The 109,535-nt window shown below is 61.9% G+C and carries 116 protein-coding genes, 2 tRNA genes and 2 pseudogenes (1 of these 120 running past the window's edge); 49 read left to right on the forward strand and 71 right to left on the reverse strand.

All coding sequences use genetic code 11. The features are described 5' to 3' along the window. Positions 1-302 precede the first annotated feature (302 nt). Positions 303-815, reverse strand: coding sequence for an OmpA family protein (locus AC1D0N_RS23285; RefSeq protein ID WP_477248075.1), 513 nt, complete (start codon positions 813-815; stop codon positions 303-305). Between the two features lie 11 nt (positions 816-826). Further along, positions 827-1,486, reverse strand: a complete 660-nt coding sequence (locus tag AC1D0N_RS23290; protein ID WP_477248077.1) for a L,D-transpeptidase — start codon at positions 1,484-1,486, stop codon at positions 827-829. A 416-nt stretch (positions 1,487-1,902) separates the two neighbouring features. Here AC1D0N_RS23290 and AC1D0N_RS23295 point away from each other — a divergent pair, with 416 nt between their 5' ends. Next, positions 1,903-3,672, forward strand: coding sequence for a patatin-like phospholipase family protein (locus tag AC1D0N_RS23295; RefSeq protein ID WP_477248354.1), 1,770 nt, complete (start codon positions 1,903-1,905; stop codon positions 3,670-3,672). On the opposite strand, the pseudogene AC1D0N_RS23300 reads toward AC1D0N_RS23295, so the two are convergent. The 5 genes and pseudogenes from AC1D0N_RS23300 to AC1D0N_RS23320 all read right to left on the reverse strand — a co-directional run. Further along, positions 3,668-3,874, reverse strand: a pseudogene (locus AC1D0N_RS23300) (ubiquinone-dependent pyruvate dehydrogenase); the annotation flags it as partial. The gene AC1D0N_RS23295 and the pseudogene AC1D0N_RS23300 overlap by 5 nt on opposite strands. Positions 3,875-4,121: 247 nt before the next feature. After that, positions 4,122-4,409 (reverse strand): annotated as a pseudogene (locus AC1D0N_RS23305) (adenylate/guanylate cyclase domain-containing protein); the annotation flags it as partial. A gap of 101 nt (positions 4,410-4,510) precedes the next feature. Next, positions 4,511-5,785: a GGDEF domain-containing protein gene (locus AC1D0N_RS23310; RefSeq protein ID WP_477248079.1), complete on the reverse strand. Its 1,275-nt coding sequence runs from the start codon at positions 5,783-5,785 to the stop codon at positions 4,511-4,513. Between the two features lie 180 nt (positions 5,786-5,965). Continuing rightward, entirely contained in the window at positions 5,966-6,709 is a 744-nt protein-coding gene (locus AC1D0N_RS23315; RefSeq protein WP_477248081.1) for an alpha/beta fold hydrolase, read from the reverse strand. 110 nt (positions 6,710-6,819) lie between these two features. Further along, positions 6,820-8,364: a bifunctional AfsR/SARP family transcriptional regulator/alpha/beta hydrolase gene (locus tag AC1D0N_RS23320; protein ID WP_477248082.1), complete on the reverse strand. Its 1,545-nt coding sequence runs from the start codon at positions 8,362-8,364 to the stop codon at positions 6,820-6,822. A gap of 298 nt (positions 8,365-8,662) precedes the next feature. Between AC1D0N_RS23320 and AC1D0N_RS23325 the strand changes: the two genes are divergently transcribed. Beyond that, on the forward strand, positions 8,663-9,205 hold the full coding sequence (locus AC1D0N_RS23325) for a class I SAM-dependent methyltransferase (RefSeq protein ID WP_477248084.1): 543 nt from the start codon (positions 8,663-8,665) through the stop codon (positions 9,203-9,205). Positions 9,206-9,213: 8 nt separating this feature from the next. Here AC1D0N_RS23325 and AC1D0N_RS23330 read toward each other — a convergent pair whose 3' ends face one another. The 5 genes from AC1D0N_RS23330 to AC1D0N_RS23350 all read right to left on the reverse strand — a co-directional run bounded on the left by AC1D0N_RS23330 (position 9,214) and on the right by AC1D0N_RS23350 (position 14,554). Further along, positions 9,214-9,615 carry a GFA family protein gene (locus tag AC1D0N_RS23330; protein ID WP_477248086.1) on the reverse strand — a complete coding sequence of 134 codons (402 nt, stop codon included), beginning with the start codon at positions 9,613-9,615 and terminating at the stop codon, positions 9,214-9,216. A 161-nt stretch (positions 9,616-9,776) separates the two neighbouring features. Further along, a complete protein-coding gene (gene add, locus AC1D0N_RS23335; protein WP_477248088.1) occupies positions 9,777-10,769 on the reverse strand; it encodes an adenosine deaminase in 993 nt (330 codons plus the stop codon). Between the two features lie 120 nt (positions 10,770-10,889). Beyond that, positions 10,890-11,948 carry a Gfo/Idh/MocA family protein gene (locus tag AC1D0N_RS23340; protein WP_477248090.1) on the reverse strand — a complete coding sequence of 353 codons (1,059 nt, stop codon included), beginning with the start codon at positions 11,946-11,948 and terminating at the stop codon, positions 10,890-10,892. Positions 11,949-12,059: 111 nt separating this feature from the next. After that, on the reverse strand, positions 12,060-12,845 hold the full coding sequence (locus tag AC1D0N_RS23345) for a ThuA domain-containing protein (protein WP_477248092.1): 786 nt from the start codon (positions 12,843-12,845) through the stop codon (positions 12,060-12,062). A 176-nt stretch (positions 12,846-13,021) separates the two neighbouring features. After that, complete coding sequence (locus tag AC1D0N_RS23350; protein ID WP_477248094.1) at positions 13,022-14,554, reverse strand: DUF2778 domain-containing protein; 1,533 nt, start codon at positions 14,552-14,554, stop codon at positions 13,022-13,024. A 497-nt stretch (positions 14,555-15,051) separates the two neighbouring features. Between AC1D0N_RS23350 and cueR the strand changes: the two genes are divergently transcribed. The 3 genes from cueR to AC1D0N_RS23365 all read left to right on the forward strand — a co-directional run bounded on the left by cueR (position 15,052) and on the right by AC1D0N_RS23365 (position 16,177). Next, the gene (cueR, locus tag AC1D0N_RS23355) at positions 15,052-15,444 is read left to right on the forward strand and encodes a Cu(I)-responsive transcriptional regulator (protein ID WP_477248096.1); all 393 of its coding nucleotides are present in this window, start codon (positions 15,052-15,054) and stop codon (positions 15,442-15,444) included. Between the two features lie 80 nt (positions 15,445-15,524). Beyond that, positions 15,525-15,992: a cytochrome c gene (locus AC1D0N_RS23360; RefSeq protein ID WP_477248098.1), complete on the forward strand. Its 468-nt coding sequence runs from the start codon at positions 15,525-15,527 to the stop codon at positions 15,990-15,992. After that, a complete protein-coding gene (locus tag AC1D0N_RS23365) occupies positions 15,989-16,177 on the forward strand; it encodes a hypothetical protein (protein ID WP_477248100.1) in 189 nt (62 codons plus the stop codon). Before AC1D0N_RS23360 ends, AC1D0N_RS23365 begins: the two co-directional genes overlap by 4 nt. A gap of 89 nt (positions 16,178-16,266) precedes the next feature. Here AC1D0N_RS23365 and AC1D0N_RS23370 read toward each other — a convergent pair whose 3' ends face one another. Then, positions 16,267-17,199: a dimethylarginine dimethylaminohydrolase family protein gene (locus AC1D0N_RS23370; RefSeq protein WP_477248102.1), complete on the reverse strand. Its 933-nt coding sequence runs from the start codon at positions 17,197-17,199 to the stop codon at positions 16,267-16,269. Between the two features lie 21 nt (positions 17,200-17,220). Continuing rightward, positions 17,221-18,822: a zinc-binding metallopeptidase family protein gene (locus AC1D0N_RS23375; RefSeq protein WP_477248104.1), complete on the reverse strand. Its 1,602-nt coding sequence runs from the start codon at positions 18,820-18,822 to the stop codon at positions 17,221-17,223. An 83-nt stretch (positions 18,823-18,905) separates the two neighbouring features. Between AC1D0N_RS23375 and AC1D0N_RS23380 the strand changes: the two genes are divergently transcribed. After that, positions 18,906-19,802 carry a LysR substrate-binding domain-containing protein gene (locus AC1D0N_RS23380; RefSeq protein ID WP_477248106.1) on the forward strand — a complete coding sequence of 299 codons (897 nt, stop codon included), beginning with the start codon at positions 18,906-18,908 and terminating at the stop codon, positions 19,800-19,802. A gap of 73 nt (positions 19,803-19,875) precedes the next feature. Then, positions 19,876-20,550, forward strand: a complete 675-nt coding sequence (locus tag AC1D0N_RS23385) for a helix-turn-helix domain-containing protein (protein WP_477248108.1) — start codon at positions 19,876-19,878, stop codon at positions 20,548-20,550. A gap of 52 nt (positions 20,551-20,602) precedes the next feature. Here the strand turns inward: AC1D0N_RS23385 and AC1D0N_RS23390 are convergent, their stop codons facing one another. Further along, positions 20,603-21,721: an epoxide hydrolase family protein gene (locus AC1D0N_RS23390; protein ID WP_477248110.1), complete on the reverse strand. Its 1,119-nt coding sequence runs from the start codon at positions 21,719-21,721 to the stop codon at positions 20,603-20,605. 256 nt (positions 21,722-21,977) lie between these two features. Between AC1D0N_RS23390 and AC1D0N_RS23395 the strand changes: the two genes are divergently transcribed. The 4 genes from AC1D0N_RS23395 (at position 21,978) to AC1D0N_RS23410 (ending at position 25,919) form a co-directional block, all read left to right on the forward strand. Continuing rightward, complete coding sequence (locus tag AC1D0N_RS23395; RefSeq protein WP_477248112.1) at positions 21,978-23,072, forward strand: ABC transporter ATP-binding protein; 1,095 nt, start codon at positions 21,978-21,980, stop codon at positions 23,070-23,072. Between the two features lie 83 nt (positions 23,073-23,155). Next, positions 23,156-24,271, forward strand: a complete 1,116-nt coding sequence (locus AC1D0N_RS23400; RefSeq protein ID WP_477248114.1) for an ABC transporter substrate-binding protein — start codon at positions 23,156-23,158, stop codon at positions 24,269-24,271. A gap of 11 nt (positions 24,272-24,282) precedes the next feature. Beyond that, positions 24,283-25,116, forward strand: a complete 834-nt coding sequence (locus tag AC1D0N_RS23405) for an ABC transporter permease (protein WP_477248116.1) — start codon at positions 24,283-24,285, stop codon at positions 25,114-25,116. Beyond that, the gene (locus AC1D0N_RS23410; RefSeq protein ID WP_477248118.1) at positions 25,116-25,919 is read left to right on the forward strand and encodes an ABC transporter permease; all 804 of its coding nucleotides are present in this window, start codon (positions 25,116-25,118) and stop codon (positions 25,917-25,919) included. The genes AC1D0N_RS23405 and AC1D0N_RS23410 overlap by 1 nt, the downstream gene beginning before the upstream one ends. Here AC1D0N_RS23410 and AC1D0N_RS23415 read toward each other — a convergent pair. The 6 genes from AC1D0N_RS23415 to AC1D0N_RS23440 all read right to left on the reverse strand — a co-directional run bounded on the left by AC1D0N_RS23415 (position 25,916) and on the right by AC1D0N_RS23440 (position 30,706). Beyond that, positions 25,916-26,704, reverse strand: coding sequence for a 2-keto-4-pentenoate hydratase (locus AC1D0N_RS23415; RefSeq protein WP_477248120.1), 789 nt, complete (start codon positions 26,702-26,704; stop codon positions 25,916-25,918). The two genes, AC1D0N_RS23410 and AC1D0N_RS23415, sit on opposite strands and share 4 nt — an antisense overlap. Positions 26,705-26,755: 51 nt before the next feature. Beyond that, positions 26,756-27,610 (reverse strand): arylamine N-acetyltransferase family protein, encoded by an 855-nt coding sequence (locus AC1D0N_RS23420; protein ID WP_477248121.1) that lies wholly within the window; start codon positions 27,608-27,610, stop codon positions 26,756-26,758. A 265-nt stretch (positions 27,611-27,875) separates the two neighbouring features. Next, the gene (locus tag AC1D0N_RS23425) at positions 27,876-29,315 is read right to left on the reverse strand and encodes an FAD-binding oxidoreductase (protein ID WP_477248123.1); all 1,440 of its coding nucleotides are present in this window, start codon (positions 29,313-29,315) and stop codon (positions 27,876-27,878) included. Between the two features lie 278 nt (positions 29,316-29,593). Beyond that, positions 29,594-29,953, reverse strand: a complete 360-nt coding sequence (locus tag AC1D0N_RS23430; protein WP_477248125.1) for an ArsR/SmtB family transcription factor — start codon at positions 29,951-29,953, stop codon at positions 29,594-29,596. Between the two features lie 306 nt (positions 29,954-30,259). Next, positions 30,260-30,336: transfer RNA gene (locus tag AC1D0N_RS23435), tRNA-Arg, on the reverse strand. A 64-nt stretch (positions 30,337-30,400) separates the two neighbouring features. After that, positions 30,401-30,706, reverse strand: a complete 306-nt coding sequence (locus tag AC1D0N_RS23440) for an ETC complex I subunit (protein ID WP_477248127.1) — start codon at positions 30,704-30,706, stop codon at positions 30,401-30,403. Between the two features lie 192 nt (positions 30,707-30,898). On the opposite strand from AC1D0N_RS23440, the gene AC1D0N_RS23445 reads away from it, so the two are divergent. The 6 genes from AC1D0N_RS23445 (at position 30,899) to AC1D0N_RS23470 (ending at position 37,776) form a co-directional block, all read left to right on the forward strand. Beyond that, entirely contained in the window at positions 30,899-32,062 is a 1,164-nt protein-coding gene (locus tag AC1D0N_RS23445; RefSeq protein WP_477248129.1) for a flavin-containing monooxygenase, read from the forward strand. Beyond that, positions 32,059-33,765 (forward strand): M20/M25/M40 family metallo-hydrolase, encoded by a 1,707-nt coding sequence (locus AC1D0N_RS23450; RefSeq protein ID WP_477248131.1) that lies wholly within the window; start codon positions 32,059-32,061, stop codon positions 33,763-33,765. The genes AC1D0N_RS23445 and AC1D0N_RS23450 overlap by 4 nt, the downstream gene beginning before the upstream one ends. 211 nt (positions 33,766-33,976) lie before the next feature. Beyond that, positions 33,977-36,592 carry a bifunctional diguanylate cyclase/phosphodiesterase gene (locus AC1D0N_RS23455; RefSeq protein ID WP_477248356.1) on the forward strand — a complete coding sequence of 872 codons (2,616 nt, stop codon included), beginning with the start codon at positions 33,977-33,979 and terminating at the stop codon, positions 36,590-36,592. A gap of 75 nt (positions 36,593-36,667) precedes the next feature. Continuing rightward, positions 36,668-36,744: transfer RNA gene (locus tag AC1D0N_RS23460), tRNA-Pro, on the forward strand. A gap of 272 nt (positions 36,745-37,016) precedes the next feature. After that, positions 37,017-37,331 carry a hypothetical protein gene (locus AC1D0N_RS23465; protein WP_477248133.1) on the forward strand — a complete coding sequence of 105 codons (315 nt, stop codon included), beginning with the start codon at positions 37,017-37,019 and terminating at the stop codon, positions 37,329-37,331. Positions 37,332-37,509: 178 nt separating this feature from the next. Next, positions 37,510-37,776, forward strand: a complete 267-nt coding sequence (locus AC1D0N_RS23470; RefSeq protein ID WP_477248135.1) for a hypothetical protein — start codon at positions 37,510-37,512, stop codon at positions 37,774-37,776. Between the two features lie 223 nt (positions 37,777-37,999). On the opposite strand, the gene AC1D0N_RS23475 is transcribed toward AC1D0N_RS23470, so the two are convergent. From AC1D0N_RS23475 to AC1D0N_RS23495, 5 genes are all read right to left on the reverse strand, one after another. Continuing rightward, the gene (locus tag AC1D0N_RS23475) at positions 38,000-38,383 is read right to left on the reverse strand and encodes a type II toxin-antitoxin system VapC family toxin (RefSeq protein WP_477248136.1); all 384 of its coding nucleotides are present in this window, start codon (positions 38,381-38,383) and stop codon (positions 38,000-38,002) included. Beyond that, the gene (locus AC1D0N_RS23480; RefSeq protein ID WP_477248139.1) at positions 38,380-38,637 is read right to left on the reverse strand and encodes a type II toxin-antitoxin system Phd/YefM family antitoxin; all 258 of its coding nucleotides are present in this window, start codon (positions 38,635-38,637) and stop codon (positions 38,380-38,382) included. Before AC1D0N_RS23480 ends, AC1D0N_RS23475 begins: the two co-directional genes overlap by 4 nt. Positions 38,638-38,732: 95 nt before the next feature. Beyond that, positions 38,733-39,434, reverse strand: coding sequence for a DnaA regulatory inactivator HdaA (hdaA, locus tag AC1D0N_RS23485; protein WP_477248141.1), 702 nt, complete (start codon positions 39,432-39,434; stop codon positions 38,733-38,735). Between the two features lie 5 nt (positions 39,435-39,439). Then, the gene (locus AC1D0N_RS23490; RefSeq protein ID WP_477248142.1) at positions 39,440-40,639 is read right to left on the reverse strand and encodes an AI-2E family transporter; all 1,200 of its coding nucleotides are present in this window, start codon (positions 40,637-40,639) and stop codon (positions 39,440-39,442) included. Next, the gene (locus AC1D0N_RS23495) at positions 40,611-41,168 is read right to left on the reverse strand and encodes a CDP-alcohol phosphatidyltransferase family protein (protein WP_477248144.1); all 558 of its coding nucleotides are present in this window, start codon (positions 41,166-41,168) and stop codon (positions 40,611-40,613) included. The genes AC1D0N_RS23490 and AC1D0N_RS23495 overlap by 29 nt, the downstream gene beginning before the upstream one ends. Positions 41,169-41,355: 187 nt before the next feature. Here AC1D0N_RS23495 and purM point away from each other — a divergent pair, with 187 nt between their 5' ends. The 6 genes from purM to AC1D0N_RS23525 all read left to right on the forward strand — a co-directional run bounded on the left by purM (position 41,356) and on the right by AC1D0N_RS23525 (position 44,663). Continuing rightward, the gene (purM, locus tag AC1D0N_RS23500; protein ID WP_477248146.1) at positions 41,356-42,435 is read left to right on the forward strand and encodes a phosphoribosylformylglycinamidine cyclo-ligase; all 1,080 of its coding nucleotides are present in this window, start codon (positions 41,356-41,358) and stop codon (positions 42,433-42,435) included. Beyond that, on the forward strand, positions 42,432-43,139 hold the full coding sequence (gene purN / locus AC1D0N_RS23505) for a phosphoribosylglycinamide formyltransferase (RefSeq protein ID WP_477248148.1): 708 nt from the start codon (positions 42,432-42,434) through the stop codon (positions 43,137-43,139). Before purM ends, purN begins: the two co-directional genes overlap by 4 nt. A 73-nt stretch (positions 43,140-43,212) precedes the next feature. Continuing rightward, positions 43,213-43,488 (forward strand): type II toxin-antitoxin system ParD family antitoxin, encoded by a 276-nt coding sequence (locus tag AC1D0N_RS23510; protein WP_477248150.1) that lies wholly within the window; start codon positions 43,213-43,215, stop codon positions 43,486-43,488. Positions 43,489-43,492: 4 nt separating this feature from the next. Next, positions 43,493-43,786 (forward strand): type II toxin-antitoxin system RelE/ParE family toxin, encoded by a 294-nt coding sequence (locus AC1D0N_RS23515; RefSeq protein WP_477248152.1) that lies wholly within the window; start codon positions 43,493-43,495, stop codon positions 43,784-43,786. A 16-nt stretch (positions 43,787-43,802) separates the two neighbouring features. Further along, positions 43,803-43,997, forward strand: a complete 195-nt coding sequence (locus AC1D0N_RS23520) for a hypothetical protein (RefSeq protein WP_477248154.1) — start codon at positions 43,803-43,805, stop codon at positions 43,995-43,997. 129 nt (positions 43,998-44,126) lie between these two features. Continuing rightward, the gene (locus tag AC1D0N_RS23525; RefSeq protein WP_477248156.1) at positions 44,127-44,663 is read left to right on the forward strand and encodes a SixA phosphatase family protein; all 537 of its coding nucleotides are present in this window, start codon (positions 44,127-44,129) and stop codon (positions 44,661-44,663) included. A 109-nt stretch (positions 44,664-44,772) separates the two neighbouring features. On the opposite strand, the gene AC1D0N_RS23530 is transcribed toward AC1D0N_RS23525, so the two are convergent. The 8 genes from AC1D0N_RS23530 to AC1D0N_RS23565 all read right to left on the reverse strand — a co-directional run bounded on the left by AC1D0N_RS23530 (position 44,773) and on the right by AC1D0N_RS23565 (position 53,151). Beyond that, the gene (locus tag AC1D0N_RS23530; protein ID WP_477248158.1) at positions 44,773-45,003 is read right to left on the reverse strand and encodes a DUF680 domain-containing protein; all 231 of its coding nucleotides are present in this window, start codon (positions 45,001-45,003) and stop codon (positions 44,773-44,775) included. A gap of 349 nt (positions 45,004-45,352) precedes the next feature. Then, complete coding sequence (gene dapB, locus AC1D0N_RS23535; protein ID WP_477248160.1) at positions 45,353-46,138, reverse strand: 4-hydroxy-tetrahydrodipicolinate reductase; 786 nt, start codon at positions 46,136-46,138, stop codon at positions 45,353-45,355. Positions 46,139-46,203: 65 nt separating this feature from the next. Beyond that, positions 46,204-48,312: a molybdopterin oxidoreductase family protein gene (locus AC1D0N_RS23540; protein WP_477248162.1), complete on the reverse strand. Its 2,109-nt coding sequence runs from the start codon at positions 48,310-48,312 to the stop codon at positions 46,204-46,206. A 242-nt stretch (positions 48,313-48,554) separates the two neighbouring features. Further along, positions 48,555-50,432, reverse strand: a complete 1,878-nt coding sequence (locus AC1D0N_RS23545) for an ABC-F family ATP-binding cassette domain-containing protein (RefSeq protein WP_477248164.1) — start codon at positions 50,430-50,432, stop codon at positions 48,555-48,557. Positions 50,433-50,601: 169 nt separating this feature from the next. Then, a complete protein-coding gene (locus AC1D0N_RS23550) occupies positions 50,602-51,048 on the reverse strand; it encodes a Ros/MucR family transcriptional regulator (protein WP_477248166.1) in 447 nt (148 codons plus the stop codon). Positions 51,049-51,213: 165 nt separating this feature from the next. Beyond that, on the reverse strand, positions 51,214-51,432 hold the full coding sequence (locus tag AC1D0N_RS23555) for a hypothetical protein (RefSeq protein ID WP_477248168.1): 219 nt from the start codon (positions 51,430-51,432) through the stop codon (positions 51,214-51,216). Beyond that, positions 51,425-52,324: a DMT family transporter gene (locus AC1D0N_RS23560; RefSeq protein WP_477248170.1), complete on the reverse strand. Its 900-nt coding sequence runs from the start codon at positions 52,322-52,324 to the stop codon at positions 51,425-51,427. Before AC1D0N_RS23560 ends, AC1D0N_RS23555 begins: the two co-directional genes overlap by 8 nt. Next, on the reverse strand, positions 52,318-53,151 hold the full coding sequence (locus AC1D0N_RS23565; RefSeq protein ID WP_477248172.1) for a hypothetical protein: 834 nt from the start codon (positions 53,149-53,151) through the stop codon (positions 52,318-52,320). The genes AC1D0N_RS23560 and AC1D0N_RS23565 overlap by 7 nt, the downstream gene beginning before the upstream one ends. Before the next feature lie 111 nt (positions 53,152-53,262). Here AC1D0N_RS23565 and AC1D0N_RS23570 point away from each other — a divergent pair, with 111 nt between their 5' ends. The 7 genes from AC1D0N_RS23570 to AC1D0N_RS23600 all read left to right on the forward strand — a co-directional run bounded on the left by AC1D0N_RS23570 (position 53,263) and on the right by AC1D0N_RS23600 (position 56,951). Continuing rightward, entirely contained in the window at positions 53,263-54,204 is a 942-nt protein-coding gene (locus tag AC1D0N_RS23570; RefSeq protein ID WP_477248174.1) for a LysR substrate-binding domain-containing protein, read from the forward strand. A gap of 298 nt (positions 54,205-54,502) precedes the next feature. After that, positions 54,503-54,826 carry an ArsR/SmtB family transcription factor gene (locus tag AC1D0N_RS23575; protein ID WP_477248176.1) on the forward strand — a complete coding sequence of 108 codons (324 nt, stop codon included), beginning with the start codon at positions 54,503-54,505 and terminating at the stop codon, positions 54,824-54,826. After that, positions 54,823-55,254: an SRPBCC family protein gene (locus tag AC1D0N_RS23580; protein ID WP_477248178.1), complete on the forward strand. Its 432-nt coding sequence runs from the start codon at positions 54,823-54,825 to the stop codon at positions 55,252-55,254. The genes AC1D0N_RS23575 and AC1D0N_RS23580 overlap by 4 nt, the downstream gene beginning before the upstream one ends. A gap of 69 nt (positions 55,255-55,323) precedes the next feature. Further along, positions 55,324-55,716: a VOC family protein gene (locus AC1D0N_RS23585; RefSeq protein ID WP_477248180.1), complete on the forward strand. Its 393-nt coding sequence runs from the start codon at positions 55,324-55,326 to the stop codon at positions 55,714-55,716. Positions 55,717-55,749: 33 nt separating this feature from the next. After that, on the forward strand, positions 55,750-55,971 hold the full coding sequence (locus AC1D0N_RS23590; RefSeq protein WP_477248182.1) for a hypothetical protein: 222 nt from the start codon (positions 55,750-55,752) through the stop codon (positions 55,969-55,971). 106 nt (positions 55,972-56,077) lie between these two features. After that, positions 56,078-56,494: a DUF1801 domain-containing protein gene (locus AC1D0N_RS23595; protein WP_477248184.1), complete on the forward strand. Its 417-nt coding sequence runs from the start codon at positions 56,078-56,080 to the stop codon at positions 56,492-56,494. A 55-nt stretch (positions 56,495-56,549) separates the two neighbouring features. Continuing rightward, positions 56,550-56,951: a DUF1801 domain-containing protein gene (locus AC1D0N_RS23600; protein WP_477248186.1), complete on the forward strand. Its 402-nt coding sequence runs from the start codon at positions 56,550-56,552 to the stop codon at positions 56,949-56,951. A 163-nt stretch (positions 56,952-57,114) separates the two neighbouring features. Here the strand turns inward: AC1D0N_RS23600 and AC1D0N_RS23605 are convergent, their stop codons facing one another. After that, the gene (locus tag AC1D0N_RS23605; protein WP_477248188.1) at positions 57,115-57,279 is read right to left on the reverse strand and encodes a hypothetical protein; all 165 of its coding nucleotides are present in this window, start codon (positions 57,277-57,279) and stop codon (positions 57,115-57,117) included. A gap of 124 nt (positions 57,280-57,403) precedes the next feature. Here AC1D0N_RS23605 and AC1D0N_RS23610 point away from each other — a divergent pair, with 124 nt between their 5' ends. The 3 genes from AC1D0N_RS23610 to AC1D0N_RS23620 all read left to right on the forward strand — a co-directional run bounded on the left by AC1D0N_RS23610 (position 57,404) and on the right by AC1D0N_RS23620 (position 60,199). Further along, a complete protein-coding gene (locus tag AC1D0N_RS23610; RefSeq protein ID WP_477248189.1) occupies positions 57,404-57,574 on the forward strand; it encodes a hypothetical protein in 171 nt (56 codons plus the stop codon). Between the two features lie 81 nt (positions 57,575-57,655). Beyond that, on the forward strand, positions 57,656-59,734 hold the full coding sequence (locus AC1D0N_RS23615; RefSeq protein ID WP_477248191.1) for an ATP-dependent helicase: 2,079 nt from the start codon (positions 57,656-57,658) through the stop codon (positions 59,732-59,734). Between the two features lie 162 nt (positions 59,735-59,896). After that, a complete protein-coding gene (locus AC1D0N_RS23620) occupies positions 59,897-60,199 on the forward strand; it encodes a DUF982 domain-containing protein (RefSeq protein ID WP_477248193.1) in 303 nt (100 codons plus the stop codon). A 25-nt stretch (positions 60,200-60,224) separates the two neighbouring features. Here the strand turns inward: AC1D0N_RS23620 and AC1D0N_RS23625 are convergent, their stop codons facing one another. After that, a complete protein-coding gene (locus AC1D0N_RS23625) occupies positions 60,225-60,488 on the reverse strand; it encodes a DUF982 domain-containing protein (RefSeq protein WP_477248195.1) in 264 nt (87 codons plus the stop codon). Positions 60,489-60,617: 129 nt separating this feature from the next. On the opposite strand from AC1D0N_RS23625, the gene AC1D0N_RS23630 reads away from it, so the two are divergent. Continuing rightward, positions 60,618-60,869, forward strand: a complete 252-nt coding sequence (locus tag AC1D0N_RS23630) for a hypothetical protein (RefSeq protein WP_477248197.1) — start codon at positions 60,618-60,620, stop codon at positions 60,867-60,869. 413 nt (positions 60,870-61,282) lie between these two features. Here the strand turns inward: AC1D0N_RS23630 and AC1D0N_RS23635 are convergent, their stop codons facing one another. The 6 genes from AC1D0N_RS23635 to AC1D0N_RS23660 form a co-directional block, all read right to left on the reverse strand. Then, complete coding sequence (locus AC1D0N_RS23635; RefSeq protein ID WP_477248199.1) at positions 61,283-62,074, reverse strand: methyltransferase; 792 nt, start codon at positions 62,072-62,074, stop codon at positions 61,283-61,285. Next, a complete protein-coding gene (locus tag AC1D0N_RS23640) occupies positions 62,062-63,174 on the reverse strand; it encodes an acyltransferase family protein (RefSeq protein WP_477248201.1) in 1,113 nt (370 codons plus the stop codon). Before AC1D0N_RS23640 ends, AC1D0N_RS23635 begins: the two co-directional genes overlap by 13 nt. A 799-nt stretch (positions 63,175-63,973) precedes the next feature. Then, positions 63,974-65,146, reverse strand: a complete 1,173-nt coding sequence (locus AC1D0N_RS23645) for a hypothetical protein (protein ID WP_477248202.1) — start codon at positions 65,144-65,146, stop codon at positions 63,974-63,976. Between the two features lie 446 nt (positions 65,147-65,592). Beyond that, positions 65,593-66,381, reverse strand: a complete 789-nt coding sequence (locus AC1D0N_RS23650) for a GGDEF domain-containing protein (protein WP_477248204.1) — start codon at positions 66,379-66,381, stop codon at positions 65,593-65,595. 291 nt (positions 66,382-66,672) lie between these two features. After that, positions 66,673-67,197 (reverse strand): hypothetical protein, encoded by a 525-nt coding sequence (locus AC1D0N_RS23655; RefSeq protein WP_477248206.1) that lies wholly within the window; start codon positions 67,195-67,197, stop codon positions 66,673-66,675. Positions 67,198-67,712: 515 nt separating this feature from the next. Further along, entirely contained in the window at positions 67,713-68,225 is a 513-nt protein-coding gene (locus tag AC1D0N_RS23660; protein WP_477248208.1) for a DinB family protein, read from the reverse strand. Positions 68,226-68,285: 60 nt separating this feature from the next. Here AC1D0N_RS23660 and AC1D0N_RS23665 point away from each other — a divergent pair, with 60 nt between their 5' ends. The 3 genes from AC1D0N_RS23665 to ndk all read left to right on the forward strand — a co-directional run bounded on the left by AC1D0N_RS23665 (position 68,286) and on the right by ndk (position 70,288). Further along, complete coding sequence (locus AC1D0N_RS23665) at positions 68,286-68,978, forward strand: glutathione S-transferase family protein (protein WP_477248210.1); 693 nt, start codon at positions 68,286-68,288, stop codon at positions 68,976-68,978. A 160-nt stretch (positions 68,979-69,138) separates the two neighbouring features. Continuing rightward, positions 69,139-69,774: a 5,6-dimethylbenzimidazole synthase gene (gene bluB, locus AC1D0N_RS23670; protein ID WP_477248212.1), complete on the forward strand. Its 636-nt coding sequence runs from the start codon at positions 69,139-69,141 to the stop codon at positions 69,772-69,774. Between the two features lie 91 nt (positions 69,775-69,865). Then, complete coding sequence (gene ndk / locus AC1D0N_RS23675) at positions 69,866-70,288, forward strand: nucleoside-diphosphate kinase (RefSeq protein ID WP_477248214.1); 423 nt, start codon at positions 69,866-69,868, stop codon at positions 70,286-70,288. Between the two features lie 107 nt (positions 70,289-70,395). On the opposite strand, the gene AC1D0N_RS23680 is transcribed toward ndk, so the two are convergent. From AC1D0N_RS23680 to AC1D0N_RS23710, 7 genes are all read right to left on the reverse strand, one after another. Next, positions 70,396-70,743 (reverse strand): hypothetical protein, encoded by a 348-nt coding sequence (locus AC1D0N_RS23680; protein ID WP_477248216.1) that lies wholly within the window; start codon positions 70,741-70,743, stop codon positions 70,396-70,398. Positions 70,744-70,831: 88 nt separating this feature from the next. Then, a complete protein-coding gene (locus AC1D0N_RS23685; RefSeq protein WP_477248218.1) occupies positions 70,832-71,593 on the reverse strand; it encodes a YbaY family lipoprotein in 762 nt (253 codons plus the stop codon). Positions 71,594-71,662: 69 nt separating this feature from the next. Beyond that, positions 71,663-72,145, reverse strand: a complete 483-nt coding sequence (locus AC1D0N_RS23690; RefSeq protein WP_477248219.1) for a molybdenum cofactor biosynthesis protein MoaE — start codon at positions 72,143-72,145, stop codon at positions 71,663-71,665. A gap of 1 nt (position 72,146) precedes the next feature. After that, the gene (gene moaD, locus AC1D0N_RS23695) at positions 72,147-72,401 is read right to left on the reverse strand and encodes a molybdopterin converting factor subunit 1 (protein WP_477248221.1); all 255 of its coding nucleotides are present in this window, start codon (positions 72,399-72,401) and stop codon (positions 72,147-72,149) included. A gap of 1 nt (position 72,402) precedes the next feature. Further along, positions 72,403-72,999: a CDP-diacylglycerol--glycerol-3-phosphate 3-phosphatidyltransferase gene (gene pgsA, locus AC1D0N_RS23700; RefSeq protein WP_091577231.1), complete on the reverse strand. Its 597-nt coding sequence runs from the start codon at positions 72,997-72,999 to the stop codon at positions 72,403-72,405. 102 nt (positions 73,000-73,101) lie between these two features. After that, positions 73,102-75,168 carry an excinuclease ABC subunit UvrC gene (gene uvrC / locus AC1D0N_RS23705; protein ID WP_477248223.1) on the reverse strand — a complete coding sequence of 689 codons (2,067 nt, stop codon included), beginning with the start codon at positions 75,166-75,168 and terminating at the stop codon, positions 73,102-73,104. Further along, positions 75,165-75,929 carry an SDR family oxidoreductase gene (locus AC1D0N_RS23710; RefSeq protein WP_477248225.1) on the reverse strand — a complete coding sequence of 255 codons (765 nt, stop codon included), beginning with the start codon at positions 75,927-75,929 and terminating at the stop codon, positions 75,165-75,167. Before AC1D0N_RS23710 ends, uvrC begins: the two co-directional genes overlap by 4 nt. Before the next feature lie 411 nt (positions 75,930-76,340). Between AC1D0N_RS23710 and AC1D0N_RS23715 the strand changes: the two genes are divergently transcribed. Then, positions 76,341-77,000: an outer membrane protein gene (locus tag AC1D0N_RS23715; protein WP_477248227.1), complete on the forward strand. Its 660-nt coding sequence runs from the start codon at positions 76,341-76,343 to the stop codon at positions 76,998-77,000. An 86-nt stretch (positions 77,001-77,086) separates the two neighbouring features. Here the strand turns inward: AC1D0N_RS23715 and AC1D0N_RS23720 are convergent, their stop codons facing one another. From AC1D0N_RS23720 to AC1D0N_RS23730, 3 genes are all read right to left on the reverse strand, one after another. Continuing rightward, entirely contained in the window at positions 77,087-77,509 is a 423-nt protein-coding gene (locus tag AC1D0N_RS23720; protein WP_477248229.1) for a GFA family protein, read from the reverse strand. 77 nt (positions 77,510-77,586) lie between these two features. Beyond that, complete coding sequence (locus AC1D0N_RS23725; RefSeq protein ID WP_477248231.1) at positions 77,587-77,958, reverse strand: TfoX/Sxy family protein; 372 nt, start codon at positions 77,956-77,958, stop codon at positions 77,587-77,589. Between the two features lie 116 nt (positions 77,959-78,074). Further along, complete coding sequence (locus AC1D0N_RS23730) at positions 78,075-78,671, reverse strand: glutathione S-transferase family protein (protein WP_477248232.1); 597 nt, start codon at positions 78,669-78,671, stop codon at positions 78,075-78,077. Between the two features lie 29 nt (positions 78,672-78,700). On the opposite strand from AC1D0N_RS23730, the gene AC1D0N_RS23735 reads away from it, so the two are divergent. Continuing rightward, the gene (locus tag AC1D0N_RS23735) at positions 78,701-78,832 is read left to right on the forward strand and encodes a hypothetical protein (RefSeq protein WP_477248234.1); all 132 of its coding nucleotides are present in this window, start codon (positions 78,701-78,703) and stop codon (positions 78,830-78,832) included. 147 nt (positions 78,833-78,979) lie between these two features. Here the strand turns inward: AC1D0N_RS23735 and AC1D0N_RS23740 are convergent, their stop codons facing one another. Next, positions 78,980-79,309, reverse strand: coding sequence for a hypothetical protein (locus AC1D0N_RS23740; RefSeq protein ID WP_477248236.1), 330 nt, complete (start codon positions 79,307-79,309; stop codon positions 78,980-78,982). A gap of 503 nt (positions 79,310-79,812) precedes the next feature. After that, positions 79,813-80,343 (reverse strand): DinB family protein, encoded by a 531-nt coding sequence (locus AC1D0N_RS23745; RefSeq protein WP_477248238.1) that lies wholly within the window; start codon positions 80,341-80,343, stop codon positions 79,813-79,815. A gap of 96 nt (positions 80,344-80,439) precedes the next feature. On the opposite strand from AC1D0N_RS23745, the gene AC1D0N_RS23750 reads away from it, so the two are divergent. Beyond that, positions 80,440-81,045: a TetR/AcrR family transcriptional regulator gene (locus AC1D0N_RS23750; protein WP_477248358.1), complete on the forward strand. Its 606-nt coding sequence runs from the start codon at positions 80,440-80,442 to the stop codon at positions 81,043-81,045. A 117-nt stretch (positions 81,046-81,162) separates the two neighbouring features. Here AC1D0N_RS23750 and AC1D0N_RS23755 read toward each other — a convergent pair whose 3' ends face one another. The 3 genes from AC1D0N_RS23755 to AC1D0N_RS23765 all read right to left on the reverse strand — a co-directional run bounded on the left by AC1D0N_RS23755 (position 81,163) and on the right by AC1D0N_RS23765 (position 83,470). Beyond that, complete coding sequence (locus AC1D0N_RS23755) at positions 81,163-81,615, reverse strand: hypothetical protein (RefSeq protein ID WP_477248240.1); 453 nt, start codon at positions 81,613-81,615, stop codon at positions 81,163-81,165. 392 nt (positions 81,616-82,007) lie between these two features. After that, on the reverse strand, positions 82,008-82,856 hold the full coding sequence (locus AC1D0N_RS23760; protein ID WP_477248242.1) for a 23S rRNA (adenine(2030)-N(6))-methyltransferase RlmJ: 849 nt from the start codon (positions 82,854-82,856) through the stop codon (positions 82,008-82,010). After that, positions 82,853-83,470 (reverse strand): hypothetical protein, encoded by a 618-nt coding sequence (locus AC1D0N_RS23765; RefSeq protein WP_477248244.1) that lies wholly within the window; start codon positions 83,468-83,470, stop codon positions 82,853-82,855. The genes AC1D0N_RS23760 and AC1D0N_RS23765 overlap by 4 nt, the downstream gene beginning before the upstream one ends. Positions 83,471-84,698: 1,228 nt before the next feature. Between AC1D0N_RS23765 and AC1D0N_RS23770 the strand changes: the two genes are divergently transcribed. Both AC1D0N_RS23770 and galE read left to right on the forward strand, forming a co-directional pair. Beyond that, positions 84,699-85,736, forward strand: a complete 1,038-nt coding sequence (locus tag AC1D0N_RS23770; protein WP_477248246.1) for a UDP-glucuronic acid decarboxylase family protein — start codon at positions 84,699-84,701, stop codon at positions 85,734-85,736. After that, the gene (gene galE, locus AC1D0N_RS23775) at positions 85,737-86,831 is read left to right on the forward strand and encodes a UDP-glucose 4-epimerase GalE (protein ID WP_477248248.1); all 1,095 of its coding nucleotides are present in this window, start codon (positions 85,737-85,739) and stop codon (positions 86,829-86,831) included. Positions 86,832-87,184: 353 nt separating this feature from the next. On the opposite strand, the gene AC1D0N_RS23780 is transcribed toward galE, so the two are convergent. Continuing rightward, positions 87,185-89,542 carry a sulfatase-like hydrolase/transferase gene (locus AC1D0N_RS23780; RefSeq protein ID WP_477248250.1) on the reverse strand — a complete coding sequence of 786 codons (2,358 nt, stop codon included), beginning with the start codon at positions 89,540-89,542 and terminating at the stop codon, positions 87,185-87,187. A 403-nt stretch (positions 89,543-89,945) separates the two neighbouring features. Then, on the reverse strand, positions 89,946-90,464 hold the full coding sequence (locus AC1D0N_RS23785; RefSeq protein ID WP_477248252.1) for a hypothetical protein: 519 nt from the start codon (positions 90,462-90,464) through the stop codon (positions 89,946-89,948). 233 nt (positions 90,465-90,697) lie between these two features. Here AC1D0N_RS23785 and AC1D0N_RS23790 point away from each other — a divergent pair, with 233 nt between their 5' ends. Both AC1D0N_RS23790 and AC1D0N_RS23795 read left to right on the forward strand, forming a co-directional pair. Continuing rightward, on the forward strand, positions 90,698-93,391 hold the full coding sequence (locus AC1D0N_RS23790; RefSeq protein ID WP_477248253.1) for a DUF6212 domain-containing protein: 2,694 nt from the start codon (positions 90,698-90,700) through the stop codon (positions 93,389-93,391). 161 nt (positions 93,392-93,552) lie between these two features. Beyond that, positions 93,553-93,840: a hypothetical protein gene (locus AC1D0N_RS23795; RefSeq protein ID WP_477248255.1), complete on the forward strand. Its 288-nt coding sequence runs from the start codon at positions 93,553-93,555 to the stop codon at positions 93,838-93,840. Positions 93,841-93,877: 37 nt separating this feature from the next. Here the strand turns inward: AC1D0N_RS23795 and AC1D0N_RS23800 are convergent, their stop codons facing one another. Continuing rightward, positions 93,878-94,885, reverse strand: coding sequence for a glycosyltransferase family 2 protein (locus AC1D0N_RS23800; RefSeq protein WP_477248257.1), 1,008 nt, complete (start codon positions 94,883-94,885; stop codon positions 93,878-93,880). Between the two features lie 130 nt (positions 94,886-95,015). On the opposite strand from AC1D0N_RS23800, the gene AC1D0N_RS23805 reads away from it, so the two are divergent. Both AC1D0N_RS23805 and AC1D0N_RS23810 read left to right on the forward strand, forming a co-directional pair. Continuing rightward, positions 95,016-98,318 carry a DUF6212 domain-containing protein gene (locus AC1D0N_RS23805; RefSeq protein ID WP_477248259.1) on the forward strand — a complete coding sequence of 1,101 codons (3,303 nt, stop codon included), beginning with the start codon at positions 95,016-95,018 and terminating at the stop codon, positions 98,316-98,318. A gap of 85 nt (positions 98,319-98,403) precedes the next feature. Further along, on the forward strand, positions 98,404-98,688 hold the full coding sequence (locus AC1D0N_RS23810; protein ID WP_477248261.1) for a hypothetical protein: 285 nt from the start codon (positions 98,404-98,406) through the stop codon (positions 98,686-98,688). 43 nt (positions 98,689-98,731) lie between these two features. Here AC1D0N_RS23810 and AC1D0N_RS23815 read toward each other — a convergent pair whose 3' ends face one another. Beyond that, positions 98,732-99,340: a TetR/AcrR family transcriptional regulator gene (locus AC1D0N_RS23815; RefSeq protein ID WP_477248263.1), complete on the reverse strand. Its 609-nt coding sequence runs from the start codon at positions 99,338-99,340 to the stop codon at positions 98,732-98,734. 137 nt (positions 99,341-99,477) lie between these two features. On the opposite strand from AC1D0N_RS23815, the gene AC1D0N_RS23820 reads away from it, so the two are divergent. Continuing rightward, positions 99,478-99,945, forward strand: a complete 468-nt coding sequence (locus AC1D0N_RS23820) for a carboxymuconolactone decarboxylase family protein (protein WP_477248265.1) — start codon at positions 99,478-99,480, stop codon at positions 99,943-99,945. A gap of 67 nt (positions 99,946-100,012) precedes the next feature. Here AC1D0N_RS23820 and arsK read toward each other — a convergent pair whose 3' ends face one another. The 6 genes from arsK to AC1D0N_RS23850 all read right to left on the reverse strand — a co-directional run bounded on the left by arsK (position 100,013) and on the right by AC1D0N_RS23850 (position 104,598). Beyond that, entirely contained in the window at positions 100,013-101,257 is a 1,245-nt protein-coding gene (gene arsK / locus AC1D0N_RS23825) for an arsenite efflux MFS transporter ArsK (RefSeq protein WP_477248267.1), read from the reverse strand. Next, positions 101,254-102,666: an NAD(P)-binding protein gene (locus tag AC1D0N_RS23830; RefSeq protein WP_477248269.1), complete on the reverse strand. Its 1,413-nt coding sequence runs from the start codon at positions 102,664-102,666 to the stop codon at positions 101,254-101,256. The genes arsK and AC1D0N_RS23830 overlap by 4 nt, the downstream gene beginning before the upstream one ends. A 53-nt stretch (positions 102,667-102,719) precedes the next feature. Continuing rightward, the gene (locus AC1D0N_RS23835; RefSeq protein WP_477248271.1) at positions 102,720-103,040 is read right to left on the reverse strand and encodes an ArsR/SmtB family transcription factor; all 321 of its coding nucleotides are present in this window, start codon (positions 103,038-103,040) and stop codon (positions 102,720-102,722) included. Positions 103,041-103,105: 65 nt separating this feature from the next. Beyond that, positions 103,106-103,528, reverse strand: coding sequence for an arsenate reductase (glutaredoxin) (gene arsC / locus AC1D0N_RS23840; RefSeq protein WP_477248273.1), 423 nt, complete (start codon positions 103,526-103,528; stop codon positions 103,106-103,108). Then, positions 103,525-104,214, reverse strand: coding sequence for an aquaporin (locus tag AC1D0N_RS23845; RefSeq protein ID WP_477248275.1), 690 nt, complete (start codon positions 104,212-104,214; stop codon positions 103,525-103,527). The genes arsC and AC1D0N_RS23845 overlap by 4 nt, the downstream gene beginning before the upstream one ends. 51 nt (positions 104,215-104,265) lie before the next feature. Continuing rightward, on the reverse strand, positions 104,266-104,598 hold the full coding sequence (locus tag AC1D0N_RS23850) for an ArsR/SmtB family transcription factor (RefSeq protein WP_477248277.1): 333 nt from the start codon (positions 104,596-104,598) through the stop codon (positions 104,266-104,268). Between the two features lie 184 nt (positions 104,599-104,782). Here AC1D0N_RS23850 and AC1D0N_RS23855 point away from each other — a divergent pair, with 184 nt between their 5' ends. After that, entirely contained in the window at positions 104,783-105,364 is a 582-nt protein-coding gene (locus AC1D0N_RS23855; protein ID WP_477248360.1) for a cation efflux transmembrane domain-containing protein, read from the forward strand. A gap of 100 nt (positions 105,365-105,464) precedes the next feature. Here the strand turns inward: AC1D0N_RS23855 and AC1D0N_RS23860 are convergent, their stop codons facing one another. Further along, the gene (locus AC1D0N_RS23860; protein WP_477248279.1) at positions 105,465-107,699 is read right to left on the reverse strand and encodes a heavy metal translocating P-type ATPase; all 2,235 of its coding nucleotides are present in this window, start codon (positions 107,697-107,699) and stop codon (positions 105,465-105,467) included. Positions 107,700-107,769: 70 nt separating this feature from the next. Here AC1D0N_RS23860 and AC1D0N_RS23865 point away from each other — a divergent pair, with 70 nt between their 5' ends. Continuing rightward, entirely contained in the window at positions 107,770-108,192 is a 423-nt protein-coding gene (locus tag AC1D0N_RS23865; RefSeq protein WP_477248362.1) for a MerR family transcriptional regulator, read from the forward strand. Between the two features lie 18 nt (positions 108,193-108,210). Here AC1D0N_RS23865 and AC1D0N_RS23870 read toward each other — a convergent pair whose 3' ends face one another. The 3 genes from AC1D0N_RS23870 to AC1D0N_RS23880 form a co-directional block, all read right to left on the reverse strand. Then, positions 108,211-108,819, reverse strand: a complete 609-nt coding sequence (locus AC1D0N_RS23870) for a class I SAM-dependent methyltransferase (RefSeq protein ID WP_477248281.1) — start codon at positions 108,817-108,819, stop codon at positions 108,211-108,213. Positions 108,820-108,887: 68 nt separating this feature from the next. After that, positions 108,888-109,337 carry a DNA polymerase III subunit chi gene (locus AC1D0N_RS23875; protein ID WP_477248283.1) on the reverse strand — a complete coding sequence of 150 codons (450 nt, stop codon included), beginning with the start codon at positions 109,335-109,337 and terminating at the stop codon, positions 108,888-108,890. 80 nt (positions 109,338-109,417) lie between these two features. Then, a protein-coding gene (locus AC1D0N_RS23880) for a leucyl aminopeptidase (RefSeq protein ID WP_477248285.1) crosses the window boundary here: on the reverse strand, positions 109,418-109,535 show its final stretch. It continues 1,379 nt past the right edge of the window; 118 of the gene's 1,497 nt are visible here — the last part of the coding sequence; the start codon falls outside the window, past its right edge; the stop codon is at positions 109,418-109,420.

The following is a 109,535-nucleotide window of genomic DNA, read 5'->3' on the forward strand; positions in this document are numbered from 1 at the left end:
CATGACGAACGTAGTCCTGCTGCGTATGCGGTCCCAGGCCCCGCATCAGCATGTCCTGCTGCATGCGCTGGCGAAGCGGCGTGATCGGAGCATCGGTCGACAGGGTAGCCATGGCAAGTTCCTCTCGTTGAAGGGAACTCCATGGTCGGATCGCGGTCTCTACCCGCTCAAGGCCTATGAATACCGCGCCATCTCAGAACAGGCGACACTCCCGCGAAGCGGGTTCGTGCATGAGGCGCAAAGCGGCCATGCCGCCGTCGCGCGTGAGGCTCTGATTTGGTGGCAAGCAAAACAGCAGCCCCCTACGACTCGTCCCTCTCATCGCGCAAATTGGACACAACGCGGCGGTTCTGCGACCTGCAGGCGTTGTCGGGGCAGTCGCGGACGAGCCTGTCCTTGCCGTAGCCCTTGGCCCACATGCGGTTGCGGTCTATGCCGCCGGCGGCGAGGTAGTTCATCACCGCATCGGCGCGCTGCTGCGCCAGCGCCGTTTCGCTTGCGCCGGGATCGTCGGCGAAACCCTGCAGCTTGAGCAGCCAGCGCGGATACTTTGACAGCCATGCGATCTGGGTGTCGAGGGTGGTCTTGGCAACAGAATCGAGCGCGGCCGAACCTTTCGTGAAATAGGTGCGGCGGCCGACATTGAGGATAAAATCCTCCTCGCTGCCCGGCTGCACGTTCTGGAAGCCGGCAATCTCGGCGTTGGTGACGTCGGGTGTGGGCGGGGTCAGCGTGTTGCTGGTCGAGCAGGATGCGGTCAGCACCAGCAGGCTGGCGGCGAGCAGCCGGCGCGTATTTTCAATCATGCGGTTCATGATGCGCCCAATCATTCGACAGTGGTGGAAGCGGGCGCCTGGTCGGCGATGTGCGGCAGGACCTCCACCGCGGTGCCGATCGGGCACCGCTGGTAGAGGTCGATGATGTCTTCCGGGAACATGCGGATGCAGCCGCTGGAAGCATCGGTGCCGATGCTCCATGGCTCCAGCGTGCCATGCAGGCGGTAGCCGATGTCGGCGCCGTCGCGGTACAGATAGAGCGCGCGCGGCCCGAGCGGATTGTTGGGCGCGCCGCCTTCGACCATGGGCGGCAGCTCCGGCCTGCGCTTACGCATTTCGGGGGGCGGGACCCATTGCGGCCACAGCGCGCGGCGGTCGATCGTCGCGCGGCCGTACCATTTGAAGCCCTCTTTGCCTACGCCGACGCCGTAGCGGATGGCGGTCTTGTTTTCCATGATGAGGTAGAGGAAGTGGTGACGGGTATCGACCACGACGGTGCCGACCGACTCGCTGCTGAAATACTTGACGATCTGGCGATGCCATCTCTTGTCGATCTTGGCGAAGTTGGTCTTGCGATAGACAAAATTGTTGTCGCTGGCGGTACCGGCGAAAAAGGATTTTGCCGTCGCGGCTTGAACAATATTGCCGGTTGCACCGACCGCGACCAGCGCCAAGCCGCCGAGCACGACACCCCTGCGTGACAAAACCATCGGCAATCCCCCCATGCCTTTAGCCTGACGGACCATAGTTGAGAATTATTTCGCCTCAAAGTGGAAAATGCTGCAGTTAGCCGAGAGCTGACCGCAGCTTCGGGCCTCGGATAGTCAGAAGCGTCCGCAGCGACGGCGCGCCTTCGAGATGGCCTGGCGAATCCCACCAGTTGCCGCGGATCGAACGCCTCGCAGATGCCATAGTGAAGCCAATGCTTCGCATAAGGGTCGGCACATCAGAATTTGATCCATAGACGGCGCCGGCCCGGCAATTTTGCGGTTCGGCTCGGATCGCGCCTTGCGATGCTGCAAACACGAGCGGTACAGGATACAATACCGAAGCGAATGCATTCCCCGGATGGCTCAAAATGTCCTCCGCCGACTCTCTCGCCGCGAGGTTAATGTCGGCGACATTGATGTTCGATCGTGCGTCGTTGCTGGCGCTCGAGGCTTTGGCTGCCGAATCCGACCGTCGGGTCCTAAGGCGCGGTGAGGTCCTGGTTCGTGAAGGCGATCCATCGGACAGGTTCTTCGTCGTCCTGTCCGGTCGCTTTACGGTACACAAAGGAGATCGGATTGGCTCGGTCGCAGAGATCGCGCAGGGTGAACTAGTCGGCGAAATTGGTTTCTTTGCAGGGCTGCCCCGTACGGCCACTGTCGTTGCAGCGCGCGATTCGATCGTCCTTGAAATCAGTCGTAGTCATTTCGAGAAGGCGGCCGAGGCTCTGCCGAACCTGAGAGAGGCGGTCACAATATCTCTGGCGCGCCGGTTCGCCACGCAATCTCCGATTTTGTCACGTCTCCAGAAACCTGCCAAAATCCGAACGCTTGCCATCATTGCAGCCGGCGGAAGTCGCATCTCACCGGTTTTCATCCGGCACCTACAGCAAGAGTTCGCCGCGGTCACGCGCGCTCAGTTCGTATCCCGGCTTGACGTCCACGCGAAGTTCGCAGGTCGTCCGATCGACGACCAGCCGGTCCTTAACTGGTTGAACGAACTGGAGGCGCAAGCTGAATTCGTTGTCTACGTCGCGGATGAAGAACCTAATGAATGGACACGAGTCTGCATTCGCCAGGCCGATACCGTCCTGCTGCTAGCGAACGCGTCCTCCTCGCCTCGCTTGAACACGTCCGAGGAATTGGCGCTATCGGTCCATCCACCATCGACCGGTCGGCTTGTCTTAATTCACGACAATCGCTCGGCTGCGGTCTCCGGCACCTCTGCGTGGCTCGATGAGCGCCCCCATGTCGGCCAGCATCATCATGTTGCGCTGGAGGACGCGTCTGATATCCAGCGCCTGGTCCGATTTATTTCCTGCAAGGCACGTGGCTTCGTGGCGGCGGGAGGTGGGTCCCTGGGCAGCGCCCATCTGGGCGTTTACAAGGCCTTCGTCGAGGCGGGCGGGCGCTTCGACTATCTCGGCGGGATGAGTTCCGGAGCGGCGATGATGGCCGGCTTCGCAAGAGGGCTGGACGCGGAGCAGATCGACCGCGGCACGCACAACGTATTTGTCAAGAGTCGGGCGTTTCGGCGCCCCACCTGGCCGCGTTTCGCGCTTCTGGATCACAAAGCCTTCGATCGAGCCCTTCGGGAGGAATACGGCGACGTTCTGATCGAAGATCTTTGGTTTCCGTTCTTTGCGCTTTCGAGCAATCTGAGCAGCCGTCAGCCCCATGTCCACCGTCGTGGAAAACTCTGGCAAGCCGTTCGGGCATCCGGCTCGCTCCCGGGTGTCCTGCCGCCGTTCTTTACGGCTGACGGCGATATGCTGGTGGACGGCGCCATCATGAACAATTTGCCGCTGGAACAGATGAGGGAACTCAAGACCGGCCCCAATGTCATCGTGAGCTTTGGGTCCAGTGCACCGCAAAAATACCACATCGACTATGACCGCATCCCCGGAAGATCGGAACTTGCGATCGCCCTGCTGAACCCTTTCGGCCGTGCCCGCCTGCCGCAGGTTCCGAGCATGCTTCAGGTTATTGCTGCGAGTATCCTGGCACACGGGCCGCAGGACATTGCCGCCGGCGACGAGGATGTCTTGGTCTGTCCGCAGGTTTCGAGCACCTTCATGGATTGGAGTCGGCATTCCGAGTTGTTTTCGGACGCCTACGACCGCACGGCGCAATGGATCGAGGAACGTCTCCGCCAGAACGACTCAGGGTTCAGGGCGGTGCTCGGTTGAGCAGGTCGGCGAGCGGATCGAGTTGAACGACGACCGGCTGTCGGATTGCGGGAGCGACGGGCGCCGAGAAAGGCGCCTCGTATTTCTGAATCGCAACGTCGCCAGGGATGACGACCACCGCCACACCGCGCCGCCCGATCGCGGTGCGGATCGCGGCCTCCAGCACCTCCGGTAGCTGCGATGGATGGGAAACCAGCTCGCAGACGATGCCGATCTGGATATCCAGGTCGCGCGCCAGGCGCCGCAGGTCGGCAACTGGCGCAACCGTGGCCCCCAGAACGGTCGTCGGCTATGTCTGCTTCTGGCTACCGCAAAAATGAACTCTATGACTGTATGAGGCGCGAAGCGGACATTCGGGTCCGCTCCCCTCAGGACGCCCAGTCGCGCCCGCGAAACCCATTGACGGCGGACAGGTGGAGGGCAAGCCGGCATCGGAGCTGCCCCCGCGACTAAAATCTCAATACCCAGGCTTCCACTTTTCCCTTGCCTTTGACTTCGATGGCGCCGCGCGGCTCGAAGACGAATTGGTCCTTGAGCTGTTCGTAGACGGGGCGCGTCACCTGAACAGAGTCGGGAACTCCGCCAGACTCCATGCGGCTCGCCAGGTTCACTGTGTCACCCCACAAATCATAGATGTACTTACTCTTCCCAATGACGCCGGCGACCACTGGCCCACTGTTGACGCCAACCCTGAGCTTCATCGAGATGTTGTGTTCCATCGCGTGCTCGCGGGTAAGCGTAGGAGTCAAAACTCAATATGTCGGCTGTTGCCGATGGCTGAGTTGGGTGAAGACGGGGCAGCGAAGCGACTCGTCTACCATCGCGTCACGGGCTGGCATCACCGCGTCGACTGAATCTGTTTGCGCCCGGACGACTCCGGCCTATGGAGCAGCACTCGGTTGCGGCCGGTTTGCTTGGCGAGATAGAGCGCCTCATCCGCCTGACGCTGTAACTGCTCCGGTGAGATGGCCTCGTCAGCCCTCTGAACGGCAACCCCAATGCTGAGGGTGACGCGCCGCGACACGCGGGATGCAGGATTGGGAAAAGCGGCGGCCTCAACGCTCTGGCGAATTCTCTCGGCCACAGAGATGGCCTCTTCATCGTCTACGCCAGGCAGAAGCACCAGGAATTCCTCGCCGCCGTATCGGGCCACAAGATCGTTGTCGCGCCTGACGTTTTCCTTGATAATGCGAGCGACCTCGACCAGACAGCGATCGCCCTCGGCATGGCCGAGGTGATCGTTCAGCTTCTTGAAATCATCAATGTCGCACATCAACATGGCGGCACCGCCGTGGCATGCTCCGCCATCGGCCCAAAGGAGGTCGAGCAGCTCTGTCATCCAGCGCCGGTTGGCAATGCCCGTGAGCGGATCGGTACTCGCCAGTTGCTGAAGCCGATCGTTCGCTTCCGCCAGTTCGGCGACTCTGCGTCGGTCACGAAGCTCAAACAGGAAGGTCTTCTGGGCGAGAATTGTCATGATGCGCCGCGCGGCGATCGTTGCGATGATCCCGCTGGTGAAAAACAGCGTCGCAGCCGCGGCGCTTCCAAATTCGATGCCCGGGTTCTGCAGCTGAAAAACGAGATAGAGACCGAGCGCCGAGGCGGCAATAGTCACAGTCCAGGCCAGCGGGATGCCGAAGATGATGATGGCTGTAATGGCCACGAACAGCATGATGTTCAGGTGCCGTTCGTAGAACTCGCCACCAGCGCTGACCCCGACCAGGGCGACTGACAACAAGATGAGGAACATGCCTGCAATCAGCGAAGCCCCCTGGAGCCAGGGCGCCTGCGGTTTTCGCCAGAGCAGGACGACAATCATGACGACGGGCGGAATGATGGCGCCAGGCAGGAGCATCGAGAACGCGATCGCCTTTGGAAGCATCAACATGTCGAGCGCCAGGGTCAGCACATCCAAAAATGCCACCCAGATCATCCAGGCCCGGATGATCTTCGCTGTTTGTGACCACACACGGGCTCGAAATAGGCGCTTGATCTCGCCTTTGAGGCGGATATCGCGCGTGCGGCGCGCCAGCTGCCGCTCGACTTCCGCAATTATGGCAGGATCATCCTGCACGTCGAGATGAATCCTATCCGACACAGTCGGCGGACCCATAAGCTGGTTTCACCTGGACATTCATCCGAGCCATCCGGTCGTCGGCCATGGGCAAGCATGTCAGGTGATCCTGAAGATTTGATTTATCAGGCCATTACAAAGTCCCTCAGCTTCCAACCGAGGAAATATCTCCTGCCTGCTGTCAGAACCGGCGAGGCAGCAGAGCAGGATTCTGAGGCACTAGAGCAGCGACAGAAACTCTTCCATGCGCGCGCATACCGGGTCGACCGCCAAAAACGCCTGGAAATGATTGCATCCGGCGAGTTCGAAATAGTCGGCGCCGGCAAAGGCTGCAAAATCACGAACCTTCCGACACAACGGATCGGCCTCTCCGCTGATGGCAAGTATCGGTCGATCAAAGCTGACGAGCGGTGCCGACCGATCGGCCCGATCAAGCGCTACGCATGCCCGCAAGGCCTCAAGATCATTGCATCTGAGCTGCCTGACGTTCCCGTCTGTCAACGGCCAGTTCTCGGTGCGCAGATACGAGATCCAGGGTTCCATGCCAACGTTCACGGCTGCCCGCAGCAGACGCAAATCCTGCCCGAAGGGATGCGCGCCGTTGACAACAAGCGAGCGCACCCGGTTCCGGTAGTGGGCGGCAAACGCCAGGGCAATCGTACCACCCAGAGAATGCCCGCAGATGTCTGCATCTACTGCCCCGATGTCATCCAGAACGGCCGCGACGTCTGTTGCGCATCGCCCGAGATCATACCAGTCGGGCACGTGCGGCTTGTCACTTCTGCCGTGACCGCGCCCGTCGATCAGTATCAGTTGCCGCCCAAATGCCACCAACCGCTCGACGTAGCCCACTTCACGCCAAATCGTGTGATCCGCTGTAAAGCCGTGCAGCAGCACCAACGGTCTTCCAGTCCCGACCACCTCATAGGCAATGCGGGTTCCGTCTTCCGAGACAGCAAACATGATCGCTCCTTTTGCCGGGCGCGCAATAACCTCTGCTTCACAACTGACATCAAGAGTTGTGAGCGCTACCCTGCACAGGGGGTGTCCCCTGGTCGTCCCCGGCTGAGCGATCAGCTGCGTCGTGCAATCGCGCCAATGCTATCGAGCAGCGGCTGCTGGTCGCCGACCCAGAACCAGTGATCGTTGCCGGCGACCTCGATGAACTTCGCGCCTGGGATGTTGGCGGCGAGGAAGCGCCCGGCTTCGATGCGCACGGCGCGGTCGCCGGAGCGGTGCAGAACAATCGTCCTTGCCGAAACTTTTGCAAGGAGATGACGGACATCGGTATCGCGTAGCGCTTCCAGCAGGCCCGCGACCGCGCCGGGACTGGAGGCTGCCCTGAGCAACCCAGCCCACCAGCTCTGCGCCTGGCGGTCTGCGGTCAGGCTTGGGGCGAAAGTTTCGATTTCCGCCGGGCCACCCCAACCGGCGAGCAGCCGTTGCTTCCACAGATCGTATTGCGCGACGGTCAGGGCAAAGGGATAGTCGGGTGCGCGACTGCCTTTCGCCAGGGAGCCCCACAGAACCAGACCGATCAGGCGATCAGAGTGGTTTACGGCAAAACGGACACAACCCGGGCCACCTTCTGACGCGCCGATGAGCAAGGCCCTTCGGCTGCCGGCCGCGTTCATGACCGCCAGAATATCCTGCGCTGTCGCTTCGACGGTCGGGCGGGCACCGACACGGTCGGAAAGTCCCATGCCTCGCCGGTCGAAAAGGATCAGGCGGCCAAGACGCGAAACCGCGGTGATCCAGGCACGGCAGCTCCTGTCTTCCCAGACCCTTTCGACATGCGAAATGAACCCCGGAACAAGCACGATGTCCATCGAGCCCTTGCCGACGATTTGGTAGGCGATATGGATGCCACCCACTTCGACATAGCGCGTTCTGGGCATGTCCAAGGTGGCATCGTGAGTTGGCCCATGCAGCATGGCAAGCGTTGTGGGGTCCGGCGCGATGCCGAGTTCGTCCCGCAGCAGCCTGACACAGGTTTCGGCCTGGCGCTCGGCTGCCGCCCTGTCCCCGGCCGTCAGGTGCGCACGGATCAGGTGACGGTGCGCGCTTTCGCTCAAAGGGTCCAACCTCGTCAGGCGCGTCGCATGCACTACCGCGGCGCGAGGCTCACCGCCGGCAATCTTCGCTTCGACGAGCCGCTCCAGCGCCTGTACCAGCCGGCTGCGCAGGGCCTCGCGTCTGAAGAAGACCCACTCCTCGAATTCCATGCAGTCCGGCAGAGAGAAGCCGGCGAGATAGTCGCCCTTATAGAGGTCAGCTGCCTGGTCGAGGGGACCGAGATCACAGGCATGCTCGAAAACCCTTGAGTCGACCTCAACGGACAGCGACGGATGCAGGCTTAGCGATGTTCCGCTGGCAGCGATAACCTCGCTGCCGAACGCGATGCGAATCTTATACAGCGTGCGCCGAAGTCGTGCGCGTGCGGCTTCCTCGTCGGTTTCGGGCCACAGGAGCGTGGCTGCGACCTCACGCGCCACAGGCCCAGCGGCCTCGGCGAGGTAGATTAGGAGCGCTGCCGCCTTGCGCAAGGCAAGTTCCACCCGCCGCCCGTTCAGACGGAACTCCGGAAAACCCAGAAGTCGGAACTGCAATCGCTCCATGGATCCGTATGTGCCGGGCGGGGACGTTGAGGGGACGCAGACCTTCTACCTATCCCCACGATGTTGGGCCGATGTGGCCCGTCTGAAGACAGACTTGGAGCGATAAATGTCACTGGTCAATACTCTCACCCATCATTGCACGTCCGCGGCTGTTGCCGAAGATGGCGGCCTTATCGACTCTCGACAGGGAGGCTGAGATATGTGCCAATCCTGTCTCTCCTGGTACGCACGCTGCGTTGCTCCCTACTTCGTCCACGCCGGCTGTTCGGCCAACGCATTCGCGCACATGCGAAGGCACATGATCCCACAGGCAGAGGGCATTGTTGTGGAAGTCGGCTTCGGGTCCGGCCTGAACCTTCCCTACTACGATTCCGCCAAAGTGGAGCGGCTGGTGGGCGTCGATCCCGACGGCACGATGCTCGGCTTGGCCGAACCGAAGAGCCGTTCCATGCCGTTCGATGTCGAATGCCTCCGGGCCCGCGGCGAGACCCTGCCATTGGCCGATGATTTTGCCGACACGGTCGTCGTCACCTACGCTTTCTGCACCATTCCGGACCCTGAGGCGGCGCTGAGCGAAATCCGGCGCATCTTGAAGTCCACGGGCCGGCTGATCTTCATCGAGCACGGCCAGGCCGATGGGCCGCGTTGCCGCAGGTGGCAGGAGCGCCTGAACCGGATGTGGGGAGCGCTTGCCGGCGGCTGCCACCTCAATCGCGACCCATTAGGTCTGATTGACGGGGCCGGCTTTAGGCTCGTTCATGAGGAGCGAACGCGATTTCCGCTGCTCTTCTGGCAGCTCGGAAGTCACTACGCCGGGGTCGCAGTCCCACCGGCAGGTTGACTGCGTCTTCAGCCGAGCCTTGCCAAAGGCTCGGCTTTGATCTCGACCCACTCGCAGCGCCTGGTGTCGTGGTAGAAGGATTGGAAGGGCGGCGGGAACGACGGATCGGCGAAGGCGCCCACGGGAATGGCGATCAGGCCGGGCTGGGTGTCGATCCGGTAGTGAACATTGGTGCCGCAATCCGGGCAGAAACTGTAGATGACGCGGCCGCCCTGGTCGCCAATGCGGGTGAACTCCGCAGCTCGCCCCTGGACCGATACGTCACCCTCCACGAAGCGGACATTGTAGCTGAAGGCGCTGCCGGTGCGGCGTTTGCAGTCCAGGCAGTGGCATACCGAGATGCGTACGGGTTCGCCCGAGCAGACGGCTGAAAGCTGGCCGCAGGAACATTCGGCGCGGTGCGTTGTCATGGCTGGCTCCTTTCAGCTCCGCCCGTTTCTCTTGCGAGACCAACGAGAGATCGAGGACCTTATGCAGTTCGGCGGCGTGGCGGAAGGACGCTTTGGGCCGCTGAGCTTCGCCTCGTCAGGCGCTTCGGCGCCCTCTCGGATACGGTCGACAGCGGCCTTTGTCATGCCTGCCAGGCCGCGAGATCCGCCAGACTTTTCGCCTTCACCGCGGGATCGGCATAACTTGCGCGCAGCGATGTCGCAGCGAGCTGGCGGATGGTTTCAGCGTCCCACGCGAAGGCCTCGGCGCAGGCGGCATAAGATGCTTCGAGGGTCGTGTCGAGCAGCGCCGGATCATCTGTGTTAATCGAGACGGGGACGCCGGCCTTGCGCAGGGCATCGATCGGATGTTCGGCAAGCGACGGATAGACGCCGAGCGCCACGTTGGAGATCGGGCAGATGCCCAGGGGAATCTGCCTCTGCGCCAGCAAGTCGACAAGCTCCGGGTCCTCGATCGCCCGGACACCGTGGTCGATGCGGTCGGCGCCAAGCAGTTCGATTGCGTCGCGAACGCCCTCCGGGCCGCTCGACTCGCCCGCATGGACGGTGCGCCGCAGACCCGCCGCCGCAGCACGGCGAAACGCCTCGGCGAAGCGTGGGCCGGTGCGGCCGGCAGCCGCCTCATTCCCGTCGACCGAAAGCGCAACGACCCGCTTGTGCCTGATCTCGCTCAGCAACTCCACCAGTCCGATGGCCTCCGCCGCCGACTGGGTGCGAAGCAGGCTGACGCAAAGCCCGACCGGCGGGTGCCCGTCCTGCTCGGCGGCCGCAAAACCGGCATCGAACGCGTCGATCATCCCGGGGATGTTGCCTTGCCAATGAGGCCAGTGTGTGGGGTTGACGATGACGTCGGCGTAACGCACACCGCTCTTGCCCATGCGCTGCGCAAACTTGTAGGCCGTGGTGGCCAGTTGCTCGCGCGTCCGAAATGTCCCGCACAGCCAGTCGAGCATCTCGAGGAAGCTCTTCAAATCGTGTGCCTCGAAGAGCCTGTCACGCGGTGCACGCAGCGGAATGCCCGCTTGTTCGCAATTCCTGATCACATCGTCGGCCTCGAAGCAGCCCTCGACGTGGATGTGCACTTCGGCTTTCGGTAACCCGATGTAGTCGGTCAATGACGCCTCCCGTGTTCGCAGGCGCCATCAGATCATGAAACGGCTGGTTCCCATTTCAAGAAATGATTGAAAGAATTGCGCGTGGTCCGTGAGATCGGCGCCGCCTCGCCGAATCCAAGCCTACTGCGTGTCGGCGTTTGCCCTCAGTTCAGTCCGCTTGGCGTCGGAGACGACGGCAAGGTCGAGCACCTTCTGCAATTCGGCCGCATGGTGGAATGATGGTTCGGCCTGGACACCGCTGTTCACCGCATCGACAAAGCGCTGGTAGTTGGTCGGCACCGTGCCGGCATCGAGCACCTGCCATTTGGCCGTCTCGATGTTCTCGCCCAGGCACGCTTTCAACTCCGAGCCTTCCAGATTGTGCACGACTTCGATGCCGCCCTTGTCGCCATAGATGCGCAGGCGCAGTTCGTTCATATGGCCGGTTGCCCAGCGGCTGGCATGGACGACGCCGAAGGCGCCGTTCGAAAAATCCAGCGCCATGGTGAAACTGTCATTTGCGTCGAGGTCGTATTCGCCGATGCGGTTGCCGGGCGCCTTGTCAAAGGCTTTCAGCCGGCAGAACACGTGGTCGATGTCGAGCGCGGCGCCATAGCTGGCGAAATCGAGGATGTGGATACCGACATCGCCGAGAACGCCATTGGAGCCGTGGCTGCGCGACAGGCGCCAGAGCCATTTCGGATCGGTGCGCCAGTCGCCCCAGAATTTGGACACCAGCCAGCTCTGCAGATAGGACGCCTCGACATGCCTGATCTCGCCAATGTCGCCGGCAAGCACCATGGCGCGCGCCTTCTGCAGTGCCGCGACATTGCGATAGGTCAGGTTGACCATGTTGATGATGCCGACCCGTTTGGCGGCGTCGGCCATCTCACTGGCCTTCTCGAAGTTTTCGGCCAGCGGCTTCTCGCACATGACGGGCTTGCCGGCGGCGATCAGCGCCATGGTGGTCGGATGGTGGATGCGATCGGGCGTCACATTCGTCACCGCGTCGAACTTGCCCCATGCCAGCGCGTCCTCCAGCGCGGTGAAGCGGTTGGGGATGCCGAAGCCGTCGGAAAATTCATCGACGCGTTTGGCGTCGACATCGACGGCGCCGACCAGTTCAACGCCCTTGATCTTGCCGAATTGCCTGGCGTGTTCCTGAGCCATCCAGCCGGTGCCGAGTATCAAAAGTCGCATTTTGTTGCACTCCGAGCGAATTGGTTCGATTCAATGAGATGGGACGGATGTGGTCTAGGTGTTATTTTTACGCAAATCCAGACGGAAAGCCGCTGTTCCCTCTTACCGGGTTTAGCGGAAGCCGGCCTCACCCGAGGCGTGCAGCTTGCCGCCGCGCTCGACGATTGGTTCCAGCGCCTTGTCGACCGGCACGTTCGGCGCGTCCAGGATTGCGGGCTTGGTGCCCTGCGGGTTGTGCGCCCAGTTCACGGCGTTGCGCAGCACCTTCTGGACATTGGCGTCGTGATAGGTCGGATAGGTCTCGTGGCCGGGCCTGAAATAGAAGATGTTGCCCGCGCCCCTTCTGTAGGTCAGCCCCGAGCGGAAGACTTCACCGCCTTGGAACCACGAGATGAAGACCGTTTCCAGCGGCTCCGGCACAGCGAACTGCTCGCCATACATTTCCTCGTTTTCGAGTTCGAAATACTCGCCCACCCCGGCAGCGATCGGGTGGCTCGGGCTTGTCACCCACAGCCGCTCGCGCTCGCCGGCCTCGCGCCATTTCAGCGTGCAGGGCGTGCCCATCAGCCGCTTGAAGATTTTTGAGAAATGGCCGGAATGCAGGACGATCAGCCCCATGCCTTCCCAGACCCGGCGCGCCACACGCTCGACCACTTCGTCGGCGACGGCGCCATGGTCCTTGTGGCCCCACCACACCAGCACATCGGTTTGTGCAAGACGGTCGGCCGGCAGACCATGTTCGGGCTGCTCGAGGGTTGCCCAGGACGCTGATATGTTGGGGTCGGCCTTCAACGCGTTGGCGATGGTCGCATGCATCCCCTCGGGGTAGATGCCGGCGACCACCTCGTTTGTCCGCTCATGGATATTCTCGCCCCAAACGACAGTGCGTATTGTCATGATATCCTCTTGATCGTTTGAAGCTGGAGCCGCCGCGATCCACTCATAGTATCCTCAGCCGCAATTGAAAACGCTTTCAATGCCGGCTGCTGACAATTGGGTGGAAAGGCGTTGGATGGAGACCATGAAATATCATGGTCAAACAGGATGATAGCGGATCACCCTGCCAAAATGATTCAGGCGCCGCGCCCGTCCTGGGCGACCTGCGTCAAGGGCTTGGACATGCGCGGCACCACGACGAGGCGCTTGATCTTGCCCTTCTTGTAGGCGGCGAGGAAGCGGGCATAGTCCTTGAAGACGACGCAGCCATTGGATTCGGCACGACCGCCGCGCAGCATGTAGGTGTGGGCAAGCAGGCCGTTGCGCCCATATTTGTTGTTGCCGCCCACCGGTGTGAGGCGGATCGCCTCGACGCCGTGGAAGCGCGATTCACGCAGCTTCAGGTCATATGTATCGGGCGGCGTCGGACCAGTGTTCTTGCGGTCGACATAGCGCGGCTGGTCGACCATCGCACCCAGCCCGGAATGCGCCTCGAGCCGCGAACCATCGGGCATGTAGACGGTCTTGGCCGAGATGTCATAGATGGCGACGCCATTGCCCATGCTGGGCTTGGTGAACAGGTTGCGGAAGACTCCACCCGAGCCGCGCTCGGGCATGTCGGGCTTGGCATAGGCCAGCATCTCGGCGGCCTGGGCCTTCGACCGCTTGGTGGGCTTGCCCTGGCTGCTCTGCTTGCCCTGGCTGCCTATGGTTGGCACGATCGGCTGTGACGAACTGCGCATCGACTGCACGCCGGGCAGCGCGTCGACCGTCGGCGCGTCGGCGGTCTGGACCATGGTTGTCTGGGCCTTTGCCGCCCTGGGCGATTGGGGCTTGGCCGGAGCTTCGGCCTTGGGGGCCTTGGCCGGCTGATCGATTTCCGCCTGCGGACGCCGGCCCGGCAACGGCATGTTGTCAGGCAGGTCATCCTGTGGCGGCAGCGAGGCCAGCTGAACTTCACCCGGCTGCGGCTCCTGCGGCGCAACAGGGTCCACCGTCGCCAGCGCAACCGATGGCGTCACATCGACAGACACTTCCGGCAAGGTATTGGCAAGCGCCAGCGCCAAGCGGGACGAGCGTTCGATTTCCGCGACCTCCGGCCCGAAGCGCGCCGGTGCCGGACCGTGCTTGTCCGGCATACGCACCGGCTCGGCAAAGCGAGCGTCCGTCGGCAGGCTGGCAAGCATGAAGGGGGCGCCAGAGGGGTGGGAAGCGGCGCGGGCGAAGGCGTCAGCCAGCTTTTGCGGCGACAGTTTCGCTTTCGCCACCACGCCGTCGAAACGCGCGTCACGCGGCGTGACCTGTGCAATGGCATTTGGGGCGACTGCAGCCGGCGCGGTGCTGGTTGAAGCCGCCGGCCTCAGCCTTGCCATCTTGCCGTCATGCGCGAAGCTGGACGCCAGGCGCAGGCAAGCGGCGTCGCATTGATTGAGCAGGGCCACCTGGCGCTGCCGGCTTGCGGCGAGCGCCGGCGCCCATGAATTGGCAAGGGCGCGCCGGGAATCGGCGAGCGCGACGGTGCGCGGCAGAGCCAGACTTTGCGGAAGACTGTCGGAAGCGGCGGTGAGCGAGGTCCCCACCGAATAGAGGCCGGCCATGGTCGCCACCGACCACAAAACGACCGCGGCGCCAACGGCCGGAATCGCGACCCAGCTCAGGCGGGGCCTCATCGAAGTCAACCCGGAAACTGGATTGTCACCCCGGTCTTTCAAACGCACAAACGCCATACAACCACTCTCAATCGGCTGCCGGCTGCGGTCTTGCAGCCGTGACGATCACAGTTCGCCTTGGTGCCCCCTGCACCCTTCGCGTCTGTTGCCGATTGATTCAAAAGATGGACAAGTTTGGTTAACCAATCACTCTATCGGTCGCCGATTGCACTGCGATCGATGCCAAAAAGCGTCCTCCCCGGCCGTCAAAATGGCCTAAATCCTCTCCGTAGCCGACTTTGCTGCCCGTTTTTGCGTCCCGAGTCAAGGAACCGCAGCTGTAGGATTTTTGCCGGAGCCATTGCAGAGGGACAGCACCGAGGCTCGTGAGGAGGCCGCTGCCACGGCGGATGGGGCGAAAAATGGCGGCTTGATGACGCTGAAGAAGACCGCGACGGCGTGTTGACCTTCCAGTGGCTGGAAGGTCTATTCTCCTCGGCAAAAGGAGATTTCCAGCCATGAACATAGGCCTCGCGTCCGAAAAATCCGGCCTGCCTTCGAAGACGATACGCTACTATGAGGACATCGGCTTGCTGCGCCCGGCCCGGACAGACAACGGCTATCGTGACTACTCGGCGGCAGATATCCACCGCTTGCGCTTCCTGCAGCGCTCGCGCAGCCTGGGGTTTTCGGTCGATGAGTGCCGCCAACTGCTGTCGCTCTATCAAGACAAGGACCGCGAGAGCGCCGATGTAAAGGCCGTCGCACAAGCCAAACTGGTGGAGATCGACAGGAAGATCGCCGAACTGACCGGACTGCGGCATCTGCTGCATCATCTGGTCGACCACTGCCACGGCGACGAGCGGCCGGACTGCCCGATCATCGACGAGCTGGCCGGCCTGGTTCAGTGAGACCTGCCGCCATCGCCGCGATGTTGGCGTTTGCCTGCGCTTCGGTGGCTGGCGCCGCTGCTGGCAGCGAGGCAATCGTCATGGCGCGCCAAGCCTCAATGAAGGAGATGGCAGCAGCAGCCAAGACGATCGCCGGGATGTTCGATGGCAGACAAGCCTATGACGCTACGGCCTTCAAGGCGGCGGCGGAAACCATCCGCGCCCGCACCGGCCCTGCCCTCATTGCCGAATTTCCCGGCGCCTCATTGGGCGCGCCTTCGGGCGCCAGGCTGGAGATTGATCAGGCACGACCGGAGTTCGAGGCGCTGGCCCGTCACATCGGGACGCTGGCAAGCGCTCTGGCCAAGAAGGCCGGGCGAGCGCCAGCCGGCATCACCGACGACATGAGGATGGGTTCCGGCCTGGTGATGGGCGGCGGCAGCTTGCTCGGCAAGCGGCCGGGCGCCGTGGAAGCCGATCCCGCCAAACTGCCGGCGGAGCATCTCCTGCACCTCATCCTGCAGGATTGCTCGAGCTGTCACTCAAAGTTCCGGCAAAAGATTGAATGATGGTCGATCTTGCGAGACCCAGCGAGCTGACCGTCGCGACAAAAAAAGCCCCGCCGTTCAAACCCGGCGAGGTCAATGCGAATACAGCACCCTTGCCCTCAAGCTACGCTCAAGGCACCTTCGATGCGCCGCCGGCAGCAAGCGATCCGAGCTTTCCCGCCTTGCGCAGCTCAGGCTTTTCGTAGGTTCTTTTCATAGATTCTCTCCTCGACTATGCAGAGAGTCTCCACTTCTGAGGCCATTGTGTCAATGTAGCGGAGTTCGGAAGCCCCCCTCAGGCCGGTTCGCGCTTCAGCGCCTGCGCCATGCAGTGGATGCCGCCGCCGGTTTTCGAGATCTCGCTCATGTCGATCGCCGCCACCTCGAAGCCGCGCGCCTTGAGCTGGCCGATCAGCGTCTGGCTCGAAGTCGGCGCGATGACCCTGTCCTTGCCCAGCGACATGAAGTTGCTGCCGAGCGCCATCGTGTCCTGGAACGGCACGTCGATGATCTCGTGGCCCTTGCCCTTCAGCCAGTCGACGATGCCGGGCTCGGTGCAGGCGAGACAGACCGCGGTCAGTTTTTCCGCGATCGGCACCACCATCAGGTCGATATGGACATAGTATTCGTCGATGAAGGCGATGCGGGTTTCCCAGCCTTCCTTGTCGAACCAGGCCTGGACCTGGCGGGCGCCCTCTTCCTGCGTGCGGGCGCCGCCGCAGCCGATCAGCACCACGCCCTCCTCGATGACGTTGAAGTCGCCGCCCTCGAAGGTGCCAGCAGTCACCATGTCGTAGATCGGGATGCCGAGTTTTTCATAGGTGCGGATCGCCGCATAATTCTCGCCGCGCCGCCACCAGTTGGCCATGGCGGTGATGAAGGCGCCATAAGGCGTCATGACGCTGGAATCTCTGGAATAGACCTGCATCGGCAGTTCCGGCGTCGGCTCGTGCCAGTGGATGTTGACGCCGAAATGCTCGTAGGCGGCGACCAGATCCTTGTGCTGCGCCTGGGCGATCTGAACGTTGCAGGGAGCTTCGCGCAGATGCTTGCGCGAAAGTGAGCTGGTCGAGAGATGGCGCAGGAAATTCGGCGAGCCGAGCAACACGTCGGTCAGCACATCGGTCTCGTTGGCAAAGCCCCATGATGTCAGCGGCTTGGTGCCGCCGGCGGCGTTGCGGCGCTGCAGCGAAAAAGGCTCGGCGACGATGCGGTCATGAACGGTCATGGGGTTCTCCTCGTGTTTTGATCAGGTGGCTTGGTCGGGTTGGCTGCTCGGTATCCACCAGTCGCGTCCACGCGCGGTGGTGATATATTCCGGCCAGCGAAAATGGATCGGCGGGTCGTAGTCGCAAAGCGGCGCGATCCAGTTGGCGCCGCCAATGCCGCCGCCGGTGCGGGCCACGAATTCATCCATCGCCGCATCGCGGGCGGCCTTGTCTTCCAGAAGGCGAAGGGCTGAAAGCGCGACCGTTTTGGCAGCGCAACTGACCATTGGATCGATCGTCGCCGAAATGCCGCCCAGCGCATTCATTGCCCAGGCCGGACAGGCGTGGCCATTTGTCGAGCGCAGCGCCGGCCGGGCGACGTAGAAGCGGGCCGTCGGCGCGTGCCAGCTCATGTCGGTGTAGTCGTCCGAGGTCGAGTTTGTCTGCGACGGCGGCAGGTCGCGGCGCAGGATTGCTTCCGCCGCCTGCGGTTCGATCAGCCGCTCCAGTTCGTCGATGAAAGGGTTCTCCGTCGCGGTGCCACCGGCACTGACCTGGATTTCGCGGGCGATGGTCTTGGCCGCCTCGTCCCAGCGCGGCGGACCGACGCTCGACAGCGCCTCATAGGCAATCGTTGCCATGGCGTGGTTGGCCAGCCCCGGCCGCGACTTCGACACCCAGTGCCGCTCGTGCCGGCAGCCGCTCATTGCGGCAGCAGCTTCGGCATTGCGGTCGAGCACGGCGGTGACCTGCTCGGCCATTGCAAGCGTCGGCACGCGGATCATGTACTGGATCTCGGCCAGCCCAGCCGGCAGGTTGTCGGCGGTGGCTTGCCCCGCGGTCAGGATCGCCTCGCTGATCGACCAGCCACCCTGATGCGGCAGCATGGAATCGCGCAGCGCTTTGGAGGCCATGTACATCATCATCAGCGCGTCGTTTGCGCCGGGCGCGCGCACCGCCGAATGCGCCTGCGGTATGGGTGCAGCGTCGCCTGCGCGAACCCATTTTTCGGGTTCGTCGCAGACAAAGCGGTAGATCATCGCGTAGGCAGCCCCGCAATGCGTGTCCCAGCGCGCCGTGTTGCAGAGCGGCAGCATGTAGAAGGGGTGGAAGGAGATCATGCCGGCGAGGCCATCATAATAGCCCTTGGCCGCATGGATCGGCTTCGATCCCCTCACCTTCTCCGCCGGCTCGCCGGTGAAGCGCAAGGTGCCGGCAATGCCGTGGCGCTGCATCGCCGCCTTGGTGGCCAAAAGTCCGCCGAGGCTGGCGATGCCCAGACCCGAATGCGGATCGGTATGGCCGCCGGCCTCGCTACCGAGGCCCGGTCGCGGCCGCTTCACTGTCGCCGCATCCTGGCAATTGCCGGGCACGGCATCATATTCGGCATACATGCCGATGGTCGGGCCGGGGCCGTTGCTCCAGTGGGCGCAGAACGCGGTCGGCATGCCGCCCGAGCCTTCCTCGACGGAAAAGCCCTCGTGCTTCAGCCGCGCCACATACCAGGCGGCGGACTGGTATTCGCGCCAGGCGGTCTCGCCGAAGTCGAAGATGGTGCGCGTCCACACCGACAGCGACGGCTGGATGCCGTCGAGGCAGGCAAGCGCGGTGGCTTGCGCCGAAGTGGTCACCGCTTTCTCCATGGCCAAAAGAAAGCAGTGAAGCGGCCTGTCAAAAAGTGATATGTTTTCCCGGCTCGTGCAAATTCGGTTCACCTGAGGAGCTTTTGCGAATACCGTCCACTCAAGCGCTGCGCGCTCTCGACAGCTTCGCCCGCCACGGCAGCGTCTGGCGCGCCGCCGACGAACTGCACCTGACCCGCAGCGCCGTCAGCCACCAGCTTCGCCTGCTGGAGCGCGACCTCGGCTTCGACCTCCTGGAGCGCATCGGCAAGGGTGTGGCGCTGACGCCGCGCGGCCAGCGCTATGCCAGCGACGTGCGCAAGGCGCTGACCGTGCTGGGCGACGCAGTAACGCGCCATGCCGGCACTGGCGTCGGCGGCTCGTTCAGCGTCTCCTGCACGCCGGGCTTCGCTTCGCTCTTCTTATGCACCCACATCGGCGAGTTCCGGCAGATGTACCCTGACGTCGCGCTGCGCATCCTGACGCCGCGGCGGCTTGACGACGTCAGCAACCCGGACGCCGACGCCTTCATCGCCTTCGGCGTCGGCAACTGGCCGAACCGTGCGGTCGAGCTTCTGTGCGAGATTTCCTTCACGCCGCTGTGCAGCCCGACCCTGCTCAACAAGGTCGGCGGCTTTTCCAAGCCCGCCGACGTGCTGCGCGCCAATCTTCTCCACCTCGGCGACACCGAGGACTGGGCGCGTTGGCTGGCGCTGTCCAAGGTGGAAAACCCCGACACCGAAGGCGGTATCTTCTTCTCGGACATGAACCTCGTGTTTTCGGCGGCGATCGCCGGCCAGGGCATCGCCATGGGTGACGAGTTGACCAGCCGCCGGGCACTGAGCGAGGGCCGTCTGGTGCGCCCCTTCGACATCGCGATCAAATCGCCGCGGTCGTATTTCCTGGTTTCGGAGCACGCCAAGGCGAGCCATCCGGTGCTGGTGGCGTTCGGGGGGTGGCTGAGGTCGAAACTGTCGGAGAACAGGGTCGAGCCGTATTGAGGCGGGCCGGCGCTATTGCGACGGATGCGGATTGGCAGGGTAATCTCGAACGTACTTTAACACGCTGACAGGCATGACACAGAAACATACGCATCGCTCCTCGCCCCATCCCTGGATCGACAGGGTTTGGCAGACGGTCTGCCTGACGGACGGGATCTACAGAGCGACTCCCGATGGCTCCTGGGACCTGATCCTGAGTGTCTCGCCCGATGGGCGACCGACGATCTTCCTGAGCGGGCAGGCCACCGAGCCGGTCGATGTTCCCTACCTGGCCGGCGAACATTCAGTGGTCATATCCTTTGCAGCCCATGTCTACCTTGCGACGGACAAGGAGGTCAGAACCGGCGCAGCGATACGCTTGCTGCCGGTCGAGGGCGAGGTCTTTCGGCTTGACGGTGTTGAACTTCCGTTGCCGAGCTTCGGCAATGCCGAACAGCTTACCGAGATGATGGTTGCGGCAAATCTGTTGCAATCCAATGACCTGGTCGCCAAGGCATTCACCGAGAGGCCCAAGGCTGCCTCGACCCGGTCGGTTCAGCAACATTTCAAGAAGACGACCGGCATCACCCAGAAGGATTTTCAACTGATCAGGCGAGCGCAGGAGGCTGTAAGGCGGCTGAAACTGGGCGACGCCTCAGCTTCCGTTGCAGCTGATCTCGGCTACACCGACCAACCGCACATGATCAAGTCCATCAAGAAAATCATGGGTCACCTGCCCTCTAATCTCGACCCGGTCCATAAAATCTGAACACCGGAACAAGACAGACTTGCCCCGGTGTCCACAAGCACGAAACCGCGCGTCATTTGTTGAGAAGCGCCGCGAACCGCCTGATGTCGCCGGCATAAAACGCCGGGTCCTCCCAGGCTGCGAAATGGCCGGCAGTCTCCATGTCGTGGAACTGAACCACATTGCCGGAGGTCTGACGGTCCGCCCATTCGCGCGGCAGCCGCACACCGCCCGGGATTGGCGCCTCGGTCGCCACGGCGACCGGTACCTTGGTGTCCAGCCCCTTGATGGTTGGCGGCTGCATGGCGTTCTGACTGTAGATGCGAAACGATGAGGCCGCTGTTTCGGTCAACCAGGTGATCATGATGTTGGTGAGCAATTCGTCACGTCCGAACCGCGCATCCGCATCGTCTCCCAGTCCCATGCCGGCCATGAAGCTCATGATCCATGCGGCGAGGCCAACAGGTGAATCATTCATGGCGAAGGCCAGACTTTGCGGTTTGGTGGCCTGCACGAGATTGAACGCGCCATGGGCGAAGAACCATCGCTGAATTGCGCCCGCATAGGCTTGCTCCGGCTGGCTCAGCGAGGCGAAATCGGTCGTGTGGTCGGGATAGCCGATATCCGTGACGTGATAACCCAAAAGCTTTTCCGGATGCCGCTGGGCCAGCGACATGGCAATCACGGAGCCTCCATCGCCGCCGGCGGCGATGAATTTGCCATAGCCAAGCACTTCCGTCATGAGCTTTGCGAAGATGTCCGTGACCTTGTCCATCGGCAGTGCGGTCTTGCCGGAGAAACCGGTTCCCGGGATCGACGGCACGACGACGTGAAAATCCTCCGACAGCGGCTCGATCACCTTATGGTAGCGGTAGAAGGTATCAGGCCAGCCGTGCAGCAGAAGCAGCGGTGTTGCATCCTTCTTCTTCGAAGGGTGATGCACGAAGTGGAGTTCGACTCCATCGACGTCGACCTTGAAATTGTTGAGCGCGTTTATGGCTGCCTCGGCCTTGCGCCAGTCATAGCCATTGATCCAATGGTCGGTCAGCCGCTTCATGTAGGCCAGGTTTGGACCGAGCATCCAGCCGGCATCCGCAGGCTCATCCGGCCAACGCGTATGCTCAAGGCGAATCTTGAGGTCGGCAAGCTGCGATTCAGGGATGGCGACGGTGAAGGGGGTCGGGGTGGCCATGGACGTTTTCTCCTCTTGAAAATTCTCGCCGTTTCCGCAGTCGTTTCTCGGCTGCGTTGATGTGACCAACCTATGGGCAATGGCGGAAAACCGATTGTAGAAATACGCAAACTTTCAGTGCGCCCTCGAGGCAAGGGACATTCGACCCAAAACCCGCCACCCGTGAATCAAATTTGCCGATGAGGCGAAAACTATTCGGTTGCGGTGAGGCCGCGCCCTGCCCTACGATTTCGTTCAACGCTAGGGAAAGGGCAGGATGCAGCAACCCGGCCGGGCCGCAGAGATCAAGGCAATCGGGATCGGCAAGAGCTTCGGCTCGTTCCGTGCGCTGGACAATCTGTCGCTCAATATCGGCCGCGGCGAGTTCCTGACCCTGCTCGGCCCCTCCGGTTCGGGCAAGACCACCTTCCTGATGATCCTTGCCGGCTTCGTCCAGCCGAGCGATGGCCGCCTCTATAGCGACGGCGTCGACATCACCGACCGGCCGGCCGAGCAGCGCGCCGCCGGTATGGTGTTCCAGGGTTATGCGCTGTTCCCCCATATGAGCGTCGAACAGAACATCGCCTTCCCGCTCAAGGTGCGCAAGAAATCGGCGGGCGAGATCAAGCGGCGCGTCGGTGAGATGATCGATCGCGTCGGGCTGGTCGGCCATGGTAAGAAACTGCCGGCGCAATTGTCGGGCGGCCAGCAGCAGCGCGTGGCGCTGGCGCGCGCGCTGGTGTTCGAGCCCGGCGTGCTGTTGCTCGACGAGCCGTTCTCGGCGCTCGACAAGGGGCTGCGCGGCCAGATGCAGGCCGAGATGAAACGGCTGCACCAGGAGACCGGCACCACCTTCGTCTTCGTCACCCACGACCAGAGCGAGGCGCTGGCGCTGTCGTCGCGCGTTGCCATCTTCAACCACGGCAAATTGCTGCAGGTCGGCGCGCCCGACGAGGTCTACGACCGGCCGGACAACCGCTTCGTCGCCGAGTTCCTCGGCGAGATCAACATGCTGCCGCTGAAGGGCGTCAGGCCCGCCGACAATGGCTCGACGGGCCTGTGCGAAGACCGCGCGGTCTCCATGCACTGCAAGGCCGAGAAGGTCCGTGGCGACGCCATCCTGGCGATCCGGCCCGAATACATGTCGATCGCGCGTGAAGCGACCTTGGGCGAGAACGGCATTGCCGCGACTGCGATCGCCTCGACCTATCTCGGCGCCGCGACGCGGCTCGACCTGACCACGAAGCAAGGCGCCAAGGTGACGGTCTCGGTGCCGAACGAGGTTGCTGCCGCGGCGCTCAGCAAGGGCAATTCCGTCTGGCTGACCTGGCCGGCCGAAAAGGGTTTCCTGCTTCCGGACGGAGGACAATGACGATTTGAGTGGCAAGCCTTCGAGCGATGATTCCAAGGTTGACACTAACCAACTGAACGACCAACGAAAAAAGGGGAACTGACATGACAAATGAAACCAAGAAACACTCCATCGAGGCGCTGTCGGCCAGGACCGTGCGCGGCGAGATCTCGCGCCGGCAATTCACCCAGCTCGCCGCACTTGTGCTGGCCGGCACTCCGATGCTGCTTCGCTCCTCCGGTGCCTTTGCCGCGGCGAAGGAATTGGTGCTGGTGAACTGGGGCGGCGACGCCATCACCGCTTATGACGCGGCCTACGGCCAGGCCTTCACCAAGGACACCGGCATCACCGTCAAGATGGACGGCTCGGGCCCGACCGAAGGCGCCATCGCCGCACAGTTCAAGAGCGGCGCCCCGACCTGGGACCTGGTCGACGTCGATCCGTTCTCGGCGATCACGCTCGGCGCCCAAGGCATGCTGGAGCCGATCGACTACGCCGTCGTCGACAAGAAGAAGATGCGCGAGGGTTTTGGCTGGGAATACGCCGCTTCGACCTATTTCTTCTCCTATGTCATCGCCTACGATTCCGAGAAGTACGGCAAGGACGCCCCGACCGGCATGGCCGACTTCTTCGACGTGAAGAAGTTCCCGGGAAAACGCTCGCTCTACAAATGGGGCGTGTCAAGCTGGGAAGCGGCGCTGCTCGCTGACGGCATCGCGCCAGCTTCGCTCTATCCGCTCGACCTCAAGCGCGCGCATGACAAGATCGCCGCCTTCAAGGAAAACGTCGTTGCCTATTGGGGCGGCGGCGCCGAGAGCCAGAGCGTGCTGCTCAATGGCGAAGCCTCGATGGCCATCGTCTGGTCGACTCGCGCCTCGCTGATCGAGCAGGACTCGGGCGGCAAGATCAAGTTCATCTGGGACCAGGGCCTGATCTCGCCCGGTGCGCTCGCCGTGCTCAAGGGCAATCCCGGCGGCAAGGACGCGGCCATGAAGTTCATCGCCAGCGCTCAGGACCCGGCAAAGCAGCTGGTGATGTTCGACAAGCTCGGCCAGGGCCCGGCCAATCCGGCTGCCGACGCGCTGATCCCCGCCGACAAGAAGCGCATCAACCCCGTCGATCCCGAAAACATGAAGAAGCAGATCGCGCTCGACATGGACTGGTACGCCAAGAACTACGGACCGGCGCTCGACGAATACACCAAGATCATCTCCGCCTGATAAGGGCGAAGATGAGAGGTTACCTCTCCGACAGGATGGGCGCGGCGCTGTTGATGGCGCCGCTGCTCCTGTTTCTGGTTTTGGCCTATGCCTGGCCATTCCTCGGCGTCGTCAAATGGAGCTTTACCCTGCCGACGCCAGGGCTTGGCCAGTATGGCGCGCTTGCCACTGACGAGCTGGTGCAGTCGGTGTTCATTCGCACGTTGCGCATCGCCGCCATCGTCACCCTGGTTTCGGTCACCGCAGCCTACGCCATCACCGTGGTATGGGTGCGCGGCACGCCGGTGCAGCGCGTGATCGCCGAGTTCTGCATCCTCGTCCCCTTCTGGATCTCGGTGCTGACACGGGCCTTCGGCTGGGTGGCGCTGCTGTCCAATCGCGGACTGATCAACACCTGGCTGCAGGCGATCGGCTTCATCTCCGAGCCGCTGGCGCTGGTGCGCAACGAATTCGGTGTCATCGTCGGCATGACGCATTTCCTCATCCCCTTCGCCGTCTTCCCGCTGGCATCGGCAATGCGCAGCCTCGACGACCGCGTGCTTTTGGCGGCGCGCGGGCTGGGTTCCAGCCGAATGCGCACCTTCTGGTCGGTGTTCGTGCCGATGACGCGTTCCGGCATCATCGGCTCGGCGATGATCGTCTTCGTCTTCTCGCTTGGCTTCTTCGTCACGCCGGCGATCCTCGGCGGCGGCCGCAGCGTCATGATCGCCGAGCTGATCTATCTCCGCATCTTCCAGAGTCCAGACTGGGGCCTGGGTGCAGCGATCAGCGTCGTGCTGGTGCTGTTCGTCGGCGCGCTGATGGCGCTTCTGTTCCGCTATGTCAGACCGAAGCAGCTGATCTGATGCCGACCTATCGCCCCGGTCCCGCCTCGCTGATCATCGCCGCCTTCGTCGCGCTGTTCCTGCTGATGCCGCTGCTGGCGGTCATCCCGGTGTCGCTGACGCCGAGCCGCATGCTGGCAATGCCGTCTGGCGAACTGTCGCTGCGCCACTACCGGGCGCTGATCGAGGACCCGCGCTGGATCGACGCCATCCTGCTCTCGATCCGGATCGGCATCGTCAGCAGCGCCTTCTCCACCGTGCTGGCGCTATGCTTCAGCCTCGGCGTGTGGATGTTCCAGCCGCGCTTCACCGCGGTGCTGGTCGGCTTCGTGCTGCTGCCGATGGTGGTGCCGCCGGTGGTTTCGGCCATCACGCTCTACTTCCTGTTGACCTCGATCTCAGGTTTCAGCTCGTTCTTAGGCTACGACACCTGGCTGGGTGTGGCGATGGCACATGCGGTGATGACGGTGCCTTTCGCCACGGTACTGATGCTGGTGTCGCTCAGCCAGCTAGACCGCCGCATCGACCTCGCCGCGCGTGGGCTCGGCGCCACCGTGTGGGAGCGCGCCACCCGCATCATCATGCCCAACATCAAGTTCGGCATCATCACCGCCGCCCTGCTCTCCTTCGTGCTGTCCTGGGAAGAAATCGGCGTCACTTTGTTCATCACCTCGGTCAACGCCATCACGCTGCCCCGGCTGATGTGGATGGGCCTGCGCGACAACATCGACCCGGCGATCGCGGCGCTCTCGGTGATCCTGATCATCATCACCGTGCTGGTGCTGGCGGTGCGCAGCATCGCCGTTAGGCAGCGGCCGCACTAGACAAACCTGACCGAGACCCTGCCAAACCGGCCCAGATCGCCGGTGACTTCGTCACCGGCCTCGACGCTTATCGGCGTCACGCAGGTGCCGGTAATAACCACCTGTCCCGGCTGCAGGGCTATGCCCAGGCCCGACAGTTCATTGACGATCCAGGTGAGCGCGATACGCGGGTCGCCCAACACAGCTGCCCCTGTCCCGTTGTACCGCGACTTTCCGGAAACGAAAGCGACCACCGGGTGCTTGGCGAGGTCCACGTCGCGCCAATCGTCGTCTACCGCCTCGCCGATGACAAACAGATTGGCGCAGGCGTTGTCGGCGATGAGTTGTGCCGCCCCGACAGCGCAGAAATCGTCATAGCGCGAGTCCGGTATCTCGATCGCCGGGTGCAAGGTCGCCACGGCCTCCATCACTTCGGCGATTTCATAGGGTGACGGACGAGGCGGCAGCTGGCGGCCGAAACGGAACGCAAATTCGATCTCGGCCACGCGCATCTTGCTCGTCGCCAGGGAAACGGCCCCGCCAACCTCAACCGCTTTTTCGGCCAGCAGACGCCCGGCCATCGGGCCGTCGACGTTGATGTGCCTTTGTCCAGCCAGGCTGGTTGCGGCAATCTTCCAGCCGAAAAGCGGCGCCACCGAGCGATCCATCACATGCGCCTGGATGGCGTAGCCTTCGATCCGCGTTTGCGGCCGCAACGCCTGGGGTATGGCGTCGAGGCGGGTGCCGTTGTCCCAATGGTCTACCAGCAAACGCGACGCGGCCCTGGCCTTTTCTGGGTCGAACATCGTCAGCTCCGGAAATCCGTGGGGTGAATGATTTCGTCGAGATGCGGCACGCTAAGCGAAGAACGGATGCGGCGCGCCGCGCGTCCCTCGTTGTTCCATATGAGCGACGGCCGTTTGCAATTTGGTCTCGGAAAGATGGAGGCCAAACTCGTTCGCAAGCACATCGCGAAACCCCTCGATGCCGTTTATGGTACGCCGTTCTACCTCACCTGATGGGTATCGCCTATTGAAGCGCGAATTAAACAGGGTCAGTCGCGTTCTGTTTGGTCCAGGACGCGCCGCGATCAGGTTGTTGAGGTATGGGCTCTGCGGATGACTGGCGGTAAACCAGTTGCAAATCTCGTACTCGGCATCGACACGAGGAAGAAAGACAACCCTGTAGATATGCTCCCATCCGGTTCCCAGCCTGGACTGCAGCACCAACTCATCCCCCATCTCCAAAAACCGCACGATCTCGTGGGGAGTCTCTTGCTCCTCCTGCGTAAAGAGCTTCAGCGCGGTCGTCGGCGCAAGATTTCCAAATCCCACATCTGCAAGGAACGAGCCCTCCGGTAGTTCCACCCGCAAAACCATATGCAGCATGGGTCGAGGCGCATCGATCTCCAATCCGCGCACCACGCGAGCCTGAAGGCTTGTCACCTTGTATCCGAGCGCCAGCAAGCCGGCGCGAAACAGCATGTTCTGTTCAAAACAGTAACCGCCTCGTCCGCCAAAAATTATCTTGGCCTGCAGCGACAGGGGATCGAGCGCGGGGGGGATATCCAGAAGAACGTCGATGCTCTCGTAAGCAATGGCCGTCGCGTGCGCAGTCACCACCGCTTTGAGCGTTTTCAACGTCGGATCACGCGACCCATCGTATCCGATACGGGAAAGCCAAGCGTCGACGTTGAACTGGCTATCTGGCATTGGACCCCGCCCCTCGCTCGCATCGGCCAAGGGTGCCAATGAAACACGCCTCGTTCAAGGCAAATCTGTCCCGGATCCAGACAGGATCGAAGCTGCGGCCATCGGCTCGGAACGCTCCTCCAGCCGTGCCGATGACGCAAGGATCAAGCTTGGGCGGCGATCATCCGATTGCCGGCCCGGGCCGTTCCGAACCGAAGCTCATTGCGGCAAAATCGATTGCGATATTCGCTCGCGCAAATCTCCGGTCCGGGGCATGCGCTGCCGCTCAAGCGGCGCGCTGGCTTTCTTTCGGTCGCAGATTCTGGTTCATGCGGAACAGGTTCAGCGGGTCGTAGCGCTGCTTGACTTCAAGCAGCCGGCGATAGTTGCCGCCATAGGCCGCTTCGACCCGGTCGACCTCGTCCTCCGGCATGAAGTTCACGTAAGCCGTGCCGGCGGCATAGGGCTTGACCGCCTCGTAGATACCACGAGCCCAATCGATGCAGGCCTTGTCCATTGCCGGTTCGCGCCAGCGGGCGTGAACGTTCATGACGAAGTGCGAGCTGCGCTGCGGAAACGCCGTTGCATCTGCTTTGACGCGGCCTGCCGCACCCCCGACATGGCCGAAGAAGATTTCGCATTCGGGGCCGGGAAGCCTGGTAATCGCCGCGGTGGTGACGCCAATCGCGCCGTCGGCAAGCTCGGTCAGGTCATGGCTCTTCCAATAGTTGCGGGCGCCGGGCGCCAGCAGCGGGTCAAACGCCTGCTGCCAGCCGGTGAACGGGTTGGGACCGACCACGTCGGCAATCGGCTTGCCGATGGCGCGAAGTTTTTGCGTCGCCTTTTCGCCCGCCTGGATGTCGCCGCAATAGCACATGGCCAGAACCAGCACCTCTTTGCCATGCCACTCGGCCGGCAGGAAGGGCAGCGGCGGCGCCTGCCGCATGACTATCCAGCAGGTCAGTTCGTCGGGTGCGGTTTCAAGCGCCTTGCGATACTCCGGCAGCACCTTTTCGGCATCCGCGAAGGGATGGACGACGAGCCCTGACAGAACCTGCGGACCCATCTGGTGAAGCTGGAACTCGAACGCGGTGACGATGCCGAAATTGCCGCCGCCGCCACGCAGCGCCCAGAACAGGTCCGGATTGTCCTTCTGGCTGGCGCGCAGCAACTTGCCATCGGCGGTGACCACATCGGCTGAAACAAGATTGTCGATGGTCAGGCCGAATTTGCGGGTGATCCAGCCGAAGCCGCCACCCAGCGTCAAGCCTGCTATGCCGGTGGTCGAGTTGATACCCGTCGGCACCACCAGGCCAAAGGCCTGCGTTTCCCGGTCGACATCGACGAGCGTGGCGCCGGGTCCGACCCATGCCCGCCGCGCCGCGACATCGACCCGCACCGACTTCATCGCCGACAGATCGATCATCAGGCCGCCATCGCAAACGGCACTGCCGGCAATGTTGTGGCCGCCGCCGCGCACGGAGACGAGAAGCCTGTTTTCCCTGGCGAAATTCACGGCGCTGATGACGTCGGAGGCGCCGACGCAACACGCGATCAGCCCAGCCCGCCGGTCGACCGTGGCATTCCAGACGGTGCGGGCGACATCGTAGGCGGCATCGCCTTCTCTCAGTAACGTGCCACGCAATTGCGCCGAAAGCGCTTCAAGGGCTGCGGCGTCGACGGTCGTCTTGCCGCGGTCAAGCGTGGTGAGGCTCATGCTGTTCATGGTTTCCTCCCGATTTGCTTTGTGAGCCGTTCTCCCCCCAACGCTTCGAACTTTGCTCTTATATTAGAAATCACGCAAGTTCGACGCTAGCCGGCGTAGCGGCCATGTCGACGCCCAACGATGTGCGGTTTGGCCGGCCTGGACGACCGAGCGCTGGGGAGGCGCAAAGTCCATGAAAATACGATCGGCGCCGGCATGGCGCCGACGTCGATGTCGCACTTAAGGGTAACGAAGCCCGGCCGTGAGGCCGGTCAGCCAATCCAGGCTTGTGGCTGCCCTCAGGCTGCCTGCACCCGGCGCAGCCTCTCGGCGACGTAGCGCGGGGCCTGCCCCGACAGCGGTTTTTCCGTCGCCAGGAAGCCATCCAGCATCGCAAGCAGTTCGCGCGCCGCTCCGGACGACGAGGAGTAATAGACCATCTGGCCATCGCGACGGGCATCGACAAGCCCGAAGGCCCGGAGCTTGGCAAGATGCTGCGACAAGGCCGATTGGCTGAGTTGGACTTGCTCTGCAAGAACGCCGACCGAGCGTTCGCCGGCGGCCAGATGGTTCATGATCAAGAGCCGCTTCTCGTTTCCCATCAAGTTGAGAAAGGTTGCGGCAGTATCGGCATTGGCGACAAGTTCTTTCGAGATCATCGATTTCCTATGCTTTCGCGCTCGTGACGCCATTGACGCGATGGCGCCTGCAGACCTGTGGATGCGCCGTTGCGATGGTTTCGTCGTATCTCGCCCGCCGGCACCAATCAGACTAAAGTCTTAGAAAGTGTCAGACCAAAGTCTATCAGCGCTGCGTTCTTTCTACAAGACCGTAACGATTTCCGCTGGCGACCTGCCTTGCAAAGTAGCAGGCAGGAATGGCGCAGACGTCCACTTCGCACTCCGTGGAAAAGCGGAAGACGTTGGAACTTTTGAACGACGCCTGAGCCAAACCATTGAAATATATGGCGATCCCGACAGGATTCGAACCTGTGACCATCGGCTTAGAAGGCCGGTGCTCTATCCAGCTGAGCTACGGGACCACTGGGGCCGGCCCAGGGACCGGCTGATCTTTCCATTGGCGCTGGCGCTGCCCGGCTGTGCCGGTCAATGCGTCCAGGGCGTCCTGCGGTCATAGCGGAAATTCTCCGCATAGGAAATCTGGCGGCGCTTGGTTTCCTTCGGCTCCTCGACGCGGAAGGCCAGCCCTTCCTTCTCGGCATAGGCCACCGCTTCTTCCCTGGTGTCGAAGGTCAGCCTGATCTGGCTTCTCATATCGCCGGAGGTCGTATAGCCCATCAGCGGGTCGATCTTCTTGCGCGATTCCGGATCGAATTCCAGCACCCAGTGGCCGGTCTTGGCCTTGCCGGACTGCATCGCGGTTTTGGCTGGGCTGAAAATGCGCGCTGACATGGGCACCTCGTTGCTGGGTCAAGGCGGCTGCGCCGCCTTGTTTCCGTCAATACTGTGCAATGGTCCCGGCGGCAAGGCTTTGCAACGGCGGCGCATCCCGCGCCTCCGCCAAGCGGCATCGGCCAGATACACTGGCGTGCCAATCAGGGCTATGCTGACGACGGTGACAGATACAGGCTTGGAAGCAGGGTCTTGCACGTTCCTACCGGCCAGGAAGCGATTTTCGACGGCGCGATCGTCATCGGCGCCGGCGGCGCCGGGCTGGCCGCTGCCCAGGCGCTAATCAAGGCCGGTGTGCCGACAGTGGTTCTGGAAAAGGAAACACGGCTGGCCGAGCCGTGGCACCGGCGGCACGAACATCTGCACCTGAACACGCATCGCGATCTCTCGGCGCTGCCCGGCGTCGCCTTTCCCGCCGACACCCCCGCCTTCCCGCACCGGACCGCCGTCATCCGCCATCTGAACGCGTTCAGCGCAATACACCGGCTGCCGGTCGAGTTCGGCGTCGCTGTCGAGGAGGTCGTCTTCGACGGCGACCACTGGCTGGTGCGAACCAGTGGCGGGCCGCGACTGGCACGCCACGTGGTGATCGCCACCGGGCGCGACCGGCAGCCGTTCATCCCGGCCTGGAAAGGCATGAGGGATTTTGCCGGGCGGATCATCCATTCGGCCGATTTCGGCGCGGCCGAGGACTATGCCGGCAGACAGGTGCTGGTGGTCGGCGCCGGAAACTCCGGCTTCGACGCGCTCAATCACCTGGCGGGTGCCAACACCGCACAGATCTGGCTGTCGGCGCGACACGGCCCTGCGCTCTTGCCCAAGCGCATCGGCCGGATCGCCGTCCACCGGTTCTCGCCGTTGCTGGCGCGCTTGCCGCTCAGGCTCGCCGATGCGGTGATTGCGGCGACGCAGCGGCTGGTCTTCGGCGATCTCAGGAAGTTCGGCATGCCACCAGCACTTTCGGGCGGGGCGAGCCGCCTCACCTCGCACTACACCGCGATCGCCTCCGACGACGGCGCCGTCGACGCCATCAAGACCGGCAGGATCATCGTCGTGCCACAAATTCGGGAATTCACCCGCGACGGTGTCGTCCTCGACAACGGCATGCTGATCCAACCCGATATCGTCATCGCCGCGACCGGCTACCGCACCGGGCTCGAGACCATGGTCGGCAAGCTCGGCGTGCTCGATGGCAAGGGCGTGCCGCTGTTCAACGGCGCCGACAGCGACCCGAAGCTGCCCGGCCTGTGGTTCACCGGCATGCGGCCGAGCATTCGCGGCTGTTTCGCCAACGCCCGGATCCAGGCGAAGGCGATCGCCGACCGGATCGGGCGCCTTGAACTTTTGCGGCTTTGACTTCAAACTTCGCGGAAAGCCATTCAGGCTGGAGACGCAGCATCGACCAGGCCCGACGACTATCCAGCCACGCGAGGGACTGGGCCACGACACTGACCCTGCAGCAGAGCGTCACCGGGACGCCCGGCGAGGCCGCGTTCGGACCCTGGCTTGCCGAGAGATTGCGCAGCGATCCGGTCTTTGACGGCGCCGAGATCTGGACCATCCCGGTGGCCGAGGGCGATCCACGGCAATGCATGGCGATGTTGATGCGCGGCAGCGGCCGCGGCACCGTCATTCTGACCGGCCACTATGACACCGTGTCGATCGACGACTATGGCGATCTGCGGCCGGTGGCGACCGATCCCAAGCGGCTGTTGGACGGCCTGCGGCAAAGACTGGCCAAGCGCGCCGATACGCCGGCAGCCTTGCGGGCCAAGGCCGACTTTTCGACGCAGGATTTCCTGCCGGGGCGCGGCCTGCTCGACATGAAGGCCGGTCTTGCCGCCGGGCTGGCGGCGAGTGCGGCGTTCTTCGAAGCCGTCGCCAAGACCGGCAACGTCCTGTTCCTTGCCGTCCCGGATGAAGAGAACAATTCGGCCGGGGCGCGGCGTGCGGCACAGGAACTGCCGCGGATCGCCGGGGAACGCGACCTCGATTTCGTCGCCGCGATCAATCTCGATGCCATCGCCGATGACGGCGACGGCAGCCAGGGCCGCATCATCGCGCTCGGCACCGTCGGCAAGGTGCTGCCGACGGCTTGCGTCGTCGGCATTCCGGCCCATAGCGGCTTTCCGCTGAACGGCGTCAACGCGGCAACGCTGGCCGCGGCAATCGCGGCGCGCGTCGAATGGGCCTCGGAATTGACCGATGCGCAAGCCTCCCTGCCGGGCACGCCGCCAAGCCTGCTCAGCATGCGCGACGGCAAGTCCGGCTATGACGTGACGACTCCGGCGACGGCGTTCGTTACCTTCAACGTGCTGAATTACCGCCGCACGACGGCCGACGTGCTGGAGCGTTTCGACCGGCTCTGCCGGGAGGCAGCATCATCCCATCTCGACCAGTTGCGCCAGCGGATCGCCCAATCCGGCCATGCCGGTGCCGCCAACGCGCTGGGTACGGCGATCCCGATCCATCGCTACGAACAGGTGGAAGCGGAGGCGGTGCGGGTCAATCCCGGCAGCCGGGGAGAATTGCAGGCGACCGGCGGTGCGCTCGCCGCTGGCGGATTGTCGCTGCCCGAACAATGCCTAGTGATGACCGAGCAGGCGTGGCGCCTCAGCCAGCTGCCCGGCCCAGCTGTCGTCACCGGGTTCGGCTCAATCCCCTATTTGCCGACCAACCTGTCCGACAGTCCGGCCGCTGCAAGGCTGCGCGCCATTGCGTTGGAGATCGCCGCCACTGCTGAGGCCCGTTACGGCGTCGCGATCGGTTGCACAGACTATTTTGCCGGCATCTCCGACATGAGCTTCCTTGGCGAGGCGGACGAAGGCGAGATCGACGTTGTTGCCCGCAACACGCCGATGTGGCGAGCCGGCGTGCGTTGGCCAGACAAGAACGGGGTCGGCAACATTCCAACAATCAACGCAGGGCCATGGGGACGCGACTATCACACGCCGCTCGAACGGCTGCATGTCGGCTATGCGTTCGAAGTGCTGCCGCACTTGATCGGCGATCTTGTCGAAGCCCTGCTTGGGTCGGATGCGATATCGCCGATCCTTTAAGGACAAGGTACCGGCAATCAGGCTCAAACCCCCGCGGATGCATACAAAACATCGATAATTTCATGTTTGCGCCGCAGGTCTCGAAATTTTCCAGGCGCTATGGCAAGTCAAAGTTAAGTAGTTCGGGCTAACGTGACTGCGGCCCTGTTCGGGCCTGGAGGCAAAACAGGTCGACGCGCAATTGACTTCTTTCAACACCAGCTTCGGCCGCATTCGTCAGGCCGTGTTTTCACCGGCCAACATTCCGGCGGTGATTGCTGTTGTGGTCATCGCGATCTGCGCCGCGTTTGCCGACCATCAAAATCGAGTTGTCGCAGAGCAGGCGGCGCGGGCTGATGTGCTGGCGCGGGTCAATCTTGTGCGAACCAAGCTCGAAGGCAATATCAGTGGCAGCCTGCACCTGGTCAGGGGCCTGGTCGCGACGATTGTGACCGAACCCTATATGGGCCAGCAGCGTTTCGCCCAGCTGGCCAGCAATGTGCTCAGCGAGGACACGTTGTTGCGCAACATCGCCGGCGCGCCGGATCTCGTGGTTTCCCTGATGTACCCGATGGCCGGCAACGAAAAGGCCATAGGTCTCGACTACCGCACCGATCCAAAGCAGCGCGAAGCCGCGCTCAGGGCGCGCGACGAGAAAACGCTGATCCTGGCCGGCCCGGTCGACCTCAAGCAGGGCGGCAAGGGCTTCATCGGGCGCTTTCCTGTCTTCGTCAAAGGGGCCGCCAACAGCGACCGTTTCTGGGGTATCGTTTCGGCGGTCATCGATGTCGACCGGCTTTACGAAGCCAGCGGCCTGCTCGACCCCGATCTCGGCCTCGACATCACCCTCACCGGCAAGGATGCGACCGGCGTTGCCGGCGCGCGCTTCTTCGGCGACGACAGTGTCGGCCAGGACAATCCGGTGACGGCCGACGTCATGCTTCCCTCCGGATCCTGGCAAATCGCGGCGATCCCCAAGGGCGGCTGGACGTCGACGGATGCCGAGGTCTGGTGGCTGCGCGCGGTGATGGCGGCGGCTGCGGCAGCGATGGTGATACCGATCCTTGTGGCGGGCCGGCTGGTCGGCGAGCGGCAGCGCAATTACTCCGAACTGCGGCGCCTGTCGCGACGCCTGGAACTGGCGATGGAAGCGTCTGCGATCGGCGTCTGGGAGCACGATATCGCCAGCGGCTCGTTGGTGTGGGACGACCGGGTCAACGAGATCTACGGCAAGGAACCAGACGGCAAGCCGCGCGGCTATGAAGACTGGGCCGGAGCCATCCATCCGCTCGATCTGCCCCGGGCCTTGGAAGATTTCGACCGCTCGGCCTCCACCAAAGGACCTTACTCGTCGGATTACCGGATCGTTCTTCCCAATGGCGAAATCCGCTATCTGCGCACCAGGGCAGCATTCTTCCAGGACGGCAACGACACGCCAAAGATGATCGGTGCCGAGTGGGACGTAACTGCCGATGTGCTGTTGAACCAAGACCTGGAACGGGCGCGGCAACTGGCGGAGACGCGCAACTCCGAGCTCGAACTCGCCAAGTCGCGCATCGAGCACAATGCGATGCACGATTCGCTGACCGGCCTGCCGAATCGGCGATTTCTCGACGAGATGCTGGAGAGCTTCTCCCGCAAGCCGGGTGATGGCCGTATCGCGCTGCTGCACATCGACCTCGACCGCTTCAAGCAGATCAACGACACGCTTGGCCATGCGGCCGGCGACGCGATGCTGATCCATGCCGCCGAAGTGCTGAGCGCCAATGTTCGCGATCATGATTTTGTCGCCCGCATCGGCGGCGACGAGTTCGTGGTGGTCAGTTGGAATTGCGACGACAAGGAACTCGCCCAGCTCGCCGAGCGGATCATCGCCGAGATGCGCCAGCCGGTTTACTATCAGGGGCACCAATGCCGCTTCGGCGTCAGCGTCGGCATTGCCACCGACGACGGCCCAAACCTCGTCGGCAAGGACCTGCTGGTCAATGCCGACATCGCGCTCTACCGGGCCAAGAGCAATGGCCGCAACCGCTATGAATTCTTCTCCAATGCCCTGCAAGAGAAGATCGTCAACACAAAGCGGGTTGCCGACGAGATTCTGGGCGGCCTGGAACGCCAGGAATTCGTCGCCTATTACCAGCTGCAGTTCGACGCAAGGACGCTCGAGATCGCAGGCGTCGAGGCGCTGGCGCGCTGGAAACATCCGACAATGGGAATTCTACCCCCGGACCACTTCCTGAGCATCGCCGAGGAACTGAACGTCGTCTCGACGATTGACAAGGTGGTGCTGGAGCAGGCGCTGGCCAGCTTCGACGAGTGGGCGACTGAGGGACTCCAGATCCCCCGTGTATCGGTCAACGTGTCGGCACGGCGGCTCCAGGACAAGGAACTGATCAAGGGCCTGCGCGATCTCAACATCAGGGCCGGAACCGTCTCCTTCGAACTCGTCGAATCGATCTTCCTCGATGAGAGTGACGATCTCGTGACCTGGAACATCGAGCAGATCAAGCATCTCGGCATCGACATCGAGATTGACGATTTCGGTACCGGCTATGCCTCCATAGTCAGCCTGCTCAAGCTGCGGCCACGGCGCCTGAAGATCGACCGCCAGCTGATCAGCCCGATTGTCGAATCCGAACAGCAAAGGCAGCTTGTCGCATCGATCATCGAGATCGGCAGGTCGCTTGGCATCGAGGTTGTCGCGGAAGGCGTCGAAACCATGGAGCATGTCCGTATCCTGCAGACGCTCGGCTGCGACATGCTGCAAGGCTACGCTTTCGGCGCCGCCATGGATTTGAAGACGCTCAAGGGATTTGTCCGGTCACGGCGATGGCGCGCGGCTGGCTAAAGCGCGTCGCGTTCGTTGCCGTTCGCGGTTTAGGGGTTGCACAGCCGCGCCCGGAACCTTATACGCCGCAAAGCTCGGAGTGTAGCGCAGCCTGGTAGCGCATCTGGTTTGGGACCAGAGGGTCGGGAGTTCGAATCTCTCCACTCCGACCATTCTTCCTCTCAGTGATACAAAGACCCATCGTGGCCGATAGCGCCAAAGCGTTCGCCGTACGGGGTGCGGCCAGGAAAACCAACCCATCGGCTGGCGCAAACGGCCGCCTGGAAGGGCGCGCCGGAATGGCGCATGGCAGCCTGCCGGTTTGCGGCTCCATGCGCGCCAAGAATGCGAGCTTCACCAGGTCTTCGCCGGCTGAACTGCCGAATTGGTTTGGAACGCGAATTCATTCCGCGAGTTGAGTGTTATTCGATCCAAGGAGTTAACAATGAAGAACCTGATACTCGCTTCCATGATCGCGTTTGCCGGATCGGCCGCTGTCCTCGCACCGACGCAAGCTGCCAGTGTGATCATCCAATCCGACGACGGCGATCAATATTTTCCCGACAATGGTGAAATACAAATTCGCCGTCATCACAATCGCCACATCGATTACAACGACAACAATGACAATTACGGCGACGACCAGAACAATGACTGGCAGTGGCAGCGCCAGCACCGGCATCACCGGTGCCATATTGAGCTGATCAAGCACTGGCGCCATCATCACAGGGTGATCGAGGAGGTCAGGGTCTGCAATTGACCTGATCATTCGAGATTTGCTCCGGCCGGGCTTCGCTGGCCGGAGTGCTGCCTTGCGGCTGCGATTGAGCTTGGGCAAGCGAATGGCTCCCCCGGACCGAGCGCACCTGCGGCACCGACAATCCCCTCGCTTCCATCGCTGTCGCCGGTCTAGACTTCGGCAAAAGAGGGGATTCTGGATGCTTGGTCTTGAAGCGTGGCTGTCGCTGATTGGCCCTGCCTACTTCGCTTATTACGGTTTCACGATTCCGGTCATGGTCGTCTGGGCAATTGTCTGCGCCGCCCTGTGGATGTGGAACAACCGGCCAAGCAAGAGGCAGGACGGCAGCGCCGCCCGCTCACGGTTCGCCAGCCTGATGTTTTTTGTCGTCGTCGCCGTCTGCTATGTGGCGGCGCATACGGCGGTTTATCTGGTGGTCCGGCATCTGGCCGGGCTGTGGGCGTGAAAGGAGCGCCCTTTTACAGGACGCTCTGGCGACCACTCGATCTGAAGGCAAGCTCGCCGGGCGAGAACCCCAACAGCCTCATTCCCGACGAGCCTACTAACCTGATTTGGAACGCAATCAGGACCGGGGTTAGCCGGCAAGACGATAGCAGCAAGACGGATGCCAGCAATTGCATCCCAAAATGGGACAGTGAAGCCATCCCCGGTGTCCTGTCGGGGCCGTGTCAGAGCACGCTTTCTATATCGGTCTTCGAAAAATCGTCCCCGACATAGAGCAGGCGGCAGGCATGTTCCTGCGCCACCTCATAGGCAAAACAGTCGCCGAGGTTGAGCGCGGCCGGGTGAACACCCTTGCCCCATTGCGCATAGGCCTCGGCGATACGCCGCGCAGAAGCCGGCGTCACCGCCGCGACCTCAAAGCCCAGCCCCTCGATCAGGCTGGCCAGTTCCTGACCGACATCGCGCCTGGCTGCGACGATCAGCGCTTCGGCCACGGTGCCGGCTGAAATCAGAACATTGTCTTCGGCTTCCAGGGCAGCGATGCAGGCATCGGCCTGCGACTCGTCGAGGACGATCGCCATCAGGGCCGAGGTATCGACCGCGATCATTCGGGAAGGCCATGGTCGTTGTAGAGGAAATCCTGACTTCGCGCTGCAGATGGTCCCGCCTTTGCCTTGGCGGCGCCAGCTGCCCGCGCCGCCTCAAGCAAGGCACGGCGGCCCTTTCTGTTCGGCATCGGCTTGACCGGAACCAGCCGCACGGCGGCATGGCCGTGGCGCGTCAGGATCACTTCATCACCAGCCTCGGCACGACGCACCAGTTCGGTCAGCTGGCCTTTTGCATCGGTGACGGATACCTGCATTGGTTTCCCCTAACGGACCAGATAATGGTCCATAACTAGGAAACAAATAGACCATTCAATGGTCCATTGCAACCGGACGATGCGCGCAAGACAGCCTAAATCTCGAACTCGCCCTGCCCTTCGTCCATGGCGCTGACGGTCTCGGCGGCCAGCGCCCTGGTGATCGGCGTCTTGCGCTCGAGGGCCGTGCGGTCCAGCCGCTCGACCACGCGCATGGCGGTCGCCAACGAGCGCTCGATGCGGCGCACCAGATATTGCACGACATGCGGCTCGACCTCGACCTGGCGGTCGGCGAACAGTTTGGTGATGACGCCGGCCAGCAAGAGATCGTCGGGTTCGTGGATCTCGACCGTCGCCGCCGCCTTCAGCCGTGAGGCAAGGTCGGGCAGCGCAACGCCCCAGGCGGCGGGAAAGCGCCGTGCGGTCAATAAAAGCTGCGAGCCGGCGCCGCGCACCGCGTTGATCAAGTGGAACAATCCGGCTTCGTCGACCGGGCCGGCATCGACATCGTCGATCAGGGCCGGCCGCGCGCCAAGATTTGCCATGCAGTCGCCGATGCGCCGGGCGTCGACCCTCATCGCGCTGGCGCGGGCGCACCAGATCGAGGCCAGATGGGTCTTGCCGGAGCCCGCCGGGCCGGCCAGCACGACCACCGGCGAGGGCCAGTCCGGCCAGCGGTCGACCAGCACGACTGCTTGTTCATTGGTGCCGGAGACGACGAGATCGTCGCGCGAATAGCCGGTGCCATGGCCGAGATCGAGCGGCAGTTGACGCGGCGTTTCGGATTGGTCCGCCATCAGGCTCAACCGCGCGGCCCGCCCCTGCGGCGGCTGGCCGGCAGCGGCGCAACAGGCTCGGCGCCATGGCCCTTGTAGAGCGGCGATTCGAGATAGCGGGCAATGGCAAAGCGCACCAGCACGGCAATGGCGGCAGCGGCCGGCACGGCGATCAAAAGGCCGACGAAGCCGAACAGCGCCCCGAAGGCAAACAGCGCAAACATCAGCCACACCGGATGCAGGCCGACGCTTTTGCCAACCAGCCGGGGCTGCAAGATGTTGCCCTCGATGAACTGGCCGACGAAGAACACGCAAGCGACCGCCACCACCATGGTCCAGTCGGGCCAGAACTGGACGAAGGCGACGCCGACCGCCAGCACCAACCCGGTCAACGAGCCGACATAAGGAATGAAGGAGATCAGCCCGGCGAACAGGCCGATGAGGATGCCGAAATTGAGACCCGTCAGCGTGAGCCCAGTGCCATACATGGCGCCCAGCACCAGGCAGAGCGTGCCCTGGCCGCGCACGAAGCCGGCGGTTGCCGTGTTGATGTCCTTGGCGATGCCCCTGACGGTCTCGACATAGTCGCGCGGCACCCAGCTGTCGACGATCGCCACCATGCGGTCCCAGTCGAGCAGCATGTAAAAGGCAACGACCGGAGTGACCACGAACAGGCTGACCACCGAGACAAGGGCCACGCCGGAGCTCCAGATCGAGGTGAACACGGTGGTGAGCAGGCCGAAGCCGGAGGTCAGCAGCGAGTTCAGCCCGTCGCGCAGGCCGTTGGCGTTGACGCCGAATTTCTGTTCGATCCATTTCGGATCGAAAGAGGTGATCAGGCTCTGCAGCCGGGTCAGATATTCCGGCAGCTTGTTGGCGAAATCGGCCATCTGCGTCGCCAGCACCGGGATCAGGATGACGAAGGCCAGCACCAGGATGACGATGAAGGCGATGAGGATGACCACTGTCGCCATCAGCCTTGACAGGCCGAGCCGCTGCAGCCGGTCGGCCACGGGATCGAGGAAATAGGCCAGCACCATGCCGGCGACGAAGGGCAACAGGATGCTGGAGAAGACATAGAGGAACAGCGCCAGCAGGCCGGCGCTGGCCAGCCAGAAGAAGATTTGACGCCGAAACGCCAGAGACGCAGCTTCGCTGGCCACAGCCGCTTCAGCAGCCGCTTCGATGGATCCTTGGTCAGGTGCCCGGGGTGGAGCCTTCGCCATAGCCGCTCATATGCCTCAGCCAAGCCACGAGATAGGCCGCGGCCGAAGCCACGGTCAAGACCCCGGACAGCAATATGAGCGCCGGCCTGAGCGGGTCGAGGTGGATGGCAAGCGCGAGCTCGCCCAGCACCACCGCCGCCAGCACGATCTGGATGGCGGTGTTGGCCTTCGACACGAACAGCGGCTTCATCTCCACCGGGTGGGCCATGACGGTGGACAGAACGACGGCGCAGACGATCAGCCCGTCGCGCGACACCATGGTGACGACCAGCCACAGCGGCAGCTCGCCGATGAAGCCCATGACCACGAACACCGAGACCAGCAGGAGCTTGTCGGCCATCGGGTCGAGATAGGCGCCAAGCTCGGAATGCTGGTTGAAACGGCGGGCAATGAAACCGTCAACGCCGTCGGAAATGCCGGCGACGAGAAAGCCGGCAAAGGCCCAGTCCCAGCGCATGTTCAACATGGCCAACACCACCGCCGGCACCAGCACGAAGCGCATGATCGTGATCATGTTGGGGATGGTCAAACGCAGGTCCCGTCGCTTTTGATTTGCTGATACATGATGGAGACTGGGGGTGCGTGCAAGGACCAAGGGCGCAGGGGCCGCTGTCCACGATTTTATCGAGGGCAAAAGACCGGCATTTGGCCGTTATCCTTGCAGACCGAAACTGTTCATGCGAAGAGCCCGCAAGGGAAACAGCGACGAGCCGGACATGACGAAGCGCGATACAGCCAAGCGCAAGAACGGGCTCACCTATGCCGAGGCGGGCGTCGACATCGATGCCGGCAATCTCATGGTCGAGAAGATCAAGCCACTGGTGCGCGCCACGCGCCGGCCGGGCGCCGATGGCGAGATCGGCGGCTTTGGCGGCCTGTTCGATCTCAAGGCCGCCGGCTTCACCGACCCGGTACTGGTCGCCGCCAATGACGGCGTCGGCACCAAGCTGAAGATCGCCATCGACGCGGGAAAACACGACACGATCGGCATCGACCTCGTCGCCATGTGCGTCAACGACATCGTCGTGCAAGGTGCGGAGCCGCTGTTCTTCCTCGACTATTTCGCCACCGGCAAGCTCGATCCCGACCAGGGGGCCTCGATCGTCGGCGGCATCGCGGAAGGCTGCCGGCAGGCCGGCTGCGCGCTGATCGGGGGCGAGACGGCGGAAATGCCCGGCATGTATCACGGCAACGACTACGACCTTGCCGGCTTTGCCGTGGGCGCCGCCGAACGCGGCCAGCTTCTGCCGACCGACGACATTGTCGAGGGCGACGTTTTGCTCGGCCTCGCCTCATCCGGCCTGCATTCCAACGGTTTTTCGCTGGTGCGCCGCATCGTCGGCGTCAGCGGCCTTGCCTGGAACGACCCGGCGCCTTTCAACGATGAGGCGACACTGGCCGAGGCTCTGCTTGAGCCGACGCGCATCTATGTCAAGTCGATCCTCAAGGCGATTCGCAACACGCATGGCATCAAGGCCCTGGCCCATATCACCGGTGGCGGCTTTCCCGAAAACATTCCGCGCGTGCTGCCGAAAGACTTTTCCGCCGAACTCGACCTCGACGCGATAGAAGTGCCGGCGGTGTTCTCGTGGCTGGCCAAGACCGGCGGCGTGGCACCGGAAGAGATGATGCGCACCTTCAACTGCGGCGTCGGCATGATCCTCGTCGTCACCTCCGGCCAGGCCGCACAAGTCGCCGCCGTGCTGCAGGAGGCCGGCGAAACGGTAACGCCGATCGGCCGCATCGTGCCGCGCCGCGATGCCGGCGTCATTTATCGGGGCTCGATCGGCCTATGAACAAGAAACGCACCGTTGTGCTGATTTCGGGACGCGGTTCCAACATGACGGCGCTGATCGCGGCGGCCAGCGACCCGGCCTATCCCGCAGAGATCGTCGGCGTCATTTCCGACCGGGCCAATGCCGCCGGCCTCGGCATCGCGGCGGCCCGCAGCATCACCACCAAGGTCATCCAGCGCTCCGACTATGCCAGCAAGGAAGCCCATGACGGGGCAATCGACGCGGCCCTGGTCGGGTTCGGCGCCGAGATCGTGGCGCTGGCCGGCTACATGCGCATCCTGGGTGCCCGTTTCGTCGAGAAGTGGCTGGGGCGCATGGTCAACATCCACCCTGCCCTGCTGCCGGCCTTCAAGGGCCTGGATACGCATGCGCGGGCACTGCGCGCCGGCATCCGCATTCATGGCTGCACGGTGCATTTCGTCACCCTCGACATGGATGACGGCCCGATCATCGCCCAGGCGGCTGTGCCGGTAATGATCGGCGACAATGAGGATACCTTGGCCGCTCGCGTGCTCAAGGCCGAGCACCGGCTCTATCCGCTGGCGCTGGGGCTGGTCGCCGAAGGCAAGGCACGCATGGAAGGCGGCCGCACCGTGCTCGCCCACTTCGCCGACGATGCCGACAACGGCACCTCGGTGGTGATGGCGCCCGACCCGCTGCGCGAAGAGCGCGATCTCGAGCAACTGGCGCGAATTACGCCCTGAGAGACCGACCCGAAACCTCCAAACTTGAAGATGGTAGCAAATATTGCTACCATCTTCAGAAGGAGACAGGTTGATGGCGACAGTCGAAAAAGTCAGCGTAGCGCTTTCCCCGGAACTGCTGGACATGGTCAAGGGCGCCGTGGCCAGCGGGCAATACGGGTCGGCAAGCGAAGTCATCCGCGAGGCGCTGCGAGAATGGCGGCTTCGACAGCCCTTGCGCGAAGCGGAAGCCGAGCGGCTGCGTAAAGCCTGGACGGAGGGGTTGGCGAGTGGTCCGTTTGCGCCTTTCGATATCGATGACATCAAGCTGAAAGCCCGCAGCCGGTTGAGCGAAGTCGCCAAAAAATAGCAGAATGACTGATATCCGCATCGTCCGCAGCCCGGCGGCCGAAAACGATCTGATCGAGATCTGGTTTGGCATCGCTCAGGACAGCCCGCTCGCCGCCGACCGCTTTTTGGACGCCATCGCGGAGCGCATCCTGCAGCTGGCAACCTTCCCTGAATCCGGCCCGCGAAGGCCGGATATCGGTGCCAAGGCGCGGGCGCTGACGATCGGCAACTATCTTGTGCAGTATCGCCTTGCCGACGAGCGTGTCGAGATCGTCCGCATCGTGCGCGGCGCGCGCGACGTTTCAGCGCTATTTTGAAGAACCGAGCGGACCGATGGACGTTTTCGACAGCGCAATCCGGGCAAGAGGCGATCTGGCTGGCGTGTTCGAATATGACGAGACTGGAAATCAGCAAAACGCCACAGCATATTTCTACCTTTACCAAAATCCGGCGGGCCCAGTCATCGATGCAATCCACATTCTATCAGGCCCTTGGGCCATCACCGAAGCGGACATTTCCGTCAGATGAGATAAGGATGAAAGGCGTGTAGGCCTGTTCATCTTTGATGGCGGCTTTCGATACGGCGACGGGTATGAAGCATGGTGGTGGTAAGGCAGAGACCTTCAACCTGACATCCCCTGGTCCTGAGTTTAGTCGATGAAACAGCTGCTCCTCCTGCGCCACGCCAAGTCGAGTTGGGACGATCCCGGACTTGCCGATTTCGACCGGGCGCTGTCCGGGCGCGGGCTGAAAGCGGCACCGCTGGTTGGGCGCGAACTGGCCAGGCGCGGCTGGCTGCCCGATCTGGCACTGGTCTCACCAGCGCTGCGCACGCGTGACACATGGCGGCTGGTGGCGGCCGAATTGCCCATGGGAGCGCCTGTCGAATTTACCGAGGCGCTCTACGAAGCGACGGCGGTGGACATTCTCGCCGAGGTAGGCAAGGCAAGTGCCGCGACCAACACGGTTCTGGTGCTCGGACACAATCCCGGGCTGGAAGAATTCGCGCGGCGCCTTGCCGGTACGCAATCGGATGGGGCGGCGGTGAACCGGCTTGCGGAAAAATTCCCGACCGCGGCGCTGGCCCGTTTCGTCATTGGCACCGACTGGACCGAACTCGCCTTCGGCGAGGCGCGGCTGACGCATTGCCTCAGGCCGAAGGATCTGGGCCTCAGACCGAAGGATCTGGGGTAGACTCTTCGATCTGGCGTGGTTCAAGTCTGGATGGAACGAGGCATAGGCTGCAAAAAACAAGAGCGGCGGGCCAAGCCCGCCGCTCTTTGTGGTCGAAGATTTAGTGGAATCAACGGCCCCAGATGCCTCGGCCGGACTGCGCCGGAACATTGGCATTGGCGTCACCCTGTGCCTTTTCAGACTTCACAATCGAGCCGGTGAACGAGTGGTCGATGTAGGAAGAAGACAACTGGCTGGCAACCGGCTGGTTGTTGTCGCCATAGTGGTCGCTGCCGTTGGCAAAAGCGGCGCCCGTGGCGACGAGGATGGCGGCGGCGGCGGTAAGAGCGATCTTTGTCATTTTAAGTGCTCCAGTATTTTCAATGTTCTGTCCATCAAGTGGCGTGCCTTGGGAGGAATTCGCGTCGCTCGGACCACCCCGAGATGGGCCTGCCTGGTGCCATTACCAATCACGAAAATGTGTGAACCGAACCGTTCGGTTCGATCTTGAAATTCGCTAAATGACGCTGCGGCCACAATTTTCTATCGAGATATCATGTGGTTAGCTTATAGCACTGGCTATATGACGCGGCCAATCGCCGGCCGTCGTTCACAGAACACGATACAGTGCGTCAACATAAATCGAACCGAATGGTTCGATTTCGTACAAGTGGCGCTGCGACCATCGCAACCTCGAGAGGGATTCGCGGTCAGCGTGCTGCCTTTTTGTTGAGCCCGAGCACGTCGCGCATGTCGTATTGGCCGGGCGGGCGGCCCGCCAGCCAAAGGGCGGCGGCGATCGCGCCACTGGCGAACATCGAGCGGTCGCTGGCCGAGTGCCTCAGCGTCAGCACCTCGCCATCGGCGCAGAAGCTGACACTGTGCTCGCCGACGATGCCACCGCCGCGCATCACCGCAAAGCCGATCTCGCCAGTCGGGCGTGCACCAACAATGCCGTCGCGGGCTCGCCTGGCGACGGCATCCAGCTCGACGGCGCGGCCTCTGGCGGCGGCCTCGCCCAGCATCAGCGCCGTGCCCGACGGCGCATCGATCTTCTGTCGGTGGTGTGCCTCAAAAATCTCGATGTCACAGGTCTGCGGATCGAGCGCCCTCGCCGCTTGCTCGACCAGCCCGACCAGCACGTTGAGCCCAAGCGAGAAACTGCCGGAGCGCACGATGGCGACGGTCTGCGAGGCAGCGGCAATAGCGGCCAATTCAGCGTCGTCGAAACCGGTCGAGCCGATCACCAGCGCCGGCCCGCCGCGCTCAGCGCAGACCCTGGCGAGCTCTGCCGACGCGGCCGGCGTGGTGAAGTCGACGACGACGTCGGCAAGGACAAGCGCCTCGTCGCGCCCGACCAGCCCCTCGCCGGTTGTGCCCGGCCGATGGAAGCGGGCAGTGAGCGCCAGCCGCGCATCGGCCTCGACGGCTTCCACCATCTCCCGGCCCATGCGGCCGAGCGCGCCGGCGATGGCTATCTTGAGGGGTTGGGGCAACACGCCTCCGGTTTGGAAAGGTCGGGCTTAACCAACAAGATAGGAGCTAACCCTACGAAGATGATTCAATCCAGCGCCTTGAGCCAGACCTTGTTGTCGTGCAGTGCCGCACCGCCATAGGGCGCAGGCGCATCGGCGCCGGTCAACACATTGATGCCCTCGCCGCGTTCATGGGCGCTGTTGGGCCAGATGCCTTCGGCGATGACGACGCCGCGCTTGATGCCGTCGAAGAATTTGGCGTGCAGGACCACTTCGCCGCGCGTGTTGCCGACCTCGACGCGGCCGCCATCGCCGAGCCCAAGGGCTGCCGCATCGTCGGGATGCAACAAAAGTTCCGGGCGGCCTTCCTTGGCCTTCGACACCGGCGTTTCGGCAAAGGTCGAGTTGAGGAAATTGCGCGCCGGCGATGTCGTCAGCCGGAACGGGTGCGTCTCATCCGCCACCTCGATCAGGTCGACGTGATCGGGAAATTCCGGCAGTTGGTCGACCGGCCCGAACAGGCCCATGCTTTTTGGCGGCCGGTTGGGTGCCGCCTGCCCGGTCCAGTCGGCGCGGAAGCGGAACTTTCCGTCCGCATGGCCGAAACCATTGATGAAATGCGCGGTGTCGAAATCCGGCTGCAGGTCGACCCACTTCTCTTCCTTCAAGCTGTCGAAGCTGCCCAGCCCGCGTTTGCCGAGAATGATGTCGATGTGTTGCTGCTCGGTCAGGCCAAAACCTGGCCGGTCGGCGACGCCGAGGCGTTTTCCCAGTTCCTCGATGACGAAATGGTTGGTGCGCGGCCCTTCCGGCGGATCGATCAGCTTCGGTCCCAGCGTGATGTGCTGGTTGCCGCCGCCCTTGTAGACGTCGTCATGCTCCAAAAACATCGTCGCTGGCAGCACGACATCGGCTAGTTTGGCCGTGTCGGTCATGAACTGCTCGTGCACGCAGGTGAAGAGGTCGTCGCGCAAGAAACCCTGCCTCACCAGCCGCTGCTCGGGCGCGACATTGGCCGGATTGGTGTTCTGGATCAGCATCGCCGTCACCGGCGGCCCGCCATAGAGCGCGTCCGCAGCACCCGTCAACACCGGGCCGATGCGCGAATGGTCGAGATGGCGGATACTGGGATCGCGCATCTTCGTGCCTTCCAGCAGGTCCTGGTTGAGCTTGAAGATGCCCGAATTGGAATGGAAGGCGCCGCCGCCTTCATACTGCCAGCAGCCGGTGACCGCGGCGATGCAGGACGCCGCGTGCATGTTGACCGAGCCGTTGCGCTGACGCGCAAAGCCGTAGCCGAGACGAAAATAGGTTTTCTTGGTCGTGCCGACGAGGCGGGCGAAGGCCTCGATCTCGGCGACCGATAGCCCGGTGATGTCGGCGGCCCATTCGGGCGTCTTTGTCCCGAGATGCGCTTCCAACCCCTGCGGGTCGTCGGTGTATTTTTCGAGGTAGGTTCGGTCGGCCATCCCCTCCCTGAACAGCACATGCATGACCGCGCAGGCCAACGCGCCGTCGGTGCCAGGCTTCAGCACCAGGCCGAGATCGGCTTGCTTCATCGTCGCGTTCTCATAAACGTCGATGACGACGATCTTCGCGCCGCGTTCCTTGCGCGCCTTGATGGCATGGGTCATGACATTGACCTGGGTGACCACGGCATTGGTGCCCCAGATCACCACACAGTCGGACTTAGCCATCTCGCGCGGGTCGGGACCCCGCAGAGCGCCCGCCCCCACCATCCAGCCGGTCCAGCCCAGATTGGTGCAGATCGAGCCGAAGAAGCCGGAATACTTTTTCGCGTGCCGCAGCCGATCGATACCGTCACGCTGCACCAGCCCCATCGTGCCGGCATAGTAGTAAGGCCACACGGTCTCCGAGCCGTATTTTGCCTCAGCCGCGATGAATTTTTCGGCGACGAGATCGAGGGCTGACTCCCAGCTCGCTTCCTTCCAGGCACCCTCGCCCTTGGCACCGGCGCGGATCAGCGGCTTCAGCAGCCGGTCGGGATGGTGGACGCGGTCGGCATAGCGGGCAACCTTCGCGCAGATGACGCCTGCGGTGTACGTGTTGGCCTTGGCGCCATGGACGCGACCGATGCGCTTGTCGTCAAGCAGCTCGACCTCGAGCGCGCAGGTGGACGGGCAATCATGCGGACAGGCCGAATGGCCGATTCTGAGCTTGGCGTGCTGGTTCATGGGGTGAGGTTAGCTGGTTCCGAATGTGGCGTGTAGGGCCAGATGATTAGCCAATCTCCCCCCAAGCGGGGGAGATGTCCGGCAGGACAGAGGGGGGCGCGAAGGATCGCCAACCTTGGTTTGAACCTGCTCTGACCAAAATCCAACGGTCGGCCGCTTGCGAACATTTGACAGGCTGGTGGGACAGCGCCCCCCTCTGCCCTGCCGGGCATCTCCCCCACGAGGGGGGAGATCACGCTCCCCTACTCCGCCGTGCCTTCCTCATACTCCGCCGACATCGACAGCCATTTTTCCTCGTGGCCGGCCAGCGTCTGGGCCAATTGCGAGCGCTCCTTGGCCAGCCGCGTCGCGGTCGACGGGTCCTTTTCATAGACCGCCGGATTGGAAAGCTCGTCCTCGATGCCGTCGATGCGCTTGCGAATGCGGTCCATCAGCGCTTCGGTGGCGCGGATTTCCTTGGCCAGTGGCTCGAAGGCCGCGCGGCGCGCCGCTGCATCGCGGCGGCGGTCGGCTTTTGACGCCTTTTCCGCCTCGCGCTTGCCGCGGCGGTCGCCGGACACGCCGGTGACCAGCGTCTTGTAGTCTTCGAGATCGCCGTCATAGGGATTGACCGCACCATCCTTGACCAGCCACAGCCGGTCGGCAGTCGCTTCGAGCAGATGGCGGTCGTGCGAGATCAGGATCACGGCGCCGGGGAATTCGTTCAGCGCATGGATCAGCGATTCACGGCTGTCGATATCGAGATGGTTGGTCGGCTCGTCGAGGATGAACAGGTTCGGCCCCTCGAAGGCCGACAGGCCCATCAACAGCCGCGCCTTCTCACCGCCGGAAAGATCCTTGGCGGCGGTGTTCATCTTCTCGGTCGTCAGTCCGAACTGGGCGACGCGGCCGCGCACCTTGGATTCCGGCGCCTCCGGCATCAGCCGGCGGACATGCTCATAGGCATTTTCTTCAGGGCGGAGATCGTCGAGCTGGTGCTGGGCGAAGATCGCCACTTTCAGCCCGGGCGCCACCGTCATGGTGCCGCTCTCCTGCTTCAGCCGGCCGGACAGCAATTTGGCGAAGGTCGACTTGCCGTTGCCATTGGCGCCAAGCAGCGCGATGCGGTCGTCGGCGTCGATGCGCAGCGTCATCTTCTTCAGGATCGGCTGGCCTTCGGTATAGCCGACATTGACGTTGTTCAGCGCCACGATCGGCGAGGCCACGGTCTTCACCGGCTCGGGAAAGGAGAACGGCCGCACCGTGTCGTTCACGATTGCCGCGATCGGCTTCATCTTCTCCAGCGCCTTGATGCGCGACTGGGCCTGCCTGGCCTTCGAAGCCTTGGCGCGGAAGCGCTCGACGAAGGACTCCATATGCTTGCGCGCGGCTTCCTGTTTGACGCGGCCCTTTTCCTGCAACTCACGCTGCTCGGTGTACTGGCGCTCGAACTGGTCGTAGCCGCCGCGCCAGAAGGTCAGCTTCTTCTGGTCGAGATGGACGATCGAGTTGACGGCGCGGTTGAGCAGGTCGCGGTCGTGCGAAATCAGCAAGACTGTGTGCGGGTATTTCGACACATAGTTTTCCAGCCACAGCGTGCCTTCGAGATCGAGATAGTTGGTCGGTTCGTCGAGCAGCAAAAGGTCCGGTTCGGAAAACAGCACCGCGGCGAGCGCCACGCGCATGCGCCAGCCGCCGGAGAAGGACGAGGCCGGGCGCCGCTGCGCCGCATCGTCGAAGCCGAGGCCGGCGAGAATGGTGGCGGCGCGCGACTCGGCCGAGTGCGCGTCGATATCGGCCAATCGCATGTGGATGTCGGCGATGCGGTGCGGGTCGGTGGCGGTCTTTTCCTCTTCGAGCAGAGCCGAGCGTTCAAGGTCAGCCTTGAGCACGATCTCGATCAGCGGATCCTCAGTGCCCGGCGCCTCCTGCGCCACCTGGCCGATGCGGGTGTTCTTGGGCAGGCTGATCGAACCGGTCTCGGAAGCGAGGTCGCCGGTGATGGCCTTGAACAGCGTCGTCTTGCCGGTGCCGTTGCGACCGACAAGCCCGGCCTTGGTGCCGGCCGGCAAAGTCAGCGAGGCATGGTCGAGAAGCAGGCGTCCGGCCATGCGGAGCGAAAGGTCTGAAATAACAAGCATAGCGGCGCTTTTGCACGGGAGACCGGCGCTTCGCAAGGCCTTGCGGGCCAAGAGACGAACAAGTTCGCTCCGGGTTGGCCGTATGACGCATGAAAACGGCGCGCCGACAGCGCGCCGTTTATGAACTGGTCTTGCAAGCGACGACCGCTTTTCAGCGGTCGTCGGGCGCTCAGGCTTTTGCCTTGCGTTTTGTCACCTTGGCTGCAGCGGCAGGCGTGGCCGGCTTGCGGCCAAGCCCCGAGGATTTTGCCAGCGCCGAGCGGGTGGCGGAGTAGTTTGGCGCCACCATCGGGTAGTCCGGCGGCAGACCCCACTTGGCCCGGTATTCGTCCGGGCTCAGATGATGGTCGGTGCTGAGGTGCCGCTTCAGCGACTTGAACTTCTTGCCATCCTCCAGGCAGATGATGTGGTCGGGAAACACCGACCGCTTCGGGTTGACGGCTGGAGTGAGGGTTACGCTTTCCGCCTCGGCGATGCTGCCCAGCTTGCGAACAGATGCGCTGACGCTGGCGATCAAATCCGGCAGGCCGGATGCCGGAAGCGGATTGTTGCCGACATAGGCAGAGACGATGTCGGCGGTTAGTTCGATAGCTGTCTTGTTGTCGATACCAGACATTCTTTTTCTCCCGTCGGTTGTAAATCGCCGACTTTTTCTAGAGTTTTCTTGATGTATCGATTCAAATTCATCCCCCCAACGGGACGCCCAAATCTCAGTAAACCATCAAGACTCGGAACGAGACGATGTTTCTACCGAAGACTCGGGCCGTGCAAATTAGAAAATCTAATACTTGGCAGCGGCAGACTTTGAATCCGCAGACTTGGCGGGACTGGAGTCGGCCAGTATCTCCAGAATACGCTTCCAATGGGCGCAGCGACCGAAATCTCTCTGTTCGATCGCCTTTTCCGCCTTCATTGCGGCATAGAGTGGCGCCTCGGCACCGAACTCCCTGATCAGCCAGTACGCTTCCTGTCTGGCGAGCCGTTCATCGTCGTCAAGCATGGTTTCCAGCCTCCGAGCGTTCGACGCCCACCGCAATGCAGCTGCCGATGACGAGGACGGCACCGGCAATCGCCGTCATCGTCAGCCTTTCGCCGGACAGCGTCAGCAGAAGTGTCGAGGCGATCGGCGTGAGATAGGCGACGACCGCAACCTTGCCGCCACCTTCGAGCTTGAGGGCACGCGACCAGAAGTAGTAGCCGAGCCCCATCGGACCGGCCCCGAGATAAAGCCCCAGAAGCAGATCCGCACCAGTTGGCCAGACGATGCCGTCATGAACGCACCACAGCAGCGTCAGAACCACACCGATGAGGGCCGATGGCAAAAGCAGACGGTCCGGCGAAGCGGCAAGCCGACCGACGACAATCGAGTAGAAGGCCATGCACAGCGCCGAACCGAAGGCTGCGAGGTAGCCGATGAGATTGCCCTGGAACCAGGATTCTTCGCGGCCGCCGGAAATCACCAGCGCCACGCCGACAAAACCAAGCGCGGCGGTCAGCCCGAGCAGCACCGGGCGTCGCGGATGTTCCAGGACGATCACCGCCGCCGCGACCATCAACGGCCAGGTGTAGGCGACGAGATTGGCTTCGATCACCGGCATCGAGGCGAAAGCGATGTATTGCAGCACCATCGTGCCGACCAGGCCGATGAAGCCGACAGCGACCGGCACCAGTGTGGCCTTCGCCAAGGCTGTTTCCTGCGGTGCATTTTCCGGCCGGACGTTCTCCCGGCTCAACGTGCGGATAAAGACGAAGACCAGTGCCGCTCCGACGAATTGCAGAAACTGCACCAGCGATACCGGATAGTTTGCCAGCAAGGATTTGCCGACCAGCGCGTTGGTCGACCACAAGGCGACCGCGCCGGCGGCAAAGACCAGCGCGGATTTGGCTACCATGTGTCTCTTGCCCCGCCCGAAACCGGCGCGTCCGTGGCTACCGGCACCGGACGTTCCTCTTCGAACCGGCGATAGGCCGGCAGCTGGTTGGTCCAGACATCCTCGGCCAGTTCGTTGACCCATTCGCGGTCATGATCGTTGTCGGCGGCAAGATAGAACATGCGGTTGTCGTCGACATAGGGCTTGGCCACCGAGCGCTGGTTGAGCACCAATGTGACGCGCTCGCCAAGCTGGATGGGGGCGGTGCGATGCAGGACGCCGAGAAACTGGCCAAGCGTGGCGTAGTTCATCTTGTGGTCGATGCGCATGACGCGGTTACGCGGGATCTCGCGGCCGGTTTCGAGGATGGCACGGCCGGTTTCCGAATCGTCGCAGTAGATTTCGAGATGGCCACCGACCAGCGGGTCGCTGATCGACAGCGGAATGAGTTCGGTGACCGGAACGCCGTCGCAATGCCAGTCGACGGCGCCATCCCTGGGATTCATGAAGGTGACGGTCGAGCCGACGATCGACAGCGGATACGGCTCCAGCTTCGTGCCCATCATGTCGGACAGCCGCTCCAGACGCAGCTTGTCATGCAGGAGTTCCTTGATCTCCGGGATGAAGCGGTCGGCGCCGGTGATGAAGGTGAGATCGAGATGCTTGTGAACGGCGTGGCTGCTCTTGAGCTTCAGCGCAGCCTCCTCGATCGCGGCCAGCAGTGCGGGATCATAGCCATGGCGATACTGCGCGACGCCGAAGCTCGAAATCTTCCAGGCGGTTTCGTGACCGATGATGGCTTCACGACTCATCGCGTAACGCAATTCGGGAATGCTATGTGCGTTCATGTTACTTCTCCAGGATGGGGGCGGGACTTAAATGACAGTTGAATAAATTAGCCCCCCCTGTAAAATTAGGAATGCTGGTGCTACCGTAAGCCAAGCTTAAGGTCGAAACCCGTGCGTCTGCTCAGTCAGGTCAACCTCAATTCGCTGAAAATCGTGGAGAGTGCTGCGCGGCATAAGAATTTTACGCGAGCCGGCGAAGAGCAGTTCATAACCGCTTCGGCGGTCAGCCAGCGCGTCAAAAGCCTTGAGGACCAGCTGCGCTTCAAGATTTTCCTGCGCGGCGGCAATGCCGTTTCGTTGACGCCCGAGGGCGAGACCTATGTGTCGCGGGTTCGCGAAGCGCTTGAGCGCATCGTCGCGGCGAGCATGGAAGCGACCGGGCAGTCGCAGGAACATGTGCTGAAAATATCGGTGCTGCCGACATTTGCGACGCGCTGGCTGTTTCCGCGCCTGCCGCTGTTCCAGCAGCAATATCCCGAGATCGAGATGCGCATAGCCACCTCCTATGCGACGCACGAATTCGCGACGTCCGAATTCGATGTCGAAATCCGCTATGGCGACGGCAGCTTTCCCGACCTGCAATCCGAGCTGCTGTTCAGGGAAGACCTGACGCCGGTGTGCAGCCGCAAACTCTTCCATCAGGTTCTCGGCCACAAGCCGCTGTCGAAAGTGACACCGGACGATCTCAGATACTTCACCCTTCTGCATTCCGACACCTGCACCCAGAATTGGGAATCCTGGCTCGGCTTCGCCGGCGCCAGCTCCGTACTCGAAGAAGCCAGGAGCATCTTCTTCGATTCGTGCATGATGTCCTACGAGGCGGCCAATGCCGGGCTGGGATTTGCCGTGGCCAACCGCGCCTACATAGCCAGCGACATCCTCGCCGAAAGGCTGGTCGCTCCGTTCGCCATCCACCACCCAAATACGGCCGGGTGGTATTTCGTCTGCCCGGACAAGATGCTTGCCGCACGCAAGGTGGCGCTGTTCAAGCACTGGGTGATGACCGAGGCGGCGATGATGCAGAGCCATCTGGATCTCGAGATCAGCGGCTAAACGGCGACCGCCTTCGGCAGCCAGCTGCTTAAGTCAGCATTGGATTGATTGCCTGCCGGCAAGATGCGACGAACCAAAGAAAATCTGAAGTTGAGAGCTGCGAGTGGCCTGGCGTAAGGCGATGCTGCAGTTGAAGACGAGACGGCAGCTTGAAAAAGTGCTCGCCGAGGCGGGGCCACCAGCCACCCGGTATGCCCCGCATCTGACAAGAATCATGCGCCGTCCGACGTTCTCGCTTGACTCACATATATCTCGGCGGTTATACGTCAATCAATAGCCAGCGGGTTATCGATCTCAAATGACGAACGCTCACGATATGCTCTTCAGAACATTGGCCGATCCGACGCGTCGGGGGATTTTCGAGCGCCTGTGCCGGCAGGGCGAACAGACAGTGGGGGCTCTGACGGCGCAGTCCGGGGTCTCACAACCGGCCGTGTCGAAGCATCTCGGCGTGCTGAGGCAGGCCGGGTTGGTGCGCGACCGCCATGAAGGACGACAGACCCACTACAGCGCGCAGCTCAACGCACTTGCACCGTTGCTCGACTGGACAAGTGAGATGGCCGGGTTTTGGGAAAGCCGGTTCGACGACCTCGAAGACCTGCTGAAAAGGATGGACCAATGAGCAACACCGCGACGCAAAGGCGTTCGGTCGTTGTCGAACGTGAAATATCTTATCCACCGGAAAAGATCTGGCGCGCGCTGACGCAACCGCACCTCATCGCGGAGTGGCTGATGAAGAACGATTTCAAGCCTGTCGTGGGCCACAGTTTCAATCTGACCGGAGACTGGGGCGGCGTGCTGGACTGCGAGGTCCTCGCCGTCGAGCCGAACAAGACGCTCTCCTACACCTGGAATTTTGCGCACGATGATGCCGCCTACAATTTGGAGAGCGTGGTGACCTTTACACTCACGCCAACGATCGCGGGGACTCACCTGCGCATGGAGCAGTCGGGCTTTCGGCCGGATCAGAAGCAAGCCTATGGCGGCGCCCATGCCGGGTGGCGGCAGTTCTTTGCAAATCTGGAGCAGGTCCTGGCGCGGACAGAGTGAAGTCTGCCGGCAGAGCCCAAGCCCTGTCTCCACAGCGGCACACCCGAACCTGACAACGGAGCAATAGCAATGAAGATCAAGTTGACCAGCGTGTATGTGGACAACCAGGAAAACGCTCTGCGCTTTTACACCGACGTGCTGGGCCTTGCCAAAAAGGCCGATTTCAGCAACGGACCCTATCGTTGGCTGACCGTGGCCTCACCGGACGAGCCTGATGGAACCGAGCTGCAACTCGCGCTCAACGACAACCCGGCGGCCAAGGCCTACCAGCAAGCCATATTTCAGCAAGGTCAGCCCGCGGTCATGTTCTTTACCGACGACGTCAAGGGCGACTACGAGCGCATCAAGGCGCGAGGCGCCGAGTTCGCCATGCCGCCGACCGAGGTGACCGGCTCGACCATCGCCCAGCTGAACGACACCTGCGGCAACCTCATCCAGATCACCCAGCTGGCGCGCTGGTAGGTCGAGCCCGTTCGTTTCTTAGAGGAGGTTGCATTGAACTGGAGCAATTGGATCCGGCAGAGTCACCGTTGGTTGTCCATCGCCTTTACGGTGACCGTCATCGCCAACTTCGTCGCCATGGGATTGGGGCAGCCTCCCGCCTGGGTGGTCTACGCGCCGCTCTTGCCGCTCTTCCTGCTGCTGTTCACGGGGCTCTATATGTTCGTGCTACCCTATGCCACCAAATGGCGTGGCGAGCGGCGCGCCGGCGCCTGAATGCGATGGCAGGCAAGACGCCTGGGAAGACCGACGGCGAGGCTGCGGGAATCGCGAAATTCGCCGCAGGCAAATCGCATCGAGAGACGAGAATTCGAGGCCTACGATGAACCCATCACAACAAATCGACCAGTTGATCGCCGGGCTCTCGGACTGGCGTGGCAAAAAGCTCGCCGCCATCCGCAAGAGCATCCTCGAAACCGACCCTGGTATCATCGAGGAATGGAAGTGGATGGGAAGCCCGGTGTGGTCTCGCGACGGAATGATCGCGGTCGGCAACGCCCACAAGGACAAGGTGAAGCTCACCTTTTCCCATGGCGCGAGCCTCGCGGATCCCGACAAGCTCTTCAACGCCGGTTTTGGTGGCAAGGTGTGGCGAGCCATCGATGTTTTCGAGGGTGATGAGATTGATGGGCAGGCTCTGAAAAATCTCGTCCGCGCCGCCATTGATTTCAATCAGGCCAAATCGAAAAAGAAAGCGCCAGCGGGCACGCGAGCGAAGGTACAGCAGCAGACGACATGAAGCGTGTTGGGGAAGGTGCCAAGCGCTGCCGAAGGCAGGCGCGAAGGCCGAGCCTATGAAGCTCCTCTCGGGCGGCAACCCTCAGATCGCGAAGGCGGATGGCGACGCCCCTGTGCAGGCCTACATCGCGGCAATGCCAGGCTGGAAACGGCATGTCGGGCACCGCCTCGACGCGCTCATCGTGCGTACCCTCCCCGACGTGCGCAAGGCCGTCAAATGGAACTCGCCCTTGTACGGCATGGAATGCCAAGGCTGGTTCCTCGGCGTCCATTGCTTCACGCACTACGTCAAAGTGACCTTCTTCCGCGGCACGTCGCTGCGACCGGTCCCGCCCGGCGCCAGCAAGAGCAAGGACACGCGCTACATCGACATTCGCGAAGGCGACGAACTCGACGAGGCGCAGATGGCGAGCTGGGTGAAGCAGGCCGCCGCGTTGCCCGGTTTTCTCGGGGCTTGACCCTGCTGCGAACGGTCAGACGACCGTCCGCAATCGCACCATGACGCAAGGGAAAGACTCAGCTATCCTCTGCCGCGCGGCGGACCTGATATCCGCCTGGCCGGCGCTATCAGGCAACCTCCCAAGCGGCGCCGGCCTCCTTCCCCACCCTGCCCCCCGATCGTCATTGCGCGGGTGGCGTCGCCGGTTCACCTGTTGCCGGCTTGAGCACGGGAGCGACCTGAAGGTTTTGATCGACACCAGCGGCGTTGGTCGGCGGAACATTGTTGTCGCAACTCGCGACAGCCAGCGCCGCCACCAGTGCGAGCAAGATCGAGAGCTTTTTCATCACAACCTCCTCGCAGGACAAACGAGGCGGCGCCCGATTTGGTTGCGCGGGCTCGATCTTGCAAGGCAATCGCGGAACCAAACGCCGCCTCCCCGGTTGGTCTAAACCAATGGAGGTTGCAATCATGATCCGTCTGCTCATCGCCGGAACCATCGCTTATGTGGCCTATCGCGTCACCAAACAGCTGATCGACGACGTGCCGGGCAATGTCGATCCGCTGCTGATGCCGGCACAGGCCAATCGCGAGGCGCTGCGGCGGCAGTCGGCGGCGATGGGTGTGGAGCCGAGGCGCTAGCCAGCCGTGTCGTTTCTCGGCTCTCCGCTCCGCCAACGCTGCCCCGGTTGCGAACAAAGCGGAAACGATGCTTGATGAGCGATGACCATTGCCATCAGTGATTCGACTTTCCAGCCGGCCTATCTCGCCAAGCTGAACGACCAGCAGCGGCTGGCGGTCGAACATGGCGACGGCCAGATTGCCGGGCCGCTGCTGGTGATCGCGGGTGCGGGTTCGGGCAAGACCAACACGCTGGCGCATCGCGTCGCGCATCTGATCGTAAGAGGCGCCGATCCCAGGCGCATCCTGTTGATGACATTTTCGCGCAGGGCCGCATCGGAAATGGCCAAGCGGGTCCAGCGCATCGCCGGCGAGGTGCTGGGCCGCGATGCCTCCATCATCACCGATGCGCTGAGCTGGGCCGGCACCTTTCACGGCATCGGCGCCAGGCTGCTGCGCGACTACGCACTGGAGATCGGCCTCGATCCGGCCTTCACCATCCACGACCGCGAGGATTCCGCCGACCTGATGAACCTTGCCCGCCACGAGCTCGGTTTTTCAAAGACGGAGAGCCGGTTTCCGACCAAGGGGACTTGCCTTGCGATCTATTCGCGCACTGTTAACGCGCAGGCGCCGCTTGGTGAGGTGCTGGGGTCGGCGTTTCCCTGGTGCGCGGGCTGGGCCGACCAGTTGAAGACGCTGTTCGCCAGCTACGTCGAGGCCAAGCAGGCACAGAACGTGCTCGATTACGACGATCTGTTGCTCTACTGGGCGCAGATGGCCGCCGAGCCGGAGATCGCGGCACATCTTGGCCAGCGCTTCGACCATGTGCTGGTCGACGAATACCAGGACACCAACCGGCTGCAGGCCTCGATCCTGACGGCGCTGAAGCCGGACGGCGCCGGGCTGACGGTGGTCGGCGACGACGCGCAGTCGATCTATTCCTTTCGGGCGGCGGAAGTGCGCAACATCCTCGATTTTCCCCAGCAGTTCGCGCAGCCGGCCGATGTCATCATGCTGGAACGCAACTACCGCTCGACCGAGACCATCCTCGCCGCAGCCAATGCGGTCATCTCCGAGGCTTCGGAGCGCTTCACCAAAACCCTGTGGTCGGAACGCAAATCGTCGCAAAAACCAAAGCTGGTCAGCGTGCGCGACGAGGCCGAACAGGCGAACTATGTCTGCCAGGCAATCCTGGCCGAACGCGAGGCCGGCACGGCGCTCATCGCGCAGGCCGTGCTGTTTCGCGCCTCGCACCACAGCGGGCCGCTGGAGATCGAGCTGACGCGCCGCAACATCCCGTTCGTCAAATTCGGCGGGCTGAAATTCCTCGATGCCGCCCATGTCAAGGATGTGCTGGCGGTGCTGCGCTTTGCCGAAAACCCGCGCGACCGCGTCGCCGGTTTTCGCGTGCTGCAGCTTTTGCCCGGCATCGGTCCTTCGGCGGCGTCGCAGATCGTCGAAACCATGGCAACGTCGCTCGACGAGGCGATGGGTCTTGCCCGCTACCGGCCGCCGCAACGCGCCGCTCAGGACTGGCCGGCATTCGTCGCCTTGTTTTCCGGCTTGCGCGCCGGCGCGAAATGGCCCGCCGATCTTGAACAGGTGCGCCTCTGGTACGAGCCGCATCTCGAACGCATGCATGAGGACGCGACGACGCGCCGGGCCGATCTTTTGCAGCTGGAACAGATCGGCGCCGGCTATTTTTCGCGTGAGCGCTTCCTCACCGAACTGACGCTCGACCCGCCGGACGCAACCAGCGACCAGGCCGGGCCGCCGCATCGCGACGAAGATTATCTGATCCTGTCGACCATCCATTCGGCCAAGGGCCAGGAGTGGAAGAACGTCTTCGTGCTCAACACCGTCGATGGCTGCATCCCAGCCGATCTCGGCGTCGGCACCAAGGAAGACATCGATGAAGAGCGCCGGCTGCTCTATGTCGCGATGACGCGGGCCAAGGAAGGCCTGCATCTGGTGACGCCGCAGCGTTTTTTCACCCACGGCCAGGCGGCGCGCGGCGACCGCCACGTCTATGCCTCGCGCACCCGCTTCATCCCGGCCTCGATCCTCGGCGCCTTCGAACAGACGTCATGGGCCAGTGTGCAAGCCACGGACGATCCGCGCCGGCAGCCGCAGGTGCGGGTCGACCTCGGCGCCCGCATGCGCGGCATGTGGAAGTAGTCTTGCCGGCGCCGACCGACGAATGTCGTTTGACCTGAATGTCACCAGTGAAAAAATCTCGATATTTTTGGAACCTGAGGCCGCCATCGACGTTTCCCGGCGTCCGACCCTGATCGGAGAGCGGCGACCGCCGTCACCTCCGCCCAATTCGAGAGGCCAGAAATGTACGACAGGATGTTCTTCACCCCAGTTGCCGTCACCGTTGGGGCCGGCCACAAGCGCATGCTCGCTTCGCTCTCCGAAATGCATGAGTTCCTGACCGAATTTCCGCCGTCGCGCCGTCGCCTGAGCTACGGCGCGGCCGTGAAAGCGTGTGAGGCGGCAAGTGCCGGAGAGATCTCGACCGAAGCCGCGCGGGATGCCCTGATCACCTTTGCCGTCACGGCAGGCGTGCTGTGGCCTGCCGCCGCGCCGATCATCTCGGTCAAGCCGGTCGCTCGCGGCTATGGCGGCTACGCCGCCTGACATCCAGGCTGATCTCGCCGCTGCGCTAGACGACCCTGTCGCGCTCGACCAGGATGTCGGCCTCGATTGCCGCATTGATAAACGCCGCACGGGCGCAGCGGGCCTCCTTCACCCCTTCCAGCGCGGCAAGGCAGGCCTTGCGGGCGGCAATGTGAAAGCGGCCCGTCTTGGCCGGCCAGCGATTGAGCAGGATGTCGGCCGCCTGGGCAACGCGCTCGACGGTAAAGATGATGTTCCCCGATCGGCCGAGCGCGACCCGAACCGGCTCGTCGAAATGCTGATCCCGCATGGCGCCATCTCAGCAGAAGCTGAAGCCGAACGCGACTCAATTCGCGATACTATGATAGGGATCTGTTGACATCGTCGCACCGTGCCGCAGCCTCGTGCGTCGGTACTCAACAGACCCTGGGTTCCCAACATGTCTGATGGCCAAAAGGACCCGAAGCTGATCGTTGTCGTCGCCTTTGACCGCGGCGAGGACGGCGAGCTGTTCGCGGCCTTCGGGCCGGCCGACCAGCAGAGCGAGGACCGCGCCGTCCGAACAGCCAAGGGGCTCGCCGCAAAACATGTCGGCGTGATCGCCTGGAGCCGTGATGCCGACCCGGCGCTTGGCGACTACGGACCACCGACAGTGCTGTTCAGCAGCGGTGACGTGCCCGACATGGAATAGCCTCGGCGCGGCGGAACTTGCGACCGGCCGCGGGCTGCAAGGCGCAGGTCAGCGAGCGGGAACACTCCGATTTTCCGCCGGTCCCTGGATCAATTCTTTTCGGCGTCTCGGCCAGTCGCACCGGCGGCGACAGTGCTCGGTTGCCAACAAGCGGGATAGGCAAGCTGCTGATGATAGAGCGGCGGAACCGGGTCGTCGGCGCCGTATTTCTCCGGCACCCTGCCCGGCATGAACGAGGTTCGCTGGTACAGAACTCGGCGGCGCACTGATCGATGTCGGGTATCTCGGCCTTGCGCCAATCAGCCCCGAGGTGACGAGAGAGGCAACCGTGTCCGCAGTGGATTTCGAGAATGCGGCACTGTCAGCAGCCCATTGTCGGAAAAAGCCGACAACAGGTTCAGGAACCGAGTCTCTTAACTGAGTTTTCTGACGACAAATACGTCTTGGTGATCCCACCATAGGCCCACTTCATCGTCGAGCAACTCAGCATTGGCAAGCGTCTTGAGATGTTTGACTACGAACCCGGGATCCATAGCCATTAGGCCGTACTCCTCGAGCGGGATGTCGGCCTGTTCACTCTTCAATGCGAACCGAAAGCCAAATTCACTCGGAGGTGTCTCCATGCCAAGAAAAGGCAGTGATCGCGGACCGTGAGTTGTGAAAATCAAAATGCCACCAGGTCGAACAAAGCTGAACAAACGAACCAGCCATCGCGACCAAGTCGTTATGGGCATGTGGGAAAAGAACGAAAGTGCAAAGACTCCGTCATAAAGCCGGCCAAGATGCACTTCTTCCGGTATCGATCGTGACTGAACGGCTTTAACCTTGAATTCGTTCGTCAGGAAGGAAATCGCCTGCGGATGAATATCGCAACTGACGAGGTCGATGTCTTCATCCTTCACAAGGTGGCGTGTAACGCAGCCATATCCTGACGCGAACTCAAAGAGTGAAAATGGGCCGCGGCCCAGATGCCGCGCCAAAATTCCTTTGACCTTCATTGCGGACGTTTGCCCATCTCTGAAGTAGTAGCTGATCCTGGATTCATCAGATATGAATCCAGCATGGTTGATCAGGAAGTTGAATATGTGATCATCTTGATGGATAGAAGAAACAACAGAAAAATCCGACGCCACACTCCGGATTATTGCTTCTCTCATTGATGGTCTCTCGTTCAGTGATTTTGAGCCGACTTCTAGAGCTGCCATTGGTTCAGCCGATCTATGAGCAGTTGATGAAGGCGTAGTTGCTGAAGCGGACGCCGCGCAACAAGAAGCGAGCGGCGCAGCAGCCACCGCTTCAGCAGTGCATTAACCGGCATTTCGTAGCAGAAATGGACGATCAGTCCGCAAGCGGCGGCGCAGGCGACCATAAGCACCAGCCCGAGATGAGGCTCGACTACTGCGTACCAGTGCCAATGCCAGATAGGCCATCTGAACAAACTAAAAGCTAGAATGAGATGGACGAGATAGATCGCATAGCTGGCGGCACCGAGTTTCTGAAATGGCAGGCTCCGCATAAAGACCCAGCCCCGAATTTCGCCCGAGACGAACCCCAGGACGAGAAAGAAGGCGCCAACGCCCCACATGGTTCGGATGATTGGATACTGCGTGACCAGCAGTGTCGTCGAGATGATCAGCACCACCGCTCCTATCATGAGATAGAGCGGCCAAGGCCTAGTCACGTTCCGGTTCTGAACTGTGGATGCAATGACCAGACCGCCGCAGAACTCCAGAATTACGGGGTCGAAAAAACCAAGCACCGGCGCACTGGTCAACATTTTCGCCAAAGCCAAGAGCGTGAAGAGCGCGATCAGAATAGCAATGCCCGCGCGCTTGGACCCCGCCATGCCGGAGACCACGAATACGGCGAAGCAGATGTAGAAAAACATCTCGTATTCCAGAGACCAGCCCGGACCCAGCACAGGGAAGTCACCGTTTGTCGGCCCCTCTACCATCAGCAGGGATCGAACCAGCCGGGCTGGCGTCCATTCAACAAAACAGGCGAAAATCAACGTTGCTGACCAATATAGCGGGACGATGCGAGCAACCCGCCTAGCCATGAAGCCATAGACCCCGGCTGCGCCGGTTTCAAAGCGCTGCATACCGATGACGAAGCCTGAGATCACGAAGAAGATAGGAACACCAACCGCGCCAAAAAACGACAAATGGCCGTACGACAGGAGCCACGGGGTGTCACCGCCCGCAAGTTTATTAATCTCGACATAAACGCCGTTGTAGTGATGAAAAACGACAAAAAGCGCCGAAATCCCACGTAGACCTTGAATCGAAAAGAATACTTTCGGCATGATTCCCCCAAAGCGGAGAACTTCTTGGCTCTTGAATTTCGCTTTTCGCATCATTTATTGGTAACATCAATCGTCCACCGTCCGGGTTCTTACTTATTCCCCACAATTTGCTTACGGTCGACAGCAACCCTTGCGAGCTCTAGCCCCAGCGAGTACCAGGACGGCCGAGGCGCTTGCGCGCCATAGGAAGCGGCCGGCCAAAAATGGGGGGGGGGGGCGCTTCCAGAGTCTGGGAATGCCTTGCACAGCGACGGGCCCAGGTTCCGGGTCCCGCCTGAATTGCAGAACATCAAGTCCGCAAACGACATGCGGGAGGAGCGCAATCCAACGGTTCGAGCAGGCAAGTGCTTTGTCTACGGCAAAGCAGTTCGTATTCGCGCATCGGCACCCTGCCGACGAGGTGAACAAGCCGCCATTGGAAGAAGTAATCAGCAGCCGCAGAGACCATCAACCTTGCACACGTAATGTGCCTGAATCGATGCCGTCTTATGGATGATCAAGATAAGCTCATCTTCCCCGATTTTGGCCACTTGACGAAGGCTGGTGCAACCTATTTGGCCATCAGAACTGCCTACTCTGTTTTAGGTTGCTCCCGGCCGTTTCTTGCGCGTCGCAGCTGAGTCTGCCTGTTATGCAACATGGTCCAGCGCCGGCGCGAGCGCTCGTCAAGACGCCCGGGGCGCTTTCACGCTGCCCAACCGAAACGCGCGCCAGTGAGCACTCTTGAAGCCGGATGGCGGATGTTCAATTGCCGAAATGCCACAAAGGTATACGCCCAAATTCAGTCGCCAGCGGTATATCAGCCGTCTCGACCGGCTCTCGCCGCGACCGCCGACGTGCCGTTTTCAATCCTATACAGTTCTTCCACGTAACCCCTGCGGAGCCAGTAGGGACTCCTGTAGATGCGACGAAAACTCGGGTCTGCATTCAACAGCCTTGAAACGTGAAGGTGCCGCGCGCCTCCCGCGATGGGTTGCTCGCCTTCGTGATTGATGCTGAGGAAGAAGTCCGATGAGATACGTTTGATCTGCCGCACATACTCATCGAAGATGCGGCGATTGACTTCGGGAAATGAATCTTGATTGGCGGCGACCCGAAAGGCCCCATCTATCTCATCGGCGCAATTCCAGTTCGCCTTTAGTTTTATTGCATCCCTGCGCGGCTGTTCGCCTTCGAGGGAAACGGCTTCCTGGCCCAGTGTTCCAATCAAGAAGTAACCCGACAGGATGTTCACGATCGGTAGATCGAAAACCGTAACATCCTTGCGACCCATCCGGTTCAGGTAGAATGCAGCGAGCCCGAGCCCCCCTCCAAATTCGCAAATGCGATCCTCGGGTGCGGCAACTTCGCGAATGCGCGTCGCCAAATAGAGTGCGTTGATGTGCCGATAATGTAGCAGGCCACCCCTAACATTCAGGCCGGCGACATGAACCGGGCCCTCCGGCGGGACGATGTGTATGCCGAGTTGCGTTTCTATCGCGTCCACGATCTCGCTTGGGGCCAATTGAATGTTTTTGCCCCATTTTCCGCCGATCCCCTGTTCAGGACTTTCCACCGACAGAACGCCGAGCGCCTCGCCCAAACAGACCAATTTGTCGAAGTAGCTGTATGCAACGAACTGCTCGTTGCGGTCCCAATGAGTATAGCCATCGATCCCGGTCGTAATTCCGCCGAACCATGTGTATTCCTTGCCGAAATCGACCAGGTAGCGAGACAGTTGGTCCGCGTCCTCGGTACGCAGGAAGTTTAGCATTTGACCGAAATGGTCACGCGTCAATGCTGACCAGAGGTCATCGCCTGTGATCTGCTTGAGCGGGCTGTCTTGTGACATGGTCTCCTTATAGGCGGCGATCAAACGGCGAGAGGTCGCCACCATTTCCGGATTCCATTTGGCGTCCTTCCTGCCGAACGGCAGGGCGGGAGCCTCGCTTCCCATCGGGTGGACTAGCGTGTGCTGGAAAACATCTGTCATGATTCCAGGAGGCTAGCGGTCATTCAGAAACGCGGCAAGCTCGGCGGCCCTTCAAGCTCGTTGGCAACGATACGCGGGTCGATAAACCTAATCGGGCGCTTGCCGGCCTTTGCGCCGTTCACGGCGCAGTTTCGCTCTTTCCATCTCGGCCGCGACGAAGGCGACTCGATGAGACTAACGCGCCTCATACAAGGGGTGCGATCCTGTTTCCAACTTCACCCGATCGACAGCCTCCATCGCCGTCTGCGACAGCGTCGTCGTGTTCGAGAAGCGACCGAGGGCGTCCGCCAAACCTCCCTCACGATCGGAATGGGCCATGCCGAACAGGGCTGAGTTCCCGCCTGCCATTTCACTCCGAAAATCGGTTCGAAAGCGCTGAGCTAAGGCACGGATGTGGAGCCCCTGGCCAGCCCAATCTCCAACCGCAGCTTCGCCAGCCTCGCCGTCTAATGGATTACTTTCGGGTCGCCGGCCAGTTGGCTGCGCGGGCCTGTTATTTCAAAGCTGACCTGGTCGCGGCCGTTCGACTTGGCCTTGTAGAGATGCCTGTCCGCCACCAGGAACATTTCGGCATAGGTGGTGGGGCCGCTGAAGGCGATGCCGCCAATGCTTACCGAAAGCGGGCAAGGCCGCCCGCCCGGGGCGAACTCGGCTTCGCGGATTCGCCGCCGTATGCCCTCGGCGACCAGCCATGACTGCGAGGAGTCGGCACCGGGAAGGAAGACCGCGAATTCCTCGCCGCCAATTCGTCCGACAATATCGGCACCGCGCAGTTGCCCCTGGATCGTCTTGGCGATCAGCTTCAGCGCCTGATCGCCGCAATCGTGGCCGAGGCGATCGTTGATGGTCTTGAAATGATCGGCGTCGACGATCAGCAAGGCGCCGGCATTGACGACGGAATGGCTGCGCGCCTGGTCGAGATAAGCCTCGACAAGCATGGAAAACGCGCCGCGGTTGAACACCGCCGTCAGGCTGTCGGTCGCGGCGACAATGCTCAGGTCCCTTTGAGCAATGGCCAGCTGGCGCATCTTGTACATCAGGAAAAAGAAAAACGATCCCCCTAGCACCAGCGGCAGCAGCAGATCGGTGAGCTTCGCCCAGCGCAATGCGTCAGGCGACAGGGACGGAAAATTGAAGGAGTCAACGAAGAAGGCGGCGGCAATGCAAACCGCCGTGCCGGCTATGGTTACAGCTATGACCCTGCCCCAGCTTGTTGGGGACAAATCGATCCGCATGCCGTTGCTCCCACTACGTCGGCCATCTTGCAGCGGCAACGCAAACGAACTCCTAAGACCTGGCTTCCAACTCGAATGTGGTTAACCGCGCGTTAAGGGGCACGGATGTGCCCGCGCAGCCCTCGTCTGCAGCAAAAAGCCCGCCACCTGAGTGGCGAGCTTTCCGACTGGCCGGAGGCCAGGAGTGTGCCGTCGAAGCCTCCCGGCTGGTTCGACACTTCTGCCGGAGTTAACCGGCCCTACAGTGCGGCGCGTCCGTTCTGGACGCGCCGGGTGTAGCACCTTCATGCGCTAGCGGCGCGAGATCAGCAGGCAGAGCTGGCGCAGGTCGCGATCATAGGTGCCTTCGCTGGCGAGCACGTCGACGCAGCGCTTCTTCATGCGTGCGATCTCGGTGCTGGACATGTCGGCGACGACGCCGGGGAGACCACCGGGAGTCCCAGGAGTGCCGGGTGTTCCGCCGATACCGACGCCGACGCCGACATTGACGCCATTGTTGGTACCAACGGTTACGTTGGCAGTGGTGCCGTTTGTGCCGATGGATGCCGTGGCACCGCCGCCACCAATGGTGGCGTTCGCATCTGCGCCGCCAGCGCCGCCGATCGAAGCGTTGGCACTGGTGCGGCTACCACCCAACGACACACTGGCGTTGGCACCGTTGGCGCCGCCCACATTCGCGCTGGCTCCGCTATTGCCAACGGAAGCGCTGCCGACGCCACCAATGCCAATACTTTGGGCGTTGGCAGGCACGGCAAGAATAACGATAATCGCACCATGCGCCAGTGTTCTAGCGATTTTCTTGGTGATATCTACCATGACACTCTCCTGTGTTGTCCTTCTATTTGCTGCACTGCAACAGACTGGAATCAAGCCCCGCCTCTTTGCTTGTGCACCTTATGATACGTACGGGAAGTCCTTTAAGTTTCTTAATTTTATTTTGGCCTATCGAACTTAGTTCTCAACTGTTTCATCGTTGTTCTAAAAAAAAATATGATTTTTCTTAAAGATTTAAATTTTATCGAATCCTACAACAAAAACTGCACGTTAAATCGGGCACTGCGGGCCGCTGTTCGGCGCTCGGGAAGAATATCCGGCCAAACAGGCCCACGAACCTGTCCGAAATGCCGACGACCGGGTCCAGATACTTGCGAAAACCAAATGTGCGGGGTGAGGACGCCCTTGCGCCCACTGGTTGCCGCCCTTTGGCGAAGCCGGAGCCGCATGGTCAGGCGTTTGAGAGAAAACCAGCTGCCGCCAGGCCGGAGAGAGGCGCCAATGCCAGCGGCTGCTCTGTTGTGGAATTCAGGATGGCAGCGGCGCGTATACCAACGTCAGGCGTAGACGCGCCCTTCTTCGGTGCGCTGGAACAGCATCAGGTCGAGCGGCACCGAAGGGCGGCCCAGGATCGTCAGGATCGCGTGCGCCTGGCCACGATGATGGGTCTGATGGTTGAAGACGTGAGCCAGCGCCGGCGCCAGCCGCTGCGAGACGGTGCGCATGTCTGAGACGGTCATGTAGGTGAAGCGGCCGGACAGCGCCTTGTCACTGAGGCCAACGACCCAGTCGATGATCCGCCTGTCTTCGGACTCCCTCGCCATCCGCAATACGGGCAAGGCGCGGTGCATGATCGCGTCGAGGCTGGCCGGTGCGTCGCCTTCGCCAGTGAAGCGTTTCATCCAGATGCGGTCGGCGGTGAGCAGATGATTGAGCGTGCCCATCATCGAGCTGAAGAAGGCGCCGACATTGCGGTTGAATTCTTCGTCGTTGAGGTCGCCGGCGGCATCGTAGATGCGGCCATTGGCCCATTGATTGTAGGCCGCAAACATCATGAAATGCTGTTTCATCTTTTCACCAGCCTCGCATCGAATCCCGAGCCTACCTAAACCCGAGGGGCGCCCCCGCCAATGACAATTCTGCTCTATGAACTCGTTGGACGCGATGCCGCGCGTCCCTTCAGCCCGCATTGTTGGAAGGCGGCGATGGCGCTCGCCCACAAGGGGCTCGACATCTCCAGCGTGCCGACGCGCTTTCTCGAAGTGCCTGCCGTCGAAGGCGGCGTCTCGAAGCTCGTTCCGGTGATCCGCGACGGCGATCATGTGGTCGCCGATTCCTTCGCCATCGCGCTCTATCTCGAGGAGACCTATCCTGAACGGCCGACATTGTTTTGCGGCGACGGCGGCAAGGCTGCGGCGCGCTTCATCGAGCGCTGGTCGCAGCTGACCATCCATCCCTATGTCACCACCGCCGCGATCATGGATCTTCACGCCATGCAGGACGAGGCGAATGCCGCCTATTTCCGGCAGAATCGCGAGCAGCGCTTCGGCAAGCGGCTGGAAGAGGTGATGGCCGCCCGCGACGCCGGGCTTGGGGCTTTTCGGACTTCGCTGGAGCCGCTGCGCTCGATGCTTACCTATCAGCCCTTCATCGGCGGCCCATCACCCCTGTTTGCCGACTACATCGTCTTCGGCGCGCTGCAATGGGCGCGCATCGCGACGCCCTACCGGTTGCTCGACGACGGCGACGTCGTGGCGCAGTGGTTCGAACGCTGCCTCGATTTGCACGGCAGGCTCGGTCGCAAAGTGGCTGCCGCCGCCTAGGACGGCACGCGGATCTCAAGGGTTTTCGCCAATCGCCAACGAAATGCGACAATGTGGATGCACAAGCGTCGTTTCAAACGCCTCACCATCGCCCTGATCCGGGGCAAAGAAGACAAAAAAATCCCGTGACCGGGCAATCGAAACAAGGCAGCGCGACGCCATGACGTCAGGCCCGGAATTCCGCGACGATTTTCGCGCGGAGCTCATCAACCTCTTCCGGTGGCGCCGGGATGTCAGGCGATTCAGGCCGACGCCGCTGCCCGAAGGGGCGCTGGAGCGGCTGCTCGACCTTGCGAGCATCGCGCCGTCCGTCGGGCTCAGCCAGCCCTGGCGGTTTGTCGTGGTCGAGAGTGCCAATTGCCGTGACGCCGTCAAAGCGTGCTTTGAACGCTGCAATGCGGAAGCGCTATCATCGTTCTGCGGCGAGCGCGCCGCTCTGTATGCCCGGCTCAAACTCGCCGGCCTGAACGAGGCGCCTTGTCAGTTTGCGGTTTTCGCCGACCGCACAACGGAACAAGGGCATGGGCTCGGCCGCCTGACGATGCCGGCGACCATCGAATATTCGGTGGTGATGGCGGTCCATACGCTGTGGCTGGCGGCGCGCGCCGAAGGCATAGGCATGGGTTGGGTGTCGATTCTCGACCCGGTCGAGATGGCGACGATCCTCGACGCGCCGCCGCAATGGACGCTGATCGGCTATTTCTGCGTCGGTTATCCCTCGGAGGAGCACATCACGCCGACACTGGAGCGGGAAGGCTGGGAGGTCCGACGGCCCTCGATGGTGATTACGCGCTGACCCGCGTCACATGCTCCACTTGGCAATGGGCCGGGCGGCTTGTATAGAGCCCGCCACCCTCAATTCCATTCTCTTGAACAAGGACGACCCCATGGCGCTCGAACGCACCTTTTCCATGATCAAGCCGGACGCGACCCGGCGCAATCTCACCGGCGCCATCACCCAGATGCTGGAAGCGGCCGGCCTGCGCGTCATCGCCTCACGCCGGGTGTGGATGAGCCGCCGCGAAGCCGAAGGTTTTTATGCCGTCCACAAAGATCGTCCCTTCTTCGGCGAACTGGTAGAGTTCATGTCGTCGGCGCCGACCATCGTCCAGGTGCTGGAAGGCGAGAACGCCATTGCCCGCAACCGCGAAGTGATGGGCGCCACCAACCCGGCCAACGCCGCCGAAGGCACCATCCGCAAGGTGCATGCGCTGTCGATCGGCGAGAATTCCGTGCACGGCTCGGACGCGCCGGAGACCGCCGCCGAAGAGATCAAATACTGGTTCTCCGACACCGAGATCGTCGGCTGAACCGATCACCCAAGTCTGAATGAAAAGGCCGGCGTTTCGCCGGCCTTTTCATTCATCGGCCATCGGGACTCCGATTGGTCGCCCGCCCTCTCGCGGCGGGTTTCAAGTCACTTTGGTTGGCGCTCCTTTACATTGGCATGAATGTTGGCCGCGTCGGTGTCGGTCGCCGGTGTCTTGGTATCAGCACCCACGAATGGGCTGCCCTGCCCGGGCGCGAGGTCGCCGCCATGGCCGGCCTTGTTGGTCTGGAAAGGCTGGCTGTCGGCATTGAGACCATGCTGAAGCGCGTTGAACAGATGGTCGTCCGCCTTGGCAAGACCGGTAGGAGTAAGGAGCGATACGCCTGTGGCAGCAAGGATAAGCGCATGCGTTTTCATCTCTGGACTCCTTTGAGTTAAAGCCAGAACGAGCCGCAGCAGGTCTGGCGGCTTCAACGAAGGGACATTCGAAAACATCCCCTTTGCCTTACCCGCCATGTGTGAGAGAAACGCCTCTCCTGCCCGAATTATTCCGGCTGAAAAGCGTTGGCGATCGAAATACGCGCTAGCTCGCGGCGTTGAAGCGCAAGATTTCGTGGCCGTCCTTGTCGGCGATGGTCAATTTGCCGGCGTCGACATGGTATGACGCCGCCCCGGCGAGCGCCTCGAACAGCGCCTTTTCCTCGGCCATGATCTCCGGCGCACAGGCCTTGAAGGTCGAGCCGATGTCGCTGATGGCGATCGTCGAACCATCGACCTTGGCGGTGGCGAAGTAGACATTGCACGGGCCGCTGCCGCCGGCCTTGCCGGCCTCGCTGATCCTGAACGTCGCCTGCGGCTCGGCGATGACGCCGATGCCGTCAATATATTCGACCAGCCAGCTCTGCCCGATCACCGCCGTCGCCGTGTCGCGAGGCGCGACCATTTTCAACACGATGGCCTGCGGCGCATCGCTCAGCGGATCGACCTGATAGCTGACATCGGTGATGAACAGCAGCCTGTCGTCGGCGGTGATACGCGCCTGCAGCGCGTAGGTCATCTCAGGCCGGATCACCTCCGGGTCGAAGCTGATCTCGAACTTGATCGGCACCTGGCCGGCCGGCGCCACCTTGCGCTCGCCGATGATTGCGGCCGGCGCGTCGGCCAGCGACACATCGGCAAGCTGCACGGACAGCACGGCGTTGGCCGGCAGCGCGATGCGCTCGCGATACATCACCTCGCCCTTCAGGGTCTTTTCGGCAGCGGCCGACAGATCCGGCACCGCCACCACGCCGACGACCAGCGGCACAAAGCCGAAAATGAAGAATTCGGCGATCCTGTCCAGCATGACCTTGCTCCCTTTGCCTAGTGCAATTTGGCCAAGGGATTGCGTTCAATGCATGACTGCGGCCCGATTTTATTCGGTCGGCGGCGCCTTCCAGCGGCGCGCCGCCTTGTCGTCGGCCTCCTTGGCGTCGACCCAGCCGCCTTTGGAACCGTCGGCACGATGTTCCTTCTTCCAGAACGGCGCCCGCGATTTCAGATAATCCATCAGGAAATTTGCCGCTTCGAATGCCGCCTGCCGGTGCGCCGAGGCGGCCACGACCAACACGATGTTTTCGCCGGGCGCTATTTTGCCATGGCGATGGATGGCGGTCAGTCCCTGCAGTGGCCAGCGCTGAACCGCCTCCGTGGCGATGCGGGCGATTTCGGCCTCGGCCATGCCGGGATAATGTTCGAGTTCGAGCGCCGACAAGGCACCTTGCTCGTCTCGGCAGAGGCCCGAAAACGTCACCACGGCGCCGATATCGGCGCGGCCGGCGGTCAGCCTGGCGATCTCGGCGGCGATGTCGAAATCCTGCGCCTGGATGCGCACGACAGGCACCACTGGGGACGGCATGTCAGCCACCGGTCATTGGCGGGAACAATGCGATCTCGCGCGCGCCTGTGATCTTTTCGCGGTGCTCGACATGTTCCTGGTTGATGGCGACGCGGATCACGTCGGGATATTGCAGCGCGTGCTCGTATTCCTCGCCGCGCGATTTCAGCCAGCGCAACAGGTCGGCGACCGTCTCGATGCCGGCGGGCAGTTCGACATCCTCCTCCGGCTTGCCGATCCGCTCGCGCACCCAGGCGAAATAGATGAGCTTCGTCATCTCACTCGTCCATGATGTGCTTGAGGCCGGCACGGAAATAGTCATAGCCGGTGTAGAGCGTGACCAGGGCCGCGATCCACAGCAGCACAAGCCCGGTCTGGGTGGTCAGCGGAAAAATCTTGTCGCCGGCCGGCCCGGCCAATAGGAAGGCGATGGCGACCATCTGGATGGCGGTCTTCCACTTGGCCAGCTGTGTCACCGGCACCGAAACCTTCAACGCCGCCAGATATTCGCGCAGGCCCGAAACCAGGATTTCGCGGCACAGGATGATGATCGCCGCCCACAGCGACCAGCCGGCGATGCCGGCATGACGGTCGGTGTCGGCGGCCAGCAGCAAGAGGCAGGTGGCGACCAGCAATTTGTCGGCGATCGGGTCGAGCATCTTGCCGATGTTGGAGGTCTGCTGCCAGGCGCGCGCCAGATAACCATCGAGATAATCGGTGATCGAGGCCAGCAGGAAGATGATCAACGCCGACCAGCGGGCAAAGTCGCTCGACTTCAGATGCCCTTCGAGAAAAAAGCACAGCACGACCAGCGGCACCGCAATGATGCGGGCGTAGGTGAGCATGTTGGGCAGGTTGAACGCGCGCTTGGCCATGTGCGGGGGGACTCTTTCTTCCTGCGTACTCAAATCAGAAGCGAATGTGGGGGGTCAACAGGCCAGATTCGACTAGCCAGCTGAATATACCGCCTAAAGCCATCAACTTTCATGAAAATGATTGTAGACCAGCTTGGCCACCTGCTCGGAAATGCCGTCGACCACCATCAGATCCTCCATCGCGGCGCGGCTGACCGCCTTGGCGGTGCCGAAATGCAACAGCAGCGCGCGCTTACGGCCGGGACCGATGCCGCTGATCTCGTCGAGCGGGCTCTTGACCATCTCCTTCTTGCGCCGCGCCCGGTGCGAGCCGATGGCAAAGCGGTGGACCTCGTCGCGCAGCCGCTGGACGAAATAGAGCACGGGATCACGCACCGGGAGCGAGAACGAGTCCCTGCCCCGAACGAAGAAGCGCTCGCGGCCGGCATCGCGGTCCTGGCCCTTGGCAATGCCGATCGCCACCACACGGTCCTCTATGCCGAGATCGGCGAGGATTTTGCGCACTGCCGACATCTGGCCCTGGCCGCCGTCGATCAGAATAACGTCGGGCCAGGCGGGGAAACTGCCGGAAATGTCGTCTTCAATGTCATCTGCCGTGGCTTCCGCAGCCGCATCGCCCGCTGGGACATCGCCATGTTCCTTCAGCAGTCGCGAAAAGCGCCGCTCCATCACCTCGCGCATCATGCCGAAATCGTCGCCCGGGGTGATCTCCGTCGAGCGGATGTTGAACTTCCGGTACTGGTTCTTCACAAAACCTTCCGGCCCGGCGACGACCATGGCGCCGACCGCATTGGTGCCCATAATGTGCGAGTTGTCGTAGACCTCGATGCGCACCGGCGGCTTTGCCAGGCCGAAGGTCTCGGCGAAACCGGTGAGCAGCCTGCCTTGCGTCGAGGTTTCGGACAGCCGGCGGCCAAGCGCCTCGCGGGCATTCTGCAGCGCGTTGTCGGTCAAATCCTTCTTCTCGCCGCGCTGCGGCACCGAGATCGCCACCTTGCGGCCGGCGCGGGTGGAGAGCGCCTTGGCCAGCAATTCCTGATCCTCGATCCCATGCGACAACAGGATGGCGCGCGGCGTCGGCTTGTCGTCGTAGAACTGCGCCAGGAACGAGCCCAGCACCTCGGCGGCCTCCAATGCCGGATCGGCCTTGGGGAAGTAAGCGCGGTTGCCCCAGTTCTGGCCGGTGCGGAAGAAGAACACCTGGATGCAGACCTGACCGCCTTCCTGATGGATGGCAAAGACATCGGCCTCGTCGACGGTCGCCGGGTTGATGCCCTGGTGGCTCTGCACATGCGACAGGGCGGCCAGCCGGTCGCGATAGATGGCGGCGCGCTCGAAATCGAGGTTCTCCGAAGCCAGCTGCATGGCGGATGAGATTTCCGTCTTCACCTTCTGGCTGCGGCCGGACAGGAAATCCTTGGCCTCGCCGACCAGCTCGGCATAGTCGGTGTGCGAGATCTCACCGGTGCACGGACCGGCGCAGCGCTTGATCTGATAGAGCAGGCACGGCCGGGTACGGTTCTCATAAAAGGAGTTGGTGCAGCTCCTCAAGAGGAAGGCGCGCTGCAACGAATTGATGGTGCGGCCGACCGCGCCGGCCGAGGCGAAGGGGCCGAAATAGTCGCCTTTGCGCGAGCGCGCGCCGCGATGCTTGTAAATGCCGGGCGAGACATGATCGCCGGTCAAAAGGATATAGGGGAACGACTTGTCGTCCCGCATCAGAACATTGAATCTTGGCCGCAAGCGCTTGATAAGATTGGCTTCGAGCAGCAGCGCTTCGATCTCGGTGCGGGTGACGACGAACTCCATCGTCGAGGTCTCGCGCACCATGCGGCCGATGCGGCTGGTGTGGAAACGGCCTTGCGCGTAGTTGGTCACCCGCTTCTTCAGGCTGCGCGCCTTGCCGACATAGAGCACGTCGCCGGCAGCGTTCATCATGCGGTAGACGCCGGGTGCGTTGGGCAGCCGCTTGACCAGCGTCTGGATGACCTCGGCGCCGACCATGCCGTCGGCGTCACCGGCATGCGGCGTCCAGTCTATTGCAGTGAAGGCGACGTCCGGGCCGGCCGGCGTGACGATCTCTTCCGCCGCCTCGTCCTCGAGGTCGATTTCGGGGGGCAGGTCGTCGGCGCCGCCGCCGCGTTTGTGTTTCTGCTCTACGGGACTCATTCCGTCATGCCTGTCACATCCGGCGTCTGCCATGCAAGATGCTGGCCGCCATCGAGCGCGATCATCTGGCCGGTGACCGAGCGGGCCGCCCACAAATATCGGATGGTGGCGCCGAATTCCGACAGGTCCGGCGCACGCTTCAGAATCAGGCCATCGACCTGGGCGGCAAAATCGTCGTCGTCCTGGCGGGTGTTCTTCAAGGTCGGGCCGGGGCCAATGGCGTTGACGCGGATGCGCGGACCCAGCGCCTGCGCCATCATCTGCGTCGCCGTCCACAGCGTCGACTTCGACAGCGCGTAGGAGAAATAGCGCGGCGTCGGCCGCCAGACGCGCTGGTCGATGATGTTGACGATCAGCCCCTCCTGCCCCTCCGGCAGGGCGCGGGCGAAGGCCTGCGCCAGCAGCGCCGGCGCCTTGATATGGACGGCGAAGTGGCGATCCCAGGCCTGCCAGTCGAAATCCTGAACACTGTCGTCGACGAACAGCGAGGCGTTGTTGACCAAAAGCGTGACCGGGCCGAGCGCTGCCCCGGCGCGGCCGACCAGATCGGCGACGGCGTCCATATCGGTGAGGTCGGCGGCAAGCGCGGCAGCGCGGCCACCGGCGTCCCTGATGCGGGCGGCCAGTGCCTCGGCCTCGGCCAGCGAATTGTTGGCGTGGACGGCGACGGCAATACCATGCGCGGCAAGATCTTCGACGATCGCCTTGCCGATCCGCTTGGCGCCGCCCGTTACCAGTGCGGTCCCGGCCGCTTCATTCATCTGTCAATCCTCAAATTGCGGCGTCTTTTCCGGCTCGCCGGCAAATATGGCCCGCCAGGGGTTAAATGCCGTTTCCACCTGGGGCGGGATTGTGGCGAACGGCCCTATCGGCTCTCCGAGCCTGCCAAGACTCGGGATGGGCCGAACCGCAATATAGGGCGCTGGACCCCTTGCACCAAGCCGTGTGCAACGCAGCATGACAAGCTTGCTGACATCTCGCTGTTGCGAAGATGCAACGTCAAGGTTCAGCCTCATTCGTGCCGGGGAATGACCCAAGTTCAGGTTCGCTTCAGCCGCATTTTGACACGACATTTGGAACTGTTGAACGCCAGATCCGTTTCACCCCCCGGACGGGTCGATGGCGCTCATGACAAACAAGCCTGTGTCCTGTGGCTTAAGGAGTAAAGAACAATGCAAGCCAATCTTAAATTTGGGCGACCTCTTGCGGTGGCGCTCGGGCTCTTCGCCCTCAGTGGAACCGCCTTTGCCGCGGACGTCGTCTCGGAAGAGCCGCCGGCGCCGGCCCCGATTGCGGAACTTCCCGTCGCTTCCTGGGCAGGCCCCTATGCCGGTCTCAATGTTGGCTATGGCTTTAGCGGCCATACCAAGGAAAGGGATCTCGGCGTTCAAACCGATACCAAGGGTTTCGTCGGCAGTGTCTTCGGCGGCTATCAGTGGCAGCAAGAAAACTTTGTCTACGGCGGTGAAGCCGAACTCGGCTACAGCGGCGTCAAGGGTGACGATAACGGCATCAACTCCAAGGCTGGCGTCGAAGGCTCGCTGCGGGCTCGCCTCGGCTATGCCGTGACCCCTGAAATCCTGCTCTATGGCACTGGCGGTCTCGCCGGCAAGAACCTGAAGGTGGAAGACAGCAACCTGGGCACCAGCGATAGCGCTACCCTGCTTGGCTGGACCGCTGGTGTCGGCACCGACATCAAGATCACCGACAATGTGTTCGGTCGCGTCGAGTATCGCTACACCGATTTCGGCAGCAAGGACTTCGGCGGCGGCATCGGTAACGTCAAGGCCACCGACAACCGCGTCACCTTCGGCGTCGGTATGAAATTCTAAGTCGTTCAAGCCACGACACGAAAAAGCCGGGCCTCGCGCCCGGCTTTTTTATGGCCGGTTTCCTGGATGTCGCCAACTCATCCGGGTCACGAGCTGTCTGGGTGGATCGACGGCTTTTGCTGGAAACCGTCATGGGTCGCAATCGACGGCAGTTGGTCGAGCCATCCCACCTTCGACGATATAAAGACCTGCGCATCCGGCCGATACTCGCCCGGGCTGCTCATCGTGGCGGCGTGAACATGAATCTCGGTGGGCCATCTGTCGGAGCGGAAATAGAGCCTTGAGCCGCAGGACGGGCAGAAACCGCGAAATGTGTTGGGGCTGCTCTCGTAATGCACGATGTCCCCGGTCCAGGTCAGATGCTCCGGCCTCATCCCCAGGAAGGCCGTGAAAGGGGCGGACGTGGCGCGCTGGCAATCGGCGCAGTGACAGACCAGGTTGCGTGTGAGTTGTCCGGAATATGTCCAGGCGACTGCCCCGCACATGCAATGCCCCGCCAGAAATGCCATTGCTTCCTCCCGCAGGTTACCTCCGAGCCGGTTCCCATCGCCGGCCGATGCGGCGCAAAATAGACCGCGCGATCGCCTCAGGCGCGTCGCTTTGCGACCTTGGTGGGTTTCGATTTCGGCGGCAGCGTCTCGACGAAAGCCAGCGCGCGATCAAGCCAGCCGGCGAGATCGGCTTCGGTCGCGGTGCCCTCCGGCGCGACATGGACATAGCCTTCCATTGCCCGTCCGCCCATCTCCATCGGGCGGGCGTGCGGACGCGCGACGGCCGCCTCATGCGCCGCCTTGCCGACACGCACCAGCAGTCCGCGCTTCGAGGTGCCGATCAGCATGTTGCCGTTGAGCATGAAGCAGGTGCCGCCGAACATCTTCTGTTCGGTGAAGGCGCGTTGGCCAAAGGCGGCACGCAGGCGCTCGACCATGGGGTCCGCTGTGCTGGCTGATTTCGGCATGTTTGCCACCTGTGTGCGATTTGCGTTGCGTCACGCAAGCACGGAAGCAGGTGGAGGTTCAACAAGGAAGTGAGCCAGGGCAGCACCTTCTCCCCTTGCGGGAGAAGGAGGAGTGACTACGCCGGTACCGCCGGCTTCAGCTCGGGAAACTTCTCGTCGAAGCGCGCCGCCCAGCGTGTCAGCCGGCCGCGGCCCTTTTCCCATTTTCCGGCAAAGCGCAGCGACAGATAGCCAAGGCAGGCGCGCAGCGCCATCTGGCCGGCGGTGATCTTCTTGGGCAGTTTCGGCGGATTGGCGTTGAGCAGATCAAGGGCCGCCGTAATCTTCGACCACTGCTTGTCCAGCCAGGGCTGGTAGACCACATCTTCCGGACGCACGCGCCGCTCATAGACCATCGACAGCGCGCAATCGCAGATGCCGTCCGCCAGCGCCTCCAGCACCTCAGCCTCAAGGCGCTTGTCGGCATTGCGTGGAAACAGCGCACTCTTCGATACACGGTTGAGGTGCTGGGTGATGGCACGGCTGTCGTGGATCGAGCGGCCGTCGTCGAGGACCAGCACCGGGATCTTGCCGAGCGGATTGGCGGCCATCAGTTCGGCTGGCTTGTCCTCGGTCCTGAGCGGCACGAGATCGATGGCGATGCCGGCATAGGCTGCCGCCATGCGTACTTTGGAACTGTAGGGAGAGGACGACGCGTAGAGCAGCTTGGGCATGGTCGGGTTCCTGTTTGCCGGGGGCAGTGTTGACCGATCAGGCGCAGCCGAGCAATGGCCAGAAGCGAAAAACCCAGCCGCCAGAAACCGCCGGTGATTTTTTAGGGACAGGTCTCGGCATTGCAGCGAAAACAAAAAAAGCCCCACCGGACTTCGCCTGACGGCGAAGTCCTGGGAGCTGCGAAAAGATATCCTCCGTCCGCCTCTGTTCTCGCCTTCCGAATACCAAGCCGACCAGCGAGCGGAGCGCCTGTCCGGCACCGCCCTTGACTGTTTGGCACTGTCCCCCGGCGAGGGAAGAAACGCGCTTACTTCTTGCCGGCCTTCGCGGGCGCTGCCTTCTTGACCGCCGGCGCTGCTTTCTTCACCGGTGCCGAAGACTTCGCTGCCGCTGCCTTTGCCGGTGCAGCCTTCGCGGCCGGCTTCTTGGCAGGTGCTGCCTTCTTCGCTGCCGGTTTCGCCGCTGCCTTTGCGGCCGGCTTCTTGGCCGGTGCTGCCTTGGCAGCCGGTTTCTTGGCAGGCGCTGCTTTCTTCACTGCGGGTTTTGCCGCAGCCTTTGCAGCCGGCTTCTTGGCCGGTGCTGCTTTTGCCTTGGCCGCCGCGGCCTTCGGCTTGGCAGCGGGCGCTGCTTTCTTCACTGCAGTCGCAGCCTTCGCCGCTACTGCTTTTACAGGTGCTTTCTTTGCCGGTGCCTTGGACGCCGGCGCTTTGGATAACTGCTTAGCCATGCGATGCCCCTTTAGTTGTGCCGATGGCCGTTAATGACCCGGCGCGTCAATGCATATCTGACTCGCGCGTGTCTAGCCAGCGAAGCATTACAGTGATTTTAGCAGATTAAGTTTCGGTTACGACCGCAAAGCGATCGTGCTGAATCTTTGATCGCGCAACGAAGTCTGCGGCGGAAATTCTTCGCACTCTATCTTGGTTGATCTTGTCGACACGCTCAGGATTTTTTCGAGCGGCGTCGACCGCAGACACCGGCAGCCGCTCGCAAAGATCATGAAGAGTTGCCGGATCGCACGCTTCGTCTTGTCCAGTCGCGACGAACAAGCGCGAAGACGAAAGCAACACGACAGGCGTGTCGTTGCATCATCTTGAGCCATACGATGAAGGTGAGCTTTGAGCTCATATTCCTTGGAGATCAGACGCCGAACGGCTCGCGTACCGTTTGCAGCCGGCGCTCCGGCTCGGCCCGATGGAGATGGACGGCGAAGGTGTCCCATGGCGGCGAGAGGGAAAGCCCAACCAGGATGCGGCCGATCTCGCCGCGATGATAGCCGCCGTGCAGAACGACATGAGTCAGCATTTCCTGGCGTGACATCAAGCCCTTGTCTTCATTGGTGAAAATGAACGGCACGGATTCGGACAATTGGCGTGGCGACACGGCTTCAAGATAGTCCAGGTACCAGCAATCCATCGCTGCGACATCGGTGCGCAGCGCGTCGAGCGCCGGCGTTTCCTCTGTGTTGTCGGCGCTGTAGCCGTGGCGCGCGCCTGTGAGATGCGCCGCGAATATTTTTGATACCATGTGGCTGTGATTGAGAAGCCGTGTCGCGACGTGGCGCTCCTTGGCGTGCGCATGCGGATCCAGTTTCGCGAGCTTCTCCAGCAACTCGTCATTGGCCCACGTCTGATAGGCGAAGAGACTGCGAAGCAAAACCAGGGCACTCATGATCGGTATCCCTTTGCGGAGAATGTGAGTATCTTGTTCATATTCTCGGGGGATGGAGCGGACATGTCTACTCGCATTGCAAAGCCGCGCATGCGCATGCGCAAGGAGCCGCGCCAGGCGCGTTCCAGAGCGACCGTCGAGGCGATCATCGAGGCGGGGGCTCACGTTCTGAGCGATCTCGGATGGGCCGGCTTCACCACCAACAAGGTGGCCGAGGCTGCCGGCGCCAGCATCGGCTCACTCTACCAGTATTTCCCCGACAAGCTTTCTTTGGTCGAGGCAATCCGGCGCCGTCACTTCGATCAAGTGCTGTCGGTCATTGCCGAGTCGGCCGAAGGGGACAAGCCGCTCAAGAGATTCGCGCAGCAGCTGGTGCGCGGCATGATCGCGGCGCACAGCATCCACCCGACATTGCACCAGGTGCTGCTTGACGAGGCGCCGGGCGATCGCGGCTCAAGGGCCGCCCATGCGTCGTTCCAGTCGCGCTATCTCAGTCACTATGCAGCGGCCGTCGCCGTCTATCGCAAGCCGAGAAAGAACGCCGATGTTGAAACCGTCGCGCGCGTGCTGTCCTCCGCAGTCGAGGGCGTTATCCACAACGCAGCGCGACGGGACATGCTGGACTCACCCGAGTTGCAACAGCAGCTGGTCGAACTGATCTGCGCTTACCTTGCCGAACGGCACAGAACCACGCAGCGGTGAGACGGCGGTCTATCGGGGTCGATCTTGTCGCAAACAAGCGCAGTCACCAGCAGCGCCGGGGCGGCGTTGGCATCTTGCCGAGCAACAGCACGAAAATTTCGTGGTTGGAAGACTGCGTCAGCGCAGGACGCGGCAGCGGCCGTTGTAGACCATCCAGCGGTCGAAGCCCGAGACGCAGAACTCGACATTGTCGCCGATCGAGGCAAAGCCCTGGCCTTCCTCGATCAGATACCAGATGGTGCGGGCGCGGCCGTCGGAGAGGCTGACGGTGGCGCCGCAATAGCGGCGGCCGATCGGCCAGGTGTCGTTGGCCGGCAGATAGCGATGCTGGTGGATGCGGCGGAAATCGGTGATCGCGACATCGGGCAGATGCGGCACGTGATGCACCTGGTAGGAGAAGCGGCTGGTGATCTTGTTCAGCACCCAGGCCTGGCCGCAGACACTGCCGTCGTCGTCGGAATAGACGCCGAGGTCCGCCGCCTGCACCGCCTGGGTGAGCCCAAGCGAGGTACCGAGCGGCGTGCAAAGGGCGATGAGTGCGGCAAGAGCGGATCTGGCGAAGCGAGTCATGGCAGCCTCTTGTGGTCGATTGCGTCCACTGTGCGGATTCGCTCACGCGCGGTCAAGCGGTTGCACTGATGATGGTTTCCAGTTCGCAATTGCTTTTGGCAGGCCCGCGCCTCCGGCATGGAACCGGAATGGCTTCGGCGCGTTGATGTCCAGATCCGAGAACCCAAAGACTTGGGTCGTTAAAGAGCCCGCCTTCCCGACCCCTCAGGAAGGCGGGCTTTTTCGCGCCTGCCGCCAGCCTTCGCTCAAAGCGAAGAGGCTGCAGCTTTCCTGGCTCTGCGAAGCATTTGCGGTTGGCACCCGGCTGTCGAAATCTTTAGCGACTTGCGTCGTCGCCGCGGGCATCGCCAGCCGTCAAAGCGGCCAGCGCGTGAAAACCGGCGCTTGTGTGGCTACTCGCCGGCCAGCCACTCCAGCGACCAATGCGCCGGCTTTTCCACGGCCAGCAATTTGTGCAAGGCCGGCAGCACGGTTCGCAATTCACCCTCCAGCGTGAATGGCGGGTTGACCACCAGCATGCCGCTGCCATCAAGGCTGGGCTCTCGCGAGGCCGGCCTGATCTCGAATTCGATGTCGAGCAGCTTCGGGATGCCGGATTGCTTCAGCGCCTTCCTGAAGGCAATGACCGCCTTGCGGTCCTTGATCGGGTACCACAGCGCATAGATGCCGCCCGGCCAGCGTTTGTGCGCTCTTTGCAGCCCGTCGACGAGGCGCTCGAACTCGCCCTCCTCCTCGAACGGCGGATCGATGAGCACCAGGCCGCGCTTTTCCTTGGGCGGCAGATGCGCGCCGAGCGCCAGCCAGCCGTCGAGTTCGATGACCCGGGTCTGGAAATCGCCGGCGAACAGCGTCTTCAGCCTGGTGACGTCCTTGGGGTGCAGCTCGATCGCCGACAGCCGGTCCTGCTTGCGCATAAGGTGGCGCGCGATCAGCGGCGAGCCGGGATATTTCTCGACGCCGCCCTCGGGATTGAGCGAACGCACCGCATCGAGATAGGGCGCAAGAAGAGTCGCCGCCGGACCGCCGGGCGCGGCATCGATCAGTCTTCCGATGCCGCCCTGCCACTCGCCGGTCTTCTGCGCTTCTACCGACGACAAATCGTAGCGGCCGATGCCGGCATGGGTGTCGATGACGCGAAACGCCTTGTCCTTCTGCTTCAGATAATCGAGCAGCCGCACCAGCACGACATGCTTAACGACATCGGCAAAATTTCCGGCGTGATAGGCGTGGCGGTAATTCAAGTGGCGCCCCTGCCCCACCGCGGCGGTGGCGGCTGCGAGTTTGGATTTTCCGGCCGGCCACCACCACCACGAAAGCGCCTGGCCAGCAACAGCCCGATCAGGCCAGCGGCCATCAGCGAGAAGCCGACCGGCCGGGCTCTGCTGTCGATCGCGCCGGCACCTGAGCGCAGCACGAGATCCGCCGCCCGCATCTCGATGCCATCGGCGTCGCCCGGACCGACGGTGAAGACGTAGGGGCCGGGGCTGACGGCAGCGATCACGCCGGCCTCGTCGCGAAAAATCTTGTCGGGCAGTTGCGGGCTGACCTGGCGCGGATTGTCGGAATGGTTGAACTGCAGCGTCGAGGCCAGCACCGTCTTGCCACCTGTCGCGGCGGTCAGCGTCAGCACCGTGCGCTGCTGCGAAACAATGCGCTCGGCTTTTGCGGTGAGATCGACCAGCACGCGCACCGGCGCGTCTCGCCCGGCCAGCGGCACCGTCACCGGCTTGAAGCGGCCCTGCTCGTAAACCCGCCATGTGCCGATCTCATGGCCGGAGAAATTGCTCATCGCCCAGGGATAGACGATGCCGATGCCGGCGCCGGCAAGCAGGATCAGGACAAACAGAAAGCGCATTGAGTCACCCGAGTGTTCGACCAGCTTGCCAATAGCGCTCTAGGGATCAAAAGGCGATGGCCCTGCGCCGTTGGCCTCGCCTGTCCAAGACAAAGGATAATCGCCAAAGGAATTGTGCGGAATCGGCCAAAGCGAGTTGGCCGCCGCCCCAACTGCATCGCGTCATGGCTGCGTCGCAACACTGACGGATTTCTACCTATGCGCTCAAAAACCATCGCTAAATTAGAAATTTGCTACATAAACGGATGGGGGCCAGGACCGTTCCACGACTTTGATTATTGAGGGGCATATTGTGTCCGAGGGATTTCGAATCCAAAAGTCCACAAGAAGCACGATGGCACATATTTCAATCCGAAATGCCTTCGATACCGATCTTCATGCATAATTTCACAGTCACATGAGTTTTATTGCAACTTTAATCAGCCGCAAAATTCTAATAACTACGCGTCCGCACTGTTAAATTGTTCTATAATCATTGAATTCCTATGTGGATAATCTGGATATGGGTCGGGCAATAAAGAGCACGAACGCGCCTTCTCCAACCGATGGGGTGAACCTAAACCCCTAGATTGGCAATGCCGCGAACATTTTTGGCCCGAGCCGTTTCGGGCGCCGATCGCATTGTTTTCTAAGAATTTATGGAGCAAGCCCGGTGTTACGCTGTTTTCTGTGTTTTACAAATTGGAGAATTTTTAAATATAATATGCATCATACATGACATGCTCTGGTATTTGACTGACGTATCTCGCTCCTAATCTAAGATTGTTTTGCTATATCACCGGCTTCTACCATCCAAAAATCCCATAAACATTCGTATTTTCTATTGGCATATTGGCAATTGTGCGACCAATGCTCGAACTTCAGCGGCAGACGCTGCCGGCCTCATGATTAACCACTCTCCAACGTTTACGGTTAACGATTCGCTAATTTAGTTGACTATGTTTTCCACAGGTATATTTTTGATACGTTGGGATGTGCAATTTGGGCGAGCAATGGGCGATGGTGGCACCAGACGCGTAACAGCGATTTCGGGGCGTAATCGAATGCTGAACGGCAGCCAATAGCCGCATAGCGTCGCCCAGCGAACTCAGAAAGCAATCAACAGACATCAGGAGTGACGATTCCGCAGAAGCGGAGGGTTTGCGACGTTCGCAGGGACGTGGCCGGGCAACGCTATGTCCGGTCCGGGCGGTAGCGTGCTCAGTGCGTTAGGGCGATGGGGTGGAATATGGGTAGAACTGTCAACGTTCTGAAACTCGAGTCCGGGAACCGCCGAAGGGGCGCCAACACCAATCGGGGCCGCGCCCTGGTTGCCGGTGGGGCAGGATTTCTGGGTTCGCATCTGTGCGAGCGTCTTTTGCTGGATGGATACGACGTTGTCGTGCTGGACAATTTCCACACCGGCAAAAGATACAATCTCAATGCCATCCTGCGCAATCCGCGCTTTACGTGCATCAAGCACGACATTGTCGATGCATTGCCTTCGGATCTTCAGGTCGATGAAATCTACAACCTCGCCTGCCCGGCCTCCCCGCCGCATTACCAGGCAGATCCGATCCATACGTTCAAGACAAGCGTGATTGGTTCGCTGAACCTGCTGGAACTCGCGCGGCGCAACAATGCCAAGATATTTCAGGCTTCGACGTCCGAGGTCTATGGCGACCCCCTGGTGCATCCGCAGCCGGAGGGTTACTTCGGCAACGTCAACCCGCATGGTCCGCGTTCCTGCTATGACGAGGGTAAGCGGTCGGCTGAGACGCTGTTCTTCGACTATTCGAGAATGTTCGGCCTCGATATCCGCGTCGCTCGGATTTTCAACACCTATGGCCGCCGCATGCAGCCAGACGATGGCCGCGTCGTGTCGAACTTCATCGTCCAGGCTTTGCACGGTGACGACCTGACCGTCTACGGCAGCGGCCAGCAGACACGTTCATTCTGCTATGCCGACGACCTGATCGAAGGCTTCATCCGGCTGATGAATGCACCGAGCGCGCCGCAGCACCCGGTCAATCTCGGCAACCCTGCCGAATTCACCATCATGGAGCTGGCGACACAGGTGATCGAATACACCAACTCGCGGTCGAAGATCGTGCATCGGCCGCTGCCCGTCGACGATCCCAAACAGCGCAAGCCGGACATCTCCTTCGCCAGGGACAATCTCGGTTGGGAGCCAAAGATCAGCCTGAGCCAGGGGCTTGCGCATACCGCGGCGTATTTTGACGCCCTGCTCTACGCGCGCCGGCCCGTCAAAGGGGCTGCGATGTAAATGAACCGCCCGGCAATCCTGGTGACTGGTGGGGCCGGTTACATCGGCAGCCACACCTGCAAGCAGTTGTCAGCCGCCGGCTACCTGCCCGTCGTTTTCGACGATCTGAGCCGCGGCAACGAGAAATCCGTTGCCTGGGGGCCGCTTGTGGTCGGCGATATTCGGGACAGGAAGGCGCTGCAGCAGGCGATCAGGACGTATCAGCCGAAAGCGATAATCCACTTTGCAGCGCTGGCCTATGTCGGCGAGTCCGTTCATGAGCCCGCAGAATATTTTTCGACCAATGTCTCGGGTACCATCGCGGTGCTTGATGCGGCGCGCGCGAACTCGATCGAAAACATCATCTTTTCAAGCAGCTGCGCGACATACGGCGTGCCCGAAACACTGCCCATTCGCGAGACCTCGGCGCAAAATCCAATCAGCCCCTATGGCCGGACCAAGCTGATGGGCGAGCAGATCGTCAGGGACTATGCCTGCGCCTACGGAATGAAATATGCGATCCTGCGCTATTTCAACGCCTGTGGCGCCGATCCCGACGGTGAGCTCGGTGAGTGGCACTCGCCTGAAACGCACCTGATCCCGCGAGTGCTCATGGCCGCATCCGGCATCATCGACGAGATCGAGGTTTTCGGCACGGACTACGACACGTCTGATGGCACCTGCGTGCGCGACTACATCCATGTCAGCGATCTGGCGCGCGCGCATCTGAAAGCCCTCATACATCTGGAGGCGGGTGGCGAAAGCCTGTCGGTCAATCTCGGCACCGGACGCGGGGTGTCCATCAAGGAGATCCTCCAGGCGGTCACCCGGATGACGTCAAAATCGGTTCCGGCGGTCTTCAGGCCCCGGCGCCCGGGAGACCCGGCAGAGCTCTACGCCGACCCGGCTAGCGCACGCGAACATCTCGATTTCATGCCGGAACTTTCCGACATCGACACGATCGTCAGGACGGCCGCCCCATTCTTCGGACTGGCGGCCGCCGCGTCCACAATTCCGATGCCGACGGCGAAGCGCCGCCGGTCAACTGCGCAGGCATGTCAAATGCATCGGAAAGCAATACCAGCTCGCAAAGCTGGTAGTCGTCCCTGTTTGTAGTGTGTCGGGACGTGGGCTCGCTGAGGTGGGTGAGGGCTTCTCAGCGAGCCTTTGATACGGCTCACCGGCTGGGGCCTGGAAATCGTGGAGAGCGCCGACGACAGCGCTTGAAACCAAAGCGCGTCAACGCGCTTGTCTTTGTCTTCATGCATGCCTTTATCCCAAAGTCGCTGCGCACCCTCGGGTCAAGCCCGAGGGCATGCTTTTGGGCGGCATGCATCACCGGGATGGCTAACAGTATCTGTCGGGCCGTAGATCAAGGACGACGGTGCTCTCGACGCATCGCCGGCGTCGTCCAATGCCGCGCATCTGGAATGGGGAAACGAAGCGACCCGCTTAAGGCACGCGGCGCTTTATACACATCCCTCGACGAAGGGGCCGCTAACCCATAGCGAGCTGTTGCTGTACATGGCGGTCCCGTTATCGTCGGTGTAGCCATGAGACTGCTCGTCGACATGCAGCCTGACGTTTGGCACCAGCTGACCGTTGACCTTGATGCTCTTGATGAACAGGTTGCGATCGCCTGGCTTGCCCTCTCCGGCCCACAGGTCGTTGACATAGCGAAGCTCGATCGTCTTCGGATTCGGCACGCTGCTGAGATCGATGTGGAACGGCTGGGCCTCGGTTGACGCCTGCATGAGCTCCGCCACGGCGGCTTGAGGCGTCGATGCGGCGCTTTCCTTGCCCGGGACGTCGATCTCGGCGACGGTCTTTCCGTCGACCAGGACGTCGAACCGAGGCGCGCCCTGGAGATTTATTCCGGCAGCGTCGACCTCCAGGCTGGTGATGGTGCAGCGTCCTGTGTCTTTCGCCGCTGCGGCCACCAGGTCGGCCACGCGCTGCCTCTGCGATTGCACCCATCCGGCGATGGGCTGCAGCAGCGCGTTTCGGTCGCCGGTATCGACCTTGAAGAGGTTGGTTCGTTCACCGGAATCGGCCTTGAGGTCGTATTCCTCGACCTTGCCGGTGGTAGCGTTGAGGATGACCTTTCGATCATTCTCGCGATAGCCGAACAGGAACCCGGCCCAGGGATTGAAGAAGAAGGTCTTGTTTGGCCGTTGCTCGCTGAACAGGCTGCGCCCCTGCCACTGCTTCGGCAGCGGAAGCCCGAGTATGTCGAAGATCGTCGGGGCGATATCGATGATGCCGCCGACCGGGTGCGCAACCTCGTCATGAAACAGATACTTGTTGATCATGATGAGCGGGATGTGGATGTTTTCCTCGTAGATCGCGCTGGCATGGATGTAGTCGCCATGCTCCCCGAACGCCTCGCCATGATCGCCCAATATGACCACGAGGGTCGAATCGAGCTTGCCGGACTGCTTGAGCGATTCAAGGATCTCGCCAAGCGCCGTATCGCCGACCTTCAGGGCGTTGAGATAGGCATTGAATTTCTGGTCATCCGAGTAGTGGACCAGCGCGTTGCCATCGGAGGAAGGCACCATCTTCGAAAACATCGGGCTGTCGGTGATGTAGGGATAGTGGGTCATCGCCGTGAACATTATGCCGAAGAAGGGTTTCTCCGCGTCCTTGTTCATCCAGTCGATGATCGACTGCGCCGTGCAAAGATCGCTGTTGTAGTCCATGTTCTTCCACTGCTCGGAGCTGAGCTTGAAGGTCGGGGTGCCACATTTCTGTCCCCGGTAGTCCTGGATCACATCCAGTCCCTTGTTGAGCAGAAACTCATCGACCCTTTGGAATCGGGAATCCGCGCTCCAGAAAAACCCTGTGCGGAAATTGTTCTTGGACAGGGTGTTGGAGATCGTGTCCAGAGGCAGATAAGGATACCTGGTGGTCATGCCATAGTATGAAATATCGTTATACATCGAGGTGAGCAGAGAAAATACCGAGTAGTGCGTGGAAGGGGCGTGCGCGTATATGTTGTCGAATCGTATGGAATCGCTCGCATAGTTCTTGATATTCGGCGTGATCGGATACTTGCCGCCAAACGTCTCGATGTATTTGGATGGCACCGACTCCATCATGAAAACCAGCACGTTCTTGATCGGGTTTGGCGTCGGCGCCTTGAAGCTCGACGTTTCCGGCGGACGCTCGCCGACGCTCGCGACATCCGGGTCATTGGTGTTGGCATTCATTGCCAGCACGACCGGCGTTGGACTGAACACGGCCGATTCAACAAAATACAGGATCGGATTGTCGATCTTGGCCGCCGGCAGCGCCTCCGCCCGCACGTGGTACCCGGTGCCGACGAGGGCCGCGCCGACACAGACAATGAGCACGCCCAGAAAGGCCCCGCAGCCAGCGGCGCTCAGCCGCTGGCACAAACTGGCCGCGGCATAGCCAAGGATGAGCACCAGAACGACGGACCCGGAAAGGGTCGCGAAGTCCTTTATGTTGAGCGCGTCGCCCATCGCGTTCCTGGCATCGGCATTCTGCAGGAAGTCGCCATAGACCAGCCACTGGAAGGTGAACGGTTCGCCCAGCATCTTGACGAGATTGATGTTGGCAAATCCCCAGCCCAGCGAAATCAGGATGGCGAGATAGAAGAGGAAGACGACGACGACGGAACCGATGCGGCTGGCCTTTGCCAGGAAAAGCACAATCAGAGCCGCCACGGTCAGGGACGTGACGACAATCAGGTCGTAGTAGCTTGATGCCAATCCCTTGGGGATGGCCCCCAAAAGGCCTGGAAACGTCGTTTGCGGATCAACGATTGCGCTGCGGTAGATACCCAAAAGCAGCCAGGACAACAGCCCCGTGCAAATGATCCGCAGGCTCCTGCAACGGAAGCGCATGTCCCGCGACAAAGCGATATTCGTCTTCGATACCGTCAGGCCGCTCTCAGGTCGACTCGCCGACCCCATACCGCCGCCGCTGCTCATACAACTACCCGCCGCCAGTTTGCGCTTCAGCCCCAACCGCGGCCAAGCCTTCAAACCCCAGCCGCAGAATCGGCTTGCACTAAAAAAGAGTCAACAAAATCAAGTTTACGTTAACCAAGTCTCTTGAGAACTGGTTAACCGAACGCATGCAGCGGCGATGCGTTTTGGCCAACCGACCTGCTCAATCAGTTGTGCACCCACCGTATGAATCGCCAACGGCGGGCGCTGTCAAGCACCCGCCGTCGTGACGTTTCAGTATTGGCTCCAGCAATCAGCCGCCACGCAGCCGCGTCGGACTGAGGCTCGCGATTGTCATGCTCCGCTGTCCGGACGGGCACGTCGGCAGAAAGCGGCTCGCATCCGCATATGTCATCGTCGCGATGGAACTCTTCAGCCCACCACGCTTGGCGATCCAGCCGCGAACCCAGCCAGGGTAGTTTTTCATCATGAAATTCGCGGCCACCTGATTGCCCCGCGCCCCAGCGCCATACGGCAGGTGAAAGCCGAACGACGCGTTGTGCGTGACGCACACCTTGCTCTTGGGCATCGACAGATACAGCGTGCAGGCCGAGTCGCACGCACCGTTGAACCGCACAAAGGTGCCGCTGCGGCGCATTTTCAGCGCACGGATGGCATAGTCGATCACATAGCCGCCGCGATCGCCGCTGACCGTCTTGACGTTGGCAGTGCCAAGGCTGATGCGCGGTCGCAGCAGTTCACCTGCGGAGCTCGCCGAGACCATTGCGCCCATCAAACCGAGCGCACCGAGAAACTTCATTATCGTTTTCATTTGCGCCTCCTGCTATGCCGTCAATGACTAGCTGGGAGGCGTAAAGATTGAATATTCCGCGTCGCTAAAGTTGTATCAGTCGGTTGATTGTACAGCCATTTTAGGACCTGCTTGACGATTTGGTTTACTAATGACGCAGAAGGATGATCACTGAGAAGTAAACCCCGCGCGGGCATCATTGCCGATCGACCGTGCGGAAGCGCACTCGACGGAATTGGATCAGAGGACTTTGGATGGCCGTTGGTGGCAAGGCGCAGACGCCGTCAAAATCTGAAGGCAAGCCTCGCCGCGTTTGTGTCGTGACGAACGTGATCGACCAAGGTGGCGAAAACGCCACCATGGTCGAGCTGGCCAGGCTTTTCGCCAAAGATGGCGACGACGTCACCCTGCTATGGGTTCCTGGCAGCGATGCAGCATCTCTCGAAGAGAAGGCGGCGCACCATCGCGACCTGGAGGCGGCCTCGGTGCGACTGGAAATTCTCGACAAGTCCGACCAGTTGCTTCCTTCGCTGGCGACGCCCGAGAGCCGGGCCGCCGCGGTGCTGCATTATCTCGAACGGTCCGGCCACGATTTGGTCTACGCGCCGCTTGAGGGCGGATTGCCTTACTACACACTGCTGGCGGTCGAGACTGCTGCCTTTGCCGCGCCGCCGATCGTGGTCGTCGCCCATGCACCGGAAGAATGGAAACATGAAGCCGACAAGGCGTTCATGGACAGCACCAACGCGATTGCCGTCGCCTACATGGAGAAATACTGCGCCGAGATGGCGAACAGGACGATCTGTGTGTCGGCCGCCTTGCGACAGTGGATGTTGTCCAAGGGCTGGAAGGTGAAGAAGGCGATAGTGACGCCGATGTTGCCGTTGCGGGATCGCCTCGGCCCAGCCGGAGCGCGGCCGCCGATTGCGACGGGGAGTTCAAAAGAGCTCGTTGTCCTGGCTGGGTGGCGCTTCCGCGATGGCCTGACGCTGTTTTGCGACGCGCTCGATATCATCGCGCCAACGGCGCCAGAAGGGCTGACGGTCACCGCATTCGGTCCATTCGGAAAGATCATGGGCGAGCACAGCGGTGGATTGCTTCTGAGGCGCGCCGAGCGCTGGCCGTTCAAGCTCAACCTGTTGGCGCGCGCAAGCCTCGCCGCAAGGCTCGACTACGTCGCGCGGACCGGCGCGCTTGCCGTCATCCCCGCCCGCGCCGCATCGACGGGCAGCACTGTTGCCGCATGTATCGAGGCGGGATTGCCTTTCGTCGCGACCAATGTCGACGCGAACGCCGAGACCTGGAATGCGCAGGCGAGGCAACTGCGGCTGGTCGATCCTGATGCTGCCGCGTTGGCGCTGGCGATTTCGGCGGCGCTCAATGACCCGCCTCGCCCACGGCCTGTCGACAGCCTGCGCCAATGTCGGCAATCCTGGCTGGATACGCACAATTTACCGACGCCAACCAAACGCAGGCGCGTCGATAAAAGTGCCGGGTCGTCACCGCTGGTCTCCATCGTCATGGCCCATCGCAACCGGCCGCTCTATCTGAAACAGGCAATCGCAGCGATCGAGGCGCAAACCTACGATAACCTGGAACTGGTTCTGGTCGACGACGGAAGCGACCTGGATGAAGACAGGCGGTTGCTGGATGCGCTGGAACCGACTTTCCGTCAGCGCGGATGGAAGATCCTTCGCCGACCGCACAAGCATCTGGGCGCGGCGCGAAATGCCGGCATCCGCGCTTCGCAAGGCGAGCTGATCCTGTTCGTCGACGATGACAACGCGCTGTTTGCGGAGGCCGTCGATCATTTCGTGCGCGCCATGGCCACATCGGATGCTGACATCTGCACCGCGTTCCAACTGATCTTCTACGAGGATTTCGTGCCCGAGGATCGCGCCGACGGGCTGATCCAGTACCTGCCCCTGGGTGGTCCCGACGCGCTCGGCCTGATCCATAACGTCTATGGTGACGCCAATGCGATGATGCGCCGATCTGTCTTCGCGCAAATCGGGTTCTTGATCGAAAAGCCCGGCTACGCAATGCACGACTGGGAATTCTTTGCGCGGGCCTCCCTCGCCGGACTCAAGATCAGGACGATTCCAAAGCCGCTATACTGGTATCGCTCGAAGCCGGATGGAATGTTCCGGACGTCGAATTGGTACGACAACCGGCTTCCTGTCCTGGAGGCGTTCAGGTCGAGCCAATCCGATGACGTCGGCCTGCTTTATCATTTGGCCATCGCCCAGAACGCGCAGCGGTCCGAAATTGAAAGTGCCCGCGAAAACCTTAGATATAACCCCGGCAATCGAAAATATCTGGAACTGTGCGACATCCAACCGAACAGCGATGCGGCCATCGAGAAACTTGCGAGCATTGCCGGGTCGATCGGCCGCCCCGATACGGCTGCCACCTTGCTCGGACGCCCCCTCGCCGCCGTATACCCCGATGCCCCGGACCGCCCTGATGTCGGCGGCAGTTCGCTCACCCTCGGCTACGACATACTGAGGAGCGCACGGTTGCTTACCCCGCGCGTCGCGGCTCTGCCGCTGCTGCTTGTCGCACCGGATGATGGCGGGGTGTTCCTGCGTCCACATACGGACGGCGCGGTCGCGGCATCGCTTGATCATCAATTTCCAGCCTTCTTCCGGAAGGTGGAAGCAATCGTCGAAGTCGCTCATGCCGATGCGCCGGCGATGGATTTCGGTCTTGCCCTTGTTCGCCCCGATCAAACCATAGATTGGCAACAGGACATCGCCGCACAAACGATCGCCTTTTCGGGCTGGATGAGCGTCGAAGACAAATTCGTGCGCCATCCCTTGGTGGCAGCGCTTCGCGCACGACGGAAAATGCCGCTTTCAATCGTTCTCGCCGTTCGCTTCGCTGGAACGTCCAATGGTTCTCCGACCAATGCTTTCTTTCGGAGGCTGACACTGTTCGGTGATTAGTGGCGATCCGGCAAAGCAGGTGAGGCCCCTGAGCGCAAGCGAGGCCCCGGTCCGATCAATTGCGCGCGTTAACCATGTTGGCTCAATCTTGCCAAAATAGTTGACAAAACGTTAACAGATGCTAATATTTTCAGTGGGTTGTTTTGTATATGGGGTGCGTCATGCGCAAGGTCCATTCGCTGCTTTTGGGCGGACTTAGTCTGCTTGGGTTGAGCGTCGCTTTCTCTGGCGCGGCGCAGGCGAAAATCAACGTTGGTGTCAAGGAAGCTGAGCTTGCCTGCGAGCAGGCTCTCAAAACCGGCACCATCGAGGCGCTTGAGGATTATCTGCACCGTTACCCGAATGCTCCGTCAGCCTGCAAGGCGCTTGCTCTCAACAGTCTGTCCCAGTTTGGGCCTGGTGGCGGGAACGGCAACCGTGGTGACGGTGGCAACCGCTACGGCGGATAGGCATCGGCCGGATTTTCCCTTCAATAGTCCGGGCACATCAGGTGGCTCCGTCGCTGCGTTGGTGCGGTCTGGCCAGGGTTGACACGAATCCGGCATAGCGATCCGAGGTTTTCATCCAGCCGAGTTCCACGAGTTGCGCTGCGTCGCCGCGATAGCGGACAGACCTTTGGTTACGGAGCACCAGTTTCGGATCGCGCTCCAGCGCTTCCATGTAGGCGGCGCGTTCCTCAAGCGTCTTTTCCTTGAGTTGCGCATTTTCACTCAGAGACGACGCTGATTTCTGGCGGAAGCCCCAGACGAATTTGAAGTGAAGCAACGCGATCCGTAGCTCACTGAATCGGACCTCGCTGATTGCATGCTGCGCTACGTGGTAATGCCTGCCTCGCCTCCATCGTACGATCGGCACCTTTGTCAGGCATGGGGGAAGCGTTTGCTTGAACCGGCCGTGCCAGAAGGCGCGTTCCCTGACGCCACCGAACATCTGCTCCGGTGGATACCTGCCGTCGCGGGCGCGCAGCCACCCTGGCTCCGGGTCGAAGTAGGGTGAAGCCTCAAGAAGCGGGATCGTGCCGTCATAGCTGCATTCGGCCAATGGGCCGTCAGCATACATGTCGACCAGGGAGCCAATTACAGCTTCGGCCCCGGTGGCGTCTAGATAGCTGCAAAGCTGCCGTAGGTCTGCCCGCTCATAGTCAGGGTAGACGAGAAGCTCATCGGCGTCGACCGAGAGGCACCAGTGGCCGGTGCCGAAGACATTCATGAGCGTGTTGATCCATCGCGGCGGATCGATGTTTTCAGCGAAATGCGATCCTTCCGTGTGGAAGCAGTGGCTGTCCGGCTGCTCCAGGATGAGCTCACGCGTCCCGTCCGTGGAGCCGTTGTCCAGGAAGAAAAAGCGATCGACGCCGAGGCCGCGGTAATGGTCGAGAAGCTGCGGCAGCAACGTTGCTTCATCGCGCAGTCCGATAAAGCACAGGATCTCTCCATCGGCCACGTCGATCGGCCGATCGTCCAGTCGCGCGAGATGTTTTGGGGATCGAACCATCCGAAACTCATTAAGTCCGTTCGCGCGAAAGGCAAGTGCGGTATGGTGAGCTCCGCGCGATAGTTATCAAAGTATTATCCTACGGTTGGCAAGACTGTTCCAGCGAGGCGGGCTGAAAAGGGAGGACTGATTGAGCGTTGGTTCCAAGACAGGCGCGACGTCCGGGGAAAAGCGACAGGCAAGCAAGACGGCCCGCAGTGTGTGTGTCGTTTCGGAGATTGAGTTCGGGTCGACGATAACCACGGATTCTGGGTCTGCAACCTACGCGCTGGCGCAGCATATGGCGAAAGACGGTGACACCGTGACGCTGCTTTGGGTGCCAAGCCCGCTCGGTGCTCAGCCCGATGAGCAGGAGATCGCCAAGGTAGGCAAATGGTGTTTCGACAATTTCCTGGTCAGGCTGGAATTGTTGCCACAGTCACCCGAGTTGCTGCGGGGTCTGGAGTCGAGCGACAAGAACTCATTGGCTGTCTACCACTATCTCAAGCAGAACGCTTTCGACGTCGTCTACTTCGCGCTCGAAGGCGGACTGGCGCATTTCCCCACCCTCGCTAAGCGCACGGGGGTCTTTCCCAATCCTCCCCCGATCGTCGTGCTCGCGCATGAACCGCTTATGTGGAAGCTTGACGCCAATGCACGGGCTGTCGAGCGAAAGGAGCAGATGACCGTTGCGTACATGGAAAGGACGTCGGCCGAGACGTGCGACCACCTCGTCGTTACCGGCCAGTCGCTGCTCGACTGGATGACCAAGGCGGCATGGAAGCTGCCCACCAGCTGTCACATTGCTACGCCCCTGGAGCCGGAGGAATGGCGTTCGAACTTCGCTGTCGATCATTACAGGCCGCGAGAGCGGCCGACCGCCGAAGTGGTTCATTTCTCAGGCACGGAGGAGCGTAGCGGACTGACGCTGTTTTGTGACGCGCTCGATCGTCTGGCCGACAACGGAGTCGCAGATTTGGCGGTGACGGTCGTCGGCGCGTTTGGTCATGTCCTGGGCGAGCATTCGGGCGGCATGATCGTTCGTCGGGCGCGGCAATGGCCATTCAAACTGAAGCTCCTGCCTATTCGAGACGAGCCCGACATTTTCCGATATCTGCGGCAGAGCCATGCGCTGGTGGCGATCACACACTCGGCTGCCCAGCTTCCGCTGGATGTGGTCACCTGCCTGAACGAGGAGATCCCGTTCGTCGCGACCGACGTCGGCAGCATACGCGACATGCTCCATCCGAAGTCGGCTGACGCCGTGATGATGGAGGCGTCAGCTTCCGCCATCGCCGCCAAGATCGCGTCGGTGCTGGAAAGCCGATCGTTCGGCCCGGCGAAGTCGCTGCAAAGACGGGAAGCGCGCGAGAATGCCTGGAATAAGCTGCGCGCAAAGTTTTCCAGCGAACCCCACAAGGTCTCCAGCCGCAGTCGGAGCCGACCTCCGCTCGTTTCGATCATAACCGCGCACTACAATCGGGCGCGCCTGTTGCCGCACGCGATTGCCTCGGTTCGCTACCAGGATTATCCCAACATTGAATTGATCGTCGTCGATGACGGCAGCACCGATCCAGACGCAATCCAGCTGTTGGCGCAGCTCGAGCCGGAGTTCGAGCAGCGCGGCTGGCGGATCATCCGACAGAAGAACGGCTTCCTCGGCAAGGCGCGCAACACAGGAATTCGCGCCGCCAAGGGCTCGTTGATCCTGTTCCTGGACGACGACAACGCACTCTTCCCGAACGCCGTCAGTACGTTCGTCGCCGGCATGCAAAAGTCCGGCGCCGATATCTGCACGACCTTCGCCAAGTGGTTCAACGAGCCGTTTGTGCCGCCTGACACGAAGAGTGGCTACATACGCTATTTCCCGGTCGGCGGACCTACGGACATCGCTATGCTCACCAATCCGTATGGCGATGCCAATGCGATGTTCCGGCGCGAGGTATTCGACAAGATAGGTTACCTGAACGAGCAGCGGGGCTTTTCCGCGAGCGATTGGGAATTTTTCGTTCGCGCGGACCTGGCAGGCCTCGAGATCGTCCCTATCCCGGAGCCGATCTATTGGTATCGGTCGGCGCCGACAGGCATGAACCTTAATGCCGAGTGGGTGAGGAACCGCAAGCCAATCATCGATGCTTTCCGAAAGCACAAGTTCGCGCATACGGACATGTTCGTGCAACTCGGCATCAGCACAAACACCGCCTACTATGAAAAGGATCTCAACCTCCGGAATCTGGAACTGCGGGTCAACGACGAACGGTATCTCAAGCTAAGCACGGGCTCCGCCAACAGCGATGATGCAATGCAGTTGCTGGCCGAGATCGCGGCGCGCGAAGGAAGGGCCGATACGGCGATTTCGCTTCTCGCTCATACAGGGCGAATCGACTTCGCCTTGGGTGTGGTCGAAATGCTCAACGCGGCGGCCGACGAGACCGTGCCGGAGCTACTCTCCTCGCTTTACCGCGAGCAGTATCTCTCCGCCGAGCCCCTGCGTCTGGCTCACGTCAGTTCGCATCCGGATGCCGATCCAGACCTGCTGAGCTATGTCGAACAATCGCCGGACCAGCTGTTTCTCGAAGCCAAGGGCAGCAATGTCACCATGGCTTTGCTGAAGGGCGTCTGCCCACCGGGCGTCACCAGCGCCAGCTGCTGGGTTTACCTCGACGAGGAGCTGGCGGACCCTGCTCAATTTCAGCTCGTCATCGTAGACGCGGAAAACCAGGCCGTCGGCGATCTCGCCCAGCTCCTTGAAAGCGGCAACGGGAGCGGCTGGGCCGATCTCCGCCGAGCGCGCGAGGCGCGCGAAATAAGGGCGACAGTCAGTTCGCCGGCATCAGGCAGGCGCGATCTGTTGCTGGCGGTGAGGTGCGGCGGCAGCAGTCCGAGCGGGCGCGTACTCGGCGGCTTTTCAGGCATCCAGATCCGCCATGCCGTTTCGGTCGGTGCAACGCGCCCGCGCCTCAATGCGCCGCAACAGCGCCAACGTATCCGCCGGATGACCGATGATGAACTGAAGCGTGCAACGCTCGTGACCGATTATCCCTCCGAGCTGCCAACATTGCTCGTCGCCGGCGACAATGGCGGCATCTTCCTGCGGCCGAGCACGCATGGCATTGTTGTTGCCGCCATCAATTCGGCTTTCCCCGCCTTTGCCAGAAGTATCATGGCGACAGTGGAGATAGCTCACGAGGATGCCTCCCCCTTCGAGTTCGCCATGGCGCTGGGCAGGCAGGAAGAAAAACTCGTGTGGAAACACGATGCTCCGGTGGGCGCCTTGTCATTCTCCGGATGGACGCGCGTTTCGAGACCTTTCGAACTGCATGACCTGAAAGTTTCGATCCGGGAGATAGATCGCAAGTGGCTGACGATCTATCTGGCAATCCGGCTGCCACGCGGCTCGAAGCCGACGCCGTCCAATGCTTTCTGGCGCAAGTTGTTGTTGCTGTGGGACTGATGGGCGCGGGTCATCGGGACCCGGTCGTGCCTTGTCGACGTTTAAGTGCGGCAGTAGATTAAGTCCGCGTGGAGGCGCCAGGACCATGAGGAAATCCCTGAATCTTGGTCTGGCGTTTGTTGTCATTGCCGGAAGCGCAGTGTCTTTCGCCGCGGCCGCCCTGACGGTCTTCGCGGCCACGGAATTCACCGGCGCCGACGCTGCAAAGACGAACAAGCAACTGGCCAAGCAGCGCCTGAAGGCGATCGAGGATATCTTGACCGCAGCCGGGATCGACAGCGACCGTCTGGTGGACACCAAAGTCGAGTATGTTGGCGACCAGAAGCCGAACGTCGTTCGCAGTCGTCTGGCGACCGCGTCCCTGATGTAACGGCTCGCGAAATCTCTGGCGCCTGCCGCACCTTGCCTGACAACTACCTTGCATCGGCGCTGTCGCGCAGACGTTCCATCTCATCCAGCAGCATGTCGAGGCCGAGCTCGAATGTCGCGTCGAATTCGGCGGTGCCGAAGAAGGGGCCGGCGGCCATGACATTGGGAAAATCGCGCGCCAGTTGCTCGTCGCTCACCGTGCTGACCGCCGACGGACCTTTGGCATAGCCTGCAGTCTCGTCGAGGATGGCGCCCATCAGGTAGTATCCGGCCGTGCGGAACAGCCGCGCCGCCAGCTCGGCGCTGAAGCCGCCGGCTTCGAACAGACCGAGAATGCTGTTCAGCCAGGCGAGGCAGGTCGGCGAGTTCATCCGGTAGGTAACGAGGAACGGCGCGAAGGCCGGATGCTCGCGGCCGACGCGGCGGAAGTCCTGCATGGCCATGCGCATCCTTTGCCGCCACGGCAGGCCGGCATCGGGCATTTCGAGCGCGCCGACCAGCCGGTCGACCAGCGCCTCGTGCAGATGCGCCAGCGAGGGAAAGTGATGATAGATGCTCATCGCCTCGCAGCCGAGCGCTGCCGCCAGCTTGCGCATCGAAAAGCCGGCAAGCCCCTCCCGCTCGATCACCTCGAAGGCGGCATCCTCGATCATCTGTCGGGACAACCGCCCACGTGTTCGCGCTTTTTTGATCGATGAGTCCATGGCGTCGCTTGACAACTTACACTGTAAGGTTCATTTTCCGCATCACCTTACATCGTAAGGCTAACAAAGACCAGAGGAGAAAAATCATGTCTGCTTACCGCATTCTTTCATCCGTGCCGTCTTCCATCCGCCGTGCGTCCCTGCTCGCCGTTGCCGCCTGCGCGCTTGCGCTGTCGGCGCCTGCCCATGCCGACGATTATGACGCAGCCATCAAGGACATGCAGGCGACGATGGGCGGCGTGCCAAGCTTCGTGAAGCAATTTCCGAAAGCCGCTCTGCCCGGCGCGTGGGCCGAGGTCAAGGCTTTGCAGTTGAGTGACAAGACGGCGCTGCCGCCCAAGGTCAAGTCGCTGATCTCGCTGGCCGTCGCAGCGCAGATCCCGTGCACCTACTGCATCTGGTCGGACACGCAGGACGCCAAGCGCGCCGGCGCCACCGACGAGGAAATCCAGGAGGCCGTGGCCGTGTCGGCGCTGACCCGCCACTGGAGCACCGTCTTCAACGGCATGCAAATCGATTTCGACACGTTCAAGAAGGAAATGGGCGGGCAGTGAGGTTTTGAAGACAGGGAAGCGATGGCCCGGAGAAGCGGGCCGTCGCCTGTCTTGACAAGGACGCTCGTCAGACGATCTCCGCACCAAGTGCCGCGGTGGTCTCATCCGCAGTCTTGCGCGATTTGTTCTGGCTCCGGCTGAGCAAGGCAATCCCGGCAAACGCCGCAGTTCCACACAGCCCGACCAGCACGTTGAGCCAAAGCGCCGGAAAGACGCCGACGGCGGCAATCATGAAAGTCAGACCAAACGGCGCGAAGGCGGAACAGAACTGACGCGCCGCGGTGATCCAGCCGACATAAGAGCCGTAACGCGCGTGGCCGAACAATTCGAGCGGCAACGTGCCGGTGACGATGCTCATCAGGCCCGAACCGAAACCGAACAACACGGCAAACAGGACGGCGCCCGGCACTGACGGCGCCGCAACAAGCAGCACCGCAAGACCGCCGGCCAAAGCCGCAGTGGCGCCGAGCGCCAGCCATGTCTGGGACAGGCCATGGCCGAACAGCATGTTGACCAGGCGGCTCGCCACCTGCGAGGGACCAAACAGGCTTGCGACAATCACAGCTGCTCCGCCAAGCCCGACCATCGTCAGCAACGGCACCATTTGGACCAGGATCGCCGACAGCATGAACCCCTCGATGGCAAAGCCTACCAGCATCAGGACGAAGATCGGTGACCAGCCATGGCGTTGCGTGGCCGCCGAGATGTCGGCAGTGGCGGGAACGATCCGGTGCTTCTCGCCAATGCTGCGGGAAAACCGCGCGAGCCACCAGTGGATCGGCAGGCAGACGCCGATATTGAGCGCGGCGAAGAGGAGGAGAACCTCGCGCCAGCCGAGATGGTTGTGCAACACCGTCGTCAGCGGCCAGAACAGTGTCGAGGCAAAGCCGGCGATCAAGGTGAGATGGGTGATGCCGCGACCGCGACCGCCCAGTTGCACGATGGCGACGAACGCCGTGCTGTAGAGCACGAAGCATGAGGCCAGTTCCATCGCCAGCACCCCGGCGGCAAAACCGATACGTCCAGGCGCCAGTGCGCACAACAGCAGCGCACCGGCCGCGGCCAGCGAACCAGGCACCATAAGGCGGGCAGCGCCATATCTGTCCGCCAGGCTGCCGGCAATGGGTGCCAGAACAGCACTTGCCAGCAGCGATGCCGAAAGCACCGCGAACACCCATTTCGGTGACCATGCCAACTCCGTGGCGACGGCCGGCGCAAGGATGCTGTAGCTGTAGTAGAGCGTGCCGTAGCCGATGATCTGGGTGACGCCGAGCGCCCAGATCGCCGAAGGGGGAACCTTGCGGTCGCTCACTCCGCGGCTTCCATCGCGCTCGACTTTGCCACGCCGCAGCCACAACCAGCCTTGCCGACGGCTTTGGCCTCGGCGTCGGCGACGCAGCAAGCATCCGCCTGCTTTGGCGCCGGACCGCCGCAGCAGCCTTTGGAAGCCTCGCCAACTGTAGACGAAGGCACCGTGCAGACGCCGGTTTCCGGCAGCACCAGTTGCACGGCGTCGGCGGAAGCGATGTCGCCGGCGATCGCCGCTGCGACAGAGCGGACCTGCTCATAGCCGGTCAGCAGCAGGAAGGTCGGCGCGCGGCCATAGCTCTTGATGCCGGCGGTGTAGAAACCGGGCTCGGGATGGCTGAGTTCGCGGTGACCATGCGGCGGCACGTCGCCACAGGAATGCTCGTTGGGATCGATCAGCGGCCCCAGCGCCTTGACGCTTTCAAGCCACGGATCGAGGTCCAATCGAAGCTCGCGTGTCAGCGTGAGATCAGGCCGCTGTCCGGTTGCGGCGATGATGCGGTCGACGGGACCGATCAGCCGCAAGCCATCCTTCGTTTCACCGTCGACGATCAGACGGCCGTCGACCATGCGGATGGCGGTGGTGGCAAAGCCGGTCACCAGCGTGACGCGGCCGCTTTCGGCGAGGTCGCGCACATCGGCGCCGAGCTCGCCACGCGCCGGCAGTTGGTCGGCATCGCCGCCGCCATAGATGCGCACGAGATCGGTGCCGCGCGTCACCCAGATGAACGCCGTGTCCGGCTCGACATCCGCCAGCCTGGCAAGGTCGAGCAAGGCATTGGCGGCCGAATGGCCGGAGCCGGCAACCAGCGTCGTGCGGCCGGCATAAAGCGCTCGGTCGCGGCCGAGAATGTCGGGGATGCCATAGGCGATGCGATCGGCACATTCCTCCTCACCTTCGGCAGCGATGCCGCCGGCGCCGAGCGGATTGGGCGTTCGCCATGTGCCCGAGGCGTCGATGACGGCGCGCGCGCTGTCGCGCCTTGTGCCATCGGCGGTCTCGACCACCAGCATGAAGGGCCGCGTCTCACGTTGCTTGCTCACAACCTTGTCGGCGCCCCAGCGCGAGATGCCGACGACTCGGGCGCCGGTTTCGATCGATGGCGCGAGCTCCGGAAGGTTTGCAAGCGGCTTGAGATAGCGCGCGACAAGCTCATTGGCGGTCGGAAACGTCTCGGGCTCCGGCATTTCCCAGCCATGGGATTCTAGCAGTGCTCGGGCTGTCTGGTCGACGCAATAGCGCCAGGGCGTGAACACCCGGACATGGCCCCAGTCCCTGAGGTTGGAGGCAACGCTGCTGCCTGCCTCATAGAGCTTCACCGGCAGGCCCTGCTTCAGCAAATGGACGGCTGCCGCCAGACCGACAGGACCGGCGCCGATGACGGCGACAGGAAGATCATCTCGCAAGTTCATTTTACACCTTCCATATTTCCGGGATTACCGAAATATCTGGCAAAAAAGAGAGATCAGGCGGCGGCCTCTTCCGCGGTCGAATTGCAAGCGGCGTCGGCGCAGCACTCGTCGGCGAGAAAGCCGATGAGTTCGTTCATGATGGGGTAATTGGCGCGGCAGATCAGTTTCGTTGCCTGCCGCTCCTGCGTCACCAGTCCGGTGAGGATAAGACGGTGCAAATGATGCGACAGCGTCGAGGCGGCGATGCCGAGGCTTTCCTGCAGAGTGCCGACCGGCCTGCCCGCTGCGCCCGCCCGAACCAGCGTGCGATAGAGGTTGAGCCGCGTCGGATTGCCGAGCGCTTCGAGTTGTTTGGCTGCTTGTTCGAGTTTCATCGAAATAGCATACGCCGACGATCGCGGCGGTCAAGTCCTATTTCGATAAATCTCGAAATATGGCTTTAGACTACCCGGCTGCCGCCGGCATCGATGACAACTTCGCCGTCTTCCTTGGTGAAGGGGCCAATATCGGGATTGGGCAGGATGTCGAGCACCGCTTCCGACGGCCGCGCCAGAACGACGCCGCGCGGCGTCACCACGATTGGGCGGTTGATCAGGATCGGATGCGCCAGCATGAAATCGAGAATCTCGTCGTCGCTCCATTTGGGATCGCCAAGATTGAGCTCGGCGTAAGGTGTGCCCTTCTCGCGAAGCAGTTCGCGCGGTGTCATTCCCATCGCCGCAATCAGCTCGACCAGTCTTTCACGCGACGGCGGCGTCTTCAGATATTCAATCACCTCCGGCTCATCGCCGGATTGCCTGATCATGGCCAGCGTGTTGCGCGACGTGCCACAGGAAGGGTTGTGATAGATGGTGATGGTCATTGCGCAGCTCTCATTTCTGCCGTGGTTTTGGGTTCGGCGAGAAGCCAGCCAGCCAGCGCCATGGCGAGCAGCGCGCCGACCAACTCAGCGCCGATGAAGGCCGGGACATCGAGCGGCCTGATGCCGGCAAACGTGTTGGAGAAGGCGCGTGCAATGGCGACGGCCGGGTTGGCAAACGAGGTCGAGGCGGTGAACCAGTAGGCCGATGTGATGTAGAGCCCGACCAGCCAGGGAATGGCGTTGCTGCGAAAGCGCAGGCCGGTCAGGATGGTGAAGACCAAACCGAAGGTGGCCACCAGTTCGGCAATCCAATGGCCGCTTCCGCTCCGCACGGTCTGGGAAATCTGCAGGATGGGCAATTCGAACATGGCATGCGCCAGGAACGCGCCGGCAATGCCACCGAGGATCTGTGCAGCGACATAACCTAGCGCTGCATTGACCCCGATGTCCCGCCGCAACGCAAAGACCAGCGTCACCGCCGGATTGAAATGCGCACCGGAAATCGGCCCCAGAATGGTGATCAGCACCACCAGCATCGCGCCGGTCGGAATGGTGTTTCCGAGCAGCGCCAGCGCCACATCGTCGGTCAGGCGATCGGCCATGATGCCCGAACCGACAACCGCGGCAACCAGCAGAGCGGTGCCGAGCGCTTCGGCGACGAGGCGGCGTGACAGATCAGGGGCCATGGGACTCAACCGGCTTCGGAAGATTGCAGAACTCGCTCACGGCTTCCTCCCCTAACACCTGCAAGTCACGGCCTGGGCAACCGGCTGGCAAAGCTCAGGCGCGCCGTTGCAGCAATCCTCCATGAGGTAGGCAAGCAGGTCGCGAAAGCCGGTCATGTCGGCGACATAGCGGATGGTGCGGCCCTCGCGCTCGGCACGAACCAGCCCGGCATGGTCGAGAACCTTCAGATGCGCCGACATGGTGTTCTGGACGATACTCAGGCGCGCCGCGATCTTACCGGCCGGCACGCCTTCGGCGCCGGCTTGCACCAGCAGGCGAAACACCTCAAGCCTGGTGTCCTGGCCGAGCGCTGCGAGCGCAAGAAGAGCTGTTGTCTTGTCCATGCATCCATAAATCCGGAACTAAGGATGCTTATCGCCGCAATATGAAAGTTGGATGACAGGCAGCGCCCGACGATCGGAAGGCGACGGCCCAGTCAATCCGACCGGAAAGGGTGGGGTCTGTTTCTTCACGCCAAGAATCGCGAAGCTGGTGGCCCAATGCAGCAGTCTCGTTTACGTTCAGAAGATGAACCTCCCCCTCCGTCGCATCGTCCTTATCGTCGCGCTGCTCAATCTCGCCTATTTCGGGATCGAGTTCGCGGTGGCGCTCACCATAGGGTCAGTGTCTCTGTTCGCCGACAGCATCGACTTTCTGGAAGACGCCTCTGTAAATCTCCTTATCCTGCTCGCACTTGGCTGGTCAGTCCGCTCTCGCGCACGAGTGGGGATGGCTCTGGCACTCATCCTGCTCGTGCCCGGTCTGGCCACGCTCTGGACGGCGTGGGAGAAGTTCAACGTGCCGGTGCCGCCGCAGCCGATCGCCTTGACCCTGGCGGGCCTGGGCGCTCTGGCCGTCAACCTCTCCTGTGCCTACATGCTCGCCGCGTACCGTCACCGTGGCGGCAGCCTGACAAAGGCGGCCTTCCTGTCGGCCCGCAATGACGCCTTTGCCAACATCGCCATTATTGTCGCCGGGCTGGTCACTGCTTTGCTCTGGCACTCCGCCTGGCCCGATCTGATAGTGGGTTTAGGGATCGCGGCTATGAACGCCGATGCGGCCCGCGAAGTGTGGGAAGCTGCCCGTGAAGAACACCGTGCGGCGGCGTGAGAACCGGGTAGAGCCGCCCTTGGCCGGCGCAGCCGTGGGTTCATTCGCCCCGTTGGGTTGCACTGGCGGATGTGATACGACGCGCGTCGACCGTCGCAGCCTACGTGGAGCCCTTCCAGCGCAACAACCGCATGGCGTTGGCTGTCACCAGCACCGTCGCGCCGGTATCGGCGAGAATAGCGGGCCACAAACCAGTCATGCCAGCTATGGTAGTCATCAGAAACACTACCTTCAGCCCCAGCGCCATGGTGATGTTCTGCTTGATGTTGGCCATGGTCGCTTGAGATAGCCTTATCATCGCAGCGACGTCTCCGACGCGGCCATGCAACACCGCTGCGTCGGCAGTCTCCAGGGCGACATCGGCGCCGCCACCCATGGCGATACCGACATCGGCCGCCGCGAGCGCCGGCGCATCGTTGATGCCGTCGCCTACTTTAGCGACGAAAAGCCCCTGCCCTTTCAGCTCGCTGATAATGCGCTGCTTGTCCTCAGGCAGCAGCTCAGCTCGGACCTCAATGCCCAACTGCTTGCCGATAGCCGCTGCCGTGCGCTTATTGTCGCCGGTCAGCATGACGGTCTTGATGCCGGAATCTGTCAGCGCCTTGAGACCGGCCAACGCATCCGGCCGGGGCTCGTCACGCATTGCAATGGCGCCGACGATTTTTTCGCCTATGAGCACAATGGAAACCGTTTTGCCCTGATCATTAAGCGCTGTAATCTCGGCTGTTTGTTCGGCCGAGAGCTCGACCGTGTCGCTGGCCGCCTGCGGCGACGCCAAGAACACTTCGGCACCTTCCACGGTGCCTTTCACGCCCTTGCCGCCCAGCGCCTGCGCCTTGGATGCCGGTGGCACCTTTACCTTTTCGGCAGCAGCCTTCGCGAGGATAGCGAGAGCCAGCGGATGGCTTGAGCCGGTTTCCAGGGCAGCGGCCAGACGCAACACGTCCGCGTCAGGACGGCCAAAAGAAATCACATCGGTGACTTGTGGCTTGCCGAGGGTCAGCGTTCCGGTCTTGTCCAACGCCACGGCGGTGATCTTGCCGAGGCCTTCCAGCACCGCGCCACCTTTCATCAACAGGCCGCGCCTGGCGCCGGCCGAGAGCGATGCCGCAATGGCCGCCGGTACCGATATGACGAGAGCGCAGGGACAGCCGATAAGCAGCAACGCCAGACCTTTGTAGATCCATTCGTTCCAGTCACCGGAAAAGGCCAGCGGCGGAACGATGGCCACGAGAGCCCCGACGGCGACAACGCCGGGCGTGTACCAGCGTGAGAAACGATCGATGAAGCGCTCCGTCGGCGCCTTGCTCTCCTGTGCCTCCTCGACCAGCTTGACGATGCGGGCAATGGTGTTGTCGGAGGCCGCCGCTGTCACGATGATGCGCAATACGCGATCGCCATTGATGGTGCCGGCGAACACGTTGGCGTCGACGCCCTTGCGGACCGGCACGCTTTCTCCCGACACCGGCGATTCATCGATGGCACTTTCGCCTTCGACAATCCTGCCATCGGCTGGAATGCGATCGCCAGGCCGCACCAGAATGACGGCACCAACCTTAAGGGCTTCGGCCGGAACTTCGCGCGTGGCGCCATTCTCTTGCAGCAAGGCCGTCTTGGGCACCAGCGTGGTCAGCGCCTGGATGCTGGAGCGAGCCTTGCCGGCGGCCACCCCTTCCAGCAACTCGCCGACGAGGAACAGGAAGACCACCGTGGCGGCTTCCTCGCCGGCGCCGATGATGACGGCGCCGACCGCAGCGATGGTCATCAGCATTTCGATGGTGAAGGGAATACCAGCGAGCGCGGCCATCACGGCTCGCCGTGCAATCGGCACCAGACCGATCAGCATGGCGGCAATGAAGACCCAGACGCCGGTGGCCGGCCAGAAATAGTGAATCGCAAAAGCTGCGGCCAATGCCCCGCCGCTGGCGATGGCCAGTCGCCCCTTGGCGCTTTTCCACCACGGTCCCGAGGTGGGCGTGTGCTCGTGGCCGTGCAAGCCCTCCACATCTCCGTCATGGTCATCTTTGGCTGTGCCGGCATGGTCGTGGCCAACGTGGTCATGATCTCCCTTGGCGCCGTGCCCGGCCAGCTTGGCATTCTGTCCGGCCTCGCTTGTGAGCTGAGCCACGTAATAGCCGAGGCCTGTCACTTTCTTTTCGATCGCGGCGAGATCGCTTTCCGCGGTGTGCCTGACGGTCATGGTGCCTGATGTGACCGAGACGTTCACATCCTCGACGCCATGCATGCGCCGCACCGCGCTATCGATTTTCGTCGCGCAGCCGGCACAATCCATGCCTTCGACGCGATAGCGGGTTTGTGCGGCGGTTGCAGCCATCGTCTCATTCCTTGAACCATTCCAGTCCGACGCTACATTCTCTAGCGGCTAGAGGAGCAAGCGAAAAATGATGCGCAGCGTCCCGATTGGCGAAGCGGCCCGACAGAGCGGGGTGAAAGTGCCGACCATCCGCTACTATGAGCAGATCGGTTTGCTGCCCGCGCCGGTTCGCAGCGAGGGCAATCGCCGGCACTATGAGGCGAGCGATTTGCGCCGGTTGGCGTTTATTCGCCATTCACGCGAGTTGGGGTTCGACATCGAAGCCATTCGCACCCTGCTGACGTTGCAGGACAATCCCAGCCAGCCCTGCGCAACGGCCGACACCATAGCGCAGGCGCGGCTGGCCGACGTGGTTCAGCGAATCCGCAGCCTCACGGCATTGAAAGCCGAGCTGGAACTGATGGTCGAAGGCTGCCGGCATGGGAAGGTCGGCGAATGCCGGGTGATCGAGGTGCTGGCTGATCACAGCCAATGCGAACATGCCCGGCACTGACTGGCAGTTGGGATACTCTCAGTCCGTTGGCTGCTCAAACACGGCGCCATAGTGATAGGGCGGTATTTCGACCACATGCCTTAGCCGCAGGCCGCTCGCCTCGACCGCCTCGATGGTTTGTTGCGGCGACAGTCTCAATTCGGTCCTTGGTCCGCGAGGTTCGCCCAGGATCACCGTTTCCTCGCGCTGGCGGCGATGCCAGTTGACGATGGCAAAGGCGCCACCGGGCTTGAGCGTTGCACGCAGGGCACAAGCCAAGCGCAGCCGATCGGGAACGCCGTGAAAAGCGTTCGCCATAAAGACGAAGTCAGGTCGCCGCGAAACCAGACTGGCAAGCCCGCAGGCATCGCCTGCCACAAAGTCGCAATTGGTCACGCCGTTTTCGGCCACACGCTTGCGCGCCAACTCCAGGAAATGCGGATCGATGTCGATAGCCGTAACGTGACGCGCGATCCTGGCGATCGGCAGCGTGAACCAGCCATCACCGCAGCACAGATCGACCACATCCATACCCGGTTCGAGCCCTACTGCGGCGAGCACACCATCAGGGTCGGGCCACAGTGCTTCCCACCAGCCGCTGGTAGGCATTTCGGTGCCCTCGAAAAATCCAGGAAGATTGGTAACCATGATTGTATTCCAGTAGCTGCCGCGATCATTTCACCCTTTGCGGAAACTCGAATGAGACACCACCCTTGCTAAGCCTTGCGTTCCCAGCGCCGGTCCGGCGTTTGCTGCCAGTAGGTCACGGCGTGGCCGGCCTCCTTCATCGCCTTCCAGTGGCCCCGCGCCGCCTCCACCTGGACGGCGTCGTGGCCGTCGAACATGAATACCGCGCGTTCGTAGCCGGCAAGCTCCGGCGGCATCGCGCCGTCGACCAGGAAGCGTATCTTTGCCTGGTTGGGATTCTCCTTGCCGGTGGTCAACAGGATCGGCTGCTCTGCCGGAAAGGCTTCGCGGTCGGTAGCATGGGCCAGGAACGAATCGTCGCGAAAGGTCCACAGACGCTGGTCGAGCGCGTCGCGCCGCTCCTCGGTGCCGGTCTGCACCACGGCGCGCCAGCCGCGATCGACGCTGCGCTCCAAGAGGCCGGGCAGCGCGTCCTCCAGCGTCGATTCGGTCAGGTGGTAGAACAGGACGTCGGCCATGATTGCGCCTCTGGAGCAATTCCAGGAAAAGTGTGCAGCGGTTTTCCGTCAGGAATTGCGTAAAAACAAGGATTGAAAGCCTATCCCTCGTAGTTGTCGCGGACCAATCGGTCGAGCAGCCTGACGCCGAAGCCGGAGCCCCATGACTGGTTGATCTCGCTTGGCGGCGAGCCCATGGCGGTGCCGGCGATGTCGAGA

The sequence above is a fragment of the Mesorhizobium sp. P2_E10 genome, from assembly GCF_056404235.1.

Excerpts from the sequence above, each read along its gene's own strand:
- AC1D0N_RS23750 (WP_477248358.1), top strand. The coding sequence starts at position 80,440 with ATGCGCAAGGAGCCGCGCCAGGCGCGTTCCAGAGCGACCGTCGAGGCG.
- AC1D0N_RS23785 (WP_477248252.1), bottom strand. The coding sequence starts at position 90,464 with ATGAAAACGATAATGAAGTTTCTCGGTGCGCTCGGTTTGATGGGCGCA.
- AC1D0N_RS23395 (WP_477248112.1), top strand. The coding sequence starts at position 21,978 with ATGCAGCAACCCGGCCGGGCCGCAGAGATCAAGGCAATCGGGATCGGC.
- AC1D0N_RS23465 (WP_477248133.1), top strand. The coding sequence starts at position 37,017 with ATGAAGAACCTGATACTCGCTTCCATGATCGCGTTTGCCGGATCGGCC.
- AC1D0N_RS23680 (WP_477248216.1), bottom strand. The coding sequence starts at position 70,743 with ATGTTTTCGAATGTCCCTTCGTTGAAGCCGCCAGACCTGCTGCGGCTC.
- AC1D0N_RS23330 (WP_477248086.1), bottom strand. The coding sequence starts at position 9,615 with ATGACAACGCACCGCGCCGAATGTTCCTGCGGCCAGCTTTCAGCCGTC.
- AC1D0N_RS23385 (WP_477248108.1), top strand. The coding sequence starts at position 19,876 with ATGACACAGAAACATACGCATCGCTCCTCGCCCCATCCCTGGATCGAC.
- AC1D0N_RS23655 (WP_477248206.1), bottom strand. The coding sequence starts at position 67,197 with ATGGTAGATATCACCAAGAAAATCGCTAGAACACTGGCGCATGGTGCG.
- AC1D0N_RS23560 (WP_477248170.1), bottom strand. The coding sequence starts at position 52,324 with ATGGTAGCCAAATCCGCGCTGGTCTTTGCCGCCGGCGCGGTCGCCTTG.
- AC1D0N_RS23375 (WP_477248104.1), bottom strand. The coding sequence starts at position 18,822 with ATGGAGAAAGCGGTGACCACTTCGGCGCAAGCCACCGCGCTTGCCTGC.
- AC1D0N_RS23745 (WP_477248238.1), bottom strand. The coding sequence starts at position 80,343 with ATGAGTGCCCTGGTTTTGCTTCGCAGTCTCTTCGCCTATCAGACGTGG.
- AC1D0N_RS23365 (WP_477248100.1), top strand. The coding sequence starts at position 15,989 with ATGATGGTCGATCTTGCGAGACCCAGCGAGCTGACCGTCGCGACAAAA.
- AC1D0N_RS23640 (WP_477248201.1), bottom strand. The coding sequence starts at position 63,174 with ATGCCGAAAGTATTCTTTTCGATTCAAGGTCTACGTGGGATTTCGGCG.
- AC1D0N_RS23430 (WP_477248125.1), bottom strand. The coding sequence starts at position 29,953 with ATGATCTCGAAAGAACTTGTCGCCAATGCCGATACTGCCGCAACCTTT.
- uvrC (WP_477248223.1), bottom strand. The coding sequence starts at position 75,168 with ATGAGTCCCGTAGAGCAGAAACACAAACGCGGCGGCGGCGCCGACGAC.
- AC1D0N_RS23320 (WP_477248082.1), bottom strand. The coding sequence starts at position 8,364 with ATGGAGCGATTGCAGTTCCGACTTCTGGGTTTTCCGGAGTTCCGTCTG.
- AC1D0N_RS23830 (WP_477248269.1), bottom strand. The coding sequence starts at position 102,666 with ATGAACTTGCGAGATGATCTTCCTGTCGCCGTCATCGGCGCCGGTCCT.
- AC1D0N_RS23545 (WP_477248164.1), bottom strand. The coding sequence starts at position 50,432 with ATGCTTGTTATTTCAGACCTTTCGCTCCGCATGGCCGGACGCCTGCTT.
- galE (WP_477248248.1), top strand. The coding sequence starts at position 85,737 with ATGAACCGCCCGGCAATCCTGGTGACTGGTGGGGCCGGTTACATCGGC.
- AC1D0N_RS23665 (WP_477248210.1), top strand. The coding sequence starts at position 68,286 with ATGACAATTCTGCTCTATGAACTCGTTGGACGCGATGCCGCGCGTCCC.
- AC1D0N_RS23625 (WP_477248195.1), bottom strand. The coding sequence starts at position 60,488 with ATGCGGGATCAGCATTTCGACGAGCCGGTTCGGGTCGCGCTCGGCCGA.
- AC1D0N_RS23315 (WP_477248081.1), bottom strand. The coding sequence starts at position 6,709 with ATGTTTGCTGTCTCGGAAGACGGAACCCGCATTGCCTATGAGGTGGTC.
- ndk (WP_477248214.1), top strand. The coding sequence starts at position 69,866 with ATGGCGCTCGAACGCACCTTTTCCATGATCAAGCCGGACGCGACCCGG.
- AC1D0N_RS23310 (WP_477248079.1), bottom strand. The coding sequence starts at position 5,785 with ATGGGTCCGCCGACTGTGTCGGATAGGATTCATCTCGACGTGCAGGAT.
- AC1D0N_RS23585 (WP_477248180.1), top strand. The coding sequence starts at position 55,324 with ATGAAGATCAAGTTGACCAGCGTGTATGTGGACAACCAGGAAAACGCT.
- AC1D0N_RS23660 (WP_477248208.1), bottom strand. The coding sequence starts at position 68,225 with ATGAAACAGCATTTCATGATGTTTGCGGCCTACAATCAATGGGCCAAT.
- AC1D0N_RS23855 (WP_477248360.1), top strand. The coding sequence starts at position 104,783 with ATGAACCTCCCCCTCCGTCGCATCGTCCTTATCGTCGCGCTGCTCAAT.
- AC1D0N_RS23480 (WP_477248139.1), bottom strand. The coding sequence starts at position 38,637 with ATGCAGGTATCCGTCACCGATGCAAAAGGCCAGCTGACCGAACTGGTG.
- AC1D0N_RS23340 (WP_477248090.1), bottom strand. The coding sequence starts at position 11,948 with ATGCGACTTTTGATACTCGGCACCGGCTGGATGGCTCAGGAACACGCC.
- AC1D0N_RS23360 (WP_477248098.1), top strand. The coding sequence starts at position 15,525 with ATGGCGCGCCAAGCCTCAATGAAGGAGATGGCAGCAGCAGCCAAGACG.
- cueR (WP_477248096.1), top strand. The coding sequence starts at position 15,052 with ATGAACATAGGCCTCGCGTCCGAAAAATCCGGCCTGCCTTCGAAGACG.
- AC1D0N_RS23610 (WP_477248189.1), top strand. The coding sequence starts at position 57,404 with ATGATCCGTCTGCTCATCGCCGGAACCATCGCTTATGTGGCCTATCGC.
- AC1D0N_RS23650 (WP_477248204.1), bottom strand. The coding sequence starts at position 66,381 with ATGCGGATCGATTTGTCCCCAACAAGCTGGGGCAGGGTCATAGCTGTA.
- moaD (WP_477248221.1), bottom strand. The coding sequence starts at position 72,401 with ATGACGAAGCTCATCTATTTCGCCTGGGTGCGCGAGCGGATCGGCAAG.
- AC1D0N_RS23635 (WP_477248199.1), bottom strand. The coding sequence starts at position 62,074 with ATGGCAGCTCTAGAAGTCGGCTCAAAATCACTGAACGAGAGACCATCA.
- AC1D0N_RS23510 (WP_477248150.1), top strand. The coding sequence starts at position 43,213 with ATGGCGACAGTCGAAAAAGTCAGCGTAGCGCTTTCCCCGGAACTGCTG.
- AC1D0N_RS23285 (WP_477248075.1), bottom strand. The coding sequence starts at position 815 with ATGAACCGCATGATTGAAAATACGCGCCGGCTGCTCGCCGCCAGCCTG.
- AC1D0N_RS23645 (WP_477248202.1), bottom strand. The coding sequence starts at position 65,146 with ATGACAGATGTTTTCCAGCACACGCTAGTCCACCCGATGGGAAGCGAG.
- AC1D0N_RS23575 (WP_477248176.1), top strand. The coding sequence starts at position 54,503 with ATGACGAACGCTCACGATATGCTCTTCAGAACATTGGCCGATCCGACG.
- AC1D0N_RS23290 (WP_477248077.1), bottom strand. The coding sequence starts at position 1,486 with ATGGTTTTGTCACGCAGGGGTGTCGTGCTCGGCGGCTTGGCGCTGGTC.
- AC1D0N_RS23810 (WP_477248261.1), top strand. The coding sequence starts at position 98,404 with ATGAGGAAATCCCTGAATCTTGGTCTGGCGTTTGTTGTCATTGCCGGA.
- AC1D0N_RS23415 (WP_477248120.1), bottom strand. The coding sequence starts at position 26,704 with ATGTTCGACCCAGAAAAGGCCAGGGCCGCGTCGCGTTTGCTGGTAGAC.
- AC1D0N_RS23770 (WP_477248246.1), top strand. The coding sequence starts at position 84,699 with ATGGGTAGAACTGTCAACGTTCTGAAACTCGAGTCCGGGAACCGCCGA.
- bluB (WP_477248212.1), top strand. The coding sequence starts at position 69,139 with ATGACGTCAGGCCCGGAATTCCGCGACGATTTTCGCGCGGAGCTCATC.
- AC1D0N_RS23595 (WP_477248184.1), top strand. The coding sequence starts at position 56,078 with ATGAACCCATCACAACAAATCGACCAGTTGATCGCCGGGCTCTCGGAC.
- AC1D0N_RS23730 (WP_477248232.1), bottom strand. The coding sequence starts at position 78,671 with ATGCCCAAGCTGCTCTACGCGTCGTCCTCTCCCTACAGTTCCAAAGTA.
- AC1D0N_RS23295 (WP_477248354.1), top strand. The coding sequence starts at position 1,903 with ATGTTCGATCGTGCGTCGTTGCTGGCGCTCGAGGCTTTGGCTGCCGAA.
- AC1D0N_RS23580 (WP_477248178.1), top strand. The coding sequence starts at position 54,823 with ATGAGCAACACCGCGACGCAAAGGCGTTCGGTCGTTGTCGAACGTGAA.
- AC1D0N_RS23555 (WP_477248168.1), bottom strand. The coding sequence starts at position 51,432 with ATGCTTGACGACGATGAACGGCTCGCCAGACAGGAAGCGTACTGGCTG.
- AC1D0N_RS23370 (WP_477248102.1), bottom strand. The coding sequence starts at position 17,199 with ATGACCGTTCATGACCGCATCGTCGCCGAGCCTTTTTCGCTGCAGCGC.
- AC1D0N_RS23725 (WP_477248231.1), bottom strand. The coding sequence starts at position 77,958 with ATGCCGAAATCAGCCAGCACAGCGGACCCCATGGTCGAGCGCCTGCGT.
- purN (WP_477248148.1), top strand. The coding sequence starts at position 42,432 with ATGAACAAGAAACGCACCGTTGTGCTGATTTCGGGACGCGGTTCCAAC.
- AC1D0N_RS23845 (WP_477248275.1), bottom strand. The coding sequence starts at position 104,214 with ATGGCCCCTGATCTGTCACGCCGCCTCGTCGCCGAAGCGCTCGGCACC.
- purM (WP_477248146.1), top strand. The coding sequence starts at position 41,356 with ATGACGAAGCGCGATACAGCCAAGCGCAAGAACGGGCTCACCTATGCC.
- AC1D0N_RS23475 (WP_477248136.1), bottom strand. The coding sequence starts at position 38,383 with ATGATCGCGGTCGATACCTCGGCCCTGATGGCGATCGTCCTCGACGAG.
- AC1D0N_RS23790 (WP_477248253.1), top strand. The coding sequence starts at position 90,698 with ATGGCCGTTGGTGGCAAGGCGCAGACGCCGTCAAAATCTGAAGGCAAG.
- AC1D0N_RS23345 (WP_477248092.1), bottom strand. The coding sequence starts at position 12,845 with ATGACAATACGCACTGTCGTTTGGGGCGAGAATATCCATGAGCGGACA.
- AC1D0N_RS23425 (WP_477248123.1), bottom strand. The coding sequence starts at position 29,315 with ATGAACAGCATGAGCCTCACCACGCTTGACCGCGGCAAGACGACCGTC.
- AC1D0N_RS23630 (WP_477248197.1), top strand. The coding sequence starts at position 60,618 with ATGTCTGATGGCCAAAAGGACCCGAAGCTGATCGTTGTCGTCGCCTTT.
- AC1D0N_RS23390 (WP_477248110.1), bottom strand. The coding sequence starts at position 21,721 with ATGGCCACCCCGACCCCCTTCACCGTCGCCATCCCTGAATCGCAGCTT.
- AC1D0N_RS23515 (WP_477248152.1), top strand. The coding sequence starts at position 43,493 with ATGACTGATATCCGCATCGTCCGCAGCCCGGCGGCCGAAAACGATCTG.
- AC1D0N_RS23520 (WP_477248154.1), top strand. The coding sequence starts at position 43,803 with ATGGACGTTTTCGACAGCGCAATCCGGGCAAGAGGCGATCTGGCTGGC.
- AC1D0N_RS23400 (WP_477248114.1), top strand. The coding sequence starts at position 23,156 with ATGACAAATGAAACCAAGAAACACTCCATCGAGGCGCTGTCGGCCAGG.
- AC1D0N_RS23765 (WP_477248244.1), bottom strand. The coding sequence starts at position 83,470 with ATGCGCTTTCTGTTTGTCCTGATCCTGCTTGCCGGCGCCGGCATCGGC.
- AC1D0N_RS23405 (WP_477248116.1), top strand. The coding sequence starts at position 24,283 with ATGAGAGGTTACCTCTCCGACAGGATGGGCGCGGCGCTGTTGATGGCG.
- AC1D0N_RS23620 (WP_477248193.1), top strand. The coding sequence starts at position 59,897 with ATGTACGACAGGATGTTCTTCACCCCAGTTGCCGTCACCGTTGGGGCC.
- AC1D0N_RS23410 (WP_477248118.1), top strand. The coding sequence starts at position 25,116 with ATGCCGACCTATCGCCCCGGTCCCGCCTCGCTGATCATCGCCGCCTTC.
- AC1D0N_RS23565 (WP_477248172.1), bottom strand. The coding sequence starts at position 53,151 with ATGAACGCACATAGCATTCCCGAATTGCGTTACGCGATGAGTCGTGAA.
- AC1D0N_RS23860 (WP_477248279.1), bottom strand. The coding sequence starts at position 107,699 with ATGGCTGCAACCGCCGCACAAACCCGCTATCGCGTCGAAGGCATGGAT.
- AC1D0N_RS23615 (WP_477248191.1), top strand. The coding sequence starts at position 57,656 with ATGACCATTGCCATCAGTGATTCGACTTTCCAGCCGGCCTATCTCGCC.
- AC1D0N_RS23715 (WP_477248227.1), top strand. The coding sequence starts at position 76,341 with ATGCAAGCCAATCTTAAATTTGGGCGACCTCTTGCGGTGGCGCTCGGG.
- arsC (WP_477248273.1), bottom strand. The coding sequence starts at position 103,528 with ATGACCATCACCATCTATCACAACCCTTCCTGTGGCACGTCGCGCAAC.
- AC1D0N_RS23600 (WP_477248186.1), top strand. The coding sequence starts at position 56,550 with ATGAAGCTCCTCTCGGGCGGCAACCCTCAGATCGCGAAGGCGGATGGC.
- AC1D0N_RS23755 (WP_477248240.1), bottom strand. The coding sequence starts at position 81,615 with ATGACTCGCTTCGCCAGATCCGCTCTTGCCGCACTCATCGCCCTTTGC.
- hdaA (WP_477248141.1), bottom strand. The coding sequence starts at position 39,434 with ATGGCGGACCAATCCGAAACGCCGCGTCAACTGCCGCTCGATCTCGGC.
- AC1D0N_RS23710 (WP_477248225.1), bottom strand. The coding sequence starts at position 75,929 with ATGAATGAAGCGGCCGGGACCGCACTGGTAACGGGCGGCGCCAAGCGG.
- AC1D0N_RS23525 (WP_477248156.1), top strand. The coding sequence starts at position 44,127 with ATGAAACAGCTGCTCCTCCTGCGCCACGCCAAGTCGAGTTGGGACGAT.
- AC1D0N_RS23865 (WP_477248362.1), top strand. The coding sequence starts at position 107,770 with ATGCGCAGCGTCCCGATTGGCGAAGCGGCCCGACAGAGCGGGGTGAAA.
- AC1D0N_RS23470 (WP_477248135.1), top strand. The coding sequence starts at position 37,510 with ATGCTTGGTCTTGAAGCGTGGCTGTCGCTGATTGGCCCTGCCTACTTC.
- AC1D0N_RS23820 (WP_477248265.1), top strand. The coding sequence starts at position 99,478 with ATGTCTGCTTACCGCATTCTTTCATCCGTGCCGTCTTCCATCCGCCGT.
- AC1D0N_RS23815 (WP_477248263.1), bottom strand. The coding sequence starts at position 99,340 with ATGATCGAGGATGCCGCCTTCGAGGTGATCGAGCGGGAGGGGCTTGCC.
- AC1D0N_RS23440 (WP_477248127.1), bottom strand. The coding sequence starts at position 30,706 with ATGTCAGCGCGCATTTTCAGCCCAGCCAAAACCGCGATGCAGTCCGGC.
- AC1D0N_RS23325 (WP_477248084.1), top strand. The coding sequence starts at position 8,663 with ATGATCCCACAGGCAGAGGGCATTGTTGTGGAAGTCGGCTTCGGGTCC.
- AC1D0N_RS23605 (WP_477248188.1), bottom strand. The coding sequence starts at position 57,279 with ATGAAAAAGCTCTCGATCTTGCTCGCACTGGTGGCGGCGCTGGCTGTC.
- AC1D0N_RS23685 (WP_477248218.1), bottom strand. The coding sequence starts at position 71,593 with ATGCTGGACAGGATCGCCGAATTCTTCATTTTCGGCTTTGTGCCGCTG.
- AC1D0N_RS23490 (WP_477248142.1), bottom strand. The coding sequence starts at position 40,639 with ATGGCGAAGGCTCCACCCCGGGCACCTGACCAAGGATCCATCGAAGCG.
- AC1D0N_RS23530 (WP_477248158.1), bottom strand. The coding sequence starts at position 45,003 with ATGACAAAGATCGCTCTTACCGCCGCCGCCGCCATCCTCGTCGCCACG.
- AC1D0N_RS23850 (WP_477248277.1), bottom strand. The coding sequence starts at position 104,598 with ATGGACAAGACAACAGCTCTTCTTGCGCTCGCAGCGCTCGGCCAGGAC.
- AC1D0N_RS23540 (WP_477248162.1), bottom strand. The coding sequence starts at position 48,312 with ATGAACCAGCACGCCAAGCTCAGAATCGGCCATTCGGCCTGTCCGCAT.
- AC1D0N_RS23350 (WP_477248094.1), bottom strand. The coding sequence starts at position 14,554 with ATGAGGCCCCGCCTGAGCTGGGTCGCGATTCCGGCCGTTGGCGCCGCG.
- AC1D0N_RS23800 (WP_477248257.1), bottom strand. The coding sequence starts at position 94,885 with ATGGTTCGATCCCCAAAACATCTCGCGCGACTGGACGATCGGCCGATC.
- AC1D0N_RS23870 (WP_477248281.1), bottom strand. The coding sequence starts at position 108,819 with ATGGTTACCAATCTTCCTGGATTTTTCGAGGGCACCGAAATGCCTACC.
- AC1D0N_RS23835 (WP_477248271.1), bottom strand. The coding sequence starts at position 103,040 with ATGAAACTCGAACAAGCAGCCAAACAACTCGAAGCGCTCGGCAATCCG.
- AC1D0N_RS23875 (WP_477248283.1), bottom strand. The coding sequence starts at position 109,337 with ATGGCCGACGTCCTGTTCTACCACCTGACCGAATCGACGCTGGAGGAC.
- AC1D0N_RS23420 (WP_477248121.1), bottom strand. The coding sequence starts at position 27,610 with ATGCCAGATAGCCAGTTCAACGTCGACGCTTGGCTTTCCCGTATCGGA.
- AC1D0N_RS23550 (WP_477248166.1), bottom strand. The coding sequence starts at position 51,048 with ATGTCTGGTATCGACAACAAGACAGCTATCGAACTAACCGCCGACATC.
- AC1D0N_RS23690 (WP_477248219.1), bottom strand. The coding sequence starts at position 72,145 with ATGCCGTCCCCAGTGGTGCCTGTCGTGCGCATCCAGGCGCAGGATTTC.
- AC1D0N_RS23795 (WP_477248255.1), top strand. The coding sequence starts at position 93,553 with ATGCGCAAGGTCCATTCGCTGCTTTTGGGCGGACTTAGTCTGCTTGGG.
- AC1D0N_RS23720 (WP_477248229.1), bottom strand. The coding sequence starts at position 77,509 with ATGGCATTTCTGGCGGGGCATTGCATGTGCGGGGCAGTCGCCTGGACA.
- pgsA (WP_091577231.1), bottom strand. The coding sequence starts at position 72,999 with ATGGCCAAGCGCGCGTTCAACCTGCCCAACATGCTCACCTACGCCCGC.